Annotated in this window: 81 protein-coding genes and 4 tRNA genes (2 of these 85 cut by a window edge); 44 read left to right on the top strand and 41 right to left on the bottom strand. The window is 66.6% G+C overall.

Translation table 11 applies throughout. The features are described 5' to 3' along the window. Together KT882_RS00650 and KT882_RS00645 are read left to right on the top strand one after the other, a co-directional pair. A protein-coding gene (locus KT882_RS00650; RefSeq protein WP_228894109.1) for an MBL fold metallo-hydrolase crosses the window boundary here: on the top strand, positions 1-49 show its 3' portion. 920 nt of this gene lie to the left of the window's left edge; the window shows 49 of its 969 coding nt (coding positions 921-969); its start codon lies off the left edge, out of view; the stop codon is at positions 47-49. Positions 50-104: 55 nt separating this feature from the next. After that, positions 105-308, top strand: coding sequence for a SlyX family protein (locus KT882_RS00645; RefSeq protein WP_161070419.1), 204 nt, complete (start codon positions 105-107; stop codon positions 306-308). Here KT882_RS00645 and KT882_RS00640 read toward each other — a convergent pair. Further along, positions 283-1,710, bottom strand: a complete 1,428-nt coding sequence (locus tag KT882_RS00640) for a GMC family oxidoreductase N-terminal domain-containing protein (RefSeq protein WP_228894108.1) — start codon at positions 1,708-1,710, stop codon at positions 283-285. The genes KT882_RS00645 and KT882_RS00640 overlap by 26 nt on opposite strands. Positions 1,711-1,822: 112 nt before the next feature. Between KT882_RS00640 and KT882_RS00635 the strand changes: the two genes are divergently transcribed. The 3 genes from KT882_RS00635 to KT882_RS00625 all read left to right on the top strand — a co-directional run bounded on the left by KT882_RS00635 (position 1,823) and on the right by KT882_RS00625 (position 3,271). Then, a complete protein-coding gene (locus tag KT882_RS00635) occupies positions 1,823-2,401 on the top strand; it encodes an NnrU family protein (protein ID WP_161070421.1) in 579 nt (192 codons plus the stop codon). 214 nt (positions 2,402-2,615) lie between these two features. Beyond that, positions 2,616-2,852 (top strand): type II toxin-antitoxin system Phd/YefM family antitoxin, encoded by a 237-nt coding sequence (locus KT882_RS00630; protein WP_161070422.1) that lies wholly within the window; start codon positions 2,616-2,618, stop codon positions 2,850-2,852. Continuing rightward, positions 2,852-3,271 carry a type II toxin-antitoxin system VapC family toxin gene (locus tag KT882_RS00625; protein WP_228896815.1) on the top strand — a complete coding sequence of 140 codons (420 nt, stop codon included), beginning with the start codon at positions 2,852-2,854 and terminating at the stop codon, positions 3,269-3,271. Before KT882_RS00630 ends, KT882_RS00625 begins: the two co-directional genes overlap by 1 nt. Before the next feature lie 163 nt (positions 3,272-3,434). Here KT882_RS00625 and KT882_RS00620 read toward each other — a convergent pair whose 3' ends face one another. Then, entirely contained in the window at positions 3,435-3,647 is a 213-nt protein-coding gene (locus KT882_RS00620; protein WP_161070424.1) for a VF530 family protein, read from the bottom strand. Between the two features lie 130 nt (positions 3,648-3,777). Here KT882_RS00620 and KT882_RS00615 point away from each other — a divergent pair, with 130 nt between their 5' ends. Both KT882_RS00615 and wrbA read left to right on the top strand, forming a co-directional pair. After that, positions 3,778-4,353, top strand: coding sequence for a TMEM175 family protein (locus KT882_RS00615; protein ID WP_228894107.1), 576 nt, complete (start codon positions 3,778-3,780; stop codon positions 4,351-4,353). 106 nt (positions 4,354-4,459) lie between these two features. Beyond that, positions 4,460-5,059 carry an NAD(P)H:quinone oxidoreductase gene (wrbA, locus tag KT882_RS00610; protein WP_161070426.1) on the top strand — a complete coding sequence of 200 codons (600 nt, stop codon included), beginning with the start codon at positions 4,460-4,462 and terminating at the stop codon, positions 5,057-5,059. A 15-nt stretch (positions 5,060-5,074) separates the two neighbouring features. Here wrbA and KT882_RS00605 read toward each other — a convergent pair whose 3' ends face one another. Both KT882_RS00605 and KT882_RS00600 read right to left on the bottom strand, forming a co-directional pair. After that, positions 5,075-5,260, bottom strand: coding sequence for a DoxX family membrane protein (locus KT882_RS00605; RefSeq protein ID WP_161070427.1), 186 nt, complete (start codon positions 5,258-5,260; stop codon positions 5,075-5,077). Between the two features lie 20 nt (positions 5,261-5,280). Continuing rightward, positions 5,281-6,135, bottom strand: coding sequence for a pirin family protein (locus tag KT882_RS00600; RefSeq protein ID WP_161070428.1), 855 nt, complete (start codon positions 6,133-6,135; stop codon positions 5,281-5,283). Positions 6,136-6,241: 106 nt separating this feature from the next. Between KT882_RS00600 and KT882_RS00595 the strand changes: the two genes are divergently transcribed. The 4 genes from KT882_RS00595 (at position 6,242) to KT882_RS00580 (ending at position 10,494) form a co-directional block, all read left to right on the top strand. Then, on the top strand, positions 6,242-7,180 hold the full coding sequence (locus KT882_RS00595; protein WP_161070429.1) for a LysR family transcriptional regulator: 939 nt from the start codon (positions 6,242-6,244) through the stop codon (positions 7,178-7,180). A gap of 92 nt (positions 7,181-7,272) precedes the next feature. Then, a complete protein-coding gene (locus KT882_RS00590; protein ID WP_228894106.1) occupies positions 7,273-9,423 on the top strand; it encodes a M3 family metallopeptidase in 2,151 nt (716 codons plus the stop codon). Positions 9,424-9,519: 96 nt separating this feature from the next. Next, positions 9,520-10,140, top strand: a complete 621-nt coding sequence (locus tag KT882_RS00585; RefSeq protein WP_161070430.1) for a hypothetical protein — start codon at positions 9,520-9,522, stop codon at positions 10,138-10,140. Positions 10,141-10,197: 57 nt separating this feature from the next. Then, a complete protein-coding gene (locus tag KT882_RS00580; protein ID WP_161070431.1) occupies positions 10,198-10,494 on the top strand; it encodes a DUF4404 family protein in 297 nt (98 codons plus the stop codon). Between the two features lie 95 nt (positions 10,495-10,589). Here KT882_RS00580 and KT882_RS00575 read toward each other — a convergent pair whose 3' ends face one another. Continuing rightward, complete coding sequence (locus KT882_RS00575) at positions 10,590-11,102, bottom strand: DUF1269 domain-containing protein (protein WP_161070432.1); 513 nt, start codon at positions 11,100-11,102, stop codon at positions 10,590-10,592. Positions 11,103-11,364: 262 nt separating this feature from the next. Between KT882_RS00575 and KT882_RS00570 the strand changes: the two genes are divergently transcribed. From KT882_RS00570 to ahpF, 5 genes are all read left to right on the top strand, one after another. Further along, positions 11,365-13,659 carry a YgiQ family radical SAM protein gene (locus tag KT882_RS00570; protein ID WP_223149285.1) on the top strand — a complete coding sequence of 765 codons (2,295 nt, stop codon included), beginning with the start codon at positions 11,365-11,367 and terminating at the stop codon, positions 13,657-13,659. 171 nt (positions 13,660-13,830) lie between these two features. Beyond that, on the top strand, positions 13,831-15,264 hold the full coding sequence (locus tag KT882_RS00565) for an RCC1 domain-containing protein (protein WP_228894105.1): 1,434 nt from the start codon (positions 13,831-13,833) through the stop codon (positions 15,262-15,264). Positions 15,265-15,303: 39 nt separating this feature from the next. Next, the gene (locus tag KT882_RS00560) at positions 15,304-18,099 is read left to right on the top strand and encodes an EAL domain-containing protein (RefSeq protein ID WP_228894104.1); all 2,796 of its coding nucleotides are present in this window, start codon (positions 15,304-15,306) and stop codon (positions 18,097-18,099) included. A gap of 201 nt (positions 18,100-18,300) precedes the next feature. Beyond that, entirely contained in the window at positions 18,301-18,864 is a 564-nt protein-coding gene (gene ahpC / locus KT882_RS00555) for an alkyl hydroperoxide reductase subunit C (protein ID WP_107869450.1), read from the top strand. A 73-nt stretch (positions 18,865-18,937) separates the two neighbouring features. Further along, positions 18,938-20,524 carry an alkyl hydroperoxide reductase subunit F gene (gene ahpF / locus KT882_RS00550; RefSeq protein ID WP_228894103.1) on the top strand — a complete coding sequence of 529 codons (1,587 nt, stop codon included), beginning with the start codon at positions 18,938-18,940 and terminating at the stop codon, positions 20,522-20,524. Between the two features lie 42 nt (positions 20,525-20,566). Here ahpF and KT882_RS00545 read toward each other — a convergent pair whose 3' ends face one another. The 8 genes from KT882_RS00545 to KT882_RS00510 all read right to left on the bottom strand — a co-directional run bounded on the left by KT882_RS00545 (position 20,567) and on the right by KT882_RS00510 (position 26,083). Further along, on the bottom strand, positions 20,567-21,700 hold the full coding sequence (locus KT882_RS00545) for an AI-2E family transporter (RefSeq protein WP_228894102.1): 1,134 nt from the start codon (positions 21,698-21,700) through the stop codon (positions 20,567-20,569). Next, entirely contained in the window at positions 21,700-22,179 is a 480-nt protein-coding gene (locus KT882_RS00540) for a cyclic nucleotide-binding domain-containing protein (RefSeq protein WP_161070437.1), read from the bottom strand. Before KT882_RS00540 ends, KT882_RS00545 begins: the two co-directional genes overlap by 1 nt. 165 nt (positions 22,180-22,344) lie before the next feature. Continuing rightward, positions 22,345-22,421, bottom strand: a tRNA-Asp gene (locus KT882_RS00535). 36 nt (positions 22,422-22,457) lie between these two features. Beyond that, positions 22,458-22,533: transfer RNA gene (locus tag KT882_RS00530), tRNA-Val, on the bottom strand. Between the two features lie 49 nt (positions 22,534-22,582). Beyond that, a tRNA-Asp gene (locus KT882_RS00525) sits at positions 22,583-22,659 on the bottom strand. A 37-nt stretch (positions 22,660-22,696) separates the two neighbouring features. Further along, positions 22,697-22,772: transfer RNA gene (locus KT882_RS00520), tRNA-Val, on the bottom strand. 89 nt (positions 22,773-22,861) lie between these two features. Further along, the gene (locus KT882_RS00515) at positions 22,862-24,979 is read right to left on the bottom strand and encodes a S9 family peptidase (protein WP_407682029.1); all 2,118 of its coding nucleotides are present in this window, start codon (positions 24,977-24,979) and stop codon (positions 22,862-22,864) included. Positions 24,980-25,006: 27 nt separating this feature from the next. Then, positions 25,007-26,083: a PEP-CTERM sorting domain-containing protein gene (locus tag KT882_RS00510; protein ID WP_161070438.1), complete on the bottom strand. Its 1,077-nt coding sequence runs from the start codon at positions 26,081-26,083 to the stop codon at positions 25,007-25,009. 136 nt (positions 26,084-26,219) lie between these two features. Between KT882_RS00510 and KT882_RS00505 the strand changes: the two genes are divergently transcribed. Continuing rightward, positions 26,220-27,494, top strand: coding sequence for an MFS transporter (locus KT882_RS00505; protein WP_228894100.1), 1,275 nt, complete (start codon positions 26,220-26,222; stop codon positions 27,492-27,494). A gap of 10 nt (positions 27,495-27,504) precedes the next feature. Here KT882_RS00505 and KT882_RS00500 read toward each other — a convergent pair whose 3' ends face one another. Continuing rightward, positions 27,505-27,963 carry a nuclear transport factor 2 family protein gene (locus tag KT882_RS00500; protein ID WP_161070440.1) on the bottom strand — a complete coding sequence of 153 codons (459 nt, stop codon included), beginning with the start codon at positions 27,961-27,963 and terminating at the stop codon, positions 27,505-27,507. A 122-nt stretch (positions 27,964-28,085) separates the two neighbouring features. On the opposite strand from KT882_RS00500, the gene dinB reads away from it, so the two are divergent. Next, a complete protein-coding gene (dinB, locus tag KT882_RS00495; RefSeq protein WP_161070491.1) occupies positions 28,086-29,252 on the top strand; it encodes a DNA polymerase IV in 1,167 nt (388 codons plus the stop codon). Between the two features lie 58 nt (positions 29,253-29,310). Beyond that, complete coding sequence (locus KT882_RS00490) at positions 29,311-30,207, top strand: recombination-associated protein RdgC (RefSeq protein ID WP_161070441.1); 897 nt, start codon at positions 29,311-29,313, stop codon at positions 30,205-30,207. Positions 30,208-30,275: 68 nt separating this feature from the next. Here KT882_RS00490 and KT882_RS00485 read toward each other — a convergent pair whose 3' ends face one another. Further along, the gene (locus KT882_RS00485; protein ID WP_161070442.1) at positions 30,276-31,811 is read right to left on the bottom strand and encodes a class I SAM-dependent methyltransferase; all 1,536 of its coding nucleotides are present in this window, start codon (positions 31,809-31,811) and stop codon (positions 30,276-30,278) included. Positions 31,812-31,845: 34 nt separating this feature from the next. Continuing rightward, on the bottom strand, positions 31,846-32,331 hold the full coding sequence (locus KT882_RS00480) for an asparaginase domain-containing protein (RefSeq protein WP_161070443.1): 486 nt from the start codon (positions 32,329-32,331) through the stop codon (positions 31,846-31,848). A gap of 165 nt (positions 32,332-32,496) precedes the next feature. Between KT882_RS00480 and KT882_RS00475 the strand changes: the two genes are divergently transcribed. Beyond that, complete coding sequence (locus KT882_RS00475) at positions 32,497-33,249, top strand: L-asparaginase (protein ID WP_161070444.1); 753 nt, start codon at positions 32,497-32,499, stop codon at positions 33,247-33,249. A 239-nt stretch (positions 33,250-33,488) separates the two neighbouring features. On the opposite strand, the gene KT882_RS00470 is transcribed toward KT882_RS00475, so the two are convergent. Then, entirely contained in the window at positions 33,489-34,493 is a 1,005-nt protein-coding gene (locus KT882_RS00470) for a D-2-hydroxyacid dehydrogenase family protein (protein ID WP_228894099.1), read from the bottom strand. Positions 34,494-34,838: 345 nt separating this feature from the next. Here KT882_RS00470 and KT882_RS00465 point away from each other — a divergent pair, with 345 nt between their 5' ends. From KT882_RS00465 to KT882_RS00455, 3 genes are all read left to right on the top strand, one after another. Next, positions 34,839-36,698 carry a phosphoenolpyruvate carboxykinase (GTP) gene (locus KT882_RS00465; RefSeq protein WP_161070446.1) on the top strand — a complete coding sequence of 620 codons (1,860 nt, stop codon included), beginning with the start codon at positions 34,839-34,841 and terminating at the stop codon, positions 36,696-36,698. A gap of 85 nt (positions 36,699-36,783) precedes the next feature. Further along, positions 36,784-37,404 carry a TetR/AcrR family transcriptional regulator gene (locus tag KT882_RS00460; RefSeq protein ID WP_161070447.1) on the top strand — a complete coding sequence of 207 codons (621 nt, stop codon included), beginning with the start codon at positions 36,784-36,786 and terminating at the stop codon, positions 37,402-37,404. A 210-nt stretch (positions 37,405-37,614) separates the two neighbouring features. Next, entirely contained in the window at positions 37,615-38,295 is a 681-nt protein-coding gene (locus tag KT882_RS00455) for a 2-hydroxychromene-2-carboxylate isomerase (protein WP_161070448.1), read from the top strand. A 12-nt stretch (positions 38,296-38,307) separates the two neighbouring features. On the opposite strand, the gene KT882_RS00450 is transcribed toward KT882_RS00455, so the two are convergent. Further along, positions 38,308-39,741 (bottom strand): aldehyde dehydrogenase family protein, encoded by a 1,434-nt coding sequence (locus KT882_RS00450; RefSeq protein ID WP_161070449.1) that lies wholly within the window; start codon positions 39,739-39,741, stop codon positions 38,308-38,310. A 208-nt stretch (positions 39,742-39,949) separates the two neighbouring features. Between KT882_RS00450 and KT882_RS00445 the strand changes: the two genes are divergently transcribed. After that, positions 39,950-41,755, top strand: coding sequence for a DUF885 domain-containing protein (locus KT882_RS00445; RefSeq protein WP_228894098.1), 1,806 nt, complete (start codon positions 39,950-39,952; stop codon positions 41,753-41,755). Between the two features lie 7 nt (positions 41,756-41,762). On the opposite strand, the gene KT882_RS00440 is transcribed toward KT882_RS00445, so the two are convergent. Together KT882_RS00440 and uvrA are read right to left on the bottom strand one after the other, a co-directional pair. Further along, positions 41,763-42,674 (bottom strand): AraC family transcriptional regulator, encoded by a 912-nt coding sequence (locus KT882_RS00440; protein ID WP_161070451.1) that lies wholly within the window; start codon positions 42,672-42,674, stop codon positions 41,763-41,765. A gap of 6 nt (positions 42,675-42,680) precedes the next feature. Continuing rightward, positions 42,681-45,542 carry an excinuclease ABC subunit UvrA gene (uvrA, locus tag KT882_RS00435; protein WP_228894097.1) on the bottom strand — a complete coding sequence of 954 codons (2,862 nt, stop codon included), beginning with the start codon at positions 45,540-45,542 and terminating at the stop codon, positions 42,681-42,683. A gap of 228 nt (positions 45,543-45,770) precedes the next feature. Between uvrA and ssb the strand changes: the two genes are divergently transcribed. From ssb to KT882_RS00420, 3 genes are all read left to right on the top strand, one after another. Further along, positions 45,771-46,271, top strand: coding sequence for a single-stranded DNA-binding protein (gene ssb / locus KT882_RS00430; protein WP_161070453.1), 501 nt, complete (start codon positions 45,771-45,773; stop codon positions 46,269-46,271). Between the two features lie 73 nt (positions 46,272-46,344). Then, on the top strand, positions 46,345-46,836 hold the full coding sequence (locus KT882_RS00425) for a helix-turn-helix transcriptional regulator (protein WP_161070454.1): 492 nt from the start codon (positions 46,345-46,347) through the stop codon (positions 46,834-46,836). Next, positions 46,833-47,240: a VOC family protein gene (locus tag KT882_RS00420; RefSeq protein ID WP_161070455.1), complete on the top strand. Its 408-nt coding sequence runs from the start codon at positions 46,833-46,835 to the stop codon at positions 47,238-47,240. The genes KT882_RS00425 and KT882_RS00420 overlap by 4 nt, the downstream gene beginning before the upstream one ends. Before the next feature lie 28 nt (positions 47,241-47,268). On the opposite strand, the gene KT882_RS00415 is transcribed toward KT882_RS00420, so the two are convergent. Together KT882_RS00415 and KT882_RS00410 are read right to left on the bottom strand one after the other, a co-directional pair. Continuing rightward, entirely contained in the window at positions 47,269-48,588 is a 1,320-nt protein-coding gene (locus tag KT882_RS00415) for an ATP-binding protein (RefSeq protein WP_161070456.1), read from the bottom strand. Further along, positions 48,588-49,328, bottom strand: a complete 741-nt coding sequence (locus KT882_RS00410) for a response regulator (RefSeq protein ID WP_161070457.1) — start codon at positions 49,326-49,328, stop codon at positions 48,588-48,590. The genes KT882_RS00415 and KT882_RS00410 overlap by 1 nt, the downstream gene beginning before the upstream one ends. 168 nt (positions 49,329-49,496) lie before the next feature. On the opposite strand from KT882_RS00410, the gene KT882_RS00405 reads away from it, so the two are divergent. The 8 genes from KT882_RS00405 to KT882_RS00370 all read left to right on the top strand — a co-directional run bounded on the left by KT882_RS00405 (position 49,497) and on the right by KT882_RS00370 (position 75,757). Then, positions 49,497-50,237, top strand: coding sequence for a cytochrome c biogenesis CcdA family protein (locus tag KT882_RS00405; RefSeq protein ID WP_228894096.1), 741 nt, complete (start codon positions 49,497-49,499; stop codon positions 50,235-50,237). A 1-nt stretch (position 50,238) separates the two neighbouring features. After that, a complete protein-coding gene (locus KT882_RS00400; RefSeq protein ID WP_161070459.1) occupies positions 50,239-50,760 on the top strand; it encodes a thioredoxin family protein in 522 nt (173 codons plus the stop codon). 614 nt (positions 50,761-51,374) lie between these two features. Further along, positions 51,375-58,445, top strand: a complete 7,071-nt coding sequence (locus KT882_RS00395; RefSeq protein ID WP_161070460.1) for a heme utilization protein — start codon at positions 51,375-51,377, stop codon at positions 58,443-58,445. A gap of 390 nt (positions 58,446-58,835) precedes the next feature. Continuing rightward, on the top strand, positions 58,836-67,292 hold the full coding sequence (locus tag KT882_RS00390; RefSeq protein WP_228894095.1) for a heme utilization protein: 8,457 nt from the start codon (positions 58,836-58,838) through the stop codon (positions 67,290-67,292). Between the two features lie 152 nt (positions 67,293-67,444). Beyond that, positions 67,445-71,227 (top strand): heme utilization protein, encoded by a 3,783-nt coding sequence (locus KT882_RS00385; protein WP_228894094.1) that lies wholly within the window; start codon positions 67,445-67,447, stop codon positions 71,225-71,227. Positions 71,228-71,389: 162 nt separating this feature from the next. Continuing rightward, on the top strand, positions 71,390-73,549 hold the full coding sequence (locus tag KT882_RS00380) for a peptidase domain-containing ABC transporter (protein ID WP_161074321.1): 2,160 nt from the start codon (positions 71,390-71,392) through the stop codon (positions 73,547-73,549). Beyond that, on the top strand, positions 73,522-74,883 hold the full coding sequence (locus KT882_RS00375; protein ID WP_161074322.1) for an HlyD family type I secretion periplasmic adaptor subunit: 1,362 nt from the start codon (positions 73,522-73,524) through the stop codon (positions 74,881-74,883). Before KT882_RS00380 ends, KT882_RS00375 begins: the two co-directional genes overlap by 28 nt. A gap of 19 nt (positions 74,884-74,902) precedes the next feature. After that, a complete protein-coding gene (locus KT882_RS00370) occupies positions 74,903-75,757 on the top strand; it encodes a hypothetical protein (protein WP_161074323.1) in 855 nt (284 codons plus the stop codon). A gap of 18 nt (positions 75,758-75,775) precedes the next feature. Here the strand turns inward: KT882_RS00370 and KT882_RS00365 are convergent, their stop codons facing one another. The 16 genes from KT882_RS00365 to KT882_RS00290 form a co-directional block, all read right to left on the bottom strand. Next, positions 75,776-76,516, bottom strand: a complete 741-nt coding sequence (locus tag KT882_RS00365; RefSeq protein WP_161074324.1) for a glycosyltransferase family 2 protein — start codon at positions 76,514-76,516, stop codon at positions 75,776-75,778. Continuing rightward, on the bottom strand, positions 76,510-76,848 hold the full coding sequence (locus KT882_RS00360) for a cupin domain-containing protein (RefSeq protein WP_161074325.1): 339 nt from the start codon (positions 76,846-76,848) through the stop codon (positions 76,510-76,512). The genes KT882_RS00365 and KT882_RS00360 overlap by 7 nt, the downstream gene beginning before the upstream one ends. A gap of 10 nt (positions 76,849-76,858) precedes the next feature. Then, positions 76,859-77,602 (bottom strand): glycosyltransferase family 2 protein, encoded by a 744-nt coding sequence (locus tag KT882_RS00355; RefSeq protein WP_161074326.1) that lies wholly within the window; start codon positions 77,600-77,602, stop codon positions 76,859-76,861. Further along, on the bottom strand, positions 77,595-78,239 hold the full coding sequence (locus tag KT882_RS00350; protein WP_161074327.1) for an HAD family hydrolase: 645 nt from the start codon (positions 78,237-78,239) through the stop codon (positions 77,595-77,597). The genes KT882_RS00355 and KT882_RS00350 overlap by 8 nt, the downstream gene beginning before the upstream one ends. A gap of 20 nt (positions 78,240-78,259) precedes the next feature. Next, positions 78,260-78,886 carry a PI-PLC domain-containing protein gene (locus KT882_RS00345; protein WP_228894093.1) on the bottom strand — a complete coding sequence of 209 codons (627 nt, stop codon included), beginning with the start codon at positions 78,884-78,886 and terminating at the stop codon, positions 78,260-78,262. Beyond that, on the bottom strand, positions 78,883-79,746 hold the full coding sequence (locus KT882_RS00340; protein WP_161074329.1) for a hypothetical protein: 864 nt from the start codon (positions 79,744-79,746) through the stop codon (positions 78,883-78,885). The genes KT882_RS00345 and KT882_RS00340 overlap by 4 nt, the downstream gene beginning before the upstream one ends. Continuing rightward, a complete protein-coding gene (locus tag KT882_RS00335) occupies positions 79,743-82,529 on the bottom strand; it encodes an O-linked N-acetylglucosamine transferase family protein (RefSeq protein WP_161074330.1) in 2,787 nt (928 codons plus the stop codon). The genes KT882_RS00340 and KT882_RS00335 overlap by 4 nt, the downstream gene beginning before the upstream one ends. 25 nt (positions 82,530-82,554) lie before the next feature. Then, positions 82,555-84,318: a thiamine pyrophosphate-binding protein gene (locus KT882_RS00330; protein WP_161074331.1), complete on the bottom strand. Its 1,764-nt coding sequence runs from the start codon at positions 84,316-84,318 to the stop codon at positions 82,555-82,557. A 12-nt stretch (positions 84,319-84,330) separates the two neighbouring features. Next, positions 84,331-85,398 (bottom strand): NAD-dependent epimerase/dehydratase family protein, encoded by a 1,068-nt coding sequence (locus KT882_RS00325; RefSeq protein ID WP_228894092.1) that lies wholly within the window; start codon positions 85,396-85,398, stop codon positions 84,331-84,333. A 2-nt stretch (positions 85,399-85,400) separates the two neighbouring features. Then, on the bottom strand, positions 85,401-86,486 hold the full coding sequence (locus KT882_RS00320) for a 3-dehydroquinate synthase (RefSeq protein WP_228894091.1): 1,086 nt from the start codon (positions 86,484-86,486) through the stop codon (positions 85,401-85,403). Continuing rightward, positions 86,470-87,219 (bottom strand): SDR family NAD(P)-dependent oxidoreductase, encoded by a 750-nt coding sequence (locus KT882_RS00315; protein WP_228894090.1) that lies wholly within the window; start codon positions 87,217-87,219, stop codon positions 86,470-86,472. The genes KT882_RS00320 and KT882_RS00315 overlap by 17 nt, the downstream gene beginning before the upstream one ends. A gap of 2 nt (positions 87,220-87,221) precedes the next feature. Beyond that, positions 87,222-88,019 carry an aldolase/citrate lyase family protein gene (locus KT882_RS00310; RefSeq protein ID WP_161074335.1) on the bottom strand — a complete coding sequence of 266 codons (798 nt, stop codon included), beginning with the start codon at positions 88,017-88,019 and terminating at the stop codon, positions 87,222-87,224. A gap of 183 nt (positions 88,020-88,202) precedes the next feature. Further along, entirely contained in the window at positions 88,203-89,528 is a 1,326-nt protein-coding gene (gene rfbH, locus KT882_RS00305; RefSeq protein ID WP_161074336.1) for a lipopolysaccharide biosynthesis protein RfbH, read from the bottom strand. An 11-nt stretch (positions 89,529-89,539) separates the two neighbouring features. After that, positions 89,540-90,622, bottom strand: coding sequence for a CDP-glucose 4,6-dehydratase (gene rfbG, locus KT882_RS00300; protein WP_228896813.1), 1,083 nt, complete (start codon positions 90,620-90,622; stop codon positions 89,540-89,542). Continuing rightward, entirely contained in the window at positions 90,619-91,392 is a 774-nt protein-coding gene (gene rfbF / locus KT882_RS00295) for a glucose-1-phosphate cytidylyltransferase (protein WP_161074337.1), read from the bottom strand. Before rfbF ends, rfbG begins: the two co-directional genes overlap by 4 nt. Before the next feature lie 218 nt (positions 91,393-91,610). Further along, the gene (locus tag KT882_RS00290) at positions 91,611-100,901 is read right to left on the bottom strand and encodes a hypothetical protein (protein ID WP_228894089.1); all 9,291 of its coding nucleotides are present in this window, start codon (positions 100,899-100,901) and stop codon (positions 91,611-91,613) included. Between the two features lie 176 nt (positions 100,902-101,077). On the opposite strand from KT882_RS00290, the gene nudC reads away from it, so the two are divergent. The 3 genes from nudC to KT882_RS00275 all read left to right on the top strand — a co-directional run bounded on the left by nudC (position 101,078) and on the right by KT882_RS00275 (position 103,968). After that, positions 101,078-101,905: an NAD(+) diphosphatase gene (nudC, locus tag KT882_RS00285; protein WP_161074339.1), complete on the top strand. Its 828-nt coding sequence runs from the start codon at positions 101,078-101,080 to the stop codon at positions 101,903-101,905. A gap of 90 nt (positions 101,906-101,995) precedes the next feature. Further along, the gene (folE, locus tag KT882_RS00280) at positions 101,996-102,565 is read left to right on the top strand and encodes a GTP cyclohydrolase I FolE (protein WP_161074340.1); all 570 of its coding nucleotides are present in this window, start codon (positions 101,996-101,998) and stop codon (positions 102,563-102,565) included. Positions 102,566-102,570: 5 nt separating this feature from the next. Then, a complete protein-coding gene (locus KT882_RS00275) occupies positions 102,571-103,968 on the top strand; it encodes a thioredoxin family protein (RefSeq protein ID WP_161074341.1) in 1,398 nt (465 codons plus the stop codon). A gap of 125 nt (positions 103,969-104,093) precedes the next feature. Here the strand turns inward: KT882_RS00275 and KT882_RS00270 are convergent, their stop codons facing one another. Then, positions 104,094-105,773, bottom strand: coding sequence for a M20/M25/M40 family metallo-hydrolase (locus KT882_RS00270; RefSeq protein ID WP_228894088.1), 1,680 nt, complete (start codon positions 105,771-105,773; stop codon positions 104,094-104,096). Positions 105,774-105,959: 186 nt separating this feature from the next. Here KT882_RS00270 and KT882_RS00265 point away from each other — a divergent pair, with 186 nt between their 5' ends. Continuing rightward, complete coding sequence (locus KT882_RS00265; RefSeq protein WP_228894087.1) at positions 105,960-106,337, top strand: DUF4148 domain-containing protein; 378 nt, start codon at positions 105,960-105,962, stop codon at positions 106,335-106,337. Positions 106,338-106,465: 128 nt separating this feature from the next. After that, complete coding sequence (locus tag KT882_RS00260) at positions 106,466-108,061, top strand: methyl-accepting chemotaxis protein (protein WP_161074344.1); 1,596 nt, start codon at positions 106,466-106,468, stop codon at positions 108,059-108,061. A gap of 46 nt (positions 108,062-108,107) precedes the next feature. Here the strand turns inward: KT882_RS00260 and KT882_RS00255 are convergent, their stop codons facing one another. Continuing rightward, a complete protein-coding gene (locus KT882_RS00255) occupies positions 108,108-109,022 on the bottom strand; it encodes a LysR family transcriptional regulator (RefSeq protein WP_161074345.1) in 915 nt (304 codons plus the stop codon). 130 nt (positions 109,023-109,152) lie between these two features. Here KT882_RS00255 and KT882_RS00250 point away from each other — a divergent pair, with 130 nt between their 5' ends. Further along, a complete protein-coding gene (locus KT882_RS00250) occupies positions 109,153-110,136 on the top strand; it encodes a zinc-dependent alcohol dehydrogenase family protein (RefSeq protein ID WP_161074346.1) in 984 nt (327 codons plus the stop codon). Here KT882_RS00250 and KT882_RS00245 read toward each other — a convergent pair. Further along, entirely contained in the window at positions 110,133-110,615 is a 483-nt protein-coding gene (locus KT882_RS00245; RefSeq protein ID WP_228894086.1) for a hypothetical protein, read from the bottom strand. The two genes, KT882_RS00250 and KT882_RS00245, sit on opposite strands and share 4 nt — an antisense overlap. Positions 110,616-110,747: 132 nt before the next feature. Between KT882_RS00245 and KT882_RS00240 the strand changes: the two genes are divergently transcribed. The 3 genes in view from KT882_RS00240 to KT882_RS00230 are tightly spaced (at most 10 nt apart) and all read left to right on the top strand, a layout consistent with a single transcriptional unit that may run on beyond the window. Further along, complete coding sequence (locus KT882_RS00240) at positions 110,748-114,215, top strand: response regulator (protein WP_228894085.1); 3,468 nt, start codon at positions 110,748-110,750, stop codon at positions 114,213-114,215. A gap of 10 nt (positions 114,216-114,225) precedes the next feature. Then, positions 114,226-115,059: a CheR family methyltransferase gene (locus KT882_RS00235; protein ID WP_228894084.1), complete on the top strand. Its 834-nt coding sequence runs from the start codon at positions 114,226-114,228 to the stop codon at positions 115,057-115,059. Continuing rightward, positions 115,056-115,343: the 5' end (the start) of a chemotaxis protein CheB gene (locus KT882_RS00230; protein ID WP_161074349.1), read on the top strand. It continues 336 nt past the right edge of the window; 288 of the gene's 624 nt are visible here — the first part of the coding sequence; the start codon lies at positions 115,056-115,058; its stop codon lies beyond the right edge, outside the window. Before KT882_RS00235 ends, KT882_RS00230 begins: the two co-directional genes overlap by 4 nt.

Raw genomic sequence — 115,343 nt, 5'->3', positions numbered from 1 at the left:
CCCGTCGCTGAACGTGCCCGCCGCCTACCGCGACCTGGGCAAGAAGTAAAACAGGACGGCGCCCGGCGGGCGGTACAATGCTGCTTTACCGCCGGGAGTAAGCAGTGAGCACCGAAGACCGTTTTGTCGATATCGAAATCAAGATCGCCCACCAGGAAGACATGGTGGAGTCGCTGAACCAGCGCATCTACGAGCAGCAGAAGCAGATCGACAAGCTGGAGCAGATGCTGCACGCGCTGGCGCAGCACGTGCGCGACAATCCGCAGGGCGGGCAGGGGCCGCTCAACGAGCGTCCGCCGCACTACTGACCGCGCTGCCGGTGCTGCCCGCGCCGATGGCCGGGCCGGATGCTGCGATCAGCATGGGCATGCCCTGCTGGCGGGCCGCAGCGGCCGCCGCAATCGCTGCCGACGCTCCGCACGCGATATGCGCGCCGAGGCGCTGGCCCAGGCACAGCAGCGTGAGCGTGGGCGGCAAGCCCCACGGCCCCGGTATCACCGACGCGTCGCACACATACAGGCCCGGCGTGCCGGTCTGCAAATCGCTGTCCACGCCCTCGCCGATGCGCACGCTGCCGCCGGGATGGGCGGCGAAATGCCGGCTGCGGAACACCTGTCTGGCGCCCGCCGCCGCCAGGATGGCGCGCGCCATCTCCTCTCCCTGATCCAGCTTCCTGCGGTCCGCCTGCTGCAGCCGCTTGTCCACCCAGTGCGGCCCGATGCCGCCGCCGATCTCGTCGCGTATTTTCACCATGATGCTCAGCGTGCGCGCATGCGCTCCCACGCGGCCAAAGCGCCCCGCCTGCAGGGCGAAGGCCTGGTACATGGGTTTGGGCAGGGTCAGGTCGGCCAGCGCAATACCCTCATCGTACAGCTGCATGCCCGCCGCCATCGGCACTTCGGCGCCGGCGTGCGGCGCGTCCAGGTCGTCCACGCTGCCCATCACGGCCACCACCGGATCGCTGAAGAAGGGGGCGCAGCGCGGCGCCAGGCCCGAGCTGTGCAGCAGGCGCGGGCTGCCGATGCCGCCGGCCGCCAGCACCACCGTATCGGCCAGCAGCGTGCGCAGCTCGCCGCCCACCACCGCCTCCACGCCGTCCGCGCGGCCGCCGCGCAGCAGCACGCGCGTCACGCGCGCATCGGCCGCCAGCACGGCGCCGTGGGCGCAGGCCTGGTCCAGGAAATCGCGCGCGGTCCACTTCGCGCCGTAGGGGCAGCCGTACACGCAACGCCAGCAGCCGCTGCGGCAGATCTGCGGCCGTATCATCTTGTCCAGCTTGTGCCAGTCCAGTCCCTGCGAGCGCGCCGCCTGCATGATGCGCGCGGCCATGGGGCCGACCAGGTTGTCGGGCAGCGGCGCCAGCGGCAGCTCGGCGCGCAAGGCCGCCAGCTGCGGTTCCAGGTCGATGCCGTGCGCGGCGAACATGGCTTGCGGCGGCGGCGCGGCCGTGGCGAAGTTGATGGCCGAACTGCCGCCCGCCACCAGCCCGCGCACCAGCAGCGACGCGTCGCCGTGGATGAAGGCGCCCTTGCCGGGAATGGCGGCGATGGCCGCCATCTGGCCCAGCGTGCCCGTCAGCGGCGCGGCGCTGCCCTGTTCCAGCACCAGCACGCGCATGCCCCGCAGCGCCATGGCGCGCGCCACGCTGGCGCCGCCGGGGCCGCTGCCAGCCACGATGGCGTCGTACCGGATGGGGGATGAGTTGGCCATGACTGATGGTAGCACGCGGCGCGTGCCGGTTTTGCGCGGCTTTTCGCTTGCCTGATTGCTGTTTTGGCCATTTTGATCTATCGTCCATGCATCCTTAAGATGGAGCGATGCGATGGCTATTCTGGTGCTGGGTTTGCTGATTTTCCTGGGTGTCCATTCCGTGCGCATCGTCGCCGACCCGTGGCGCACGGCCATGCGCGCGCGGCTGGGCGAGAACGCGTGGAAAGGCATGTATTCCGTGCTGGCGCTGGCGGGCTTCGCGCTGCTGGTGTGGGGCTACGGCCAGGCGCGGCAGGCGCCGGCCGTGCTGTGGACGCCGCCCACCGGCATGCGCCACCTGGCCGCGCTGCTGGTGCTGGTCGCCTTCATCTTCCTGGCCGCCGCCTACGTGCCGCGCAACGGCATCAAGGCCAGGCTGCACCACCCCATGCTGCTGGGCGTAAAAACCTGGGCGCTGGCGCACCTGCTGGCCAACGGCACGGTGGCGGACGTGCTGCTGTTCGGCGGCTTCCTCGCATGGGCCATCGTCTGCTTCGCCTCCTGCCGCCGCCGCGACCGCGCCACCGGCACCGTCTACCCGCCCGGCACCGCATCCGGCACCGCCATCACGGTGGTGGCCGGGCTCCTTGCCTGGGCCGCCTTCGCCTTCTGGCTGCACGGCCCGCTGATCGGCGTGCGCCCGTTCGGCTAGGACAATGACGATGGTGCGCTGTGTTCATGTGAAAATTCGAGAACAAGCTCATTTCTGAAACGAAAAGGATGAGGAATATCGGAAGCCCTTGCTTCGCGCGCTCTCGAAATAACTATCTGGAATGTTGAATTCTTCGAGTGGCTGCGCCAGGCATTGAATCTTGCTGCGCCTCTGCTAGGATAAGATGACTATCTGGATAGTCATGAGGGGAATCATGCACACATTTACCTTGGCCGAGGCAAAGGCCCAGCTCAGCCGCTTGATAGCAATGGTCGAGGCTGGGGAAGACGTGACCATTACCAAGCGCGGCCACGCTGTAGCGCGCCTGGTTCCCAGCGCTCCGTCCCGCAAGCAAATGCCCAGCTTGGCCGAGTTGCGTGCAAGACTGCCGCAGCAGACGGAGCCGGCTGGGGAGTTCATGCGTATGGTGCGCAACAGTGACCGTTATTGATGCGCTATGTTGATACCAGCGTTCTGATCGCGTATTTAATACCGGAGCCCGGTAGCGCGGCAGCGGAACAGTTCATGCTCAGCTCCGGGGAGCCGTTGGCAATCAGCAGTTGGACCGAGGCCGAGCTGCTATCTGCACTGGGCATCAAGCTTCGAACAGGCCGGCTGGACATGGCTGGGGCCTGTGATGTGATAGACAGCTACAACCGCTTGGTCGCTCCCAACTTCACGCGCCTGGAAATCGATGAGGCCGACCATCGTCAAGTGATCATTTTGTTGAAAGGCTGGAGAACTGCGCTGCGCGCAGGAGATGCTTTGCATCTTGCGATAGCGGCCGCCCACAGGGCTACAGTCTATACTTTGGATCGTGGCATGGCGGCTGCAGCGCAAACGTTGGGCGTTCCTGGAATGCTGCTCTGAAAAGCTGATCGGCCTGCGCTCATTTTGCTGCGGCTCGCCCTGCTGGAGAGTCATCGCCATCCTGTTCACAATCATGGAACAGCGTCGGCCGCAGTGCTGCCGGAAACCGCCGGCGAACTGCAAGGAACGTTGTTGGAACTGCGGGTGCCGGAAGGCGCTCTCCCTACTCGGTGAACCTGGTCTCGAGGTATAGCTGCTCGACCTGATCCCGCGCCCATGGAGCCCGGCGCAGGAATTTCAGGCTCGACTTGATGCTCGGCTCGTTAATGAAACAGTTGATGTCGATTCGGCGGGCAAGCCCGTCCCAGCCGTAATGTGAAACCAGCCGGGTCAGTACCGATTCTAAAGTAATACCATGTAATGCCTGAACACTCATTGCGCAACGCTCTCTTGGGGTGGTTGGGAAATTTTACACGAACCGGCATACTGACAGAGGCAGCGCGAGTGAAGGACACCGAACGGGTAGAAGCAAGCTCGTTGAATTACTTATCAGGAGAATGGAACAGATGGGCAAAGGCAGGCTGGAAGCATTTAGCGATGGCGTGATCGCCATCATCATCACCATCATGGTGCTGGAACTGAAGGTGCCGCATGGGGCGACGTGGGACACGCTGCTGCCGCTGGCGCCGGTGATGCTGAGCTATGTGCTGAGCTTTGTCTACGTGGGCATCTACTGGAACAACCACCACCACATGATGCACGCCGTCAGCAAGGTGAATGGCGGCGTGCTGTGGGCCAATCTGCATCTGCTGTTCTGGCTGTCGCTGATCCCCTTCGTCACCGGCTGGATGGGCGAGAACCATTTGAGCGCCATCCCGGCCGCGATCTACGGCGTGGTGCTCACCATGAGCGCGCTGGCTTATATGCTGCTGGAGAAAGTGCTGATCAGGCTGCACGGCGCCAATTCGGCGCTGGCGCTGGCGGTGGGCAAGGAGCGCAAGCTGTGGCTGTCGCTGGCCATCTATGTGCTGGGCATCGCCGTCTCTGTGCTGCACCCGTGGCTGAGCGTGAGCCTGTACGTGGCGGTGGCGCTCTTGTGGTTTATTCCGGACCGCCGAATCGAGATCCGGCTCTCTTCCTAAAGTCCTAGTCCTTCTCCGCCGCGCCCCGGCGCCTCCAAATGGCTTTATGCTAACGGTTCACGCTGTGCTGCCGCGTGCCCGATTAGTTATTCACTTGGAGAAAGTTATGTCGAAGGTACTTGTTCTGTATTACTCGTCGTACGGCCACATTGAATCGATGGCGGAAGCCATGGCGGATGGCGCGCGCGCGGAAGGCGCCACGGTGGACATCAAACGCGTGCCGGAAACCGTGCCGGAGGAAGTGGCCACCAAGTCGCATTTCAAGCTGCAGCAAGGGGCACCGGTGGCGACCGTGGCCGAGCTGGCCAACTATGACGCCATTATCGTCGGCGCACCGACGCGCTTCGGCCGCATGCCGTCGCAGATGGCGGCCTTCCTGGACCAGGCCGGCGGCCTGTGGATGAGCGGCGCGCTGAACGGCAAGGTGGGCGGCGCCTTCACGTCCACCGCCACGCAGCACGGCGGGCAGGAGGTGACGCTGTTTTCCATCATCACCAACCTGATGCACTTCGGGATGACGATCGTGGGGCTGCCCTACAGCTATCAGGCGCAGATGACGCTCGATGAGATCGTGGGCGGCAGCCCGTATGGGGCCACCACCATTGCCGGCGGCCAGGGGCAGCGGCAGCCGAGCCAGCTGGAGCTGGACGGCGCGCGCTTTCAGGGTGGATTGATTGCGAAGACGGCTAATAAGTTGTTTGGCTGAGCGGACTATGGCGGGTTACGCTTCGCTAACCCGCCCTACGCGCCCTGCCTGCCCTGCGCCGGCCAACGGCAGGCCCATGGCCTGGATGTAGCCTATGGCGGCGGCGGGCGCCATCAGCTTGCCGATGCCGCTCATGACGAAAATGGCAGCCAGCAGGATGCGGCCGATGACAGGCACAGCTGAAGTGTTATTGGTGTTCATGGCGATTCCTTTCAAAAAAATCAGAGTAATTCTGCGGTGTGCAACTGGTTGCCGATACGGCTGATTTCGTTCTCGCCCTGGACCAGGGCCGCTGCGCTGGTGTGCACCGAGTACATGCCCGTCACCAGCGGATAGGGATGCTTCGCTGCCGAGCCGAGCACGAATTCGGTGTCGCCGCGCGCCGTGAACTGCAGCGCGCCGCCGCCTTCGTCGAATACCGCCACTTCGCTTTCCAGCAGCGCGTCGTCCACGGCCAGCGTGCCGCTGCCCACCGCCGCCCAAGCCACGTCATGCCCTTCCGGCGGGGTGTAGGTCCACTGTTCGCCGCCGCGCAGTTTCACGTGCAGATAGCTGATAGGCGCGCGCGGCTGGATCAGGCTGGCAACGCCTTCATAGTTGCCGATAATCACGCGCGCCGGTCCGCTGGACTGCACTTGTTCCGGCGCCAGATACTGGCTGTGCGCCGGGCCGTTTTCGTCCTGCTCGGGCAGGGCCAGCCACAGCTGGAAACCGGCCACGCCGGCGTCGCCGTGCGGGCCGCCGCCGTGCCATACGCCGCCGCCGGCGTTCATGAATTCCACGCCGCCCGCGCTGAGCACGCCTTGCTGGCCAGTGGTTTCGCGGTATGTGACCGCGCCCTCCATCACCACGGTGACGGTGGCGATGCCCGAGTGCGGGTGCATGCCCATGCCTTTCATGCCGTTGCTGGCGCCCATGCGGAACAGGTCCAGGAACACGAAGGGTTTGATCAGTTCGCCCAGGTCGCCGGGGCTGACGAGGCGGGTGATGCCGCGATGGCCGCGCCCTTGGGTGCGTGCCACGATGCCGCGTCCGGTGGCCGGGGCCAGTTGAGCGGGCTGGATAGCCTGGTTCATCTGCGTTTCCTTTCGGTGTGTGTTCGGTATGGATGCCATGTTAGGCCGCCATGAGCCATCGCGGAAGCCTATATAATTCGATGGATGATATCTGTGGAGTAGATGGATGCTTGACGCCATGTCGCTGGACCAGCTGCGCACCTTTATCGCCGCAGCGGACGAGGGGAGTTTTTCGGCCGCCGGGCGCAAGCTGCGCCGCGCGCAGTCGGTGGTCAGCACCACCCTGGCCAAGCTGGAGCTGCAGGTGGGGTTCGCGCTGTTCGACCGCAGCGGCCGCTATCCCAGGCTGACCGAGCAGGGCAGTGCGCTGCTGGAGCAGGCGCGCTCTGCCGTGCTGGGCATGGACGCGTTCAAGGCCAAGGCGCGCACCCTGGCCGAGGGGCTGGAACCGGAGTTGGCGGTGGCGGTGGACGTGATGTATCCCATCGCCACGCTGACAGCGGCGGTGCAGGCTTTCCACCGGCAATTTCCCGGCACGCCGCTGCGCTTGTTCGTGGAGGCCCTGGGCGCAGTGGTGCAGCCGCTGTTGTCGGGGCAGTGCCGCATTGCCGTGATCGGCTCCTTGCCGGAAGTGCCGCCCGGCTGCGCGTCCCAATACCTGCTCAGCGTGCCTGCCGTGACGGTGGCGGCGCCGGAGCATCCGCTGGCGGCCATCGATGGCATGGTGCTGCGCTCAAGCGCCGCCGAACACGTCCAGCTGGTGCTGACGGACCGCTCCCCGCTGACCGAGGGCCGCAACTTCGGCGTGCTGGCGGCGCAAGCCTGGCGCCTGGCGGACATGGGCGCCAAGCATGCTTTCCTGAAAGCCGGCCTGGGCTGGGGCCATATGCCGCTGCACATGGTGCAGGACGACCTGGATGCCGGGCGGCTGGTGCGCCTGGACCTGGAGGGCATTACCGGGCTGGGCGCGGGTTTTTCCATGCACGCCATCCACCTGCGCGACCACCCGCCGGGGCCGGCCGGGCGCTGGTTTGTCGAACGCCTCAAGCACGGCGCGGCGGGGCAGGGCCAGCGCGGCGGCAGCGCCGGTATGTGGGGATCGTAGCGTGCAGTGCACCATGGATTGCGGGTGACGTTGTATAGACCACCTGCTATGATCGTTGGCTTCCGTCCCTGGTCCACTTCATGAAAGATGCTATGTCCCGTCCCCAGATGCTCGTACTCGCAGCCAGCCTCGGCCTGGCGCTGACCCCGTTCGCCTACGCCGCCGAAGCGGCCGCTGCTCCGGCCGCCGCCGTGGCCCAGGCCGGCAATCCTTTCTTCAAGCTCAGCCCGCTGCCCTTCCACTATCCGCAGTTCGACTTGATCAAGGACGAGCATTTCGCGCCGGCGTACGCTGAAGGCATGGCGCAGCAGCTGAAGGAAATCGAGGCCATCGCGAACAACGCCAAGCCCGCCACCTTCGACAATACCGTTGTGGCCATGGAGCGCTCCGGCCAGCTGCTGACGCGCGTGTCCACCACCTTCAGCAATCTGCAGGGCGCCAACACCAATGCCCAGCTGGACGCGATCGACACCGAGATGTCGCCCAAGCTGGCCGCGCACAACGACGCCATCTACCTGAATCCCAAGCTGTACGCGCGCGTGAAATCGTTGTACGAGCGGCGCGCCAAGCTGGGCCTGGACGCCGAATCCAAGCACCTGCTGGAACGCTACCACACCGATTTCGTGCGCGCCGGCGCCAGGCTGTCCGCCGCCGACAAGGAAAAACTGAAAGTGCTGAACGGCGAGCTGGCCACGCTGCAGACCGCCTTCCAGCAAAACGTGCTGAAGGAAATCAACGCCAGCGCGCTGGTGGTGGACAGCCGCGCCGAGCTGGCCGGCATGTCCGAAGCCGCCATCGACGCGGCCGCCGCCGCCGCCAAGGCGCGCGGCCTGGACGGCAAGTTCGCCGTCGCGCTGACCAACACCACCGGCCAGGCGGCGCTGTCCGTGCTGACCAACCCGGCCACCCGCAAGCGCATGATGGACTTGTCGCTGGCGCGCGGCAGCCACGGCGGCGACTTCGACAACCGCGCCAATGTGCTGAAGATCGCCAGGCTGCGCGCCGACAAGGCCGCGCTGCTGGGCTACCCGAACTACGCGGCCTATTCGCTGGAAGACCAGACCGCCAAGTCCACCAGCGCCGTCAACACCCTGCTGGCCGAGCTGGCCAAGCCGGCCGTGAGCAATGCGCGCAAGGAAGCGGCCGACCTGCAGGCGGTGGCCGACGCGGAAAAAGCCGGCCTGCAGATCGGCGCGGCCGACTGGTCCTACTACACCGACAAGGTGCGCGCCCAGCGCTTCAGCTTTGACGGCAACCAGCTGAAGCCTTATTTCGAACTCAACAATGTGCTGGAGAAGGGCGTGTTCTTCGCGGCGGGCAAGCTGTACGGTCTGTCGTTCAAGGAGCGCAAGGATCTGCCGGTCTACCATCCGGACGTCAAGGTGTACGATGTGTTCGACGCCGACGGCAAGCAGCTGGCCATCTTCCTGGCCGACATGTACGCGCGCCCATCGAAGCAGGGCGGCGCCTGGATGAATGAATACGTGTCGCAGTCCGCGCTGATGGGCACCAAGTCCGTGGTGGCCAACCACCTGAACATTCCCAAGCCGCCGGTCGGCGAGCCCACCCTGCTGACGGTGGACGAGGTGAAGACCGCCTTCCACGAATTCGGCCACGCGCTGCACGGCATGTTCTCCAACGTGAAGTACCCGCGCTTCTCCGGCACCAGCGTGCCGCGCGACTTCGTGGAATACCCGTCGCAGGTGAACGAGATGTGGATGGTGCAGCCGGAAGTGCTGGCCAACTACGCGCGCCACTACAAGACCGGCGAGGCGATGCCGAAGGAACTGCTGGAAAAAGTGGCGGCATCGAAGAAATTCAACCAGGGCTTCGCCACCACCGAGTACCTGGCCTCGTCGCTGGTGGACCAGCGCTGGCACCAGCTGACCGCCGCGCAGATGCCGGCCGACGTGCTGGCCTTCGAAGCGGCCGCGCTGAAGGACGCCGGCGTCGACTACGCGCCGGTGCCGCCGCGCTACCGCACCACCTATTTCTCGCACACCTTCTCGGGCGGCTACGCGGCCGGCTACTATGCCTATCTGTGGAGCGAAAAGCTGGACGCGGACACGGTGGAATGGTTCAAGGAAAACGGCGGCCTGCAGCGCAAGAACGGCGACTGGTTCCGCAAGACCCTGCTGTCGCGCGGCGGCACGGCGGACGCGCTGGAACTGTTCCGCAACTTCCGCGGCCGCGACGCCAGGATAGAGCCGCTGCTGGAGCGCCGTGGCCTGAGCGGAAAGTAACAATTTAGCAACGTCGAAGCAGGAAGCAAGTCCCCGCCCTGCGCAGCGCCGTGCTGCGCAGGGTTATCATGTCGCTGTGAGCATTACTCGGAGAGCATGATGAAGCAATTGCTGGATAAGCTGGCGCAAGCCATGAATCAACTGGACAGCCTGGGCCAGGAGGAATTCGTCGCCCTGGTGGGCGAGGCGCTGGAGGACTACCCGGACCTGGGCTGGGAGCTGGGGCCGGACCCGGTCGACGGCAAGCTGCTGCGCCTGAGCCTGGCGGTGCGCAATGCGCCCGAGTTCCGCGAGCGGGCCGCCGCGTCCGGCGCCCTGCCGGTGCGGGGCGAGGGCTGGCTGATCGACATCGGCGTGCCGCCGCGCAATGCCCCCATCTACCTCGAAGCGCAGGCCGGCGACGAGGTGCTGGCCATAGACGGCGAACTGCTGGGCTGGCAGCTGCGCGCCATCGACGGCATGGCCGACCTGGTGGTGGGCGTGCCGCCCGGCCCGCTGCGCCAGCTGGGCCAGGCCGAGCTGGAGGAACTGGCCGAGATCTTCGCCATGGGCGAGCTGGGCGAACTCAATATGATGGATCACGTCAATTCGGTCAGCGTCGAGCAGATCGACGGCCTGTCGCGCGACTGGCCTTCGCTGGGCACGCTGCGCGCCGCCTTTGCCGACGCCTTTCCATCCTGCGCCCATGCCGAATGGCTGCGTGGATCCAGGTCATAGCTGGCCGGGTCAATTGGGTGTATAAATCCACTAGGACGACAACTTAAGGGACGGACCATGGACAGCAATCTGAAGGCATCGTTGAAGACTGTGCACGCCGAACTGGCCAGCGCGCCGGGGCCGGTGGACGAGGAGCTGCTGGATTTGCTGACGCAGCTCGACGGCGATATCAAGCAATTGCTGGAGCGCCGCGTGGCGCAGCAGGATGCTGGCCTGGCCGGTGCGGACGCCACCACCACCTACGGCCTGGCCGAGCGCACCCAGGAAATTTCCGCCAAATTCGCCGTCAAGCATCCCACGCTGGAGCCGGCGCTGCGCGAACTGGGGCGCATCCTGGGCAATATGGGCATATAAAAAGCGGACGGCGCCGTAGCGCCGCCCGCTGCCTTGCCACTGAGAGGTACCCGGGGCCGCCGGCCTTGCTGGGACCGGCTCCCGGGCAGCCAGCGTTACGGAAACGCCAGCATGGGCGGTTCAATACCGCCAAAGCTGATTTCGGGATGCCGCTTGGCGATCATCTCCTCCACTTCGAGCACGCGCCGGGGCGGCACGTCCACGATCATCAATACCTGCCCGCGCTCGATGGCGGGCGCGAACTGTTCCAGTTTCTTGTTCGGCACGGCCGCCGCGTTCATGCCGGAGGCCCAGCCGCCGAATATGGCGCCGCCCAGCGCCACCAGCAGGATGGCGGCGGTGCGCAGGGTGATGCCGTCGGGAGGGAACACGGTCAGGAACACCGCCGCCGCCAGGCCGACAATGCCGCCGATCACCATGCCCAGCTGGGCGCCGTGCACCAGGTCCGTGCGCTGCAGGAAGCTGCAATCGGGCATGTCGTCCGGCAGCGTGCCCTCCTTGGCCATGAACTTCATGTGGCGTTCTTCGATACGGGCCAGCAGCATTTCATCGAGCATGGCGCGGGCGCTGGGGATGTCCGGTAGCACAAAATAGAGGCGGCGTCGCATGGTGATCTCCTAGGTGTGTTCTTCTCGTTATAGCAAAATTGACAGCAAAGGCAATGCATTGCCCTTAATTTTTTGTCTGGGTGTCACGCTTGCCCATGATTCACAAGTTATTGAAAATTAAAAGAATTTCCAATTGATTGTGCCTATCGCTTGAGCAGGCGGGGCGCATTTCCGGTACAATCCTGTCCCTATGACCCCTACCAATTTATTTGCGGCCGTTCCCAAGCGGTCTGCCCGCGCTGCCAGCGCGCCTTTCCTGCCCATGTCCCGCGCCGAGATGGACGCGCTGGGATGGGACCAGTGCGACGTGATCCTCGTCACCGGCGACGCCTATATCGACCATCCGAGCTTCGGCATGGCCCTGGTCGGCCGCCTGCTGGAGGCGCAGGGCTACAAGGTCGGCATCATCAGCCAGCCGGACTGGCTGTCGGTGGACCCGTTCCGGGCGCTGGGCAAGCCGCGCCTGTACTTCGGCATCACCGCCGGCAATATGGACTCCATGGTCAACCGCTACACGGCCGACCGCAAGCCGCGCTCGGACGACGCCTACACGCCGGACGGCGCGCCGAACAAGCGCCCGGACCGCGCCGTCACCGTGTACGCCCAGCGCGCGCGCGAAGCCTATCCCGGCACGCCGGTGGTGATCGGCTCGATCGAAGCGTCGCTGCGCCGCATCGCCCACTACGACTACTGGTCGGACAAGGTGCGCAAGTCGGTGCTGACCGAATCCAAGGCCGACCTGCTGATCTTCGGCAACGCCGAGCGCGCGCTGGTCGACATGACGCGCCGCATGGACGCCGGTGAAAACATCAAGGACATCAAGGACCTGCGCGGCACCGCCTTCCTGGTGCCGCTGGGCTGGATGCCGGGCGAGGACTGGGGCGTGCACAACTCCACCCGCGTGGACGTGCCGGGCCGCATCGACCCGCATCCGGACCCGTATGCGATGGCCAAGGAAGACAAGAAGGAGTGCGCCACCGAGAACGCGGCGCCGGAGCCGACCGTCAAGCCTATCCGCATCATGACGCGCGAAGAGCGCCAGGCCATGGCCAAGGAAAAGCACAACCGCACCGTGGTGCGCCTGCCGAGCTACGACGTGGTCAAGGACGACCCGGTGATGTACGCGCACGCCTCGCGCGTGTTCCACCTGGAATCGAATCCCGGCAATGCGCGCGCGCTGGTGCAGCAGCACGGCGACCGCGACGTGTGGATGAACCCGCCGCCGCTGCCGCTGGCCATGGACGAGATGGACAACGTCTACGACATGGAATACACGCGCGCCCCGCACCCGAGCTACGGCAACGCCAATATCCCGGCCTGGGAAATGATACGCTTCTCGGTCAACATCATGCGCGGCTGCTTCGGCGGCTGCACCTTCTGCTCGATCACCGAGCACGAAGGCCGCATCATCCAGAGCCGCTCGGAGCCGTCCATCCTGCGCGAGATCGAGCACATCCGCGACAAGACCAAGGGCTTCACCGGCATCATCTCCGACCTGGGCGGCCCGACCGCCAATATGTACCGCCTGACGTGCAAGGACAAGGCCATCGAGGAGAGCTGCCGCCGCCTGTCGTGCGTGTACCCGTCGATCTGCGTCAACCTGAACACCAACCACAACAAGCTGACCCAGCTGTACCGCAAGGCGCGCGAGATCAAGGGCGTGAAGAAGATCCTGATCCAGTCCGGCCTGCGCTACGACCTGGCCGTGCGTTCGCCCGAGTACGTCAAGGAGCTGGTCACCCACCACGTGGGCGGCCTGCTGAAGATCGCGCCCGAGCACACCGAAAGCGGCGTGCTGAGCAAGATGATGAAGCCCGGCATCGGCGCCTACGACGAGTTCAAGGCCATGTTCGAGAAATACTCGATCGAGGCCGGCAAGAAGCAGTACCTGATTCCTTACTTCATCGCGGCCCACCCGGGCACGACGGACGAGGACATGCTGAACCTGGCGCTGTGGCTGAAGAAGAACAACTTCCGCCTGGACCAGGTGCAGACCTTCATGCCGACCCCGATGGCCATGGCCAGCGCCATGTACCATTCGCGCAAGAATCCGCTGCACAAGGTGACCGAGGATTCGGAAGTGGTGGAAACTCCGCGCAACCAGAAGCAGCGCACCGCGCACAAGGCTTTCCTGCGCTACTACGATCCGAAGAACTGGCCCATCCTGCGCGACGCGCTGCGGCGCATGGGACGCGGCGACCTGATCGGCAACGGCGAGAAGCATCTGATCCCGTTCTGGCAGGCCGGCGAGGAGAACTTCAAGGCCGCGCCGGAAGGCAAGCGCGCCATGCCGATGGCGGCGCCGGGCGCCAAGACGGCGGCCAAGCCGCGCGCCGGCGTGCCGGGCACGCGCAGCGGCCGCGAAGCGATGGGCGTGGTGGGCCGCGGCGCCCGCGCCAATGCGCTGACCGGTTCGCTGACCGCGCGTGAAAGCACGGAGACCAAGGTGCGTCCGTCCATCCTGGACACCATCAAGGTGAAAGCCAAGCCGGCCGCAGCGCCGGCGGCGCCGGCCAAGGGCGGCCGTCCTCCGGCCGCACCGCGCGGCCGCAAATAAGCCAGCCTCCTCCAACAACACCGCCCCTGCCAGGGGCGGTGTTGTTTTATCCCCTCATTTTCCCCAATAGCATGGATAATTCTGCCCAGCTCCCCTGATCGCGGCGCGCGGGATGCGGCTACACTGGCGGCAGACTCGCGCCCCTGCATTCGCGACACTGACTGGAAGAAAATGAAAAACACCCTCAGCTTGAAAAAACTGGTCCTGGCGCCCGTGCTGGCGCTGCTGGCCGCCTGCGGCGGCGGCGGTGGCGGCAGCACCACCCCGACCACGCCCACCACGCCCACTACCCCGACGCTGGTGTCGCTCGCGGTCACGCCGGCCACCGCCACGCTGGCGATAGGCGCAACCCAGCAAATGGTCGCCACCGGCACCTATTCGGACGGCAAGAGCGGCGCCGTGGCCACCGGCGTCACCTGGACCGTCAAAGGCCCGGCGCTGAGCGTGGTGGCGGGCAGCGGCCTGGTCACCGCCAAGGAAGTCGGCACCGACACCGTGACCGCCACCGTCGGCACGGTCACCGGCAGCGTCAATGTGACGGTGAAGGGCCAGTGGGCCGCGGCCGTCGCTGGCGGCAAGCACAATGTGGTGCGCCACCAGGACGGGAATCTGTACGCCTGGGGCGCCAATCTGCAAGGCCAGCTGGGCGACAACACCACCATAGGCCGCAGCAAGCCGGCGCTGGTTGCGGGCGCCAATACCACCTGGAAGCAGATCGCGGCGGGTGAGTTCCACACGCTGGCGCTGCGCGCCGACGGCTCGCTGTGGGCCTGGGGCTTCAACCAGAACGGCCAGCTGGGCGACGGCACCTCGGTGGACAAGCTGGTGCCGACCAAGATCGGCACCGGCAAGTGGCTCTACGTGGCGGCCGGCAAGGCGCACAGCCTGGGCATCGACGACAAGGGCGCGCTGTGGGCCTGGGGCCGCAACTTCAACGGCCAGCTGGGCGACGGCACCGTGCTGCCGCGCCTGGCGCCGGTGAAGATCGGCACCGACACCTGGACCGCCGTGGCGGCCGGCGACATCCATTCCCTGGGCCGCCGCAGCGACGGCTCGCTGATGGCCTGGGGCGGCAATACCACCGGCCAGCTCGGCAACGGCTCGGCCAGCGCCACCGCCGTCACCGCGCCGGTGAAGATCGGCACGCAAAGCTGGGCCAGCGTCTCGGCCGGCGGCGGCCATTCGGCAGCGATCCGCACCGACGGCACCCTGTGGACCTGGGGCGACAACGCCGCCGGCCAGCTGGGCCTGAGCACCACCACCAATTCCTCCGTGCCGGTGCAGGTGCTGCTGGCGGGCACGGCCAACAACTGGTCCGTGGTGTCGGCCGGCCTGAAGCACACGGTGGCCATCCGCACCGACGGCACCTTGTGGGCCTGGGGGGCCAACGGCAACGGCCAGGTTGGCAACAACACCCTGGTGGACCAGACCGCGCCGGTGCAGATCGGCACGTCCAACGGCTGGACCTCGGCCTCGGCCGGCACCGCCCACAGCATGGGCATGCTGCTCGACAATACCCTGTGGACCTGGGGCCTGAACGCCGACGGCCAGCTGGGCAACGGCCAGAACACCGACCAGCCCGTCCCCGTGCTGGTGGTGCAGTAGGGACCGCAGCCACCGTCCCCGCGCTGAACCGGACCCGCCTTGCCGCGCCGCCTGACCGCACTGCCTCGCCTGCTGGCCCGCCTGGCGGCGGTCTGCGCCTGCTGCGTGCTGCCCGCGCTGGCGCTGGCCCAGGAGCGGGTGGTGCTTCAGCTCAAGCATAGCCACCAGTTCCAGTTCGCCGGCTATTACGCGGCGCTGGAGCAGGGCTATTACCGCGAAGCGGGACTGGACGTGCAGATCCGCGAAGGCACGGGCGGCCGCGAGCCCGAGCGCCGGGTGCTGGCAGGGCAGGCCGACTACGGCGTGGGCGACAGCAGCCTGCTGCTGGCGCGCCTGGCCGGCAAGCCGGTGGTGGTGCTGGGCGTGGTGTTCCAGCATTCCCCGTATGCGCTGGCGATGGCGCAAGGCGCGGGCGCGCCGGACGTGCACCGGGTGGCCGGCAAGCGCGTGATGATAGGCTCGCTGTCCGACGACCTGAACCAGGCCGACGAGCTGATGGCCTACCTGCGCAAGGAGGGCATCGCGCCGGGCAGCCTGCGGCGCCTGGAGCACAGCTACAACCCGGACGACCTCATCTCGGGCAAGGTCGACGCCATGTCGGTCTACGTCACCAACGAGCCGGACCTGCTGGACCGGGCCGGCTTTCCCTACGACCTGTACAGCCCGCGCAACGCCGGCATCGATTTCTACGGCGACAATCTGTTCACCAGCGAGCAGGAACTCAAAGCCCATCCGGAACGGGTCAAGGCTTTCCGCGCCGCCAGCATGCGCGGCTGGCAGTACGCCATGAGCCACCAGGAGGAAACCGCCGACCTCATCCTGAACAAGTATTCGCGCCGCAACGACCGCCGCCACCTGCTGTACGAGGCGCGCGCCATGGTGGCGCTGGTGCAGCCGGTGCTGGTGGAAGTGGGCTATATGAACCCGGACCGCTGGCAGCATATCGCCGACGTGTACACCGAACTGGGCCTGATCGAGCGCGGCGCCGGCTTCGACGGCTTCCTGTACCAGGCCGACGGCGGCCGCGCGCTGGCCTGGCTGTACCGCGCGCTGGCGGCCGGCGGCGTGCTGCTGCTGCTGGGGGCGGGCGTGCACATGGCGCTGCTGGCGCGCGAGCGCGGCCGCGCCCAGCAAGCCATCCGCGAAGGCGAGGCGCGCTTCCGCACCATGTTCGAGGCGGCGCCCATGGGCATCGCGCTGATCGACACCGCCAGCGGCCAGTTCCGCGACATCAACCCGCGCTACCTGGAGATCGCCGGCCGCACGCTGGAGCAGATGAAGGCCAGCAGCTGGCGCGACATCAGCCACCCGGACGACGTGCCGGCCGAGCAGGAGCAGGTGGCGCAGCTGGCGGCGCGCCGCATCGCCGGCTTCAAGCTGGCCAAGCGATTGCTGCGGCCGGACGGCTCGGTGGTGTGGGTGGACGCCTCCATCACCGCGCTGGACGCGGGCGGCGCCGGCGGCCAGCCGCACCACCTCTGCATGATAGAGGACATCACCGACAAGAAGCAGACCGAGGCGCTGGTGTGGCAGCAGGCCAATTTCGACACCCTGACCCAGCTGCCGAACCGGCGCATGTTCCAGAACCGGCTGGAGCAGGCCATCGTCAAGTGCCGGCGCGACGGCAGCCGCATCGCCATCCTGTTCATCGACCTGGACCACTTCAAGGAAGTCAACGACACGCTGGGCCACCACCAGGGCGACGTGCTGCTGGTGGACGCGGCGCACCGCATCGGCGCCTGCGTGCGCGAGTGCGACACCGTGGCGCGCCTGGGCGGCGACGAATTCACCGTCATCCTGAGCGAGCTGGCCGCCGCCGACCTGGGCCGGGTGGAAACCATCGCCCAGACCATACTCGACAGCCTGCGCGCGCCCTTCCCGCTGGGCGGCGAGCAGGCCTTCGTGTCGGCCAGCATAGGCATCACCCTGTATCCGGACGACGCCGCCTCCATCGAGGACCTGCTCAAGCACGCCGACCAGGCCATGTACGCGGCCAAGGGCGCGGGCCGCAACCGCTTCAGCTACTTCACGCCGGCGCTGCAGGTGGCGGCGCTGAACCGCATGCGCCTGACCAACGACCTGCGCGGCGCCGTCAAGGGCCAGCAGCTGGAGCTGTACTTCCAGCCCATCGTGCACCTGAAGACGGGCCGCATCCACAAGGCCGAGGCGCTGCTGCGCTGGCGCCACCCGGTGCGCGGCCTGGTCAGCCCGCTGGAATTCATACCGCTGGCCGAGGCCAGCGGCCTCATTATCGAGATCGGCGGCTGGGTGTTCCGCGAATCGGCGCACTGGCTGCAGCGCTGGCGCAGCGAAGTGCATCCGGAGTTCCAGCTCAGCGTGAACCAGTCGCCGCTGGAGTTCCAGCGCGAGGGCGGCTACGACAGCTGGCTGGCGCTGCTGGGCGAGCTGGGCCTGCCGGGCCAATCGGTGGTGATCGAGATCACCGAGGGCCTGCTGCTCGACGCCAGCAGCAGCGTCACCGACCAGCTGCTGCAGCTGCGCGACGGCGGCATCCAGGTGGCGCTGGACGACTTCGGCACCGGCTACTCCTCGCTGTCCTACCTGAAGAAATTCGACATCGACTACCTGAAGATAGACCGCAGCTTCACCCGCAACCTGGCGCCGGACTCGAGCGACATGGCGCTGTCGGACGCCATCATCGTCATGGCCCACAAGCTGGGCCTGCGCGTCATTGCCGAAGGCGTGGAAACCCCCGAGCAGCGCGCCCTGCTGGCCGCCGCCGGTTGCGACTACGGCCAGGGCTACCTGTTCGCCCGCCCCCTCCCCGCCGCCGAGTTCGACGCGCTGCTGCGCGCCCAGTCCGTCGCCGCCTGAGTTTGCGTTATCTCACGGCGCCGATACGCAACCCTGCCGAAGCGACAACGCATCTTCCCGGGAACGGGGATAATAATGGTCTGGCAATCGCCTGGCGATAGCCAAAGTCAATTGGAATAATTGGAACAATCAATTTTTCAAATGACAGCGCTGGCCTTAAACTGGCATCTCACTGATACACAACCTCACGAGGAAACCACAATGTCTCTGATCAATACCCAAGTAAAACCATTCAAGGCAACCGCTTACCACGCTGGCAAGTTCATTGACCTGAGCGAAGAGTCGCTGAAAGGCAAGTGGTCCGTCTTCATGTTCTACCCAGCCGACTTCACCTTCGTGTGCCCAACCGAACTGGAAGACCTGGCTGACTTCCAGCCTGAATTCGCCAAACTGGGCGTGGACGTGTACGGCATTTCGACCGACACCCACTTCGCCCACAAAGCATGGCACGACACCTCGGACGCGATCAAGAAAGTGAACTACCCGCTGATCGGCGACCCAACCGGCACCCTGTCGCGCAACTTCGAAGTCATGATCGAAGAAGAAGGCCTGGCACTGCGCGGCACCTTCGTCATCAATCCTGAAGGCCAGATCAAAGTGATGGAAGTGCACGACAACGGCATCGGCCGCGACGCTTCCGAACTGCTGCGCAAAGTCAAAGCCGCCAAATACGTGGCCGAGCACCCAGGCCAGGTTTGCCCGGCAAAATGGACCGAAGGCGCTGCAACCCTGACCCCGTCGCTGGACCTGGTCGGCAAGATCTAAGCATCAAGCATTAAGCTGAGTAGTAAGGCGCCGGCGCATTTGCCCGGCGCCAACCGAAAAAAAGGAAAACACCATGTTGGACGCAGCCCTCAAAACCCAGTTGAAAACCTATTTGGAAAAGGTCGTGCAGCCGATTGAGATCGTTGCGACGCTGGATGATTCCGCCAAAGCCCGCGAAATGCAGGCCCTGCTCGCCGACATCGTCGTGCTGAGCGACAAGATCACCCTGGTCGAAAAGACCGACGGCGACGTGCGCAAGCCTTCGTTCGCCATTACCCGCCCCGGGACCGATATCGCCGTGACTTTCGCCGGCATCCCGATGGGCCATGAATTCACTTCGCTGGTGCTGGCGCTGCTGCAGGTGGGCGGCCACACCATCAAATTCGACGAGGCCGTGATCGAACAGATCCGCAACCTCGAAGGCGATTTCCATTTCGAGACCTTTATCTCGCTGACCTGCCACAACTGCCCGGAAGTGGTGCAGGCGCTGAACGCGATGTCGGTCATCAACCCGCGCATCAAGGTCACCACCATCGACGGCGGCGTGTTCCCGAAAGAAGTCGAGGAACGCCAGATCATGGCCGTGCCCATGATGTTCCTGAACGGCGCGCATTTCGGCCAGGGCCGCACCAGCGTGGAAGAGATCCTCGCCAAGCTGGACACCAACGCCGGCGCCCGCCAGGCTGAAGAGCTGAGCAAGAAAGACGTGTTCGACGTGCTCATCGTCGGCGGCGGCCCCGCCGGCGCGGCAGCGGCCATCTACGCCGCCCGCAAAGGCATCAAGACCGGCGTGCTGTCGGAACGCTTCGGCGGCCAGGTGCTGGACACGCTGGCGATCGAGAACTTCATCTCGGTCACCGAAACCGACGGCCCGAAATTCGCCGTGGCGCTGGAGCAGCACGTGAAAGCCTACGACGTGGACATCATGAACACCCAGCGCGCCGCGCAGCTGAGCGCGGGCAAGCTGGTGGAAGTGACCACCGCCAGTGGCGCCGTGCTCAAGAGCAAAACCGTGATCCTGGCCACCGGCGCCCGCTGGCGCGAAATCAATGTGCCGGGCGAGAAGGAATACCGCAACCACGGCGTGGCCTACTGCCCGCACTGCGACGGCCCGCTGTTCAAGGGCAAGCGCGTGGCGGTGATCGGCGGCGGCAACTCCGGCGTGGAAGCGGCGATCGACCTGGCCGGCCTGGTCAAGCACGTGACGCTGATCGAGTTCGGCGCGGAACTGCGCGCCGACGCGGTGCTGCAGCGCAAGCTGCGCAGCCTGCCCAACGTGACCGTGATCGTGTCGGCGCAGACCACCGAGATCCACGGCGACGGCAAGATCGTCAACGGCCTGAGCTACAAGGACCGCGTCAGCGGTGAAGCCAAGCGCGTGGACCTGGAAGGCGTGTTCGTGCAGATCGGCCTGGTGCCGAATACCGAGTGGCTGAAAGGCACGGTCAGCCTGTCCAAGCACGGCGAGATCGAAGTCGATGCGCGCGGCCAGACCTCCATCCCCGGCGTGTTTGCCGCCGGCGACGTGACGACGGTACCGTACAAGCAGATCATCATCGCCACCGGCGAAGGCGCGAAGGCGGCGCTGTCGGCCTTCGACCACCTGATACGCTCGGGCGACGAAGAGGAAGTGGCTGCGCCGGTCGCGGTGGCAGCGTAAGGCAAACCTGGGGTCGGACCCACTGGGTCCGACCCCGGCCTTTTACACCACCAGGTCGGCGCTGGCCTGTTTTTCCCGCAGCGCCCTGGCGTTGCGGTGGCGGGCGCGCAGGCGCGGGTTGGTCACCAGACGGCCCACCGTTTCGCCCACCACCATCACCACGCCCAGCAGCGGCAATACCAGCATCAGTCCCGCCACCCCGGCCACCGAGCCGCCGATAAAAATCATCAGCACCGTAATCAGCGGATGGATGTGCAGGCTGCGCCCCAGGGTCAGCGGCATGAACACGAAGTCGTCCAGCAGGCGCACCAGGATGAACACGCCGATGGCGCTGTAGGCCACCAGCGGATCGCCCGGCGCGTCGGTGGAGGCCACCATCACCACCATGCAGCAGCCGACGATGGAGCCCACATAGGGCACCCAGGCCAGCATGGCCGCGATCAGCCCCAGCAGCACCGGCGAGGACACGCCGATGGCCCACAGGCCGAAGGCCAGCACCGCCGTGTCGAGCACGGTGAGCTTGAGCATGCCCTGGAAGTAGCGGTGCGCGGTCTGGTCCACCTCGTGCAGCAGGCACAGCGTGCGTTCAAAGAAGGCGTTGGGCACGGCGCGCGCCAGGAATTTCTTGAACAGGTGGCCGTCGCGCAGGAAGAAGAAGGTGAGGAAGGGCGCCAGCAGCAGGGCCGGCAGCCAGCCCGCCACCGACACCACGATGGCGGTCAGGTGGCGCTGCATGAAGTCTTCGCTGTAGGCGGCGAACTGGGCGTTCACGGCCTGGCTCAGGTGCATGTCGCGCAGGATGGGGAAGCGCTCCTCGAGCGCAGCGAGCAGCCCGCGCACGAAGCCCAGGCCGCCGTTCAGGTAGCGCGCCAGCAGGTCTTGCCAGGGCTCGGACGGCCCCGCCATCCACAGGTTGAGCAGCAGTGTGCCCAGTCCCACGGCCGCCAGGAAGCTGCTGCCCACCAGCAGCGCGGCCAGGCCCTGGCCCATGCCCAGGCGCAGCAGGCGCTGCATGGGCGGCATCAGCAGGTAGTACAGGATGATGGCCAGCAGGAAGGGGATGGCCAGCCACAGCGTGTGCTGCAGCATCAGCAGCAGGGCGCAGGTGGCGGCGATAATGCCGCTCCACACCACCGGGCCGGAGGCTTGCTGCGGGGCGCCGCCGTAGGCCTGCATCACAGCGCCTCGATCTGCGGCTTGCCCGCCATCCATTCGCGCAGCCGGTGCGCAATGTGGCGCGCCAGCGCGAGCGAGATCTTGTAGCCCACCACGGCGTCGGTTTCCATCAGGCCCATGAAGTCGGCGCGGAAGAACACCGCCAGTTCGCAATTGTCGAGCGCGCGGGCCTGGGCGTTGCGGGGCGAATTGTCGAGCAGGGCCAGGTCGCCGAAGAAGGAGCCGGGCGCGATCTCGGCCACGACTTCCATGCCGCTGTCGAGCGCGCGCGTGATCAGCACGCGGCCGGCCGTCACCAGGTACAGGGCCTGGCCTTCCTCGCCCTCGTCGAAGATGATCTCGTCGGCCAGGTAGCGCCGCTCGTGCAGCATATCGTCCACGATCTTGAGCTCCAGCGGCGTGAGCGTGGCGAACAGCGCCGACTGCTTCAGCCGGTGCAGGCGCGGGGACATGGTGTGGGTTTTGAGGAAGCCGAACATCGGGCGGTGCTCCGTGGGGCATACATTGCAAAGCAACATTGTCGCCCGGTTTGACCGCCGGCGGCTGACAGACTGCTGCTGCTTGTTGTTAAGGAAACACATCGCGGACCCGGACGGGCGCGGAAATAGAAAAAGGCCTGACGAATCAGGCCTTTTTCAGGATGCTGGCGGAGCGGACGGGACTCGAACCCGCGACCCCCGGCGTGACAGGCCGGTATTCTAACCAACTGAACTACCGCTCCGTTGCTTACGCAACTGGCTTTTCGCATGTCCGTCGATGGTGGGCGCTGAGAGGCTCGAACTCCCGACCTAAGCCTTGTAAGGGCTCCGCTCTACCAACTGAGCTAAGCGCCCATCTGGACCATGCTCGATATGTGTCAGCACATCGCTTTACTTCTAAAACTGGCGGAGCGGACGGGACTCGAACCCGCGACCCCCGGCGTGACAGGCCGGTATTCTAACCAACTGAACTACCGCTCCGTGCTTGCGCAACTTGGCTTCATTTCCGTGTTCTTGATGGTGGGCGCTGAGAGGCTCGAACTCCCGACCTAAGCCTTGTAAGGGCTCCGCTCTACCAACTGAGCTAAGCGCCCATCTGGAACACTCCGACGTTTGTCAGTACGTCTGAAGGAGGCCGAATTATAGACGCCTCTTTTTTATTGCGCAAGATTTTTTTATTCCTTCACTCGGCGATGCCCCATTGCGACAGCATCCAGGCCTGCAGGAAGGCCGTTTCGCCGATGGCGTTGAAGCGTCCGGACGCGCCGCCGTGGCCGGCCCCCATATTGGTTTTGAGCAGCAGCGGCTGCTCGCCGGTCTTGTGCGCGCGCAGCTTGGCCACGTATTTGGCCGGCTCCCAGTACATCACCTGGCTGTCGTTCAGGCCGGTGGTCACCAGCATGGACGGGTAGGCCTTGCGCTCGATATTGTCGTAGGGCGAGTAGCTGCGCATGTAGTCGTAGGCCGCCTTCTGGTTCGGGTCGCCCCATTCCAGGTATTCGCCGGTGGTCAGCGGCAGGCTGGCGTCCATCATGGTGTTCATCACGTCCACGAAGGGCACGCCCACGTGGGCCGCGCGGAACAGCTCGGGGCGCATATTCAGCACCGCGCCCATCAGCAGGCCGCCGGCGCTGCGGCCGTCGATCACCAGGCGCTCGGGGCTGGTCCATTTTTCGCGCACCAGGTATTCGGCGCTGTCGATGAAGTCGGTGAAGGTGTTTTTCTTCTTCATCAGCATGCCGTCCTTGTGCCAGTCCTCGCCCAGGTCGTTGCCGCCGCGAATCTGCGCGCCGGCGTAGATGACGCCGCGTTCAAGCAGGCTCAGGCGGGCCAGCGAGAAGCCGGCTTCGTTCGGCACGCCGTAGGAGCCGTAGCCGTACAGCAGCAGCGGCGCCTTGCCGTCGAGCGGCGTGCCTTTCTTGTAGACGATCCACAGCGGCACCTGCACGCCGTCGCGCGCCGTGGCCCACAGGCGGCGGCTTTCGTATTGGCTGAAGTCGAAGCCGCCCACGATCTGCTGCTGCTTGAGCAGGGTGCGCTTGCCGCTGTCCATGTCCACGTCCAGCACTTGCGGCGGCGTGATCGGCGACTGGTAGGAAATGCGGAACTGGCGCGCGGTGAACTCGGGCGTGCCGGCATTGGTGGCGGCGTACACGGCGTCGTCGAACTGCACCGTTTTCCAGGTCTTGCTGGCGAAGCTGTACAGGCGGATGCGCGCCAGCGCGCGCGATTTTTCGTTCACCACCAGGTGCTGCTGGAACACGTCGGCCGAGTTGATCAGCACGTCCTTGTCGTGCGGCACCAGCTCGACCCAGTTCTTCTGCTGCGGCGCGGCCAGCGGGGCCACCACGATGCGGAAGTTTTTCGCGTCCTTGTCGGTGCGGATGTAGAGCATGCCGTTGCGGTGGCTGACGCTGTAGCGGTGGCCTTTCTCGCGCGGCAGCACGGCGCGGAAGGTGCCGTTGGGCTTGGCCGCGTCCAGCAGGCGCACCTCGGTGGTGTCGGTGCTGCGCATGGACAGCAGCAGGTGCTTGCCGTCGCGGTCGCGGTTGACCTGGATGTCGAACTGCTCCACCGGCTCGTGATAGCGCTGCACCGGGGCGCCGCCGCCCACGGCCAGGGTGAACAGGCGGTCCGAGCGCTTGGTGGTGGCGTCTTCCTGGGTCACGAACAGGGTCTTGTTGTCGCTGGCCCAGGCGATGGACGTGGCGCGCGGCATGGTGGCCGGCAGCAGCTTGCCGGTTTGCAGGTCCTTGACGTGCATTTCGTACTGGCGGAAACCGGTCACGTCCGTGGTGTAGGCCATCAGGCGCTCGTCCGGGCTGACCACCATGGCGCCCACGGCGAAGTACTTCTTGTCCTGCGCCATCTCGTTCTGGTCCAGCAGGATTTCTTCCGGCGCCTTCTCGTCGTAGGCCATGTCCGCGCCCGCGCGGCGGCGGCAGTTGAGCTGGTACTGCTTGCCCGCCTCGATGCGCGAATAGTAGTAGTAATTGCCGCGCCGGGTAGGCACCGACAGGTCCGCCGGCTGCATGCGGCCCTTGATTTCCGCGTACAGCTTGTCCGCCAGCGGCTTGCTGGCGGCGGTGGCCGCCTCGGTGTAGCTGTTCTCGGCGTTCAGGTAGGCGATGACGGCCGGGTCTTCCTTCTTTTGCAGCCAGCGGTAGTCGTCGGTCACGACTTCGCCGTGGCGCGTTTCCTGCCATGGGGTCTTGGCGGCAACGGGCGCCACATCGGCGGCAAAGGCCGGGACTGCGGCAAGCGCGCAGGCCGGCAGGATGCGGGACAGTTTCAAGGTCACTCCTTTATGGTTATTTGTGCAATGATTCTACACGGAGCGCGTCCTCCCGCGTAAGCGGTAAAGCAGGCCCAGGCCGGCCAGCAGCATCAGCCCGGCGCCCGGCTCGGGGACCGGGCTGAGCAGCATGCCGAAGCAGCCCTGGCCCGCTCCGCAGGCGGTGCCGGTGATCTGGCCGCTGTCGTTGATGTCGTACACCGCGCTCACGTAAAAGCCGCTATTGGCTGGCAGCAGGCTGTTCAGGTTGTAGGTGACGCCCTCGCTGACCAGGAAGCTGAAGCTGCCGTTGCCTATCACCTGGCCCGCATTGTTGACGGCCATGGCCCAGCTGTTCAGGCCGGGCGCGAAGGTGCCCAGGGGCTGCATCACGCCGTCCTGGTAAATAATGGCGCGGTAGTGTGCGGCCGAACCCTCGCCCACCTCGTCGGAGCCGACCACCACGCCGGCGTCGTTGATGTCGTTGGCGTTGATATAGCGGCCGTCGCTGAGGGCGCCCAAGTCCACCATGCCGCTGCCGTCGTGGCGGAACAGGTGGAAGTCGCCGTTGGCCACTTGCGCCGAGCCCGCCACCACGCCGGCCTCGTTCATGCCGCCGACGTAGCTGTGGGTGCCGCCCAGCGCGCCCAGCAGCGTGGTGACGCCGTTGAACGAGGTGTAGGCATAGCCTTCGCTGTTGATGTACTGGGTGCCCGCCACCTTGCCTGCATTGTTGATGCCGCTCAGGTAGTTGTATTTGTCCAGCGGCGCGATCGGCGCCGGCACCATGGTGGTGGCGCCGCTGGCGTACACGGCCGGCCGCGCCAGGTAGCTTTCGGGGCTGAAGTCGATGACCTCGCCGGCGATCTTGCCGTCGGCGCTGATGGCGCCCACGCGGTTGATGGGCGTGTCCAGCATGGTGTAGGCGCCTTCCTTCCACAGATAGCTGCGCAGCGTATTGTCGACGGGGTCCTGCAGCACGCCCACCACCAGGCCGTCGTTGTTGATGCGGGTGGTGCTGGTGTTGCCGCTGCCGAGCAGGGTGAATTTGTAGTGCGGCGCGGCGGCCAGCGCGGGCGCGGACAGCATGGGGCAAAGCAATAGCAGCAGCAATCTTTTTGATAGTTGCATGGTCAGCCTCGTAGCGGATGGAGTTGGCGCCGGACGGACGTCCGGCATGCCGATGCTAGACCGGAAGCAGGCACAACAGCGCCACGCTGACTTGCTGCAATATCGCGAAATGGCCCGCAGTATGCAATCATTGCTCATGGATAAAATCAACCCCGACACCCTGTACGGCAAGATCAGCCGCCGCCTGATCCCCTTCCTGTTCCTGTGCTACGTGGCCGCCTACCTGGACCGCGTGAACGTCGGCTTCGCCAAGCTGGGCATGCAGGCCGACCTGCAGTATTCGGACACCGTGTACGGCCTGGGCGCCGGCATCTTCTTCATCGGCTACTTCCTGTTCGAGGTGCCGTCCAACCTGCTGATGGCGAAGGTGGGCGCGCGCATCTGGATCGCCCGCATCATGGTCAGCTGGGGCCTGATCTCGGCCGCGCTGATGTTCGCCGCCACGCCGGCCAGCTTCTACGTGCTGCGCTTCCTGCTGGGCGTGGCGGAGGCCGGCTTCTTCCCCGGCATCATCCTCTACCTGACCTACTGGTATCCGGCCGGCCGCCGTGCCCGCATCTTGGCGCTGTTCATGAGCGGGGTGGCGGTGGCGGGCGTGGTGGGCGGGCCGCTGTCGGGCTGGATCATGCGCGCCTTCGACGGCGACCTCGGCCTGAAAGGCTGGCAGTGGCTGTTCCTGCTCGAAGGCGTGCCCTCGGTGCTGCTGGGCGTGTGGACGCTGTTCTACCTGGACGACGGCATCCGCGGCGCGCGCTGGCTCAGCGAAGGCGAGAAGCAATACCTGGAAGCGGCCGTCGCGGCGGACGGCGGCGAACGGCAGCACTTGCCGCTGCGCCGGCTGTTCGCCAGCGGCGCCGTGTGGCTGCTGGCGCTGGTGTACTTTCTGTTCGTGATGGGCTTGTACGGCGTGAGCTTCTGGCTGCCGCAGCTGGTGCGCAACACCGGCGTGCAGGACGTGTTCCAGATCGGCCTGCTCACCGCCGTCCCCTATGGCGTGGCGGCGGTGGCCATGGTGCTGGCCGCGCGCCATTCGGACCGCAGCGGCGAGCGCCGCTGGCACGCCGCCATCGCCGCCTTCCTGGGCGCGGCCGGTCTGGCGCTGTGCACCTGGTACGGCCACGACACGCTGCCGGCCCTGCTGGCGCTGAGCCTGGCCACGGCCGGCATCCTGAGCACCTTCCCCATTTTCTGGAGCCTGCCCACCGGCATGCTGGGCGGCGCGGCGGCGGCGGCCGGCATTGCGCTGATCAACTCGGTGGGCAACCTGGCCGGCTTCGCCAGCCCCTACCTGGTGGGCGCGGTGAAGGACGCCACCGGCAGCCCCGCCATCGGCATCTACCTGGTGGCCGCCAGCCTGGCGGCGGGCGGCGTGCTGGTGCTGGCCTGCGTGCGGCGCCCGTCACGAATCTAGTGCATTTGCCTTATTTGCGGCTGGTCTGCCGCTTTTCATCGTGGTACTGCCACAGCACGTTGATGATCTTCCATTCGCTGCGCTGGTTCTTGTACAGGTGCATATAGTCTATCCACTCGTCGGCGGTCAGCTTCACGGTGGCGACCCGCTTGTCGATGTCCAGGATCTTGATTTCCACGCGTGGCGGCTGCGGGAATTTATTGCCGTCCTTGTTAAAGGTCCTGGCCACTTTCAGCATGGTCGCATAGTCCGTCTGCATGACGAATTCCGTCCCGTCCGCCGCCTGCCAGTAGGTGCGCTTGGCCAGCTGCTCGTCCAGGCCGCGCGCCATCAACGCCGGGTCCGCCTTGTGCTGCGATTCGATATAGTCCAGCACCGCTCGTTCTACCGCCTGCCGGTCCGCCGTATCGGCGGCGCGGGAAAGGAAGGGCAGCAGCGCCAGGGTCAGTAACAGCAGAGTACGTTTCATGTGGTCCAGCCCTTTTGGAAAGTTGGCAAGAGAACCCCATGAGAACACGAACCCGGCCGCTGTGGCAATGGCGCTGGATACTGTATATAATTACAGTATCGTTATATCTGTCCCGTTCCGCCATGGCCGAAACGCGCCGCATTGCCCACCTCGACATGGACGCCTTCTACGCGTCCGTGGAGCTGCTGCGCTATCCGGAACTGCGCGGGCAGGCCGTGGTGATAGGCGGCGGCGCGCGCCACCAGCCGGTGCTGCTGCCGGACGGCACGCGCCAGTTTTCGCGCCTGCGCGACTACGTGGGCCGTGGCGTGGTCACCACCTCCACCTACGAGGCGCGCGCGCTGGGCGTGTTTTCCGCCATGGGCACCATGAAGGCGGCCGCGCTGGCGCCGGACGCGGTGCTGCTGCCGACCGACTTCGATTCCTACCGCCGCCTGTCGCGCCTGTTCAAGGCCGCCGTGGCCGAGATCGCGCCCCATATCGAAGATCGCGGCATCGATGAAATCTACATCGACCTGAGCGAGCACCCGGAGGAGACGCGCGCGCTGGCGCTGCGCATCAAGCAGGCGGTGCGCGACGCCACCGGGCTGTCCTGCTCGATCGGCGTGGCGCCCAACAAGCTGCTGGCCAAGATCTGCTCCGAACTGGACAAGCCGGACGGGGTGACCATCGTGTCGTACGAGGACATCCCCAGCCGGGTCTGGCCGCTGGCGGTGCGCAAGGTAAACGGCATCGGCCCCAAGGCGGACGCCAAGCTGGCCGCGCTCGGCATCACCACGGTGGGCCAGGTGGCCGCCGCCGACGAGGCGCTGCTGCAGGAGCACTTCGGCCTGAACTACGCCAGCTGGCTCAAGCGCGTGGCGCACGGGCAGGACGAGCGCGCCGTGGTCACCAGCCACGAGCCCAAGTCCATCAGCCGCGAAACCACCTTCGAGCGCGACCTGCACGCGAAGCACGACCGGGTGGCGCTGTCGGAAATCTTCACCCGGCTGTGCCAGCGCCTGGGCGAGGACCTGGCGCGCAAGCGCTACGTGGGCCGCACGGTGGGCATCAAGCTGCGCTATTCGGATTTCAGCCGCGCCACGCGCGACGTGACGCTGCCGCTGCCCACGGCCGACGCGGCCGCCATCCGGCGCGCCGCCGGGGAATGCCTGCGGCGGGTGCCGCTGGACCAGCGCCTGCGCCTGCTGGGGGTGAAAATCAGCGCGCTGTCCAGCATGGACGACCCCGGACTGGACCTATCCGCAACACCCCGGCCCAGGCAGGGCGAACTTTTCGCGGACCTGTAACGCGCGCGTGTAAAATGTCGTTCCCCCAGAATTTAGTTGAACAAAGGCAAACTCAAATATGTGGTTCAAGAATCTGCAAATCTACCGTCTGCCCGCGCCCTGGGCATTTACTCCTGAACAACTCGAAGCAGCGCTGAGCACCAACGCTTTTTCGCCGGCCAGCAGCAATGAATTGCTGCGCCAGGGCTGGGACAAGCCGCGCCCGAACGGCGGCCTGGTGCACGTGGTGAACAATCAGATGCTGATCCTGCTGGGCACCGAGAAAAAGCTGCTGCCGGCCACCGTGATCAACCAGGTGGCCAAGGCCCGCGCCGCCGAGATGGAAGAAGCGCAAGGTTTCGCTCCCGGCAAGAAAGCCATGAAAGAACTGAAGGAACGCGTGGCCGACGAGCTGCTGCCGCGCGCCTTCTCGATCCGCGGCAATGTATGGACCTGGATCGACCCGGTCAACGGCTGGCTGGTGGTGGACGCCGCCAGCCCGGCCAAGGCCGACGAAGTGATCAAGCTGCTGCTGAAGGCGGTCGACCGCATGCCGCTGGAAAGCCTGCGCGTGCAGCGCTCGCCGGTGGGCGTGATGACCGAATGGCTGCAGGCCGACGATTCCCCGTCCGGCTTCACGGTCGACATGGACACCGAGCTGCGCGCCACCGGCGAGAGCAAGGCCGCCGTGCGCTACGTGCGCCACACGCTGGAAGCGGACGAAGTGCGCCGCCACATCGCCGCCGGCAAGCAGTGCACCCGCCTGGCCATGACCTGGGAAAGCAAGATCTCCTTCACGCTGACCGAGTCGCTGGCGCTGAAAGGCATCAAGCCGCTGGACGTGCTGAAGGAAACCGAATCGAGCACCCGCAACGACGACGAGCGCTTCGACGGCGACTTCATGCTGATGACCGGCGAGCTGAGCAAGATGATGGCCGACGTGGTCGAAGCCCTGGGCGGCGAAGCGAAAGCCTGATGCCCCATCGGGAATAAAAAACCCCGCCCGGTTTGCGCCGGGCGGGGTTTTTTTTACTTGGCCGTGCTTCAGGCGGCGATGCCCAGCGCTTTCAGCAGTGGCAGGACTTGCTCGGCAAAGATGCCGGCCAAGCGTTGCAATTCGGCCTGCTGCGCTTCGCTGTCGAGCGCTTTGCCTTCCTTCTGAAGACGCTGGCTCTGGCTATCGAGGATGTCGGCCACGAATGCCGCCCAGTCGGCTGGCTGACGCTTGCCCTGCATCTGAGCCAGCAGGAACAGCTGGTTGAAGCGGTCCAGCTGCATGCCGCTGCCGGTCACCGGCGAGGCCAGGTAGTTTACCTCCGTGCCGGTCCGGGCGAGCTGGCACAAGTGGCGGTTCAGGCGCTCCGTCTGCGGCCGTGCGCCGGCGATGGCATGGTCGTCCTGGACTGCGGCCAGGCTGCCGGCGCCGGTCAGGATGAACACTGCCTGAATGACTTGCGCCGACGCCAGCCCCTGCGGCCGGCAAGCCGCCTCGATCTCGGCGATGCTGCGGTGCTGGTGGTCGGCCAGGAAGTCGAGCACCGGCTTGTACACCGCCTCCTGCAAGGTGACGTCGCCCAGCGGGCTGGCCAGCGTCAGTTCGACCTTGCTGCGCGGCAGCGCCAGAACGACTTTTTGCTTGCGCAACAGATCCTGCTGCGCCGCCGGCGATAGCTGGCGCGGTCCGCGCACCCAGTAGTCCTTGCGGAACTGCTGATTGACCATGAAGTCGCGCACGGTCTGGCGGAACATTGCGTCCGGTATCTCGGCCAGCAGGGCCTGCTGCTCGGCGCTCAGGTTGACCACGTCGATGTGGTCCAGGTAATGCGCGGAGCAGGCGAAGCTGAGCTTGGCATCGGCCAATTGGTCGGCCATGGCCGCGAAGGACATCGGCACCCAGTCGCGGTTGAAGTATTCGTGCGCCAGATAGTTGCGGTTCATGCCTTTCATCCGCTCGATCCGCGCGCTGACGCCCGGGTTGGCGGTGATAAAGCCCGGCTTGGTGGCAAACAGTTTTTCGACGAAGGCCAGCGATTCGTCGATGCGCGGCACGATGCCCTTGCCGGGCGTGGCCATCACCTGGCTGTGCTCGGTGAGCAGGTCGCGCACCGGCGCCATCGCGGCCCAGCCCGGCTGGGTGTTGTAGCTGATGTAGAGCACGCCGCCCGGCTTCAGCTTGCGGCGCACAAAGTCGACGATGACGGCGCGGTTGGCGTCCGAGATCCAGCTCCAGATGCCGTGCAGGCCGATAAAGTCGAAATCGGGCAGGCCGGGGCGGCTACAGAATTCCTCGAAGGCCTGGTCGTGCAGCTGGGCGTGGGCGTCGGAGGCGGTGGCCAGTTCCTGGGCGAAGGCGGCCTGGGATGGGTTGAAGTCGGTCCCGTGCCATTCCGTGACGGAGGCGGCGGCATGCATGTTGACGCTGATGCCCTGGCCGAAGCCCAGTTCGCAGGCGGTGCCCACTTCCGGGCAGGCCAGGCCGGCGTGCAGGAAGGCCAGCTTGATGCGCAGCGGATTCAGTTCAGGGTAGAGGCCATAGGTGTAACCGATATCGGCTACATAGCCGGCGGACCATTCAGACATTCGGGCTCCTGGGTGATAGGGTAGATGGGGTATTTTACAGAGGCTGGAACACGCCGGCGGCACGGTTCTTCTGCACATTGTCCCAGCTGAAGATGCGGCCGTTCATGGCCACGTAGACGCCGGCCGGCAGGGTCTGCGCCACGCCGCAGGCGAAGCCGAGGTTGAACAGCGCGTCCGAGTTGGCGATCTCGTAGGGGATCATGGCGCCGGTCAGCACGATGGTCTGGTCCAGCGCGGCGGCGCCCAGCACGGCGGCGGTTTCCTTCATGGTGTCGGTGCCGTGCACGATGACGATGGCTTTTTCGGCGGCGGCGCGGCAGGACGCCAGCACGCGCTCGCGGTCGGCGTCCTGCATGTCGAGCGAGTCGAGCAGGGGCAGCTGCTCCAGGGTGGCGCCTATGGTCATGCGCGAGCGGGCGATGGCTTGCGGCAGGTGGCTGTCGGCGAAGGCCAGGGTGCCGTTCAGTTCGTTGTAATGCTTGTCGAAGGTGCCGCCGGTGGCGATGATGCGCAGGGTCATGATGGAATCCGGTAAAGTGGGGAAGGCGTAAGCAGTGGAAAAAACAGCAGAAAAACGCCGAAACAGCGCATGATAACGTGTCGCGCGCGCGGAAGGAATGGACACACTCATCTGGAAACTTCGGCATACTGCTACTACACTGGTTTCTTTTGCCCGGCCCCCAAGATGAAAGCGCTCGCTCCCGGTACTGTGATTTTCCACCGCCATCGCGGCTATGGCGTGATAACGGCCGTCAATTTGCTGACCGGCTGGATCGCGGCGCGCTTTGGCAGCGAGTCGCGCACGCTGGACCTGAACCTGTCCACCGACGAAGTGCAGTTCGCCGATGGCGAAGCGATCCTGTTCCGGCGCGCGCCGCCGGACCGCATGCCGCATGCGCGGCTGATGGCGATGGTGCGCGAGCTGCACCGGGCCGGCTATCAGAAGCTGTACCTGTACGCCTGGCCCAAGCCGTCCGGGCTGCACTGGCGCTGGCATTTGTTCACCGGCCAGCGCGACTGGATGCAGCGTTCCTGGCGCGAAGGCTGGTATGGCTCGGGCGCCGACTACAACGTCAACCCGGTGATGGGCTGGGGCGACATGCCGGGCGCCGGGACGGGCGAGCTGATCGACGCGCTGGCGCGCTTCGATCCGCAAGGGCTGGCGCAGGCGCTGGGCCGGGACGAGGACCACACGGCCTGGTTCGAGCAGGTCTGCGAGCAGTTGCTGCCCGGCTATATGTACAGCCTGGACATGGCGCGTCCGGACGGCGGCCCGCTGACGGCGATGCCGCCGGTGCCGGTGATCCCGGTGCGCGCCACGCTGCCCCCGTACAGCGGTCCCGACATCGCCTGGCCACCCGGCTGGGCCGGCCTATGGAGCAAAGTCCACGCCCCGCCCACGCCCCGTCCCAACTTCACCGGCATCCCCGAACTCTGACACGCCGCAGACTCCCCCTACAAGCAGCCTGAGCCGCATTTTCCTTCCCCCGGGGTCTGACCCCGAAGGCATCAAATTGCGGCTCAGCCCGCTTTGCTCCCCGTAGATTTGCGGGGCCGGGTCAGTGTTTGGAATTTGCCGGCAGCGCAGACTCCGGCGTATTCCGGACTTTTCCCACAGACGACCTGAGCCGCATTTTCTGACATTCGGGGTCTGACCCCGAACTGGGGAAGTGCGGCTCAGTCTGCCTGGCGCTGGTGGGCGGTGTAGCCGGGGTTGAGGATGGTGGTGCAGGCGCCGTTCGCGAAGTCGGCCAGGTTCTGGAAGGCATGGCGGAAGTACAGCTCGTAGCTGTCTTTTTCCACGTAGCCCAGGTGGGGCGTGGCCAGCACGTTGGGCATGCGCAGCAGCGGGCTGTCCGGCGCCAGCGGCTCGCTGGTGAACACGTCGAGCGCGGCCGCGCCGGGCGCGCCCAGCTGCAGCGCCGCTTCCAGCGCACCCTCGGCGATCAGCTCGGCCCGGCTGGTGTTGACCAGCAGCGCCGTCGGCTTCATCCGCGCCAGATCGGCCGCCGTAACCACGCCGCGCGTCGCTTCGGCCAGCCGCAAATGCAGGCTGAGCACGTCCGCCTCGGCGAAGAACTGCTCCCGCGACGCCGCCGCCGCGTAGCCGTCCGCCACCGCCGCGTCGCGGCTGGCCTGGCCGCCCCACACGATGACCTTCATGCCGAAGGCCTTGCCGTAGCCCGCGATCAGCTTGCCGATCTTGCCGTAGCTCCAGATCGCCAAGGTGCGGCCCTTGAGCACCGTGCCAAGGGTGTTGTATTGCGGCAAATTGGACACCGTCTGCCACAGCCCGCCGCGCAGATTGGCCGCGTAGGGCACGATCTTGCGCTGCGCCGCCATGATCAGCGCCCAGGTCAGCTCGGCCGGGGCGGTGGGCGAGCCCACGCCCTCGGCGATGGCGATGCCCAGCTCGGTGGCGGCCGCCACGTCGATGTGGCCGCTGACCTTGCCGGTCTGCGAAATCAGCTTCAGATTGGGCAGCCTGGCCAGCAGCGCCCGCGTCAATTCGGTGCGCTCGCGTATCAGCACCACCGCGTCGAACGGCGCCAGCCGCGCCGCCAGCTGGCCCGTGCCGCGGCTGGAATTGTTGAATATTTTGACTTCATGCCCGTCGAGCAGGCGGAAGCAATCCAGGCCGCGGGTGGCGTCCTGGTAGTCGTCCAAGATTGCTATCTTCATAATGTACCAAGTAATTTTGACAGGGTTTCGTAGCGAAATAACGGCTTTGCTAAATCCGGGAATAGCTTACTACTTTACTCAACCAATTTTCCTACAATTTTGCCGAAACCGCGGGAGCCCGGGTGTACAATCCCCAGCACTTTGAAGCCCGACAGTGGGTTTCCGCAATACGTTCCATCAGCACTGTTACATGATAGATGCTGCGCGCCCGGCCAACGGGTGCACCGACATGACCGCCGTACCGCCGAAGCATTAAAGAATGCCTTTCCGAGCGCAAGCCATAAGCTGACGACGATCTGCCGTGCCGGGACAAGACAAGAATTCTTTATTGGCATTGGAGGTAACATGAATCAGCCCGTTATGACTGGCGTTGCAGCCCTGAACGTCCCAGCTTACATCAAACACCAGAAACTCATCGACTGGGTGGCGGAAGTAGCCGCGTTGACCCGTCCGGCCCGCATCTACTGGTGCGACGGCTCGCAAGAAGAGTATGACCGCCTGTGCGCCGAGATGGTGGCGGCCGGCACGATGAAAAAGCTGAACCAGGACCTGCGTCCGAATTCCTACCTGGCCTGCTCGGACCCGACCGACGTGGCCCGCGTGGAGGACCGCACCTTTATCTGCTCGAAAACCAAAGAGGAAGCCGGCCCGACCAACAACTGGATGGCGCCCGCTGAAATGCGCACCACCCTGAACGGCCTGTTCGACGGCTGCATGGCCGGCCGCACCCTGTACGTGGTGCCGTTCTCGATGGGCCCGCTCGGTTCGCCGATCGCCCATATCGGCGTCGAGCTGTCCGATTCGCCTTACGTGGCCGTCAACATGCGCATCATGACGCGCATGGGCAAGGCCGTGTACGACGTGCTGGGCGCCGACGGCGACTTCGTGCCCGCCATCCACACCGTGGGCGCGCCGCTGGCCGAAGGCCAGCAGGACGTGGCCTGGCCGTGCAACGCCACCAAATACATCGTGCACTTCCCTGAAACGCGCGAAATCTGGTCCTACGGCTCCGGCTACGGCGGCAACGCGCTGCTGGGCAAAAAATGCTTCGCGCTGCGCATCGCCTCGAACATGGGCTTCCAGGAAGCGCAGTCCGGCCAGGGCGCCGGCTGGCTGGCCGAGCACATGCTGATCCTGGGCGTGGAATCGCCGGAAGGCAAGAAGCACTACGTGGCGGCCGCCTTCCCGTCGGCCTGCGGCAAGACCAACTTCGCCATGCTGATCCCGCCGAAGAGCTTCAACGGCTGGAAAGTGACCACCATCGGCGACGACATCGCCTGGATCAAGCCGGGCGCGGACGGCCGCCTGTACGCCATCAACCCGGAAGCGGGCTACTTCGGCGTGGCCCCCGGCACCAACACCAAGACCAACTCGAACTGCATGGCCTGCCTGGGCGAGAACACCATCTTCACCAACGTCGCGCTGACCGACGAAGGCGACGTGTGGTGGGAGGGCCTGACCAAGGAAGCGCCTGCGCACCTGATCGACTGGCAGGGCAAGGACTGGACCCCGGCGTCCGGCACCAAGGCCGCCCACCCGAACGCGCGCTTCACCGTGGCCGCGACCCAGAATCCGGTCATCGATTCGGCCTGGGACGATCCGGCCGGCGTGCCGATCTCGGCCTTCATCTTCGGCGGCCGCCGTTCGACCACCGTGCCGCTGGTGACCGAGGCCCGCAACTGGGTGGAGGGCGTGTACATGGCCGCCACCATGGGCTCCGAAACCACCGCCGCCGCAGCCGGCCAGATGGGCGTGGTGCGCCGCGATCCGTTCGCCATGCTGCCCTTCATCGGCTACAACATGAGCGACTACTTCCAGCACTGGCTGAACCTGGGCCAGAAGATCGGCGCCGCCAACGCGCCCAAGATCTACTGCGTGAACTGGTTCCGCACCGACGCGGAAGGCAAGTTCGTCTGGCCTGGCTTCGGCGACAATATGCGCGTGCTGAAGTGGATGCTCGAGCGTATCGAAGGCACCGCCAGCGGCGTAGAGAACGTGTTCGGCCTCACCCCCGAGTTCAAGGACCTGAACTGGGACGGCCTGGACTTCACGCCGGAGCAGTTCCAGCAGATCACCTCGATCGACAAGGCGGCCTGGAACGAAGAACTGAAGCTGCACGCCGAGCTGTTCGAGAAGCTGGCCTACCACCTGCCGCAAGAGCTGGTCGCCACCAAGGCTGAAATCGAGAAGCGCCTGGCCAACTAAGCTGGCAGCCTTCCAAAAAAATGGCGCGCCCGACGGCGCGCCATTTTTTAATGGACATTTCGCACAGGTGTGCTAAAGTAAGTCCATGGATACTCTCACCGCAAAAAGCGAAGCCACCTACGCCGCCATCATCGAAACCGCGCTGGACATGGCGCTGGCGGACGGCATCGGCAAGCTGTCGCTGGGCGAGATCGCCAAGCGGCTGGACCTGAGCAAGAGCGGCGTGTTTTCCCGCGTCGGCTCGCTCGAGGCCTTGCAAGGCGCGGTGATGGACGAGTACGACCGCCGCTTCGCCGCCGAAGTATTCATGCCATCGCTGCAATTGCCGCAAGGCCTGCCGCGCCTGATGGCGCAGGTGAACCTGTGGCTGCAGCGCTCCTGCACGCTGGGTCCGCGCACTGGCTGCCTGTACACGGCGGGCGCCTTCGAGTTCGACGACCTGGGCGACAGCCCGCTGCGCGAGCGTTTGCAGCAGGGCGTGGAGCGCTGGCGCGCGTCGCTGCGCAAGACGGTGCTGCAGGCGGTGGAGCTGGGCCATCTGCGTCCGGATACCGATCCGCAGCAGCTGGTGTTCGAGATTTACTGCCTGATCGTGGGCCTGCTGCACGACGCGCGCTTCATGCGCGACCCCACCTCGGTCCAGCGCATGCAGATTGCCTTCAGCCGGCTGATTTCGACGTACAGAAGCTTTAGCTACCAGGGCTAGGGCAGTGTGGGCCGCCGCCGCGCGCGGTATTTTTTTGGAACTAATTTCGCACACCTGTGCGAAAGTTGACGAAGGAGATCATCATGACCAAAGCACTTTTCCTGCTGGCGCTGGCCTGCGCCCTGCTGCTCAGTCCCGGCCTGGCGCAGACGCTGCGCGCGCTGCCGGACCGCAACGACGATTTCGGCGTCATCTGAACGGAGCGCCGCCATGGACGCTATCGACTTTTATTTCGACTTTGCCTCGCCCTACGGCTATTTCGCCGCCACCTGCATCGACGAGTTGGCGGCGCGCCACCGGCGCCAGGTGCGCTGGCATCCCATCATGATGGCGGCGGTGTTCCAGGAAACCGGCGGCATGCCCCTGCCCATGGTGCCCATCAAGGGCCACTACGTGCTGCACGATATAGACCGCACGGCGCGCCAGCACGGCATCGCCTACCGCCAGCCCGCCACTTTCCCGCAATTGCTGCTCGGCGCGCCGCGCGCCATGCTCTGGATACGGCAGCAGTACGGTGAAGAACAGGCAGTGCGCTATGCCAAGCGCTGCATGCACGCCTATTTCGCCGACCGCGTGGACCTGGCGGACGACGAAGTGCTGGGCGGTATCGCGGCCGGCCTGGGCATACCGGCGGACGCGGTGCTGGCGGCCATCCGCTCGCGCGAAGTGAAGGAGCTGCTGAAACAGGAAACCTCGGACGCCATGGCGCGCGGCGTGTTCGGTTCGCCCTTCGTGATCGCGGACAAGGAGCCGTTCTGGGGCTTCGACCGCTTCGGCCAGCTGGAAGCGTGGCTGGCCGGCGGCGGCGTGTCCTGGAGCTATTGGGCGCGCAAGCCCAGGATAGTCTCCAGCCTGGGCCACCGCACGGCGCCGCGCGTGGCGGGCGCCTGAAACGCCGGACGCTCAGGCGTATTGCGCCGATTCGCCCAGGATGGCTTTCGGTTCCAGATAGCTGTCCAGCCCATACGGCCCGAACTCGCGGCCTATGCCGGACTGCTTGAAGCCGCCGAACGGCGCGATCAGATCGTCGTGGATGCCGTTGATATGGACGCGTCCGGCCACCAGCTGCGAGGCCACGCGGCCGGCCCGCGCCAGATCGGTCGAGCTGACGTAGGCCTGCAGCCCGTAAGGCGTGTCGTTGGCCATCGCCACCGCCTCCTCCTCGGTTTCGTAGCTGAGGATGGACAGCACCGGTCCGAAAATCTCCTCGCGGGCGATGGTCATGTCCGGCGTCACATTGGCGAACACGGTGGGCTGGACGAACCAGCCTTGCTCCAGGCCCGCAGGCTGTCCGAGGCCGCCCGTCAGCAGTTCGGCGCCTTCGGCGATGCCGGTGCGGATGTAGTGTTGCACGCGCTCGAACTGCTTGCGCGTGACCATGGGACCCAGCGTGACGGCGGGGTTGCGCGGATCGCCCACCACCACCGCTTCCGCCGCGGCTTTGGCCAGCTGCTTCACCTGTTCCAGCCGGTGCGCGGGTACCAGCAGGCGCGTGCCGGCGATGCAGGCCTGGCCGTTGTTCATATAGCAGGCCTGGATCGCCATCGGCACGGCCTTCTCGAAGTCCGCGTCGTCCAGCAGCACGTTGGCGCTCTTGCCGCCCAGCTCCAGTGTCACGCGCTTCATGCTGTCGACCGCCGCGCGCGCGATGGCCTTGCCCACCGCCGTGGAGCCGGTGAAGGAAATCTTGTTGATGTCCGGATGCGCACTGATTTCCGCGCCCACCACGTCGCCGCGCCCGTTGACGATGTTGAACACACCCGGCGGCAGGCCAGCCTCGTGCAGGCACTCGGCCAGTATCTGCGTTTGCAGCGCGCTCAGTTCACTGGGCTTGATCACCAGCGTGCAGCCGGCCGCGATCGCGGTGGCGAGTTTGTTGGCCACGAACCAGGCGCTGGAATTCCACGGCGTGATAACGCCCACCACGCCCACCGGCTCCAGCACCACTTTGGATTTGCCCACGGTTTTAACGAAGGCGTGTTCCTCCATCACCTTCTTCACGTCCAGGAACATCTTCGCCGTGTACTGCGAGCGCGCAATGCTGCCGGCGTAGGTGCCGCCGTATTCCTCCATCAGGGCGGCGGCGGCTTCATCGGCGCGCGCCAGCACCGCGTCGTGCAGGCGTTCCAAATACATGCCGCGCTGCGCAATGGTGCTGCGGGAGAAGGCGGGGAATGCCGCTTTGGCGGCGGCAATGGCGCGCCGCGTGTCTTCCACGTCGCCCAGGCGAACCTGGCCCGTCAGTTCGCCTGTGGTGGGGTTGATCAGGTCCCCCAGCTCGCTGCCGTGCGGCGTGGTGAACTGGCCATTGATGTAGATCTGGTCGATGATGCGCATGCTGTTTGCTCCTGAAGTAAGGTGCAGCCATTCTAAAAAGCGCGGCGCTGCCGCAACAGATGCGTTCCTGCCGCATGTTTGCCTGATTCTGCTTGTCCGCCCATGTTGCAATTCAAGCCCGGCTTTTTACGTTTCGTCGGAATCGCGCCCCGCCGCGCATGGTGTTCGCATACAGTGCATGCTCACCAATCTTTATCGTTAAGCCACCATGACAAAAATGACTCGCATCGGCGCCGCCAGCGCGCTGCTGTTTTCCCTGATGCTGGGCGCCGCGCATGCGCAGACCCCGGCCCCGGACCTGGAAGCCCGCCGCGCTGCCCTGAACAGCCTGATCAAGGAGCAGTGGGAGTACAGCATGCGCAACAGCCCCGAGTGGGCTTCGCTGCTGGGCGACAACCGCTACAACGACAAGTGGTCCGATTTTTCGCAAGCGGGCATCGACGCCGACGCCAAAGCCACGCTGGAATTCCTGAAACGCTTCGAGGCGGTCGACAGCTCGGGTTTTCCGCTGCAGGAGAAGCTGAATCATGAGTTGATGCTGCGGCAGTTGCGGGAGAGTGCCGAAGCTGCGCGCTTCAAGGATTGGGAAATGCCGCTGGCGCAGAACTCCGGCATCCACATCGACCTGCCGCAAATCGTCTCCGCGCTGCCGTTTGAAACCGTGAAGGACTACGAGGACTATATCAAGCGCCTGCACACGCTGCCCAAGCTGTTCGACGACACCCGCGTGCAGATGGAGAACGGCGTGCGCGACGGCCTGATGCCGCCCAAGTTCCTGATCCCGAAAATCGTCAAGCAGTGCGAGGACGTGGCCGCGATGAAGGCCGCCGCTTCGCCGTTTGCCGAGCCGCTGAAAAAATTCCCGAAAGAGTTCTCCAGCGCCGACAAGGCGCGCCTCGGCAAGGAGATCCTGGCGGCCGTGCAGAAGGACGTGGCGCCTGCCTACAAGAAGCTGGCCGGTTACGTGAAGACCCAGTATCTGCCGCACGGCCGCAAGGAGGTGGGCATGTGGTCGCTGCCGGACGGCGCTGCGCGCTACAGCTTCAAGGCCAAGTCCTCCACCACCACGGCCATGCAGCCGGAGGAGATCCACCAGCTTGGCCTGGCCGAAGTGGCGCGCATCGAAGCGCAGATGCTGGGCGTCGCGCAGAAGCAGGGCTTCCACGACCTGAAGGCCTTCAACAAGGCCCTGGCCGCGAATCCCAAGCTGCACCCGAAATCGCGCCAGGAGATCGTGGACCTGTACCAGAAATACACGGACCAGATGTACACCCAGCTGCCGCAGCAGTTCGGCATCCTGCCCAAGGGCAAAGTCGAAATCCGCCAGGTGGAGCAGTTCCGCGAAAAGGGCGAAGCCGCCGCTTCCTACATGCAGGGTTCGCCGGACGGCAAGCGCGCCGGCCGCGTAATGGTCAACACCGGCGACTTTGCCAAGCGCTCCATCATCGGCATTGAAACCACGGCGCTGCACGAAGGCGTGCCGGGCCACCACATGCAGATCGCCATCGCGCAGGAGATCGAAGCGCTGCCGAGCTTCCGCCAGCAGGGCAACTACACGGCATATGCCGAAGGCTGGGCGCTGTACTCGGAACGCCTGGGCGAAGAACTGGGCTTCTTCAAAGACCCTTACAGCTACTACGGGCACCTGCAGGATGAAATGCTGCGCGCCATCCGCCTGGTGGTGGACACCGGCCTGCACTACAAGAAATGGAACCGCCAGCAGGTGGTGGACTTCTTCCACGACCATTCGGGCATCGAGGAAGTGGACGTGCAGAGCGAGACCGACCGCTACATCGTCTGGCCGGGCCAGGCCCTGGGCTACAAGATCGGCCAGCTGAAAATCCTGTCGCTGCGCGACTATGCGAAGAAGGAGCTGGGCAGCCAGTTCGACATCCGCAAATTCCACGACCAGGTGCTGGGCGCAGGCGCCCTGCCGATGGACGTGCTGGAGTCGCACATCAAGGAATGGGTGGAAACGGAGAAGAAGGGCGCCACGCGCATCACCGCCCAATAAGCCGCCACTACACCGCCGACCGCAATCGCTTCACATCCTGCATCGGCGGCGCCCCGAACAGGCGCCGGTACTCGCGGCTGAACTGGGATGGGCTCTCGTAGCCCACCTGGTAGGCCGCCGTGGCGGCGTCGGCGCAGCCATTGAGCAGCAGCGTGCGCGCCTGCTGCAGGCGCAGCTGCTTCTGGTACTGCATCGGCCCCATGGTGGTGACGGCCTTGAACCGGTGGTGCAGGCTGGACACGCTCATATTGGTGGCCTGCGCCAGCTCCTCCACCAGCACCGGCTGGTTGTAGCGCTCCTTGAGCCAGGCAATGGCCTTGCTGATGCCACGGTCCTGCTGGTCCAGCACCACGTTCTGATAAAGCTGGCGGCCGTGCGGGCCGGTCAGCAGCCGGTAGATGATTTCCCGTTTCAGTCCCACGGCCAGAAAAGCCGCTTCCTGCGGCGGTGCATTTGGCATATCCAGCAAGCGCACCAGCTGGCACAAGGCCTCCTGCAACGCCGCATCGGTTTCGCCGACGAAGGCGCCGCGCACCGGCTGCGCGCCGTCATGCAGATCGATGCGCGCCTCCAGCACAACGGCGGCGATTTCCGCCGGGTCGAATTCGATATTCAATAACAGGTAGGGCTGCTCCGGGGTGGCGTTGACCACGTGGCCGGAAGCGGGCATGTCGACCGACACGGCGAGGTACTGGCCGGGCCCGTAGTCCAGCACTTCGCTGGCCAGGTGCACGCGCTTGTTCCCTTGCAGGATCACGCAGCACGAGGGCTTGAGCACGCCGCGCGTGATGGGCGTGGGCTGCGAGGAACGCAGCAGGGACAGGAAGGGCACCGCCGTTTCGGCGCGGCCATCGTGCGGCAGCAGTTGCTGCACGATGGCGATCATGCGCCCCAGCCGGTCCGGCGCGTCCCTGTCCATGGCGCTTTACTTCTTCTTGGTCGGCTTGAGCAGCGGGACCAGGTATTTGCCCGTCACGCTGGCCGGGTTGGCCGCCACGTCTTCCGGCGAACCGGCGGCGATAATCTGGCCGCCGCCCGCGCCGCCTTCCGGCCCCAGGTCCACAATCCAGTCCGCCGTCTTGATGACGTCCAGATTGTGCTCGATGATGGCCAGCGTGTTGCCCTGGTCGCGCAGGCGGTGGATCACCTTGAGCAGCAGGTCGATGTCGTGGAAGTGCAGGCCGGTGGTCGGCTCGTCCAGGATGTACAGCGTGCGCCCCGTGTCGCGCTTGGACAGCTCCAGCGACAGCTTGACGCGCTGCGCCTCGCCGCCCGACAGCGTGGTGGCGCTCTGCCCCAGCTTGATGTAGCCCAGGCCCACGTCCAGCAGCGTGTGCAGCTTGCGCGCGATGACAGGCACCGGCTTGAAGAATTCGTGCGCGTCTTCCACCGTCATGTCCAGCACTTCGGTGATGTTCTTGCCCTTGTAGTGAACTTCCAGCGTTTCGCGGTTGTAGCGCTTGCCGTGGCAGACGTCGCACGGCACGTACACGTCCGGCAGGAAGTGCATCTCCACCTTGATCACGCCGTCGCCCTGGCAGGCTTCGCAGCGGCCGCCCTTCACGTTGAAGGAGAAACGGCCCGCGCTGTAGCCGCGCTCCTTGGAGGTGGGCACGGTGGCGAACAGGTCGCGGATGGGCGTGAACAGGCCGGTGTAGGTGGCCGGGTTCGAGCGCGGCGTGCGGCCGATGGGCGCCTGGTCCACGGCGATCACCTTGTCGAAGTGTTCCAGGCCGCTGATGGTGTCGTGCGGCGAAGGCTCGGTCTGTGAACCGTACAGGTGGCGCGACAGGGCCGGGTAGAGCGTGTCGTTGATCAGCGAGGACTTGCCCGAGCCGGACACGCCGGTAATGCAGGTCATCAGGCCGACCGGCAGCTGCAGCGTGACGTTCTTCAGGTTGTTGCCGGTGGCGCCGGTGATCACCAGCTGGCGCTCCTCGTCGAACTGGTGGCGCTTCTTCGGCACTTCGATTTTCTTGGCGCCGCTCAGGTACTGCGACGTCAGCGACTCCTTGTTCTTCAGGATGTCCTTCAGCGAGCCGGAGGCGATCACGTCGCCGCCGTGCACGCCCGCGCCCTTGCCCATGTCGACGATATAGTCGGCGGTGCGGATCGCGTCCTCGTCGTGCTCCACCACCAGCACGCTGTTGCCGATGTCGCGCAGGTGCTTCAGGGTTTCGATCAGGCGGTCATTGTCGCGCTGGTGCAGGCCGATGGACGGCTCGTCCAGCACGTACATCACGCCGGTCAGGCCGGAACCGATCTGCGAAGCCAGGCGGATGCGCTGCGCTTCGCCGCCGGACAGCGTGTCGGCGCTGCGGTCCAGCGACAAATAGTCCAGGCCCACGTTGTTCAGGAACTTCAGGCGCGAGATGATTTCCTTCACCACGCGGTCGGCGATCTCGCGCTTGGCGCCGGTTAGCTCCAGCTGCTCGAAATACTCCAGCGAATCGCGCAGCGGCTTGCGCGACAGCTCGAAGATGGCGCGCTGCTGCTTGCCGCTGCCCACCTTCACATAGCGCGCTTCCGTGCGCAGGCGCGCGCCGGCGCAGGCCGGGCATTCCTTCTCGTTGATGAACTTGGCCAGTTCTTCCTTTACCGCCATCGAATCGGTTTCGCGGTAGCGGCGCGACAGGTTGTTCACCACGCCTTCGAAGGTGTGTTCCTTGACCACGGTGCGGCCGCGCTCATTGATGTAGGCGAACGGAATCGACTGCTTGCCGGAGCCGTGCAGCACGGCTTCCTGCGCGTTCTTCGGCAGCTGCTCGAACGGCGTGTCCAGGTCGAATTCGTAGTATTCCGCCAGCGCGGTCAGCATCTGGAAGTAGAACTGGTTGCGGCGGTCCCAGCCCTTCACGGCGCCGGAGGCCAGCGACAGGTTGGGGAAGGCCACGATGCGCTTCGGATCGAAGAATTCGATATGGCCCAGGCCATCGCACTCGGGGCAGGCGCCCATCGGATTGTTGAACGAGAACAGGCGCGGTTCCAGCTCCTGCAGCGAGTAGCCGCATTCGGTGCAGGCGAATTTATTGGAGTACACATGCTCCTGCGCGGTATCCATCTCATACGCCACGGCGCGGCCATCGGCCAGGCGCAGCGCGGTCTCGAAGCTCTCGGCCAGGCGCTGCTTGATTTCCGGGTTCACCTTCACGCGGTCGATCACCACGGCTATGGTGTGCTTTTCGGTCTTCTTCAGTTTGGGCAGGTCGTCCACTTCGTAGATTTTTGCGTCATGCGTACCGCTTTGCACGCGGAACCTCACGAAGCCCTGGGCCTGCATCTGCTCGAACAGGTCCACATGCTCGCCCTTGCGGTTGGCCACCACCGGCGCCAGGATCATCAGCTTGGTGCCCTCGGGCATGGCCAGCACCGCGTCCACCATCTGCGACACGGTCTGCGCGGCCAGCGCGTGGGTCGGGTGGTTGATGCAGTAGGGCGTGCCCACGCGCGCGAACAGCAGGCGCAGGTAGTCGTGGATCTCGGTCACCGTGCCCACCGTGGAGCGCGGATTGTGCGAGGTGGCTTTCTGCTCGATGGAGATGGCCGGCGACAGGCCCTCGATCAGGTCCACGTCCGGTTTTTCCATCAGCTGCAGGAACTGGCGCGCATAGGCCGACAGCGATTCCACGTAGCGGCGCTGGCCTTCCGCGTACAGCGTGTCGAACGCCAGCGAGGACTTGCCGGAACCGGACAGGCCGGTAATCACGATCAGCTTGTTGCGCGGCAGATCGAGGTTGATGTTCTTGAGGTTATGCGTGCGTGCGCCGCGGATGCGGATCTGTTCCATTGTCTGAGCCTTGGATAAAGGAGGGCGAACGGGGTGAACCCGCTACTATAGCCGGGTTTGATCCGCGCCGCCTCGCGCTGTTTGATGCAGATCAAGGCGCACGGTTCAATATACTGTATATAATACCAGTATTCTTAAAAATGGGCAGGGCCTTGCCTTCGCTTATAATCGTCGTTTAAGCAAATGACAGCCCGCCGCGCGCGGCCGCAGTTCAACAGGAGTTTATACATGGCATCAGTCAACAAAGTCATCATCGTCGGCAATCTGGGCCGCGATCCGGAAATTCGCTACATGCCCAGCGGTGATGCGATCGCCAACATTGCTGTTGCGACCTCGTACAAGTCGAAGGACCGCAACACCGGCGAGCAAAAAGAGCAAACCGAGTGGCACCGCATTTCCTTCTTCGGCCGCCTGGCTGAAATCGTCGGCCAGTACCTGAAAAAAGGTTCCTCGGTCTACGTGGAAGGCCGCCTGCAGACCCGCAAGTACACCGACAAGGACGGCGTAGAGAAATACGCAACCGACATCATCGCCGAGCAGATGCAAATGCTGGGCGGCCGTCAAGGCATGGGTGACGGCGGCGGCATGGACGACGGCGGCAGCTACGACGCCCCGGCCCCGCGCCAGGCCCCGGCTCCGCGCCCCGCGCCAGCCCCGGCCCCCGCACCGCGTCCGGCCCCGCGCCCGGCGCCGAACTTCTCGGACATGGACGACGATATTCCGTTCTAAGGAATGCACGCAACGACCAACTGAAACGGCCCGGATACCTCGTATCCGGGCCTTTTTTTTACAGGAGATCCGCATGGGCGCAGCTGCGGCCAGCCAGAGTCCGGAACTGCTGCGCCGCCTGCTGCGTGCAAAAGACCGGATGGATGCCGCCTCCGAAGAGGAGTGGCCGGTGGCGCGCCTGGCGCAGGTGAGCTGCGTCTCGGCGGCGCACTTCGCGCGCTCCTTCAAGGTGGCCTTCGGCCTGCCGCCGCACCGCTACCTGCTCTCGCGCCGCATCGAGCGCGCCAAGGCGCTGCTGCGCGAAACCGATCTGCCCATCACTGAAATCGCCTTCCGCACCGGTTGGCGCAGCCTGGGCACGTTCGGGCGCACCTTCCGCGATATCACCGGAGAAAATCCAGGCGAAATCCGCGAGCGCGAGCGGGCGGCGGCGGGGCAGCCGGGCCGCGTGCCCGCCTGTGTGCTTGGCGCTGCGCACCGGCCCCACCTCACCATGGCAGTTTCGGAGAAGCGGCGCCGGATGGCCGAACCTATACTGGGGACTCAAACAAAGGAGACCCTATGACTCAAGGTATCGAAGTAGCCGGACTGTATGTCCGCGACCAGGATGAAGCACTCGCGTTCTACGTGGACAAGCTGGGCTTCCGCGTCCACACGGACGTGCGCAACGGCGAGTATCGCTGGCTTACGGTCCAGCATCCGGAGCAGCCGTCGTTCCAGCTGGGCCTGTATGTGCCGGGGCCGCCCACCCACGATGCGGCGACCGCGCAGACGCTGTCCGCGATGGTGGCCAAGGGCGCCATGCCGCCCCTGGTGCTGGTGGTGGACGATTGCCGCGCCGCCTGGCACACCATGCGGGAACTCGGTGTGGAGTTCACGCAGGAGCCGGTCGACCGTTACGGCACCGTGGACGCCGGCTTCCGCGATCCATCGGGCAACGGCTGGAAAATGATACAGACACGCCGCTGAGTTCGTCGAGCGCCAGGCCATGCCGGCGTCAGCGCTTCAGCACCAGCCTGGCCTCCAGTCCGCCACCGGGACGGTTGTGCAGGGTGAGGCTGGCGTCCATGGCCCGCGTCAATTGGCGCGCGATGGCCAGGCCGAGGCCGGTGCCGCCGGTATTGCGGTTGCGCGAAGTTTCAATCCGCACGAAAGGTTCGAACACGGCGTCCAGCGATTCGGCCGGAATGCCGGGGCCACGGTCGAGCACGCTGATCGCCAGCAGGCCGGTGCCGGCGTGCGCGGCGTCGATCACGATCTCGGCCGCGCCGCCGAATTTCAGCGCGTTGTCGACCAGGTTGCCCAGCACCCGGCGCAGCGCCTGCGGGCGCGCCACCAGCGCCGCACCGGCCTTGCCTTGCAGGCTCACGTCGTGGCCGCCGTCGCGGTAGTCGGCCAGCATGCTGTCGAGCAGGGCGTCGGGATCGATACGCAGCGGCGTTTCGGCCGCGCCGTGCAGCGTGCGCGCATAGGCCACGCCTTCCTTGACCAGGGTTTCCATCTCCTGCAGGTCCTGCTGCAGCTTGGCGTGCTGCGGCGTGTCGTCGTCCATCATGTCCACCCGCAGGCGCATGCGCGTGATCGGGGTCTGCAGGTCGTGCGAGATGGCGGCCAGGATCTGCAGGCGCTCGGTCATATAGCCGGCGATGCGGTCCTGCATGGCGTTGAAGGCGCGCGCCGCGCGCGCCACCTCGGACGGGCCGTCCTCTGCCAGGCGCTCGGCCTTCAGGTCCGGCCCCAGCGCGTCGGCCGCCTGGGCCAGCTGGTGCAGCGGCCGCGTGGCCTGGCGCACCGCGTACCAGCAGCAGGCCGCCAGCAGCGCCAGCTGCAGCGCCAGCAGCAGCGGCAGCCAGCGCGACAGGGGAATGCCGTGCATGGGCGTGATGTCTATGGTCAGCGGCGCGCCGTCGCTCAGGCGCAAATGCACTTGCAGCCGCTCGCGCTCGCCGGGCACGGCGTTGGCCGTCAGTTCGTAGCTGGTGCCGATGCCGTCGGCGATCGAGGCCGCCACCCGGGCCGACAGCGTGGCGTCCGGCGCCACGCCGGCCACGCCGGGCTCGAGCATGAAGTGGTAGCTGCGGCGCGCCAGCCGGGGCAGCCAGGCGGGGCGCTCGGCGGCGGGCAGGCGGTCCAGCAGGGCCACCGAGCTGGCCACTTCGCGCTCGATATAGCCCATCATCACGTTCATGGTGGCCTGGTTGCGCTCCGTCATGGTGAGCCAGAAGGAGGTGGCGTTGGCGGCGGCCAGGCCGATGAACAGGATCAGCGCCAGGCGCGCGAACAGCGAGCGCGGCCAGCGCAAGGGGCCGGCTGCCATCAGTCGCGCCCTTCCAGCACCGTCACGGCGGACGAGAACACATAGCCTTCGCTGCGCAGCGTCTTGATATAGCGCGGCTCGCGCGCCACGTCCTTCAGCGTCTGACGCAAGCGGCTCACCAGCAGGTCGATGGAGCGGTCGAAGGCGTCGGCCTGGCGGCCCTGGGTCAGGTTCAGCAGCTGGTCGCGCGTGAGCACCCGCTGCGGGTGGTCGAGGAAGACGCGCAGCAGCCGGTACTCGGCGCCGCTGAGCGCCACCATGGTGCCGTCGGCGTCCAGCAGGTGGCGCGCCACCGTGTCCAGCTTCCAGTCGCCGAAGCCCAGCATGTGGGCCGCTTCGGTCACCTGCATATTCTTGGGCAGCATGCGCGCGCGGCGCAGCACGGCGCGGATGCGCGCCAGCAGCTCGCGCGAGGCGAAGGGCTTGGCCAGGTAGTCGTCGGCGCCCATCTCCAGGCCGACGATGCGGTCGGCCTCCTCGGCCAGCGCGGTCAGCATCAGCACCGGCACCGTGCGGTGCTTGCCGGCCCGCAGCTCGCGGCACAGCAGCAGGCCGTCCTCGCCGGGCAGCATCAGGTCCAGCACGATCAGGTCCGGCTCGCCCTGTTCCAGCACGGCGCGCATCTGGCGTCCGTTGGCGGCCAGCGAGACGCGCATGCCGTTCTTTTCAAGGTAGGCCGCCAGCAGTTCGCGGATGCCTCTGTCGTCGTCGACGATCAATACGTGGTCGTTAGTGTCCATGCAGCCATGATACCCCAGCGCATTTGCATGTTTGTATCCCCATGTATCCCCCGCGCCGGCATACACACTACATTGCAGCGCCGCCGTTCGGCCGACACAAGCGGGATACCTGGGCGCGGTCCAATGGCGTCTTCTATCCTTCTTTTATCCTGTTAGGCGGAGCGCCCCATGCACAACCTGCTCGAAACGCTGCTGGCCCTGCTGGCCGGCGTCTTCACCATCGCCTCGCCGTGCGTGCTGCCGGTGATGCCCATCCTGCTGGGCAGCGCCGCGGCCACCGCAGGCGGCGCCGGCCAGCCGGCCGGCCTGGACCGCCGCCGGCCGCTGTACATCATCGCCGGCTTCATCCTCACGTTCGCGTCCTTCGCCATGCTGCTGGGCGCGGTGTCGTCCGTGGTGCAGGCGGCGCAGGAGGCGCTGCGCAACGCCGCCATCGCGCTGCTGGCGCTGTCCGGCCTGCTGCGCCTGTGGCCCCGTCCCTATGACTGGCTGGTGGCCGGGGTGCAGCGGGCCCTGCCCGGCATGGGCGGCGGCGCGGGGCCGGCCGGCGCGCGGGGCGGCAACCTGGGCGGCTTTGTGCTGGGCATGTCGCTGGGCGCGGTGTGGACGCCGTGCGCCGGTCCCGTGCTGGCCTCCATCCTGGCGCTGGTGGTGAAGGCGCAAGACCTGGGCCGGTCGGCGCTGCTGATCACGCTGTACGCCGCCGGCGCCGCCATACCCATGCTGGCCATCCTGTACGGCGGCCAGTACGCCGGCGCGCGGGTGCGCGTGCTGGCGCGCCATGCCGGGCGCCTGCAGCAGGTGTTCGGCGTGCTCGTGATGGCCACCGCCTTCGCTATATATATGCAGTACGACATCCTGGCCTATTCCAGGCTGGCTGCCTTCTTCCCCTCCCTGAAAGGACTCTGATATGTTTTTGACACGCACAGCTGCGGCCGCCGCCGCCCTGGCCCTGGCCTCCGGCCTGGCCGCCGCCGGTCCGTTGAAGAACCCGGCCGCCGCGCCGGAGTTCACCGGCATCGAGAAATGGCTGAACAGCGAGCCGCTCACCGTGCAGCAGCTGCGCGGCAAGGTGGTGCTGGTGGATTTCTGGACCTACACGTGCATTAATTGCATCAACGTGCTGCCGCACGTCAAGTCCTGGTACGAGAAGTATAAGGACCAGGGCCTGGTGGTGGTCGGGGTGCACACGCCCGAATTCCCCTTCGAGCGCAGCACCGCCAATGTGCAGACCGCCATCAAGCGCTTCGATATCCGCTATCCGGTGGCGCAGGACAACCGCTACGCCACCTGGAGCGCCTACCGCAACCAGTACTGGCCGGCGCTGTATTTGATCGACCGCAACGGCAAGGTGGTCTATACCCACTTCGGCGAGGGGCAGTACGGCCAGACCGAGGCGGCGATCCAGGCGCTGCTGGCGCAAAAAGGTTGAACAGGCAAGCTTGCCTGTGTTCAGGACAAGCCCGGCCGCTGCGCCGGGCTTTTTTTCGTCCCGCAGTCAGTGAATTGATAGCAGGAAATCAGCTTGTTTGTCAGATAGGCATCCTCCTTGCCGCCCTAGAATAAAGCTTGTGTGCTTGTCTTTTCACTATGGAAAAGTTGTCGTTTACTCGAGTTGTTTGATGGCGACAGGAAATTAAATAAGTGCTGCATGGCAAGTAAATCCGCTATACTTGCCGGTAATGTCTATTTGCTGCCTGCATTTCTGGCGGCATCAGAGAGGGGGAGTAGCAGCCTCCCTATGAAATTGCCCCAAGTTAACAAGTTTACTTAATGAAAGCACCGCTGCGGTCGCTTTGTAACGAAGCGTAGTTTTGCGTTGCGGTGTTGCGTCAGTTCGATGACGGCGAGTAAAAGTTGACCGGTAAGTAACATTCCTGTCACTTTTGTTTACTAAAGTTAAGCGAACTGTTGACGTTAAGAATGAAAAGCGCGCTCTTTTTATAGGGCGCTGTGCCACAGATTAGCGATTGGAGCCCCGGGAATAGCCCACAGGCTCCAGTTCGTGCCCAGTCAGATTCGAGTAGTGCCCCAAGGAGAATGGAAATGAGTATCGTAACCAGCTTGTCCACAGACCAAATTGCCTCACTTTCGACCGCGCAGATTGCGGGTCTGGCGACAGCTGATATCGCTGGCCTTTCCTCCGACCAGTTCCGGGCGCTGACGACCGACCAGATGGGCGTGTTCACCAGCGCCCAAATTCCGTCGTTCACCACCAGCCAGCTGGCCGGCGCGCTGACCACGGACCAGACCGTTGCGCTGACGTCCGCGCAGTTCGCTTCCCTGACCAGCGGCCAGGTCGCCGCGCTGTCGACCGACGCGATGAAAGCCATCGAGTCCAACGACATCGCCGCGCTGAAGACCGCCTCCATTGCTGCACTGAAAACGAACCAAGTCGCGGTGCTGGGCTCCGACCAGATCGGCGCGCTGACCAGCGGCCAGGCCGCCGCGCTGACCACCAACGCGATCGCCGCCGGCCTGACGACCGACCAGATCGTCGCCCTGGGCACCAACCATACCGCCGTGCTGAGCTCGGCTCAAGTCGCTGCCTTCAGCACCGACGGCATCGCCGCCATGCAGACCGAAGACCTGGCCGCGCTGCGCACCGTCGCCATCGCCGGCCTGAAGTCCACTCAGCTGGCCGCGCTGACCACCGACCAGGTCGTCGGCCTGGGCACCAACCAGGTTGCCGCGCTGACCAGCGCCCAAGCCGGCGCGCTGACCACCGATGGCATCAAAGCCATGGAAACCAGCGACCTGGCCGCCCTGAAGTCGTCCGCCCTCGCCGGCTTGAACACCGCCCAGATCGCTGCGCTGACGACCGACCAGATCGGCGCCATGACCACCGGCCAGTTCGCCGCGCTGAGCGTCACCCAGATCGGCGCCGGCCTGACGACCGACCAGGTTGTCGCCATGAACTCGGCGCAGATCGGCGTGCTGAGCACCGCCCAGGTCGCCGCCTTCACCACCGACGCCATCAAGGCCATCGAAACCAATGATCTGGTGGCCCTGAAGTCGACCGTGATCGCCGCCCTGAAAACCAACCAGATCGCCGCCCTGACCACCGACCAGGTCAACAACCTGTCGAGCAGCCAGGTTGCCGCGCTGACGACCACCGCCATCGCGACCGCGCTGAGTACCGACCAGGTTGTCGCCCTGAATAGCCAGCAAGCCGGCGCCCTGAGCTCGAGCCAGGTGGCCGCCTTCACCACCGACGGCATCGCCGCGCTGCAAACCGAAGACCTGGCCGCGCTGAAGACCGCCGCCATCGCCGGCCTGCGCACCGCGCAAGTGGCCGCACTGACCACCGACCAGGTTGTTGGCCTGGGTACCAACCAGGTTGCCGCGCTGACCAGCGCCCAAGCTGGCGCCCTGACCACCGACGGCATCAAGGCCATGGAGACCAGTGACCTGGCCGTGCTGAAATCGGCTGCCATCGCCGGCCTGAGCACCGCCCAGATTTCGGTGCTGACCACCGACCAGATCGGCGCCATGACCTCCGGCCAGTTTGCCGCCCTGAGCGTCACCCAGATCGGCGCCGGCCTGACCACCGACCAGATCGTGGCCATGAACTCCGCCCAGTTCGGCGCGTTCACCACCACCCAGTTCAACGCCCTGTCGACCGACTCGATCAAAGCCATCGAGACCAACGACATCGTCGGCCTGAAATCGACCGTGATCGCCGCGCTGAAAACCAACCAGATCGCCGCCCTGACGACCGACCAGGTGAACAGCCTGACCAGCAGCCAGGTCGCAGCGCTGACCACCACCGCCATCGCCACCGCGCTGAGCACCGACCAGGTGGTTGCCCTGAACAGCGTACAAGCATCGGCCCTGAGCTCGCTGCAAGTGGCTGCCTTCACCACCGACGCCATTGCCGCGCTGCAGACCGAAGACCTGGCCGCGCTGAAAACGTCGGCCATCGCCGGCCTGAAGTCGTCGCAAATGGCCGCGCTGACCACCGACCAGGTGGTGGGCCTGGGCACCAACCAGGTTGCCGCGCTGACCAGCACCCAGGCTGGCGCGCTGACCACCGACGGCATCAAGGCCATGGAGACCAATGACCTGGCCGTGCTGAAATCGGCTGCCATCGCCGGCCTGAACACTGCCCAGATCTCGGTGCTGACCACCGACCAGATCGGCGCCATGTCCTCCGGCCAGTTCAGCGCCCTGAGCACCACCCAGATCGCTGCGGGCCTGACCACCGACCAGATCGTGGCCATGAACTCGGCCCAGTTCGGCGCGTTCACCACCACCCAGTTCAGCGCCCTGTCGACCGACTCGATCAAAGCCATCGAGACCAACGACATCGTCGGCCTGAAATCGACCGTGATCGCCGCGCTGAAGACCAACCAGGTCGCCGCCCTGACGACGGACCAGGTCAACAACCTGACCAGCAGCCAGGTCGCCGCCCTGACCACCACCGCCATCGCCAGCGCGCTGAGCACCGACCAGGTCGTGGCGCTGAACAGCGTGCAAGCATCGGCGCTGAGCTCGCTGCAAGTGGCTGCCTTCACCACCGACGCCATCGCCGCCCTGCAGACCGAAGACCTGGCCGCGCTGAAAACGTCGGCCATCGCCGGCCTGAAGACTGCGCAAATGGCCGCACTGAGCACCGACCAGGTGGTGGGCCTGGGCACCAACCAGGTTGCCGCGCTGACCAGCGCCCAGGCTGGCGCGCTGACCACCGACGGCATCAAGGCCATGGAGACCAACGACCTGGCCGTGCTGAAATCAGCCGCCATCGCTGGCCTGAGCACTGCCCAGATCTCGGTGCTGACGACCGACCAGATCGGCGCCATGTCCTCCGGCCAGTTCAGCGCCCTGAGCGTCACCCAGATCGGCGCCGGCCTGACCACCGACCAGATCGTGGCCATGAACTCCGCCCAGTTCGGCGCGTTCACCACCACCCAGTTCGGCGCGCTGTCGACCGACTCGATCAAAGCCATCGAGACCAACGACATCGTCGGCCTGAAATCGACCGTGATCGCCGCGCTGAAAACCAACCAGATCGCCGCCCTGACGACCGACCAGGTGAACAGCCTGACCAGCAGCCAGGTCGCCGCCCTGACCACCACCGCCATCGCCACCGCGCTGAGCACCGACCAGGTCGTCGCCCTGAACAGCGTGCAAGCATCGGCGCTGAGCTCGAGCCAGGTTGCCGCCTTCACCACCGATGCCATCGCCGCCCTGCAGACCGAAGATCTGGCCGCGCTGAAAACCGCCGCCATCGCCGGCCTGAAAACCGCGCAAGTGGCCGCGCTGAGCACTGATCAGGTCGTGGGCTTGGGCACCAACCAGGTTGCCGCGCTGACCAGCGCCCAGGCTGGCGCGCTGACCACCGACGGCATCAAGGCCATGGAGACCAACGACCTGGCCGCCCTGAAGTCGGCTGCCATCGCCGGCCTGAACACGGCCCAGATCTCGGTGCTGACCACCGACCAGATCGGCGCTATGTCCTCCGGCCAGTTCAGCGCCCTGAGCACCACCCAGATCGCCGCCGGCCTGAACACCGACCAGATCGTGGCCATGAACTCGGCCCAGTTCGGCGCGTTCACCACCAGCCAGTTCAACGCCCTGTCGACCGACTCGATCAAAGCCATCGAGACCAACGACATCGTCGGCCTGAAATCGACCGTGATCGCCGCGCTGAAAACCAACCAGATCGCCGCCCTGACGACCGACCAGGTGAACAGCCTGACCAGCAGCCAGGTCGCCGCGCTGACCACCACCGCCATCGCCACCGCGCTGAGCACCGACCAGGTTGTCGCCCTGAACAGCGTGCAAGCATCGGCGCTGAGCTCGAGCCAGGTTGCCGCCTTCACCACCGACGCCATCGCCGCCCTGCAGACCGAAGACCTGGCCGCGCTGAAAACCGCCGCCATCGCCGGCCTGAAAACAGCGCAAGTGGCCGCGCTGAGCACTGACCAGGTCGTGGGCCTGGGCACCAACCAGGTTGCCGCGCTGACCAGCGCCCAGGCTGGCGCGCTGACCACCGACGGCATCAAGGCCATGGAGACCAATGACCTGGCCGTGCTGAAGTCGGCTGCCATCGCCGGCCTGAACACTGCCCAGATCTCGGTGCTGACCACCGACCAGATCGGCGCCATGTCCTCCGGCCAGTTCAGCGCCCTGAGCACCACCCAGATCGCCGCCGGCCTGAACACCGACCAGATCGTGGCCATGAACTCGGCCCAGTTCGGCGCGTTCACCACCAGCCAGTTCAACGCGCTGTCGACCGACTCGATCAAAGCCATCGAGACCAACGACATCGTCGGCCTGAAATCGACCGTGATCGCCGCGCTGAAAACCAACCAGATCGCCGCCCTGACGACCGACCAGGTGAACAGCCTGACGAGCAGCCAGGTCGCCGCGCTGACCACCACCGCCATCGCCACCGCGCTGAGCACCGACCAGGTCGTGGCCCTGAACAGCGTACAAGCATCGGCCCTGAGCTCGCTGCAAGTGGCTGCCTTCACCACCGACGCGATCAAGGCTCTGCAGACCGAAGACCTGGCCGCGCTGAAAACCGCCGCCATCGCCGGCCTGAAGACCGCGCAAGTGGCCGCGCTGACCACCGACCAGGTGGTTGGCCTGGGTACCAACCAGGTTGCCGCGCTGACCAGCGCCCAGGCTGGCGCGCTGACCACCGACGGCATCAAGGCCATGGAGACCAACGATCTGGCCGCGCTGAAGTCGGCTGCCATCGCCGGCCTGAAAACCGACCAGATCTCGGTGCTGACGACCGACCAGATCGGCGCCATGACCTCCGGCCAGTTCAGCGCCCTGAGCACCACCCAGATCGCTTCGGGCCTGACGACCGACCAGATCGTGGCCATGAACTCGGCCCAGTTCGGCGCGTTCACCACCACCCAGTTCGGCGCGCTGTCGACCGACTCGATCAAAGCCATCGAGACCAACGACATCGTCGGCCTGAAATCGACCGTGATCGCCGCGCTGAAAACCAACCAGATCGCCGCCCTGACGACGGACCAGGTCAACAACCTGACCAGCAGCCAGGTCGCCGCCCTGACCACCAGCGCGATCGCCGCGTCCCTGAGCACCGACCAGGTTGTGGCGCTGAACAGCCTGCAAGCCTCGGCGCTGAGCTCGAGCCAGGTGGCCGCCTTCACCACCGACGCGATCAAGGCTCTGCAGACCGAAGACCTGGCCGCGCTGAAAACCTCGGCCATCGCCGGCCTGAAAACCGCGCAAATGGCTGCGCTGACCACCGACCAGGTGGTTGGCCTGGGCACCAATCAGGTTGCCGCGCTGACCAGCGCCCAAGCTGGCGCCCTGACCACCGACGGCATCAAGGCCATGGAGACCAACGACCTGGCCGCGCTGAAATCGGCTGCCATCGCCGGCCTGAAAACCGACCAGATCTCGGTGCTGACGACCGACCAGATCGGCGCCATGTCCTCCGGCCAGTTCAGCGCCCTGAGCACCACGCAGATCGCTTCGGGCCTGACCACCGACCAGATCGTGGCCATGAACTCGGCCCAGTTCGGCGCGTTCACCACCACCCAGTTTGTGGCGCTGACGACCGATTCGATCAAAGCCATCGAGACCAACGACATCGTCGGCCTGAAATCGACCGTGATCGCCGCGCTGAAAACCAATCAGGTTGCCGCCCTGACGACTGACCAGGTCAACAACCTGACCAGCAGCCAGGTCGCCGCCCTGACCACCAGCGCCATCGCCGCCGCGCTGAGCACCGACCAAGTGGTCGCTCTGAACAGCGTGCAAGCATCGGCACTGAGCTCGAGCCAGGTGGCTGCCTTCACCACCGACGCCATCGCCGCCCTGCAGACCGAAGATCTGGCTGCGCTGCGCACGGTAGCGATCGCCGGCCTGAAAACCGCGCAGATCGCTGTGCTGACCACGGATCAAGTGGTGGGCCTGGGCACCAGCCAGGTTGCCGCGCTGAACAGCGCGCAAGCTGCGGCGCTGACCACCGACGGCATCAAGGCCATGGAGACCAACGATCTGGCCGTGCTGAAATCGGCTTCGATCTCGGCGCTGAACTCCAGCCACATCGCCGCGCTGACGACCGACCAGCTGGTGGCGATGACCACCGGCCAGTTCAGCGCGCTGATCAGCACGCAGATCGCCGGTCTGTCGACCGACCAGGTGGCTTCGCTGGAAACGAACGACATGCGTGCCCTGCGCACGGCGGCCATCCGCGCCATGTCGACCGACCAGCTGCGCAGCCTGACGACGACCCAGGTTCACACGCTGACCAGCTCGCAAGTCTGCGCCCTGACCTCGAACCAGATCCAGGCCATGACCACCGACCAGATCAACGCCTTCGTCAGCCCGTTCTACACGCCTATCGTGCTGGATCTGGACGGTAACGGCATCGACACCCTGGCGTTTGGCGACGGCGTCAAGTTCGATGTGCTGGGCACCGGCACCGCGGTCAATACCGGCTGGGTACGCGGCAACGACGGCCTGCTGGCCCTGGACCGCAACGGCGACGGCATGATCAACGACGGCACCGAGCTGTTCGGCGCAGGCACCACGCTGGCCAACGGCCAGAAGGCGAAGACCGGCTACGAAGCGATGGCTGAACTGGATAGCAACAAGGATGGCGCGCTGACCAGTGCTGACAGTGCCTTCGGCGACCTGCGCGTCTGGGTGGATGGCAATGCGGACGGCGTCAGCCAGGCAAGCGAGCTGAAATCGCTGGCCGAGCTGAACATCACCAAGCTGAACCTGGGCGCCAAGCAGGATGTGTCTCTGAACAACGGCAACATCGTCGGTCTGACCTCGACCTACGAAACCGCCGACGGCCAGAGCCACGCCGCAGCCGACGTCTGGTTCGCCGGCAGCAACGTGGCGCCGGGCGCGGCGGATCTGCGCGGCAGCGTCAACGGCCTGGTGCAAGCGATGTCTTCCTTCAGCAGCAGCGACGCACCGGCAACGGGCGGCACGCTGAAACTGGATGGCGGCAGCCAGAACGTGGCCAGCAGCGTTGCCAACCTGGCCGACGCGCTGAAACAGTTCGACGCGACCAAGCTGAACGGAGCCGCAGGACTGGCGCCGGCTGGTGAAGATCTGCGCCTCAAAGCGCTGCACGGCACCGGCCAGGGCTTCCTGGCAGCACCGAAGTAAGTAAGATCTGAGAGCGGCAAGACTTCGGTCTTGCCGCTTTTTTTTTCGCTATCCTAAAAGCAACAGCTGTTAATCAATTGCTTCTAGGCAGCAAGTAGCTCATTTATAATCATGTAACAACTGGTTTTTTGCATAGCCGTGGCCACCGCCACAGAACAACACAAATAAAAACGCTGGTGCTACAGGCTCTGCCTTGTAAGCGCCTGTTTTTGTCTACAGCGCAATACAAGGAGAGTGGGAATGGGCTTTATCAATCTATTAAATACCGATCAAATCGCCGGTCTGGGCACCGATCAGATCGGTACGATTCCTTCCGAGGACATCTCAGCGCTGACTTCTGCGCAGTTCGGTGCCTTTACATCGGCCCATATCCCCTTCTTTAGCACCGCGATGCTGCGTGCCCTGGGCACCACCCAGGTGGCCGGTCTGAACAGCAACCAGGCAGCGGTGCTGAGTTCCTCCCAGCTTGGCGCCCTGACCACAGCCAGCGTCGCGGCACTCTCCACGGATGACGTTGCCGTGTTGAAAACGAGTGCCATCCTCGGCTTGACCACCGCCCAGGTCAGTGCCCTGAAAACCCAGCAAGTGGTGGCTTTGACCACCGATGCCGCTCGTGCGCTGAGCTCGGCTCAAGCCGGCGCGCTGAGCACCGCCAGCGTCGCGGCGCTGGAAACTTCCGATCTGGCCGTGCTGAGCACCGCTGCCGTGCGCGCCCTGAGCAGCGCCCAGGTTGGCGCGCTGACCACCGACCAGGTTGTCGCCCTGAGTACCACGCAAGTGGCTGCCCTGGTGACCAGCCAGGCTGTCGGCTTGGGCACGGACGCCATCCGCGCCATCGAAACGCGTGACCTGGCCGCCATCGGCACCAGCATCATCTCGACGCTGAGCTCGACCCAGGTTGGCGCACTGACCACCGACCAGGTTGCGTCCCTGAACACGGCTGCTGTCGGCGCCCTGAGCACGCTGAGCATCGCCAACGGCCTGAAAACCAACCAGGTCGTTGCGCTGGCGTCGCATCAGTTCGCCGCGATGAATGCGCTGCAGGTGGCGGCGCTGAGCACCGACGGCATTGCCGCCATTGAAACCAACGACCTGCGCGGCCTCACGACCGCCGCCATCGCCGGCCTGCGCACCGCGCAAGTCGCCGTGCTGACTACCGACCAGGTGGCCAACCTGTCGGCCACGCAAGTTGCCGCGTTGACTACGGCTGCCGTTGCACAAGGTCTGAAAACCCACCAGATCGTAGCGCTGACCACCGACGCCGCCGCCGCCCTGAGCAGCGCCCAAGTCGCCGCCCTGAGCACCGCCAACGTCGCCGCGCTGGAAACGGCTGATCTGGCCGCGCTGAAAACCGCCGCCATCCGCGCGCTGAGCAGCAGCCAGGTTGGCGCACTGACCACCGACCAGATTGTCGCCCTGAGCACCACGCAAGTGGCTGCCCTGGTCAGCAGCCAAACTGTCGGCCTGGGCACCGACGCCATCCGCGCCATCGAAACGCGTGACCTGGCGGCGATTGGCACCAGCATCATCTCGACCCTGAGCTCGACGCAGATCACCGCGCTGTCGACCGACCAGGTTGCGTCCTTGAACTCGGCCGCCATCGGGGCGCTGAGCACCCAAGGTATCGCCAATGGCCTGAAGAGCAACCAGGTTGTCGCACTGGGCTCGCACCAGTTCGCCGCGATGAACGCGCTGCAAGTGGCTGCCCTGAGCACCGAAGGCATTGCCGCTATCGAGACCAATGACCTGCGCGGCCTCACGACCGCCGCCATCGCCGGCCTGCGCACCGCGCAAGTCGCCGTGCTGACCACCGACCAGGTGGCCAACCTGTCGGCCACGCAAGTTGCCGCGCTGACCACGGCTGCCGTTGCGCAAGGTCTGAAAACCCACCAGATCGTAGCGCTGACCACCGACGCCGCCGCCGCCCTGAGCAGCGCGCAAGCCGCCGCGTTGAGCACCGCCAACGTGGCCGCGCTGGAAACGGCTGATCTGGCTGCGCTGAAAACCGCCGCCATCCGCGCGCTGAGCAGCAGCCAGGTTGGCGCGCTGACCACCGACCAGGTTGTTGCCCTGAGCACCACGCAAGTGGCTGCCCTGGTGAGCAGCCAGGCTGCCGGCCTGGGCACCGACGCCATCCGCGCTATCGAAACGCGTGACCTGGCAGCGATTGGCACCGGCATCATCTCCACGCTGAGCTCGACGCAGATCACCGCGCTGTCGACCGACCAGGTTGCGTCCTTGAACTCGGCCGCCATCGGGGCGCTGAGCACCCAAGGTATCGCCAACGGCCTGAAGAGCAACCAGGTTGTCGCGCTGGGCTCGCACCAGTTCGCCGCGATGAACGCGCTGCAAGTGGCTGCCCTGAGCACCGAAGGCATCGCCGCCATCGAGACCAATGACCTGCGCGGCCTCACGACCGCCGCCATCGCCGGCCTGCGCACCGCGCAAGTCGCCGTGCTGACCACCGACCAGGTGGCCAACCTGTCGGCCACGCAAGTTGCCGCGCTGACCACGGCCGCCGTTGCGCAAGGTCTGAAAACCCACCAGGTCGTAGCGCTGACCACCGACGCCGCCGCCGCCCTGAGCAGCGCGCAAGCCGCCGCCCTGAGCACCGCCAACGTGGCCGCGCTGGAAACGGCCGATCTGGCTGCGCTGAAAACCGCCGCCATCCGCGCCCTGAGCAGCAGCCAGGTTGGCGCACTGACCACCGACCAGGTTGTCGCCCTGAGCACCACGCAAGTGGCTGCCCTGGTCAGCAGCCAGGCTGCCGGCCTGGGCACCGACGCCATCCGCGCAATTGAAACGCGTGATCTGGCGGCGATTGGCACCAGCATCATCTCGACCCTGAGCTCGACGCAGATCACCGCGCTGTCGACCGACCAGGTTGCGTCCTTGAACTCGGCCGCCATCGGCGCGTTGAGCACCTCTGGCATCGCCAACGGCCTGAAGAGCAATCAGGTTGTCGCACTGGGCTCGCACCAGTTCGCCGCGATGAACGCGCTGCAAGTGGCTGCCCTGAGCACCGAAGGCATCGCCGCCATCGAGACCAATGACCTGCGCGGCCTCACGACCGCCGCCATCGCCGGCCTGCGCACCGCGCAAGTCGCCGTGCTGACCACCGACCAGGTGGCCAACCTGTCGGCCACGCAAGTTGCCGCGCTGACCACGGCCGCCGTTGCGCAAGGTCTGAAAACCCACCAGATCGTAGCGCTGACCACCGACGCCGCCGCCGCCCTGAGCAGCGCGCAGGCCGCCGCGTTGAGCACCGCCAATGTGGCCGCGCTGGAAACGGCCGATCTGGCCGCGCTGAAAACCGCCGCCATCCGCGCCCTGAGCAGCAGCCAGGTTGGCGCGCTGACCACCGACCAGGTTGTCGCCCTGAGCACCACGCAAGTGGCCGCGCTGGTCAGCAGCCAGGCTGCCGGCCTGGGCACCGACGCCATCCGCGCCATTGAAACGCGTGACCTGGCAGCGATTGGCACCAGCATCATCTCGACCCTGAGCTCGACGCAGATCACCGCGCTGTCGACCGACCAGGTTGCGTCCTTGAACTCGGCCGCCATCGGCGCGCTGAGCACCCAAGGTATCGCCAACGGCCTGAAGAGCAACCAGGTTGTCGCGCTGGGCTCGCACCAGTTCGCCGCGATGAACGCGCTGCAAGTGGCTGCCCTGAGCACCGAAGGCATCGCCGCCATCGAGACCAATGACCTGCGCGGCCTCACGACCGCCGCCATCGCCGGCCTGCGCACCGCGCAAGTCGCCGTGCTGACCACCGACCAGGTGGCCAACCTGTCGGCCACGCAAGTTGCCGCGCTGACCACGGCTGCCGTTGCGCAAGGTCTGAAAACCCACCAGATCGTAGCGCTGACCACCGACGCCGCCGCCGCCCTGAGCAGCGCGCAAGCCGCCGCCCTGAGCACCGCCAACGTGGCCGCGCTGGAAACGGCTGATCTGGCTGCGCTGAAAACCGCCGCCATCCGCGCCCTGAGCAGCAGCCAGGTTGGCGCGCTGACCACCGACCAGGTTGTCGCCCTGAGCACCACGCAAGTGGCTGCCCTGGTCAGCAGCCAGGCTGCCGGCCTGGGCACCGACGCCATCCGCGCAATTGAAACGCGTGATCTGGCGGCGATTGGCACCAGCATCATCTCGACCCTGAGCTCGACGCAGATCACCGCGCTGTCGACCGACCAGGTTGCGTCCTTGAACTCGGCCGCCATCGGCGCGTTGAGCACCTCTGGCATCGCCAACGGCCTGAAGAGCAATCAGGTTGTCGCGCTGGGATCGCACCAGTTCGCCGCGATGAACGCGCTGCAAGTGGCTGCCCTGAGCACCGAAGGCATCGCCGCCATCGAGACCAATGACCTGCGCGGCCTCACGACCGCCGCCATCGCCGGCCTGCGCACCGCGCAAGTCGCCGTGCTGACCACCGACCAGGTGGCCAACCTGTCGGCCACGCAAGTTGCCGCGTTGACTACGGCTGCCGTTGCACAAGGTCTGAAAACCCACCAGGTCGTAGCGCTGACCACCGACGCCGCCGCCGCCCTGAGCAGCGCGCAAGCCGCCGCCCTGAGCACCGCCAACGTGGCCGCGCTGGAAACGGCTGATCTGGCTGCGCTGAAAACCGCCGCCATCCGCGCCCTGAGCAGCAGCCAGGTTGGCGCGCTGACCACCGACCAGGTTGTTGCCCTGAGCACCACGCAAGTGGCCGCCCTGGTCAGCAGCCAGGCCGCCGGCCTGGGCACCGACGCCATCCGCGCCATTGAAACGCGTGACCTGGCGGCCATCGGCACCAGCATCATCTCGACCTTGAGCTCGACGCAGATCACCGCGCTGTCGACCGACCAGGTTGCGTCCTTGAACTCGGCCGCCATCGGGGCGCTGAGCACCCAAGGTATCGCCAATGGCCTGAAGAGCAACCAGGTTGTCGCACTGGGCTCGCACCAGTTCGCCGCGATGAACGCGCTGCAAGTGGCTGCCCTGAGCACCGAAGGCATCGCCGCCATCGAGACCAATGACCTGCGCGGCCTCACGACCGCCGCCATCGCCGGCCTGCGCACCGCGCAAGTCGCCGTGCTGACCACCGACCAGGTGGCCAACCTGTCGGCCACGCAAGTTGCCGCGCTGACCACGGCTGCCGTTGCGCAAGGTCTGAAAACCCACCAGATCGTAGCGCTGACCACCGACGCCGCCGCCGCCCTGAGCAGCGCGCAAGCCGCCGCGTTGAGCACCGCCAACGTGGCCGCGCTGGAAACGGCTGATCTGGCCGCACTGAAAACCGCCGCCATCCGCGCCCTGAGCAGCAGCCAGGTTGGCGCGCTGACCACCGACCAGGTTGTCGCCCTGAGCACCACGCAAGTGGCCGCGCTGGTCAGCAGCCAGGCTGCCGGCCTGGGCACCGACGCCATCCGCGCCATTGAAACGCGTGATCTGGCGGCGATTGGCACCAGCATCATCTCGACCCTGAGCTCGACGCAGATCACCGCGCTGTCGACCGATCAGGTTGCGTCCTTGAACTCGGCCGCCATCGGCGCGCTGAGCACCCAAGGTATCGCCAATGGCCTGAAGAGCAACCAGGTTGTCGCGCTGGGCTCGCACCAGTTCGCCGCGATGAACGCGCTGCAAGTGGCTGCCCTGAGCACCGAAGGCATCGCCGCCATCGAGACCAATGACCTGCGCGGCCTCACGACCGCCGCCATCGCCGGCCTGCGCACCGCGCAAGTCGCCGTGCTGACCACCGACCAGGTGGCTAACCTGTTGGCCACGCAAGTTGCCGCGCTGACCACGGCTGCCGTTGCGCAAGGTCTGAAAACCCACCAGGTCGTAGCGCTGACCACCGACGCCGCCGCCGCCCTGAGCAGCGCCCAAGCCGCCGCCCTGAGCACCGCCAATGTGGCCGCGCTGGAAACGGCCGATCTGGCCGCGCTGAAAACCGCCGCCATCCGCGCGCTGAGCAGCAGCCAGGTAGGCGCGCTGACCACCGACCAGGTTGTTGCCCTGAGCACCACGCAAGTGGCCGCGCTGGTGAGCAGCCAGGCTGCCGGCCTGGGCACCGACGCCATCCGCGCCATTGAAACGCGTGATCTGGCGGCGATTGGCACCAGCATCATCTCGACCCTGAGCTCGACGCAGATCACCGCGCTGTCGACCGATCAGGTTGCGTCCTTGAACTCGGCCGCCATCGGCGCGCTGAGCACCACCGGCATCGCCAACGGCCTGAAGACCAACCAGGTCGCCGCGCTGGCGTCGCATCAGTTCGCCGCGATGAATGCGCTGCAGGTGGCGGCGCTGAGCACCGACGGCATTGCCGCCATTGAAACCAACGACCTGCGCGGCCTCACGACCGCCGCCATCGCCGGCCTGCGCACCGCGCAAGTGGCCGCGCTGAGCACCGACCAGGTAGCCAACCTGTCGTCCGTGCAAGTCGCCGCGCTGAGCACGGCAGCGATTGCACAGGGTCTGAAAACCCATCAGATCGCCGCACTGACGGTTGCCGGCGCCGGCGCACTGAGCTCGGTCCAGGCTACCGCGCTGAGCACCGCCAACGTCGCTGCGCTGGAAACGTCCGATCTGGCCGCACTGAGCACCGCAGCAGTTCGTGCGCTGAGCAGCAGCCAGGTAGGCGCGCTGACCACCGACCAGGTTGTCGCCCTGAGCACCACGCAAGTGGCCGCCCTGGTCAGCAGCCAGGCCGCCGGCTTCGGCACCGACGCCATCCGCGCCATTGAAACGCGTGATCTGGCGGTGATCGGCACCAGCATCATCTCGACCCTGAAATCGACCCAGGTTGGCGCGCTGACCACCGACCAGGTTTCGTCCCTGAGCTCGGCGGCTGTCGGCGCCCTGAGCACGTCCAGCATCGCCAATGGCCTGAAGACCGACCAAGTCGTGGCGCTGGGCTCGCACCAGTTCGCCGCGCTGAGCGCGCTGCAAGTGGCTGCGCTGAGCACCGAGGGCATCGCCGCCATCGAAACCAACGACCTGCGCGGCCTGACCACGGCCGCCATCGCCGGCCTGCGGACCGCGCAAGTGGCCGCGCTGACCAGCGACCAGGTAGCCAACCTGTCGACCGCGCAAGTTGCCGCGCTGACGACGGCTGCGATCGCCCAAGGCTTGAAAACCAGCCAGATCGCAGCACTGACGGTCGCCGAAGCAGGCGTGCTGAGCTCGGCACAGCTTGCCTCGTTGAGCACCGCCAACGTGGCCGCGCTGGAAACCTCCGACCTCGCCGCGCTGCAGACCACGGCCGTACGCGGCCTCAGCAGCAGCCAGATCGCCGCGCTGACCACGGATCAGGTGGTGGCCCTGACCACGTCGCAAGCTGCAACCCTGGGCAGTCACCAGGTCGCGGCCCTGACCACCGACGGCATCCGCGCCATGCAAACGGCGGATCTGACGGTACTGGCCAGCCTCGGCATCGCCGCGCTGGGTTCGGCGCAGGTTGGCGCGCTCACCACCGACCAGATCGTGTCGCTGAACACCTCCGCCATCTCCGCGCTGAGCACCGCCAATATCTCGGCCGGTCTGCGTACCCACCAGATCGTGGCGCTGGGTACCCACCAGATCGCCGTGCTGAACTCGGTGCAAGTGGCCGCGCTGAACACCGCCAACATCGCGGCGCTGGAAACGTCCGATCTGCGCGCCATCGCCACGGCCGGCATCGCCGGCCTGAAGACCGCGCAAGTGGCGGCCCTGACGACCGACCAGGTCGCCAGCCTGACGACCATGCAAGTGGCGGCGCTGAGCACCGCTGCGCTGGCGCAAGGCTTCGGCACCGACCAGGTGCGCGCGCTGTCGACCACCGAAGTGCAGGCGCTGCGCACCAGCCAGCTGCAAGCGCTGACCACGACCAACATCGCGGCCATGGAGACGTCGGACCTGAACGCGCTGCTGACGTCCCAGGTGGCCGGCCTGCGCACCGCGCAGATCCGCGCACTGACGACCGACCAGATCAAGGCGATGGGCACGACCCAGATCCACGCCCTGACCACGCTGCAGATCCATGCGCTGACCAGCGACCATGTCGGCGCGATGAGCGCCACGCAGATCGCCTCGCTGATCAGCCTGACCCCTGTCGTGCTCGACCTGGACGGCAACGGCATCAAGACCCGCAGCATCACCGAAGGCGTGCAGTTCGACATGCGCGCGGATGGCAGCAAGGTCAACACGGGCTGGGTGGGCGAGGGCGACGGCCTGCTGGCCCTGGACCGCAACAACGACGGCGTCATCAACGACGGCAGCGAACTGTTCGGCTCCTCGACCAAGCTGGCTGACGGCAGCACCGCCGCCAACGGCTACGCTGCCATGGCCGAGCTGGATAGCAACGGCGACGGCGTGATCAGCGGCGCGGACAGCAGCTTCGACAAGCTGCGCGTCTGGGTCGACGGCAATGCCGACGGCGTCAGCCAGGCCGACGAGCTGAAGACGCTGGCGCAGCTGCAGATCACCAAGCTGAACCTGGACGTGGCCAAAGGCAGCGCCATTGAGCACGGCAACATCTCCGGCCTGACCTCGACGTTTGAGACCAGCGACGGCCAGCAGCACCAGGCGGCCGACGTCTGGTTCCTGGCGGCGCCGGCGGCGAACCTGCGCGGCAGCGTCAATGGCTTGGTGCAGGCGATGGCCGGCTACGGCGGCGAGGCGGCTCCGGCCACCGGCGGCGCGCTCAAGCTGGACGACGCCGGCCAGGGCGTGGCGGCCGGTGCGGCGCAGCTGGCCGATGCGCTGAACCAGTTCGACGCCAGCAAGCTGAACGCCACTGCCGCCCAGGCGGCGCCTGCCGACGAGCTGCGCCTCAAAGCGCTGCACGGCGCAGGCAGCAACGGCGGCATCCTGGCAGCGCCGAAGTAAGCAAAACGCAGTACGGAAAGGGGAGTTCTTCCCTTTCCTCAAAATCAAAAGCGGCAAGACGACCAGTCTTGCCGCTTTTTTCTTGGCTTTGCCCTCCGCTCTTACCTCTTAGAATCGGGATAACTTTTTAAACTGACTATTGAGGCGGACCTTTGGCCACTACCACTTTGCAGATCGCGGATCTGACGACGCAGCAAATCACCGCCCTGGCGGTCAGCGTGTTCGCGGCGCTCAACTCCAGCCAGGCTGCATCCCTGAGTGCGCAGCAGGTCGCGGTGCTGTCCTCGGCCCAGGCCGGCGCGCTGACGGCCAGCGCCTTTGGTGCGCTGGCGCCGGAAGACATCGCCGCGCTCAGCGTGGCCGCCTTCGCCGGCATCAAGCCGGCGCAGCTGGCCGCTTTGGGCGCCGGCCAGGCCGCCGCGCTCACCAGCGCCCAGATGGCCGTGCTGAGCGCGATGCAGCTGGCCAGCCTGCGCGCCGAGGCCGTGGCCGCGCTGGACGCGGTGGACATCGCCGCGCTGCGCACCGCCGCCATCGCCGCCCTGAAAACCAGCCAGGCCGCTGCCCTGAACGGCGGCCAGGTCGCCGCGCTGAGCACGCTGCAGGCGCGCGCGCTCAGTTCCAGCCAGCTCAATGCGCTGTCGGCCGAGGCGCTGGCCGCGCTGGAGACGGCCGACTTCGCCGCGCTGCGCAGCAACGCCATCAGCGGCCTGGGCACGCGCCAGATCGCCGCGCTGGGCCTGGCGCATGTGGCCGCGCTCAGCACCGCGCAGGCCGCCGCCCTCAACAGCCGCCAGCTCAACGCCTTCGGCCTGGACGCGCTTGCCGCGCTCGACACGGCCGACCTGGCCGCGCTCAAGGCGTTCGCCGTGCGCGGCCTGGACGGCGCCCATCTGGCCGCGCTGGGCACGCGCGGCGCGCAGGCGCTCACCACCGCCCAGATCGCCGCCTTGACCACCGTGCAACTGGCCGGCGGCCTGGACGCGGCCCAGCTGGCCGCCTTCACTTCGCGCCAGATCGGCGCGCTGTCGAGCCAGCAGTTCGGCGCGCTGTCGCTGGCCGCCGTGGCCGCCATCGACGCGGCCGACATCGCGGCCCTGTCGACCCGCGTCATCGCCGCCCTGAAGAACGAGCAGCTGGCCGCCTTCAGCACGGCGCAGCTGGCCGCGCTGACCACGGCCCAGGCCGCCGCACTGGGCACGGCGCAGCTGGCCGCGCTGTCCGCCGCCGCCATCGCCGCCCTGGAAACGGCCGACCTGGCCGCGCTGAAAACCACGCTGCTTGCCCGCTTCAGCGCCGCGCAGATCGCCGCCCTCGGCAGCGACGGCGTGCGCGCCCTGACCCTGGCCCAGACCCTGGCGCTCACCCCGGCCCAGCTGGCCGCGTTCAGCGCCGGCCAGGCTGGCGCGCTGCGCAGCCAGCAGGTGGGCGCGCTCACTTCCGCCCAGCTGGGCGCGCTGTCCGAGGCCGCCATCGCCGCCCTCGGCACGGAGGATATCGCCGCCCTCAAGGCCTTTGCCCTGGCGGGCCTGCAGACCGCGCAGCTGGCCGCGCTGAGCGCGCCGCAGCTGGCCGCCCTGACCACCCAGCAGGCCGCCGCGCTGAGCAACGCCCAGGTGCTGAGCCTGACGGCTTCCGCGCTGGCCGGCCTGGAAACGGCGGACCTGGCGGCGCTGCGCAGCAGCGCCATCGCCGGCCTGTCGGCGGCCCAGCTGGCCGCCTTCGACGCCGCCCGCATGTGCGCCCTGGGCACGCAGCAGATCGCCGCGCTGACCACCGCGCAGCTGGCCGGCGCCATCAGCACGGCCCAGATCGCCGCGCTGACCTCGGCCCAGCTGGGCGCGCTCAGCGCCGTCCAGTTCGGCGCGCTGTCCGGCGAAGCGCTGGCGGCGCTGGAAACGTCGGACCTGGCCGGCCTGCGCCTGGCCATCTTCGCCGCCTTGAAGACCAACCAGCTCGCCGCGCTTTCCACGGCCCAGATCGCCAGCCTGACCGGCTCCCAGATCACTGCCCTCAACACCGCTGCGCTGAACGCGCTGAGCGACGGCCAGCTTGCCGCGCTGAGCACGCTGCAAATGGCTTACCTGACCAATGTGCAGGTGGCCTCGCTGTCCACGGCGGCCCTGGCCGCGCTGGGCACGGACGGCTTGGGCGCGCTGCGCGCCAGCGCCGTTGCGGCACTGCGGACGGCGCAGATCGCCGCGCTGGACACGGCCCAGGTGGTGGCGCTGAACACCCAGCAGGCCGGCGCGCTGAGCGCCGCGCAGCTGGCGGCTTTCGGCACCGCCGCCATCCAGGCCCTGCAGACGGCCGACGTGGCCGCGCTGTCGGTCTACGCGGCCGCCGGCCTGGCCAGCAACCAGCTGGCGGCGCTGGGCAGCGCCCAGGTGGCCGCGCTGAGCGCCGGCCATATCGGCCAGATCAATTCGCGCCAGTTGGCGCAAGGCTGGGGCAGCAGCCAGATCGCCGCCCTCAGTTCGCTGCAGGTGGGCGGGCTGACCAATGCGCAGCTGTCGCTGTGGTCCAGCGAGGCCATCGCCGCGATTGAAAGCCGCGACATCGGCGGCCTGAAGGCGTCCGTGCTGGCCGCCTTCAGCAGCGCCCAGATCGCCATGCTGAGCGGCGGCCAGGTCGGCGCCTTCAGCCTGTCCCAGCTGGGCGCGCTGAGCAGCGACACCATCGCTTCTTTGAGTACGGTCCAGGTCGCCGCGCTCACGAGCGCCCACGCCGCCGCGCTGAGCACGGCGCAAGTGGCCGCGCTGTCCGGCGCCGCCTTTGGCGCGCTGGACGCCGAGGACGTGGCCGCGCTGAAAACCGCCGCCGTGGCGCTGCTGAAAACCGCGCAGATCGCCGCGCTGGGCACGGCCCAGGTGGCGGCGCTGACCACCGCCCAGGCCGCGCTGCTGAACGGCGCGCAGCTGGCCGCGCTCGGCACCGGCGCCATCGCCGGGCTGGAAGGTCAGGACGTGGCGGTGCTGGCCACCGCCGCCGTGCGCGCGCTGGGCACGGCGCAGATCCGCGCGCTGAGCACGCTGCAAATCGCCAGCCTGAACAGCGCCCAGATCTGCGCGCTGACGTCCACCCAGGTGCAGGCGCTGAGCGTGGAACAGGTCGCTGCCCTGTCCAGCTTGTACACCCCGCTGGTGCTGGACCTGGACGGCAACGGCGTCAGCACCCTGGGCCTGTCGGCCGGCGTGCGCTTCGACATGCTGGCGGCCGGCGCGCCGGTGGCCACCGGCTGGGCCGGTCCGGCCGACGGCCTGCTGGCCCTGGACCGCAACGGCGACGGCCGCATCGGCGACGGCGGCGAACTGTTCGGTTCCGGCACCACGCTGGCCAGCGGCGCCAAGGCCGGCAACGGCTACCAGGCGCTGGCCGAACTCGACAGCAACGGCGACGGCGCCATCAGCGCGGACGACGCCGCCTTCAGCCGCCTGCGCGTGTGGGTTGATAGCAACAGCGACGGCGTCAGCGCCGCCGCCGAGCTGCACACGCTGGACGAGCTGCACATCACCCGCATCGGCCTGCAGGGCAAGCAGGACGTGTCGCTCAACAACGGCAATATCGTCGGGCTGACGTCGAGCTACCAGAGCGCCGACGGCGCCAGCCACGCGGCGGCCGACGTGTGGTTTGCCGGCAGCGCCGCCAAGCCGGGCGCGGCCGATCTGCGCAGCAGCGTCAGCGGCCTGGTGCAGGCGCTGTCGTCCTACGCCCATGCCGCGCCGCCCGCCGGGGGCGGCAGCCTGGGCCTGGGCAACGGCGGCGCCGGCGGCATCGACCTGGGTGCCTGCGTGGCGCAAATGGCCGACAGCCTGCAGCGCTTCGGCCTGGCCGCGCCGGGCAGCGCGGCGGCCCAGGCCGGCCCGGCCGACGCGCCGCGCTTGCCGTTCTGGCACGGCGCCGCGCAGCAGGGCTGGCTGGCTGCGGCGAAATAAATGGACAGAAACGAACAGAAGCGGAAATAAGCGTAGCGCAGCCTTCCAAGCGCCCCGGAAAAGCGGCAAGATAGCCCATCTTGCCGCTGGTCTGCGGTAGAATCCCCAGACCGGGTGTATCTTGCACGGATGCAACTCGCACTTACTAGCCCAACCGAGACGATGCACGATAAATTTCCCCACACAGCCATCCAGTGCCTGACCGCGATTGCGCAGCACCATGGCCTGCAGATCAATCCCGAACGCCTGATCGACGATTACGCGCTGGGCGCCGAGGAGCCGGGCGACAGCCTGCTGCTGCGCATCGCCGGCGACATCGGCCTGAAGGCCAAGGCCGGCCGCCTGGACTGGAACGGTCTGATGGCGCAGGAGGGCGTGTTCCCGCTGATGGCGCGCCTGCGCGACGGCAATATGGTGATCGCCGTGGGGGCCAAGCAGAACAGCGACGTGGCCGGCGACGGCGGCAGCATGGTGGCGGTGCTCAACCCGGCGGCCGGCGCGGCCGGCGTGGTCATGGTCAGCCAGGCCGACTTCTGCGCGCGCTGGGACGGCGAGGTGGTGTTCCTGAAACGCCAGCACAAGCTGAGCGACCCCAACCAGCCCTTCAGCCTGCGCTGGTTCATTCCCGAAATCCTGAAGCAGAAGGCGGCCTACCGCGACATCTTCATCGCCGCCATCGCCATGCACCTGCTGGCCATGGCTTCGCCCATCTTCTTCCAGCTGGTGATCGACAAGGTGCTCACGCACCAGGCCGTCACCACCTTGTGGGTGCTGGCCGCCGGCATCGTCATCGCGCTGGTGTTCGACGCCACCTTCGGCTACCTGCGCCAGATGCTGACCCTGGCCGCCTCCAACAAGATCGACATGCGGCTCACGCGCCGCACCTTCAGCCACCTGCTGTCGCTGCCCATCGACTATTTCGAGACGCACACCGCCGGCGTGGTCACGCGCCACATGCAGCAGCTGGAAAAGATCCGCAACTTCCTCACCGGACGCTTGTTCTTCACCGGCCTGGACCTGATTTCGCTGCTGATCTTCCTGCCCATCCTGTTCAGCTACTCGGTCAAGCTGGCCATGGTGGTGCTGGCCTTCACGGCCATGATCGCGGTCATCGTCATGGCCATGGTGCCGGCCTACCAGCGCCGCCTGAACGCGCTGTACGCGGCCGAGGGCCACCGCCAGGGCATGCTGGTGGAAACCATCCACGGCATGCGCACGGTCAAGGCGCTGGCCATCGAGCCGGCCCAGCGCCGCACCTGGGACCAGCGTTCGGCCGAAGCCATCACCATGCACTTCCGGGTCGGCCAGATTTCCATCACCGGCAACGCCATCACCGACTTCCTGGGCAAGCTGATGCCGGTGGTGCTGATCGTGCTGGGCGCGCAGGACGTGTTCAACCAGACCCTGTCGGTCGGTGCGCTGATCGCCTTCCAGATGCTGTCGCAGCGCGTCACCGGCCCGCTGATCTCCATGGTCGGCCTGGTCAATGAGTACCAGGAAACCGCGCTGTCGGTGAAAATGCTGGGCGAAGTGATGAACCGCGCGCCGGAAGGCCGCGCCGGCGCCGGCGGCCTGCGCCCCGTGCTGAACGGCGAGATCAAGTTCGACGACGTCACCTTCCGCTATCCGGGCTCGCAGACCGCCGCGCTGGACCGCACCAGCTTCACCATCCAGCCCGGCACCGTGGTGGGCGTGGTGGGCCGTTCCGGCTCCGGCAAGACCACGCTGACCAAGGTGATCCAGGGCCTATACTCGGTGCAGGAAGGCATCGTGCGCTTCGACGGCGTGGATGCGCGCGAAATCGAGCTGTCCCATCTGCGCCGCCAGATCGGCGTGGTGTTGCAGGAGAACTTCCTGTTCCGCGGCACCGTGCGCGAGAACCTCACCGTCACCAAGCCGGACGCCACCTTCGAGGAAATCGCCGAAGCGGCGGCCGCGGCCGGCGCGGACGAGTTCATCGAACGCCTGCCCATGGGCTACGACACCCTGCTCGAGGAAAGCGCCAGCAATCTGTCGGGCGGCCAGAAGCAGCGCCTGTCGATCGCGCGCTCGCTGCTGGCCAAGCCGCGCATCCTCATCCTGGACGAGGCCGCCTCGGCGCTGGATCCGGAAAGCGAAGCCATCTTCATCCGCAATCTGTCCAAGATCGCGGTGGGCCGCACCGTGGTGATGATTTCGCACCGCCTGTCCACCTTGGTCAACGCCAACTCCATCCTGGTCATGCAGCGGGGCCAGCTGGTCGACGCCGGCACCCACCAGGAACTGCTTACCCGTAGCGACACTTATCAGCATTTATGGAACCAGCAAACAAGCCACCTGTAAGCCCGAAACGCCGCGGCCGGACCGAAATCGAGTTCCTGCCCGACGCCGACGCCATCGAGCGCAATCCGCTGCCGCGCTGGCTGCGCATGACCTTGCACGTGCTGCTGGGCCTGTTCGTCACCTTCATCCTGTGGGCCAGCCTGTCGCAGGTGGAGACGGTGGTGATGGCGCACGGCCGCCTGGTCAATCCGCGCCCCAACATCGTGGTGCAGCCGCTCGAGACGGCGATTATCCAGACCATCGAAGTGCGCGCCGGGCAAGTGGTCAAGAAGGGCCAGCTGCTGGCCACGCTGGACCCGACCTTCACCCAGGCCGACGAGGCGCAGCTGCGCAACCGCCTGCGCAGCCTGGACACCCAGGCCGAGGGCCTGCGCGCCGAACTGTCCGGCAAGCCGGGCGCCGCCGCCGCCGGCGGCCGCGACGCCGACCAGCTGCTGCAGGCGCAGCTGTCGACCGAACGCCAGGCCAACTACGAGGCGCAGAAAATGCGCCTGGAGCAGAATATCGCGCGCCTGAAAGCCGGCATCGAGACCAACCAGCGCGACCAGCAGGTGCTGGCGCAGCGCCTCAAGTCGCTGTCCGAGATTGAAGCCATGCAGGAAAAACTGGTGGCCGAGAACTTCGGCGCCAAGATGCAGCTGCTGGAAGCGCGCGACCGCCGCCTGGAAGTCGAGCGCACCATGGTCATGGGCCGCAACAAGGACGTCGAGATGCAGCGCGAGCTGAACGCGGCCCAGGCCGAGCAGGCCGCCTTCAGCAAGAACTGGCGCCAGCGCATGATGGAAGACCTGCTGACCGCCACCCGCGACCGCGACGGCATCAACGAGCAGCTGACCAAGGCCGACCGCCGCCACAAGCTGGTGCAGCTGACCGCCCCGGCCGACGCCGTGGTGCTGGAGATCGCCAAGCTGTCGCCCGGCTCGGTGCTGCGCGAAGCGGAAACCATGTTCACCCTGGTGCCGCTGGGCGCCGATCTGGAAGCCCAGGTCGAGATCGATTCGCTGGACATCGGCCATATCAAGCCGGGCGATCCGGCCCACATCAAGATCGACGCCTTCCCCTTCCAGCGCCACGGCATGCTGGACGGCAAGCTGCGCACCATCAGCGAGGACTCGTTCAAGCGCGAACAGGTGCTGCCGGGCCAGGGCACGGACGCCTACTACCTGGGCACGCTGAACATGGGCAGCATCAAGCTGCGCAAGCTGGAACCCCAGCAGCGCCTGCTGCCGGGCATGACGCTGACCGCCGAGATCGTCGTCGGCAAGCGCTCGGTGATGTCCTACCTGCTGTGGCCGCTGACCAAGGCGCTGGACGAATCGATACGCGAACCATAATTCTTATACGTAAGAGACCATGGCAATTACGAAAGTACTTGTTTTGCAGGGACCGCTGCGCGCCAGCGGCATCAACCCTGTTACGCAGAACCTCACCAAGGACACCGAAGCGCGCCAGCTGCTCAACGTGCCTTTCGACGCCAGCCATACCATCCATGCGCTGTGCTATGTGTTCCGGGTGCAGGGCTTCAAGGTTATCTACAGCGGTTGGAACGACGACGCCGAGTGGCTCAACGCCAACCGCTCGCTGTTCGACCACCTGGTGCTGTCCGACCAGAGCAATCTGAAAACGCAGGATGTGCGCGAAGGCATGGTGCTGCCGAACAGCAAGCAGAAGCTGTACTACGGCGCCATGCGCGGCCTGCAGGCGGCCTGCGAGCTGTATGGCAAGGAGGCGCTCACGCTGCGCCTGCGCAGCGACGTGTCGGTCAATTTCACCCATGTGCTGGCCGAGTTCCGCAAGCTGCTGAGCTATCCGAAATCGGTGCTGATCGAGTATATGCACATGGATAAGCCGTACAGCATGCCGGACTTTATGAATATCGGCCACAGCGCCAGCCTGCTGGCGGTGTACCAGCATTTGTTCGAACTGTCGGCCGCGGGCCAGAGCTACCATGTGTCCTCGCACGTGGACCACAGCCTGGCCTATATGCGCCTGCAGGAGCTGGGCGTGATCTCGGACCTGATCTGCATGGAACGCGCGATGTTCGACGCCGTGGTGTGGCGCGGCGTGCCGCGCTATATGGAATCGGTGTTCCACGAGCACGCCGAGGACATGTTCTTCGGCGGCCGCGTGGAGCGCAACCCGGCCGTGTCGGTGGCCGACATCGTGGCCCGCATCCCGCCGCAATTGTCGGGACGCGACCCGGTGTAAAGCGGGAGCCGGCCGGGCTCAGCCCTCGCGCCAGCGCTCGCGCAGGAAGTAGTCCAGGTCCTCGGGAATGCCGAGGCCGTACATGCCGGCGCGGTCGCTGCCGATGTTGTAAAAGCCCAGGCGGCTGCCCTGGGCCAGCATCTCGTTGTAGGCCGGCGCCACGTAGAATTCGCCGTTCACGCGCTTGTCCTGCGCGATCATGCTGTCGGCGGCGGCCACGAAATCGGCGCCGCGGCGGAAGTTGTAGATGCCCACCGTGGCCTCGTCCGAGACCACCACTTTTTCCACCACCTCGGTAATGCGGCGCTGCGCGTCCAGGCGCACGAAGGACCATTTCGGGTCGTCCGCCGTCATGGTCATGATCAGGCCGTCCAGTTGCTCGCTTTCCATGCGCGCCAGGTAGTCGTCGATGGCGATGTCCACATACTGGTCGCAATTGGCGATCATCAGCGGCGCGTCGTTGTCGATAAAGGCGCGCGCCAGCAGCACGGTGCAGGCCGCGCCCTGCGTCACCTGGTCCACCGGCACGATGGCGCAGCCGGGCGCTATGGCTTCCAAGTGGGCCGCCAGGCCGTAGCGGTCCAGGTGGGCCTGCTGGCAGACGAAGATAAAGCGGTGCGGCTGGCCGGGGCGCAGATTGTGCACCACCAGCTCGGTCATGGTCTGCTTGCCGACCGGGATCAAAGGCTTGGGCACGCTGTAGCCGGCGTTGGCGAAGCGGCTGCCGTGGCCTGCCATGGGCAGGACGATGTTCAGCATGCCGCCTCCGGCTCGCCCAGGTATTTGTCGTCCACCGCGCCCGGCACTTTCACCACCACCGTCACCGTGTCCTCCAGCACCACGAAATCGGTCGATTCCAGCGGCTGGATCAGGATGATGTCGCCGGCCGAGAATTCCCGGCCGTTCATCTGCACGCGGCCGCTCTGGATCACGGTGATTTCCTGCGCAATCTTGTGGTAGTGGCGCTCCTCGCGGGCGCCGGCGGCGTAGGTCTTGATGGCCACTTCGGCGGCGCGGGTGGCCAGCACGGTGGGCGTGAAATCCCCCACGAACCAGCCTTTGACCATATCGGCCTGTTTGAATATTTGCATGGGATGCTCCTTAGGGCCGCAGCGAGTTTTCGTATTCTTCTATCTTCTTCGGCGTGTAGAAGGTGTGGTAGCTGCCGGGCGGCAGCGGCAGCGCTTTCAGGCGCTTGTTTTGCAGTATCAGTTCGTTCATCACCGGCGCGATGTAGAACACGCCGTCCACGCTGGCGTCCTTGGCGATGGAGCGCTGGGCCGCCTGCACGAAGTCGCTGCCGCGCGCGAAGTAGTAGAAGCCGGCGATGGCGTGGCGGCTGATGGGGTGCTTCTCCGCCGTCTCCACGATGTCGTTGCCGTTCTCCAGCCGCACATAGGACCAGCGCGGATGCAGCGAGTCGAAGGTCAGGCAGGCCGCGTCGGCCTGCTGCGCCTCGATGTCGCGCAGCAGCGCGTTCAGGTCGGCGTCGAACAGCTGGTCGCCGTTGGCGATCAGCAGCGGCTCGTCGTTGCCGATCAGGTCGATGGCCAGCAGCGCGCTGCAGGCCGCGCCCTGGGTCGGGCGCATGGTGCGGATGATCTGGCAGCCGTGGCTGTGGCCGTCGCACAGCAGGCGCACCGAGCTGTCCAGGTGGTAGCGCGAGCAGTCCTCGTCGCGCAGGATGAAGATGAAGCGCTTTTCGCGGTCCAGCGTCTGCAGGTTCTCGATCACGTGCTGCACCATGGGCTTGCCGTTGATCTCGGCCAGCGGCTTGGGATAGGGCGACGGATCCTGCTCGAAGAACACCGACTGCGCGCCCATGGGAATCAGGATGTTAAGCATGGCCGGCCTCCAGTTCCGCCAGGGTCTTGCGGATATTGCTGTAATTAACGTCGTGCACGTCGCTGACGCACATCACATGGGCGCCCGAGGCGCGCGCGGCGCGGATGCCGTTGGGGTTGTCCTCCACGATCAGGCACTGCTGCGGCGTCAGGCCGAGGCGGGCGATGGCGCTGTTGTACATGTCCGGCGCGGGCTTGGGCTGGACCGCGTCCTCGTTGGACAGGTAGAACTGCAGCAGCGGCAGCAGCGCGGTGCGCTCCATCATCAGCCCCACCGTGCTGCGCACCGAGTTCGAGCACACCGCCAGGCGGTAGCCTTCGCTTTGCAGGCGGCTCAGCGCGTACTGGTGGTGGAAGGTGGGCTTGCAGCGCGCGTGTATCAGCTCGGTGGTGTAGATCTGCTTCATGTCGTTGATGAAGCCGTGCAGGCCTTCCGGCAGGCCGCGTTCCAGCGACAGCATGCGCAGCTTGGTCTTGGTCGGCAGGCCGTCGTAGGTGACCAGGTGGTCGTGGCGGCTGATCTCCATGCCGAACAGGCCCAGCGCGCGGTTGAGCGCGTCGTAGTGCCAGTCCTTGGCCTCCACCAGCACGCCGTCCATGTCGAAGATGATGGCCTGGATTTTGTTGTTGTTGGTCATGTTGTTATGCTCGCTACCGGTCATGCGAAAAATGCCGCGGCCTCCAGGGGGAAATCGGTGCACAGGCTGAGCAGCGGATGGCGGTGCAGCCGCCAGTCGCGCAGCTGCTGCCAGCAGGCCAGGTGCGGGCGGCCGTGCAGCTCGGGCGAGACCAGGCAGACCGGCTTGCCGCGCTCCAGCCAGGCGGCGATCAGCTCGCGCCTGTACCATTCGCCGTGGAAGCAGTCCAGCCACAGGCCGGCGGCCTGTTCCTGGTAGGGCGGCGGGTTCTCGTATTCGCTGCAGCGGGTGTAGGCCGGCAGGCCGGCGCGCAGGTAGCCGAGCGCGTCCGGCACGGCCATGTCGAACACGAAAGCGCCTTCGATGGCGTGCCGCTCCAGCGCGGCGCGCACCAGCTGCTGCAGGCCGTCGGCCTTGATGTTCAGGGCCAGCGGGCGCGCCCGCGGGTGGCGCGCGCACAGCGCCAGGAAGGCGTCCAGGCTCATTTCGCCGCCGCTGGGCAGGTCGTGCGCGATGACGGCGGCGCCGCCGGCGTCGCGCACATCGGTTTCAATGCCGTGGCCGCCGGCCAGCGCGCGCTCGAAGGCTTCCAGGCTGTTTTTCTCGGCCGGCTGCAGCCAGTGGCCGCGGTGGGCGCAAAATTTCATAGGCGGAACCGGTGTTGGCTGGCTTCGACAAAGGCGAGCAGGCTGGGCCGGTAAGCGGCCATGATGTGGCGCGCGCGCTCCATCTGCTCGCCGCGCGAATTGAAGGCGCGTTCGATCTCGGCCTCGCTTTCGTCGAAGGCGAAGCCGCCGGCGCCCAGTTCGGTCGCCTCGACGTCGGCGCGGGTCCACTCCCAGTCGTGGTAGCTCAGGTGCTTGAGGATGACCACGGCGCCGCACAGCACGGCCTCGCCGTTGGTGGCGCTCACCGCGTCATAGGAATACATATAGCGGGTGCGGCGCAGGTTGGCGGCCAGCTCCTCGCGCGTGGGCGGCCAGGTGTAGGTGATGTCGACCGCGCCGGGCGGGCGCTCCAGGCAGAACTTGGCGCCCTTGCCCAGCCACAGCATGTCCTGGTCGCGCGCCGGCGCGTAGTTCGGATTGAACACGCTCAGGTCGATCGGCAGGTAGTACAGCGTATGCACCGCCTTGCTCTTGTCCATCGGGAAGGTGCGCGAGTAGTAGAGCGGGAACTCGTCGGCCGCTGTGGGCTGGTTTTCGCGCCCCAGCACGTAGCGCACCAGGCGCTTGGCGTTGAAGGGGTTGCCGATCACGCCGTCCGAGCTGATGACGATGGATTCCTCGTTGATGCGGTCCCAGTGCTCGGGGAACAGGCCGTTGATCACGGGCGTGTTGAGCGCCGGGTTGACCAGCGGCTCGCCCGGCGGACTGAGGTTGGACGTGAGCATGAGCTTGGCGTCGAAGCCCAGTCCGTTGAGTTCGTGGCACAGGTGGTGCATCACGCGCACGCCGGCGCTCACGCAATAGCTCGGCGTGAGGATGACGTAGGGCCGGGTTCTCATGCCGCCTCGTCCTCCTTGTTGTTGCTGCGCAGCAGTACGCCGGTGGCTTGCGACACCACGGACTGGATCGCTTCCAGGTCGAACTTGCTCTCCTGGATATGCTTGCGCACGCTGCCCAGGAACCAGACCATGGTGGTCAGCTTGCTGGCCAGCTGCTCCTCGGCGGCGGCGCGGTCGGGCAGGTACTCGCCGCGCTCGAGCGCGTCGGTGTACAGCTGCAGCCAGTCCAGGTTGCAGCGGATGCGGGTGCTTTCGGCGCGCTGGTCCTGGCCGCCGTGCAGGCGGAAGTAGCTCAGCGTTTCCGGCAGGTAGACCGCGTCGTGGTTGCGCAGCACGGTCAGCCAGGTGGCCACGTCGGACAGCGCGGTGTACTGGCGGCCCGCGTAGACGCCGAACTCGCGTTCCAGCGCGCTGCGGCGCACCAGCACCGTGGTCGGCTCGCCGATGATGTTGTTGCCGTCGGTGAGCAGCATGCGGCCCAGCGAGGCGCCGGTCACGCGCGCCTCGGTCTCGAACAGGCGCTCGGTGCCGGGTATCGGCGGAATGTCGTTGCCGGCCGCGTCGATCAGCTGGCGGAAGGAGGTCACCAGGCCCAGCGTGGGATCGGTCAGCATGAAGGACATCATGCGCAGGATCTTGGCCGGGTGGAACAGGTCGTCATCCATCAGGTAGTTGACGTAGTCGCCGCGCGAATGGCGGAAGCAGTTGCGGCCGTTCTCCATCGCGTTGTAGCCCGGCACCCGGTAGTAGCGGATATTCGGGTGCTTGGCCAGGTAGGGCGCGAAGCGGGCGCGCGTCAGCTCGTCGTCGCTGTTGTCGCTGACGATGATCTCGATATGCGGATAGGTCTGCGCCAGCGCGCTTTGCAGCGCCAGTTCGGCGTAGTCCGGCCGGTTGTGCGTGGGCAGCAGGATGGACACCAGCGGCAGGCCGTTGATCACCGGCGGCGGCGCGGTCTTGACGGCGATGTCCTTGAAGCGCTGCTCCAGGTCGCGCACAAAGCGCTCGCTGTCGAACAGCGGCGTGGTCATGCGGTTGTCGGCCAGGCGCTGGCGCAGCTCGGCGCTGTAGGCGCGGTCGTTGCCCAGGCGGATGGCCAGCGCCTCGTAGTCCTCCATCTTGTGCGTGACCAGCTCCGGCAGGCCGATGGCGTGCAGCAGGCTGCCCGCCATGCGCGAGGAGAAGGTGCGGCCGGCGCAGGTGAGCACCGGCAGGCCGGCCCACAGCGCGTCGCTGGCGGTGGTGCCGCCGCCGAAGGGGGCGGTGTCGAGGAACAGGTCGGCCACCTGGTAGCGCGCCAGGTATTCGGCCGGCACCACGCGCTCGGCGAACAGCAGGCGCTCGGTGGCGACGCCCAGTTGCTCGGCGTGGCGGCGCAGGTTGGTGCGCACCACCGGGCTTTCCGCCACCAGCCACAGCACGCTGCCCGGCACCGCCTTCATGATGCGCATCCAGCTCTCGAACACGTCCGGCGTGATCTTGAAGGTGTTGTTGAAGGCGCAGAACACGTACGCGTCTTCCGGCAGATTGCAGGACGCGCGCGTGGGCGTGGGGCCGATCTGGCGCTGGCGGTCGTTGATCTGGAAGGTGTGCGGCATGTGCAGCGGCTTTTCGGTGAAGAAAGGCTCGAGCTCGGGCGGCAGCACGAAGGGATCCGAGATCACGTAGTCGATTTCCGGCAGGCCGGTCGGGCCGGGCAGGCCCAGCCAGGTGACCTGCACCGGGGCCGGGCGGTAGGACAGGATGTTGTGGCGCGCGTTCAGGGTCAGGCCGTGCAGGTCGACCAGGATGTCGATCTCGCAGGAGCGTATCAGGCGCGCGGCCTCCTCGTCGGACAGGCCGCCGATGCGGATATGGTGGTCCATGCCGGCGATCACGCGGGCGCGCAGCGGCGAGCCGTCCTCGTGGCTCCAGTCGAAGGCGAACACCTCGAACTGGCTGCGGTCGTGCAGGCCGTACAGCTCGGCCGTCAGGATGGACACCGCGTGCGAGCAGAAGTCCGACGACAGGTAGCCGATGCGCAGGCGCTCGTGCACATAGCCGCCGGTGGCCAGCGGGTCCACGCCCTTGAGCACTTTTTCCTCGACATAGCGGCTCGAGGCGTGCAGCTGCATGGCCGGGTCGGGTGAGCCGCTCAGCATGGCCAGCGCCGAGGTGCCGTCCATCAGCACCTTCTTCTTGATGCCGATGGAGGTGTCGTACACCGGCCAGTTGCACTGCTTCTGGCGCAGGTGCACCCAGTGCGTGATGACGTTGCGCTGGTTGGGATCCAGGCGCAGGCTTTCGGCCAGCGCCTTCTCCGCCTCCGGCAGGCGCTTGAGGATTTCCTGCAGGCGGCCGAGATTGTTCAGCGCCTGCACCCGCAGCGCGCGCGTGGGCGGGGTGTTGGCCGGCGACAGGTCCACCGCCTTGCGCCACAGCTCCAGCGACTCCTCGGGGCGCTTCATGCGCTCGAGCAGCGTGCCCAGGTTCAGGTAGCCCTCGACGAACTGCGGGTTCTGCGTGATGGACAGGCGGTAGGCGGCTTCGGCCGCCGCCTCGTCCACGTTCACCAGCAGCACCGCCAGGTTGAAATTGGCGGCGTAGGCCAGCGGCGAGGGCGTGTTGTCCAGCCACAGGCGGTACAGCTGGATGGCCAGCGCGGGCTGGCCGGCTTCGGAGATGCGGCCCGCCATGTCGAACAGGCCGGTGATGGAAAGGCTGCCTTGTCCGGCCTCGGTGAACGCCTGCTGGGCGGCGTCGGCCAGGTTGGCGGGGGCGGCGGTGTGCGGTGTGCTGGCCATAAAGTCTCGTTGCTTAAGTAAGGTATCAGTCCAGGTAGCGCATGGTGGCGCGCTGCAGCGCGTCGTCCAGCGCCGGCGACATCTGGTGCAGCGGGTTCGATTCCATGGCGCCGCTCTCGGTGACCCGGCTCATGATTTTCGGGAAGTAGCTCTGCTCGGGGTCGATCGACACGATGAAGGCGGCCGGGCCGGGCGCGTCGAACAGCGCGGCGAAGTCGGCGCTGCCGTCGAAGTCCTTGCCGATGCGCAGGGCCGGCACGTTCCAGGCCTTGAACAGCTGCTCCCAGTCCGGCAGGCCGAGGCCGGAATTGATGTCGCAGCCGATGTAGCTGCCGCCGAAGTAGTTCTTCTGCGTCATGCGGATCGAGGCGTAGCCGTTGTCGTCGAAGATGAACATTTTCAGGTTCAGCTTGTTGACGGCGGCGGTGCCGATTTCCTGCAGGTTCTGCGCGAAGCCGCCGTCGCCCTCCACCAGCAGCGTGCGGCGATCCGGATGCGCCAGCGCCGCGCCGATGGCGCCGGACAGGCCGTAGCCCATCGAGGCCAGGCCCTTGTTGGTGACGATGGTCTGGCCGCGCTGCTGGGCGAAGGTCTGCATCATGACGGTGAAGGCGCCGCCGCTGCTGCACGGGATCACCACGTCGTCCGCATGGCAGCGGCGCGACAGCTGCTCCACGAAGCGGTACGGCGAGATATAGGCCTCGCCGGTGCTGTTCTGTTCAATCAGCGGCAGCGCCGCCTTCACTTCGCGGCAGTAGGCCAGCCAGTCGCCGTGCTCGCCCAGGTCCTGCTGCGCCAGCGCCAGCAGCAGGCTGTTGGCGTCCGCGTGGATGGGGTGCTCGACGCGCGGATGGCCTTTTTCCAGCTCGGCCAGGTCGCAATCGACATGCACCACCTGGCCCTTGGGCACGAACTGCTGCCAGTTGAAGCCGGTCTGCTGCATGCCCAGGCGGGTGCCCATGGCCAGCAGCAAATCGCTTTGCTGCAGCAGCAGGTTGGCGTAGCGCTGGCCCCAGGTGTTGGGACGGCCGAAATAGTTCGGATGATCGGCGGCGATGCGGTCGGCCGCGTTCCAGGTGGTGGTCACCGGCAGGCCCATGGCGGCGAAGCGGTCCTGCAGCGCTTGCGCGGTGGCGCGCGACACGCCGCCGCCCAGCAGCAGCAGCGGGCGCTGCGCGGCGCGGATTTTCGCGGCCAGCTCGGCGATCACGGCGTCGCTGGCCTGCGGCAGCGCCGGCGGCACGGGCGGGGCCAGCTGTTCGAGTTCGGCGCGGTCCACGCTGCGGCCCTGGATGTCGAGCGGCAGCTCCAGGAAGACCGGGCCTTTGCGGCCGTGGTTGGCGTCCAGCACCAGCTGTTCCATGCGCGCGCGCGAGACCGGCTCGTCCAGCAGTTCGGCCACGCTGCACACCGGGCGGGCGATGGCCACGCCGTCGATTTCCTGGATGCCGCGCTGGCGCAGCGTGCCGCGCGACAGGTCGGCGGTCTTGACCTGGCCGCCGATCACCAGCAGCTCGCGGCTTTCCAGGAAGGCGCCGGCCAGGGCCGTCACCAGGTTGGTCATGCCGGGGCCGGCGGTCACCAGGGCGAAGGCTTTCGAGCCGTCCGTGCTGGCTTCGTTAAAGTACTCGGCGGCCACGCCGGCCGCCACTTCATGGATCACCGACACCATCTTGAAATGCTTGGCGCTGCTGGCCAGCAGGTGCATGATATTGCCGCCCGCCACGTAGAAGCAGTGGGTGTAGCCCATGCTCTTGAGCCATTCGGCCATTAAGTCGCTGTATTTCATGTCGGTCCTTGTTTATTTGGTGAGTACGCCGGCGATGTAGTCAGCCGTGCGGGAAATTTGTTCGTCCAGCGCCATGGGGCGCAGGCCCAGCATGGCTTCCAGCGCGGCGATGCCGGCGCGTTCGCCCACGTAGCGGTCGGCCGGCAGCGCCGGGTCCAGCGCGGCGCGCGCGGGCGCGGCCTGCTTGCCCAATACCGAGGCCACGCGGCGCGCCAGCGGCTCCAGCTCCACCACCTCGTCGGCCGCCGTGTCGAAGCGCAGCACGGGGGCGGCGTCCGCACGCAGCAGCAGGCCGAAGCACAGCTCAAGCAGGTCGCCGATGTAGTAGTAGGAGCGCAGCACCGGGCGGCGCGCGTTGATGGTGATGCCGCCATCTTCCTTGAGCAGCTGGGCAATGAAGGAGGCCAGCGCGTAGGCGTCGAATTTATTGATGCAGGGGCCGGCCAGGTTGAACACGCGCGGCAGCACCAGGCGCGCGCCGTGCTGCTTGCAGGCGGCCGCGAAGGCCAGTTCGTCCTCGTGCTTCAGGCGGCCGTACAGCACCGCGTTGGGATTGCGCGCCGCCGCCAGTTCCGGGTCTTCCAGGCCGCGCAGGTAGTCGTACACGGCGCCGGAGGAGGGCACCAGCGCGGCCTGCACCGCGCCTTGCGCGATCCAGCCCAGCACGGCGTTGCGGATGGCTTCGTTGCGCGCCACGTAGTCGTCCGCGCTCATGCCCTGCACCTTGTCCATGGTCAGGAAGGCGTAGTGGCAGACCAGCAGCGGCGTGTTGGCGGGCGGCGTCCAGTCCAGCAGCGGGGACACCGGCACGGCGTGGCCGTCCAGCTCCAGGCTGGCGGCGCGCGAGCCGAGCGCGGTCACGCGGCTAGCGAAATCCTCGCCCAGCGCATGGCGCAGCACGGCCAGCGTGGCGCGGCCCAGCCAGCCGTTGGCGCCGGTGACGACAAAGTGCCACGGCGCGGCGCGCAGGGCGGCCGCCAGCGGCGCACTGAGCGCCAGCGATGGGGCCAATGACGGCGCCAGGGACGGGGCCAAAGCGGCCGCCGGTGCGGCGGCGGGCGGGGCGGTGTTGCCGGCCATGGTCAGGCCGAGCCGGAGGCCTGCGCCAGCGCGGCGCGGAAGGCTTGCAGCAGCATGGCGCGGCTGGCGTCCGTCTTCGGCAGCTCCATGCGCACCAGGTAGCCTTGCGTGTCCGGCACGATGACGGCGTAATGGCTCTGGCTGTGCTTCTTGTCCGCTTCGAAGCGGCGCAGCAGGTCGTCCACGGCCACCTGGGCGATCTGGGCCGGCAGCTGCGGCAGCGCGCCCAGCAGGCCGGTCATATGGCGCTCCAGCTGCGCCACGCGTTCGGGCACGGCGGCATAGTGATTGTTCAGGCGGGCGAAATGCAGCGAGGCCAGCACGCCTATGCCCACGGCGATGCCGTGCGGGATGGCGAAGTCGCAGGCGCTTTCGATGGCGTGGCCAAAGGTGTGGCCGTAGTTGAGCAGCAGGCGTTCCTTGTGGTCGTGCTCGTCGATCTCGATAAACCAGCGCTTGGTCTGCAGCGACAGGCGTATCACATCCTGCAGCGTGTCGGCGCTGCTGGCGGCGCTGGCGTTCAGGGCCAGGTAGTCGCCGAAGGCGCTGCCGGTGTGGGCAAAGCAGATCTTCACCGCCTCGCACAGGCCGGCCACGCGCTGCTCGGTGTTGAGCGTGGCGGCAAAAGCCATGTCGATGACGACGTTCTGCGGCGGGTAGAAATTGCCGATCAGGTTTTTATAGCTGCCCACATTGATGGAGGACTTGCCGCCTATGCAGGAGTCCACCATGCCCAGCAGGGTGGTGGGCAGGTAGTTCCATTGCAGGCCGCGCATATACACCGAGGCCACGAAGGTGGCGATGTCCTGGATCACGCCGCCGCCCACGGCCAGCAGCCGGGTCTTGCGGTTGGCGCCGAATTCGCGCATGGCCACGATGATGTCGCCCATGCGGTCCAGGCTTTTCGCCGTTTCGGTGGCCTCGATGGCGATCACCTTCAGGCCCTGGGCGCGGTAGGCGTCGGCGAAGAACTGGTCGCACAGCACGATCTGCTGGGACGGATCGCCCTGCTCGTCGGCGGACAGGCCGCCGCCGATGCGCACCGCGTAGTCGCCGGCGCTGGAAGCGATCTTAAAGTAGTCGGACATGGCTGAAACCTAGGTCGGCCGCAATGAACTGGCCGGTGATGCCGGTGTTTTGCGGCGAGCACAGGAAGAGGGCCAGCTGGCTCACGTCTTCCAGTGCCGGGAGTTGGTTGAAATACGTGGCGCCGCTGAGCTTTTCCAGCTGGGCCGGGGCCACGTTCTTGCGCGTCATGGGGGTGTCCAGCGCGCCGGGCAGGATGGCGTTGATCAGCATGCCTTCCTTGGCCAGGTCGGCGCTGGCCGACAGCACCAGGCCTTGCAGCGCTGCCTTGCTCATGCAGTAGGACAGCTTGTCCTGGCGCGCCAGGTTCTGCCAGATGGAGCTGATCACGCACAGGCGCGCGCGCGGCGCGAGCAGCTTGTGTTCCAGCAGCCATTTCATGGTGGCCAGGATGTACAGGCAGTTGGCCTGGTACAGGGCCAGGTGGGCGTCCAGGTCCACGTTGTAGACGTTGTCGGTGCTGTTGGCGCCTTGCGCCCACACCACGGCGGTGTAGGGGCCGCCTTCGCGCAGCGCGGCCTCGGCCGTTGCGGTGGCGGCGAAGGGATCGTAGGCCAGGGTGCGGATGGCGTCCCAGGCCGGATCGAAATCGTCGCCGCCGCCGCTGCGCGACACTGCGGTGACCTGCCAGCCCGCGCCGGCGCAGCGCGCCGCGATGGCCGAACCTATGGCGCCGGTGGCGCCAAAGACCAGCGCGCGCGGCGGCGCGCCCGTAGCGTGGGTGGCGGCCGTCATGCTCAGGTGTTCAGCACTTTCCAGCGCGCTTCCAGCATGTCGATGCGTTTCGCATCTTCGCGCTCGATGAAGCCGTAGTAGTCACGCTTGTTCTGCAGCCACAGCAGTTCGAAATGCACGGCCTGCAGCAGGCCCTTGTCCATGTTCGGATTGTTGGCGGCCGCGCCTTCGAAGATCACCTTGCGGGTTTCGAAGCGGGTCAGGTGCACGGCGGCCATGCGGCGCAGCGCCGGCAGCGAGTCCATCGACACGCCGCCGCCCACCACCAGGTGCAGGTTCTTCTGCTTGCACACTTCGGCGGTTTTCAGGATGTAGTCGGTGATCTGGTCGTCGTTGATGTTGTCGCGGCTCAGGCCGGCCGAACCGGAGAAGTCCACGCGGCCGAACACGATGCCTTCCACGCCGCCCGGTGCGGACGCCACGCGGGCGATCTCGTCGAGGTGGCCGAAGGTCGACAGGGTTTCCAGGTTGAACAGGAAATCGGTGTCTTCCTGCTCTTCTTCGGTGTAGACCTTGTTCTTCGCTTCAATGAACTTGGACAGCGCGTACGGGGTTTCCACCATAGGCGCGATGATGTAGTCCACGCCCAGCTGGCGGCTTTCCAGCAGGTCGCGCACGGCTTCGCAGCCGCCGATCTTCAGGCCGATCTTCAGTTCGGCCTTGCGCGCGATGTCCATCAGGCGCAGCAGTTCGTCGATACGGGTGCCCTCGGCTTCAAACTCGGCCTTGACGGCCTTGTAGCCGAATTCGTCACGGCCGCGTTTCAGGATGTCCAGCATCTGACGTTCGCGTTTATTCATTTGTTCACTCCTCCAGATTTAGGCAAGATTGCCGAGTATGTCTCTGATCAGTCTGACTGCGCGCTGCCCTTGCCGTCATTGACCGTAGTCATTAAATGCCCTGTTTGACTGCTATTGTAGCTCGCAGGCAGCGGGCCGCATAAGGGAAGCTGCGCCCGCATGGCCCTTCATTTCAGGCTTTGGTCAGAAACCAACGCCGAAGAACTCTTCCAGCTTGGTGGCCGCGTATTCCAGCATCTCGCGCGACAGGCCGGGATAGACGCCGATCCAGAAGGTGTCGTTCATCACGCGGTCGGTGTTGACCAGTTCTCCGGACACACGGTAGTTGCGGCCGATCATGTAAGGCTGGCGCGTCAGGTTGCCGGCGAACAGCAAACGGGTGCCGATCTTGTGCTGGTCCAGATAGGTCAGCAGGTCCACGCGCGAGACGTTCGCTTCCGGTTTCAGCGTCATCGGGAAGCCGAACCACGACGGGTCCGAATTCTCGGTCGCTTCCGGCAGGATCAGGAACTCGGTGCAGGTCTGCAGGCGTTCCTTCAGGAAAGCGAAGTTGTCCTTGCGGGCCTGGATGAAGCCGTGCGCGCGGTCGATCTGGGCCAGGCCGCAGGCCGCCTGCATGTCGGTGATCTTCAGGTTGTAGCCCAGGTGGCTGTAGGTGTACTTGTGGTCGTAGCCTTCCGGCAGCGTGCCCAGCTTCCAGCAGAAGCGCTTGTTGCAGGTGTTGTCCTTGCCCGGCGCGCAGTAGCAGTCGCGGCCCCAGTCGCGGAAGGACTCGGCGATCATCTTCAGCTCGGCGTTGTTGGTGAACACCGCGCCGCCCTCGCCCATGGTGATGTGGTGGGCCGGGTAGAAGGACATGGTGCCGATGTCGCCGAAGGTGCCGACCATCTTGCCGTCATAGGTCGAGCCGAGCGCGTCGCAGCAGTCCTCGATCAGCCACAGATTGTACTTTTTGCACAGCTTGACGATGACGTCCAGGTTGTACGGGTTGCCCAGCGTGTGGGCCAGCATGATGGCCTTGGTTTTCGGGCCGATGGCCGCTTCCAGCTGCGTCACGTCGATATTGTAGGTGCCCAGCTCCACGTCCACGAACACCGGCACCGCGCCGAATTGCAGGATGGGGTTGACGGTGGTGGGGAAGCCCGCCGCCACGCCGATCACCTCGTCGCCCGGCTGGATGGCGCGCGGGCCGAGCTTGGGCGAGGTCAGCGTGTTGAACGCCACCAGGTTGGCCGAGGAGCCGGAGTTGACGGTGATCAGGTGCTGCACGCCGATCAGCTTGGCCAGCTTGGCTTCGAACTGGTCGTTGAAGCGGCCGGTGGTCAGCCAGGCGTCCAGCGAGGCGTGCACCATCAGTTCCATTTCCGGCGCGCCCACCACCTTGCCGGCCGGCGGAATGACGGTCACGCCCGGCTCGAAGGGCTTGGGTTCGCTGGCCAGGGCGCCGTACTGGGCCACCAGCTGGATGATCTGCTCGCGCAGCTGTTCTTTGTTTGGGGTGTCGCTCATGGTATTCGTCTTTAAATGTCGGTGTTTTGGTAAGCGGCGATCTGCGCCAGCGTCAGCGCGCGCATGTCGCTGCCGGCCGGGTTGGCCGCGTAAGCCTGGTGCCAGGCCACGATCTGGTCTATCGTGTGGGCCAGGTTCCAGCGCGGCTGCCAGTTCAGGCGGCTGCGCGCCTTGGAGCAGTCCAGCTTGAGGTAGGTCGCCTCGTGCGGCTGCGGCGCGCCGTCCAGCTGCCAGGAGGCGCCGTCGCCCCAGCTGGCGCACAGGCGGCTGATAATCCATTCCACCGGGCGCGCGTCGGCGTCGTGCGGGCCGAAGTTGAAGCCTTCGGCGTAGGCCGCGCCATGCTGGTACAAATGCTCGGCCAGGGTCAGGTAGCCCGACAGCGGTTCCAGCACGTGCTGCCAGGGGCGGATGGCGTGCGGGCTGCGGATCTGCACCGGCCGGCCGGCCGCGATGGCGCGCACCATGTCCGGGATCAGCCTGTCCTCGGCCCAGTCGCCGCCGCCGATCACGTTGCCGGCGCGGCCGGAGCCCAGCGCCACGCCGTGCTCGGCATGTTTTTCAGGATTGAAATAGGAGCTGCGGTAGGCGCTGGTGACCAGTTCCGCGCAGCCTTTGCTGTTGCTATAGGGATCGTAGCCGCCCATGGGCTCGTTCTCGCGGTAGCCCCACGGCCATTCCTGGTTCTCGTAGCACTTGTCGCTGGTGACGTTGACCACCGCGCGGATGGACGGGGTGGCGCGCACCGCCTCGTAGAAATGCACCAGGCCCATCACATTGGTGGAGTAGGTTTCCACCGGATGGGCGTAGGAATAGCGCACAAGCGCCTGGGCCGCCATGTGGATGGCGATGTCCGGCTTGGCCGCCTGCATGGCGGTGCGCAGCGCGTCGGCGTCGCGGATGTCGCCGGTGAAGGAGCACATGCCTTGCTGGACGCAAGCCACGTTGAACAAGCTGGGTTCGCTGGGCGGCGGCAGGGAGAACCCGGTGACTTCCGCGCCCAATTGCTGCAGCCACAGGCTGAGCCAGCTGCCCTTGAAGCCGGTGTGCCCGGTCAGGAAGACGCGCTTGCCTTGCCAGAATGCAGCATTCATGGCCAGCGTTTCCACGGCGCCTGGCCGCTTTGCCACAGTTCTTCCAGGTGCACCTTGTCGCGCAGCGTGTCCATGGGCTGCCAGAAGCCGTGGTGCAGATAGGCGTCGATCTGGCCGTCGCGGGCCAGGCCTTCCATCGGCTCGCGCTCCCAGTAGGTGCCGTCCTCGGCGATGCGGTCGATCACCTTGGGCGACAGCACGAAATAGCCGCCGTTGATCCAGTTGCCGTCGCCCTGCGGTTTTTCCTTGAAGCGCTCGATGCGCTGGCCGTCGATGTCGATGGCGCCGAAGCGGCCCGGCGGCTGCACCGCCGTCATGGTGCCCAGCTTGCCGTGCGCCTGGTGGAAGCGGATGCTGGCGCCGATGTCCACGTCGGACACGCCGTCGCCATAGGTGAAGCAGAACGCTTCCTCGTTTTCCACATACTTCTTCACGCGGCGCAGGCGGCCGCCGGTCTGCGTGCTTTCGCCGGTGTCGACCAGGGTGACTTTCCACGGCTCGGCGTGGCGCTCGTGCACTTCCATCGAATTGGCCTGCAGGTCGAAGGTGACGTCCGAGGTGTGCAGGAAGTAGTTGGCGAAGAATTCCTTGATGATGTAGCCCTTGTAGCCGCAGCAGATCACGAAGTCGTTGATGCCGTGCGCCGAGTAGCTTTTCAGGATGTGCCAGAGGATGGGCTTGCCACCGATCTCGACCATGGGCTTGGGTTTGACCGTGGTCTCTTCACTGAGCCGCGTACCCAGACCGCCGGCGAGAATGACAGCTTTCATGTTGCTCCCTCGTTATTTTGTTCAATATACAGGCGGCGTTCCACCGGAAGCCATAGTATGGGCCAGCCGCAGGGTATTCTAAACCAGAAGATGAGGGGTGGGGAGGGGCTAATTGCTTTAAAGGATGATAGTGTTGCCCGCCTGCTAGCCCGGGAGCGGGCATGAAAAAAGGGCCGGTCCCTGGCGGGGCCGGCCCTGGCTGCTGGCGGATTGGCGTATCAGCTCTTGCCGCCCGGCGCGGCCAGCCAGCCGTGCTGCTGGCTTTCCTTCCAGCGCGCGTCCGGACCGGACGGCGCCATCTGGCCGGCGGCGCCGTGGCCCGTGTACTGGCGCAGCGCGTCGGCCATGGCCTGGATGTTGTGCGGCAGGGCCTGCGCCGTCGCCGAGGCCGCACCCGAACCCGGCATGGCGGGCAGGGCAGGCTGGCCGGCGGCGGCAGCGCCGGCGGCGGCGTTGTAGCTGGCCATGATCTGCGTCAGGCTGCTGACCTGGCCGGCCAGGCCGCCCTTGGCGCGGAACCACACGTCGGCGGTGGCGTGTTCGCTGCCGTCGCTGCTGGTGTAGCTCGACGCCATGCCGAGGATGTTGCCGTTCTGCGTGGCGGCGCCCGCCTTGCCGGTGGTGCTGATGCTGGCGATGTGCAGGCTGTCCAGCGTCTTCAGCTCGTCCTGCTGGCTCACGCCGTCGGCATTGCCGTCCACCCACACGCGCAGCGCGCCGTAGGCCGCGTCGGCCGGGGTGATGGCGCCGTCGCCGTTGTCGTCCAGCTCGGCCAGCGCGGCATAGCCGTCCCTGGCCTTGCCGCCGCCCGCCAGGCGGGTGGCGTCGCCGAACAGCTCGCCGCCGTCGTTGATCACGCCGTCGTGGTTGCGGTCCAGGGCCAGCAGGCCGTCCCGCGCATTGACCCAGCCGGTGGCCACGGCCGTGCCGGCGGCGCGGATGTCGAACTGCACGCCGGCCGTGATGGCCAGCGTCTGCACGCCGTCGCCGTCCAGGTCCAGCACCAGCGGCGAGGCGATGAAGCCGCCCGCCATCTGCTGGTCGGTGGACATGGCGTTGATCTGGTCCACGCTGAACTGGTTCAGCTGGAAGGCGCTCATGGCGGCGATGTCGTTGGTTTCCAGCGCCATCACCTGGGTGGTGGTCAGCGTGGTCAGCGCCAGCGTGCTCAGCGCGGCGGCCTGGATGGTGGTGATGCCGGCCACTTGCGCCGTGCTCAGCGCCAGAACCTGGCTCGCTTTCAGCGCCTGCAGCTGGGCCGCCGTCAGCGCGTCGAGCTGGGCCAGCGGCAGCGCCGAGATCTGGCTGGTGGTGAAGGCCGCCACCTGGGCGCCGGTGAAGGCGGCCATTTGCAGGTCGTCCAAGGCGGCCAGCTGCTCGTTGCCCAGCGCGGTCACCTGGCTGATCTTCAGCGTGGACAGCTGGGCCGTGTTCAGGCCCGGCATTTGCGTATCGGCCAGGTAGCCCAGCTGGGCCACGCTCAGGTTGCTGATCTGCGAAGTGCTCATGGCCGACAGCTGCTCGGTGGTGAGCGCGCCGATATGGTCGATGGTCCACACCGCCAGCTGCGCGTTCTTCAGGGCCAGCACCTGCTGGGTTTCCAGCGCCGCCACCTGGGCGCCGCTGAAGGCCACGATCTGGGTGTTGGTCAGCGCCTGCAGCTGGGCCGAATTCAGGCTCACCAGCTGGCTGTCCAGCAGCGCGCCTATCTGGTCCACGCTGAGCGAGGTGATCTGGCTCAGCTTGATGGCGGCGATCTGGTCCGGGCTCAGCGCCTGCAGCTGGCCGTTGGACAGCGCCGGCAGCTGGGCCGTGGTGAGGTAGCCGATCTGCAGCGTGCCCAGCGCGCCGATCTGCACGGTGTTCAGCGCGAACATCTGGTCGGCGGTGAGGGCGGCCAGCTGCAGGCTGCCCAGGGCCGGGATCTGGGTGGTGCTCAGCGCCGGAATCTGGGTCAGCGCCAGGCTGGTGATCTGCAGCGTGCTCAGCGCGGCGATCTGCGCCGTGCCCAGCCGCTGCAGCTGGTCGGTGGCCAGCGTGGACAGCGTGCCCAGGTCGATGGCGCGCACCTGCGCGCTGCTCAGCGCGTCGAGCTGGGTGGTGGTCAGCTCGGCCAGGTTGGCGGTGTCGAGCGAGGCGATTTGCAGCGTGCTCAGCGCGCGCACCTGCTGCGTGCCCAGGGCCGCCACTTGCACGCTGTTGAGCGCCAGGAACTGGTCGCTGTCGAGCTGCGCCACCTGGCGCGTGGTCAGCGCGGCCAGGTCGGCCGTCTCCAGCGCCGCCAGCTGGGCCGGCGTCAGGCTGTTGAGCTGGGCGCTGGTCAGCACGGCGGCCTGCGCGGTGGTCAGCGCGGCGATGTCGGCGGCGCTGAAGCCTTCGCTGAGCTGGATGGTGCTCAGCGAGGCCAGCGCCACGGTGTTCAGCGCGCTGACCTGGGTGGTGTCGAACAGGTCGATCTGCGCGGTGCTCAGGCCGCTCAGCTGCACACTGCCCAGCGTGGCGACCTGCAGGGTGTTGAGCGCGGCCAGCTGGCTGTCGAGCAGGCCGGCCACCTGGCTGCTGCGCAGCGCGGCGATGGCGCTGCTGCCCAGCGAAGCGAACTGCGCGGCGTCCAGGCCTTCGGTCAGCTGCGCCAGCGTCAGCGCGGCGATGGCCTGGGTGGACAGGGCCTGCAGCTGCGCCGTGTTCAGCGCGGCGATCTGCGCCGTGGCCAGGCCGGCCACCTGCGCCGTGGCCAGGCTGGCGATCTGGCCGCTGCCCAGCGCCGCCAGCTGCACGGCGTCCAGGTTCTGCAATTGCGTGCTGCTCAGCGCGGCCAGCGCGGCGGTGGACAGCGCCGCCACTTGCGTGCTGGCCAGGGCCTGCAGGAAATCGCTGCCCAGCGCGCCCAGTTGCAGCGTGCTCAGCGCGTTCAGGTCCGAGGTTTCAATGGCGGCCACCTGCAGCGCGCTCAGCGCGGCCAGCTGGCTGTCGGCCAGCGCGCGCACCTGGGCGGTGGTCAGCGCGGCGACCTGGTCGGTGCCCAGGCCGTCGGCCAATTGGCTGGTGGTGAGCTGGCTGATCAGCGCGGTGCTCAGCGCCGCCACCTGGCGCGTGGCCAGCGCCGCGATCTGGCTGCTGGCCAGGGCGGTGAACTGGCTGCTGCGCAGGGCGTTCAGGTCCGAGGTTTCCAGCGCGGCCATCTGGCTGTCGTCGAGCAGCGCGAGCTGCTCCAGGCTCAGGCTGGAGACCTGGGCCGTGCTCAGCGCGGCGATCTGGTCGCTGCCCAGCAGCGCCACCTGCTCGCTGGCCAGGGCGTTCAGCTGCAGCGTGGTCAGCTGCGCCACCTGGGCCGTGGCCAGGGCCAGGATGTTGTCGCTGGACAGGGCGGCGATCTGGTGCGTGCCCAGGGCGCGCAGGTCCGCGCTTTCCAGCGCGGCCACCTGCTCGCTCGACAGCGCGGCGATCTGGTCGGTGTCCAGCGCGGCCGCCTGCTCCGTGGTCAGCGCGGCGATCTGGCTGGTCAGCAGATAGGCCAGCTGGGCGCTGCCCAGGGCCAGCACCTGCGCCGTGCTCAGGCGCGCGAAGTCCACGGTTTCGAGCGCGGCCACCTGGTCGCTGGTGAGCAGGGTCAGCTGCTCCAGGCCCAGGTTGGCCACTTGCAGCGTGGTGAGGCCGGCGATTTGCGCGGTGGTCAGCGCTTGCAGCTGTTCGCTGGTCAGCGTGGCGATCTGGGCCGTGCCCAGGCGCGCCAGCTGCCAGGTGGTCAGCGCGGCGATCTGTTCGCTGCTCAGGCTGCTGGTCTGGCTGGTGCGCAGCGCGGCCAGGTCGGCCGTTTCCAGCAGGCGGATCTGGCTGGTGCTCAGCAGTTGCAGCTGGTCGGTGGCCAGCCCGGCCGCCTGCGCGGTGGTCAGCGCGGCCAGGTGGGCCGCGTCCAGCGCCAGGATCTGCTCGCTGGACAGGCCGTTCAGCTGGCTGCTCGACAGGGCCGCGAAATCGCGCGTTTCCAGCGCCAGCAGCTGGGTGGTGCTCAGCGACTGCAGCTGGTCGGTGGTGAACGCGCCCACTTGCGCCGTGGTCAGCGCCACGATCTGGGCCGTGTTGAAGGCGCCCATCTGGTCGGCCGCCAGGCCGGACAGCTGCGCCGTGCTCAGGCTCTGGATCTGGTAGGTGGTCAGCACGCTGATCAGGTTGCTGGTCAGCGCCATGTTGGGGCTGCTGCGCAGCGCCACCAGGTCGGCCGTTTCCATGGCGCTCAGCTGGTCGGTGCTGAGGGCCTGCAGCTGCTCGGTGGTCAGCGCGGCGGCTTGCGCCGTGGTCAGCGCCACGATCTGGTCGGTGGTCAGGGCGGCAATCTGGTCGCTGGCCAGCGCCACGATCTGGCTGGTTTTCAGCGCGGCGAAGTCCGCCGTTTCTATCGCCTGCACCTGGTCGCTGGCCAGGGCCTGCAGCTGGGCCGAGTTCAGGCCGGTGATCTGCGCGGTGGTCAGCGCTTCGATGCGGCTGGTGCTCAGCGTGGACAGCTGGGCCGTGGTCAGCGCGGCCACTTGCGGCGCGGTCAGGCTTTGCAGTTGATCGTCGCTCAGGGCGGCCAGCTGCGCGCTGCTCAGCACGGCGATCTGGCTGGTTTTCAGCGCGGCCAGGTCGGACGTTTCCAGCATGCGGATCTGGTCGCTGCTCAGCACCAGCAGCTGCGCGCTGCTCAGCGCGCCGGCCTGGGCCTGGGTCAGCGCGGCCAGCTGCACGCTGTTCAGCGCGGCAACCTGGTCGGTGGTCAGGGCGGCGATCTGGCTGGTTTTCAGCACGGCCTGGTCCTGGGTTTCCATGGCGGCCAGCTGGTCGCTGCTGAGGGCGGCGATCTGCGCGGCGCTCAGCGACAGCGCCTGCAGCGTGGTCAGCGCGGCGATCTGGCTGGTCAGCAGGGACTGCACCTGCGTGGTGCTGAGCACGGCCAGTTGCAGCGAGGTCAGCGATTGCAGCTGGCTGTCCTGCAGCGCGTTCAGCTGGGTGCTGCTCAGGCTGGCGATCTGGTTGGCGCGCAGTTGCAGCATGTCCACCGTTTCCAGCGCGCGGATCTGGTCCGTGCTCATGACGGCCAGCTGCGCCGTCGACAGGATGCCGATCTGCAAGCTGGTCAGCGCGGCCACCTGGGCCGTGCTCAGGGCGGCGATATGCTCGGTGGTCAGCGAAGCCATCGGCCCCACTTTGAGCGCGGCCAGGTCGGCCGTTTCCAGCGCGGCGATCTGGGCGGTCGACAGCACCGCCAGCTGGCTGCTGGTCAGCGAGCCGGCCTGCAGCGAGGTCAGGGCCTGGATATGGGCCGTGTCGAGCTGGGCGATCTGGGTGCTGCTCAGCACCGCCACCTGGGTGGCTTTCAGGCTGGCGAAGTCGTCCAGTTCCATGGCCGCCAGCTGCGTGCTGCTCAGGGTCAGGATCTGGCGCGTGGTCAGGCTGCCGACCTGCAAGGTGGTCAGCGCCACGATGTGCGCGCTGTTCAGCCCGGCCAGCTGCTCGCTGCCCAGGGCCGCCACTTGCGGCGCTTTCAGGGCCTGCACCTGCACCGTGTCGAGCGCGGCGATCTGCACGCTGGACAGGGCGGCGATCTGCACGGTCTTCAGCGCGCCCAGGTCTTCGCTTTCCAGCGCGGCGATCTGGCTGGTGAGCAGGGCAGCCAGCTGGCGCGTGGTCAGCGAGGACGCTTGCGCGGTGGTCAGCGCGGCCAGGTGGACGCTGTCGAGCGAGGCCATCTGTTCGGTGGTCAGCGCGGCGATCTGGGTCACTTTCAGGCGCGCGAAGTCGGCCGTCGCCAGCGCGGCGATCTGGGCCGTGGTCAGCGCCGCGATCTGTGCCGTGGTGAAGGCGCCCAGCTGCGAGGTGTTCAGGCCGGCCAGCTGGGACGAGCCGAGGGCGGCCAATTGGGCGCCGCTCAGGCCGGCCAGTTGCAGCGAGGTCAGCGCGGCCAGCTGGGTGCTGCTCAGCGCCACCAGCTGAGTGGTCGACAAGCCGGCCAGCTGCGCGGTGCGCAGCGCGGCCAGGTCGCCGGTTTCCAGCGCCAGGATCTGGTCGGTGGACAGCGCCGCCAGTTGCGCGGTGCTCAGCGCGGCGGCCTGCACGGTGGTCAGCGCGGCGATCTGGTCGGTGCTCAGCAGGGCGGCCTGGGCCGTGGTCAGGGCCAGCAGCTGGGTGGTTTTCAGGCTGGCGAAATCTTCGGTTTCCAGCGCGGCCAGCTGGTCGCTGCCGAGGGCGGCGATTTGCGCGCTGCGCAGATTGGACGCTTGCAGCGTGCTCAGCGCGGCGATCTGCCTGCTGTCGAAGGCGCCCAGCTGCGCCGTGCTCAGGGCGGCCAGCTGCTGGGTGCCCAGCGCGCGCACTTGCTGGGTGTTCAGCACGGCCAGGCTGTCGTTGCCCAGCGCGGCGATCTGATGGGTCTTGAGCGCGGCCAGGTCATTGCTTTCCAGCGCGGCCGCTTGCACGGTGCTCAGCGCGGCTACTTGCTGGGTGGTCAGCGCGCCGGCCTGCAACGTGGTCAGCGCGGCGATCAGGACGGTGTTCAGCGCGGCCAGCTGGACGCTGCCCAGGGCGGCGATCTGCTGGGTTTTCAGGCTGGCCAGGTCCTGCGTTTCCAGCGCGTTCAGCTGGTCGCTGGTGAGCGCCGCCAGCTGGCGGGTGCCCAGGGTGGAGGCCTGCAAGGTGGTCAGCGCCACGATCTGGTCGCTGCCCAGCGCCTGCACCTGCTGCGAAGTGAGCGCGCCCAGCTGCAGCGAGCCCAGGGCCTGCAATTGCACATTGTTGAGCGCGGCCAGCGCGGCGGTGGACAGGCTGGCGATCTGCTGGGTTTTCAGCGCGGCCAGGTCGCTGCTCTCCAGCGCTGCGGCCTGGTCGGTCGAGAGGGTGGCGATCTGCTGCGTGCCCAGTCCGGCGGCCTGGGCCGTGGTCAGCCCGGCGATCTGGTGCGTGCCCAGCGTGGCCACTTGCGTGCTGGTGAGCGCGGCCAGCTGGCTGGTTTTCATCAGCGCCAGCGTGGCGCTGGACAGCGCGGCCAGTTGCGTGCTCAGCAGGGCGGCGACTTGCTGCGTGGTCAGCGCGGCGGCCTGGTGGCTGCGCAGGCCGGCCACCTGGTCGGTGGTCAGCGCCTGCACTTGCGCCACGCTCAGCTGGACGATCTGGGTGGTGCTCATGGCGCCCAGCTGCGAGGTGTTCAGGTTGCCGATGGCGCCGGTGTTGAGCGCGGCCAGCTGGTGGGTTTTCAGCGCGGCGAAGTCGGCGCTTTCCATGGCGGCCAGCTGCGTGGTGCTGAGCGCGCGCAGCTGCGCCGTGGTCAGCGCGGCGGCCTGGGCGGTGGTCAGCGCGGCGATCAGCTCGGTCGACAGCGCGGCCATCTGGGCCGTGGTGAAGGCGGCGATCTGCGCGGTTTTCAGGGCGGCCCAGTCGCGCGTTTCCAGCGCGTTGACGTGGCCGGTGTCGAGCGCGGCCAGCTGGCGCGTGCTCAGCGCGCCGGCCTGCAAGGTGGTCAGCGCGGCCACCTGCACGCTGTCGAGCGCGTTCAGCTGGGCGCTGGTCAGCGCGCCTATCTGCAGGGAGTTGATCAGCACCAGCTGGGACGTGCCCATGGCGGCGATATTGTCGGTGGACAGGGCGGCGATCTGCTGCGTTTTCAGCGCGGCCAGCTCGGCGCTGTTGAAGGCGCTCAGCTGGGCGCTGTCGAGCGCGCCCAGCTGCAGCGAGGTCAGCGCGCCGACCTGCAAGGTGGTCAGCGTGGACAGCAGCGTGCTGCCCAGCGCGGCGATCTGGGCCGTGTTCAGGGCCGCGATCTGGCTGGTTTTCAGGCTGCGCCAGTCCGACGTTTCCAGCGCATTCAGCTGGTCCGAGGACAGCGCCAGCAGCTGCTGGGTGGTCAGCGCGCCGGCCTGGGCGCTGTTCAGCGCAATGATGAGGTCGGTCGACAGGGCGGCAATCTGCACGGTATTGAACGCGGCGATCTGCAGCGAGTGCATCTGGGTCCAGTCGCGCGTTTCCAGGGCGTTCAGCTGCACGGTGCTGAGCGCGCCCAGCTGGCGCGTGGTCAGGCCGCGCGCCTGCATGCTGCTGAGCGCCACGATCTGGTCGGTGCCCAGCGCCTGCACCTGCGTGCTGCTCAGCGCCGCCACCTGCACGCTGGCCAGCGCCGCCAGCTGGGCGTCGCTCAGCGCGGCGATGGCGGCGGTGTTGAAGGCGGCCAGCTGCTGCGTCTTCAGCGCGGCCAGGGTGGAAGTGGACAGCGCGGCGGCCTGCCAGCTGTTCAGGGCCAGCAACTGGCGCGTATCCAGCCCGCCCAGCTGCACGGTCTTCAGCGCGGCCAGCAGCTGGGTGTCCAGCGATGCCACCTGGGCCGTGCTCAGGGCTGACAGCTGGGTCGATTTCAGGGCGGCGAAGTCCGCCGTCTCGAATGCCGCCAATTGCGTGCTCAGCAGCGCGGCGATCTGGCGCGTGGCCAGCGAGGACGCTTGCGCCGTGCTCAGCGCGGCCAGTTGCATGCTATTGAGCGCGCGCACCTGGGTGGTGGTCAGCGCCGCCAGTTGCAGGCTGTTCAGCTGCGCCAGCTGGCGCGTGTCGAGCGCGTCGATGGCGGCCGTGTTCAGCACCGCCACCTGGGCGGTTTTCAGCGCGCCGAAGCCGGCCGTGCTGAGCGCGGCCAACTGGTCGGAATTGAGTATGGCAACTTGCTGGGTGGACAGGGAGCCGGTCTGCAGGGTGGTCAGCGCGGCCAGCTGGGTGCTGCTGAATGCGCCCAGCTGGGCGCTGCTGAAGGCGTTCAGCTGCGCGCTGGTGAGTGCGGCCACGTCGGTGGTCTGCAGGGCGGCGATGCGGCTGGTCGACAGCGCCGACAGCAGCGCGGTCGACAGCGCCGCGGTCTGGGCGGTGGAGAGCGCGGCCAGGTGGGCGTCGTCCAGCGCATTGGCTTGCTGCGCGTTGAGCGCATTGAGCTGCTGCGAGGTCAGCGCCGCGAAGTCGTTCGTTTCCAGCGCGTTGAGCTGGGTGCTGGTGAAGGCGTTCAGCTGGCGCGTGGTGAAGGCGGCGGCCTGGGCAGTGGTGAGGGCGGCGAACTGGCTGCTGTCGAGCGCGGCCAGCTGGGCCGTGTTCAGCACCGCGATCTGCAGGCCTTTGAGCGCGGCGATGTCGCCGGTTTCCAGGCTGGAGAACTGGGCTGCGCTGAGCGCGCCCACCTGCTGCGTGGTCAGCGCGGCCAGCTGGGCCGTGTTCAGGCCGTCCACCAGCTGGGTGGTGCTCAGGCCGGCCAGCTGGCTGCTGGAGAAGGCCTGGATCTGCAGGGTGGAGATGCCGCCCAGCTGCCCGGTGTTGATGGCGCTGATGGTGGCGTTGGGCAGGACGCGCAGCTGGATGGCGGTCAATGCCCTCAATTGCGTGGTGCTGAGCGCCTGCAGTTGCTCCGTGGTGAGGACGAGCATATCCGACGTCGCCAGCAAGGCGATCTGGGCCGTCGACAGCGAGGCAACTTGGGTGGTGCTTAAACCGAGTAATATTGAGGGCATTTTAAAATCTCTCCTGGCAGCAATATATCTTAACCGCAATTGCGCCGTATTTGAGAACTGGTAGGTAAAAGTAGTTTAAATCTTGGTCTGGAAACAATGACTTAGCGTGCATCTATTAACAAAATTCATAGACACCGGATTATGATTTTTTAATAAAGCCCAGGAACGTAGCCATAATGATAAAAACGCCCGCCGCATTTTCCCCCGCGATTATTCCGCAAACCCATCCCGATCCGCTCACCTTCGTGTTCCAGGGCGGCTCGCTCCTGCTGGCCGACGGCAGCCTGGCCCTGCCGGACGCCGCCGCGCTGGCTGAATCCGGCCTGCACCTGCCGCCCGAGCGCATCCATCCGCTCGGCATGTGGAATGACCGCTATTATCAGCTAGCTTGGGTTGAAAGTGATGCTGTAGCGCAACAAAATTATACCTGGCATGGCTTGCGCAGCCTGTTTGGGACGCTGGACGACGAATTCATGGGCCTGGCCGGGCGCGCCTGCCAGCTGGCCGAATGGGCGCGCACCCACCGCTACTGCGGCGCCTGCGCAACGCCGATGAAGCTGGCCAGCAATGACCGCAGCTTCCGCTGCCCGGCTTGCAATATGACAGCCTACCCCCGCATTTCCCCCGCCATGATGGTGCTGATACGCAAGGGCGCCAGCGTGCTGCTGGCCATGCACGTGCAGTCGCCGTACAAGCGCTACACGGCGCTGGCCGGCTTCCTGGAGGCCGGCGAATCGGTCGAGGACGCCATCCACCGCGAGGTGTACGAGGAGGTCGGCCTGCGGGTGCACAATCTGCGCTACTTCGGCAGCCAGTCCTGGCCCTTCCCGCACTCGCTGATGCTGGCCTACACGGCGGACTACCTGGACGGCGAGATCCGCGTGGACACGGAGGAAATCGCCGAGGCGCGCTGGTTCGGGCCGGACGACGACTGGCCGGAGCGGCCCATCACGGTGTCGATCGCGGCCGAGTTGCTGGCCGCCCACCGGCCGCCGGGAAAATAGCCGCCGGCGGGGGCAAAAGCCGGGCCGCGTCAGGTGGGCCGCCGGGGTTTTCTATATACTGACGCCAATCGCATTTTTTATGGCTACATCATGACCAAAGAAGCAGCATTTTCCGAAAACGACTGGCGCCGCCTGCTGGAAAGCCTGGGCGAAGATCCCGACCGTCCCGGCCTGCACGAAACCCCGCACCGCGTCGCCAAGGCGTGGAAACACTGGACCTCCGGCTACGCCCAGGACCCGGTCGAGCTGCTCAAGGTGTTCGAGGACGGCGCCGAGCAGTACAACGAGCTGATCGTGGTGCGCGGCATCCCGGTCTACAGCCACTGCGAACACCACCTGGCGCCGTTCTTCGGCAAGGCCACCATCGGTTACGTGCCTAACGGCAAGATCGTCGGCCTGTCCAAGCTGACCCGCCTGGTCGACTGCTTCGCCAAGCGCCTGCAGGTGCAGGAGCGCCTGACGCAGCAGATCGCCAATGCGCTGATGGATGCGCTGGAGCCGAAGGCCGTGGGCGTGGTGGTGCGCTGCCGCCACCTGTGCATGGAAAGCCGCGGCATCCGCACGCCGGGCGAGGAAACCATCACCTCGTCCATGCTGGGCGAGCTGCAGCCCAACCTGGCGCTGCGCACCGAATTCCTGGCCCTGGCCCGCGAGCCCTGACCATCATGGCGACGGCGATCGAATGGCAAAGCGGCGACCTGGGCGCTGCGTTCGGGCTGGCGGCCTCGGTGGGCCGTCCTGTGTTCCTGTACTGGGGCGCCGGCTGGTGCCCGCCGTGCAACCGGGTCAAGGCTGACATTTTCAGCTTGCCCGAGTTCGCGCAGCGCATGCGCAACCTGCTGCCGTTCTGGCTGGACGGCGACGCGCCCGGCGCGCAAGCGCTGGCCGCGCAATACAAGCTGCGCAGCTACCCCACGCTGGTGCTATACGCGCCGGACGGACGCGAGATCACCCGTTTGCCGTGCGAGCTGGACGGCGAAACCTTTATCTCCGCGCTGGACCTGGCGCTGGACGCCGGCCACACCGCCGCCGAATCGCTGCAGGCCGCCCTGGGCGGCACGCGGCCGCTGGCGGAACAGGAGTGGGCGCTGCTCAGCCTGTATTCCTGGGACACCGATGAAGGCCAGCTGCTGCCCGCCGCCGAGCAGCCTGCCGCGCTGGCGCGCCTGGCCGAAGCCTGCCCGGCGGGCGACGCTGCCGCGCGCCTGCACCTGCATGCGCAAGTGGCCGCCGCCGGCCGCATTCCCGGCCAGACGCAGGCCGGCAACGCCGCCGCCAGCGCGGCGCAGGCCGCAGCGGTGATCGCCGCCGCCGCCGACCGCCTGCTGCGCGTGCTGGGCGACACGCGCCTGGCGCGCGCCAATATGGATTTGATCGTCAACCACGGCGTGAACCTGGTGAAATGGTCGGGCGCAAGGCAGGGCGAGCTGGTGCAGGCGCTGGACAAGGCCGCACGCGAATTCGCCGCCGACGACTGGCTGCCGCTGGGCGACCGCCTGGTGGCCGTGCGCCTGCGCATGCGCCTGGTGCGCCTGGGCGGCCCGTCCGAAGGCGTGGCCGAGCTGGTGCGCAGCACGGTGGCCGCCTCGCTGGCCGAAGTGACGGAGCCGTATGCCCGCCACAGCCTGGTCAACACGGCCGTGAGCGCGCTGAACGACGCCGGTTTTGCCGCCGAGGCCGAAGCGCTGCTGCAGGCCACGCTGGCCGGTTCGCATTCACCGTATTACTTCATGCTGAGTCTGGCTGCGGCGGCGCGCCGCCGCAATGACATTCCCGGCACGCTGGGCTGGTACGAGCAGGCGTGGCATGCCGCCGTGGGCAGCGCCACCCGGCTGCAATGGGGCGCCACTTACCTGGTGAGCGTGATCGACATGACGCCGGAAGACCAGCCGCGCATTGAAGCGGCCGCGCAAGGAATCGCGCGCGACATCTCGGCTGCCAGCGACGCCTACCAGCAGCGCAACCGCACGCAGCTGCAGCGCCTGGCCGGCAAGCTGGCCATGCTGACGGTGCCCGGCCCGCACGCGGGCGCCTTGCAGCGTTTGCTCACCGCCAATCTGTGATGGCGGCTCCGGCGGGTTACGCGCCAGGGCGCTAACCCGCCCTACGGTATTGCTGGTATTGCTGGTATTGCGTAGGGCGGGTTAGCGGCATCGCCGCGTAACCCGCCGGCGCCGCCGCGAACGCATTACTTGGCCACGGCCTCCCGCGCGGATTTGAACTCCGCGCCCGGCTTCCATTGCGGCGGCGCCGGGTCCTGCGCGGCGCGCAGGCCCACCTCGAACAGCAGCTCGGCGTCCTGCACCGCGCCGCTCATGTCCCAGCCCGGCTGCACCACGTCCGTCACCTTGTGGTAGTCGTGCGCCGTGTAGGCGTCCAGCGTGGCGGCGGCGTAGCCGGGCGGCTTGCCGATGAAGTCGCGCCCGCCGTGCGTGTAGACCACCGGCACGCCCAGCTTGGCAAACTCCAGCTGGTCGCTGCGGTAGAACGCCCCCATTTCAGGATTGCCCTCCGGCCGCACCACGCGCCCCTGCGACTTGGCCACGGCCGCCACCAGGTCGTCCGCGGTGGATTTGCCGTGCCCGGTCAGCTCGATGTCGCGCGTTTTGCCCCACAGGTTCAAGCCGTCCAGATTGATGTCCAGCACAGTCTTGGCGGCCGGATACAGCGGATGGCGCGCGTAGTACTGCGCGCCCAGCAGGCCGCGCTCCTCGCCCGTGGTCAGCAGGAACAGTATGCTGCGCCGGGGCGGCTGCGGCAGCGCCTTGAAGGCGCGCGCCAGTTCCAGCAGCGCCGCCACGCCGGATGCGTTGTCCTGCGCGCCGTGGAAAATCTGCTTGCTGCGCGGCCCGGGCAGCGATTCGTCGACGCCGAAATGGTCCCAGTGCGCGCTGTAGACCACCACTTCGTCCTTGAGCTTGGGGTCCGAGCCTTCGATCTTCGCCACCACATTATTCGACGGCATCTCGTTCCACGCGTTGAGTACGGTGGCGCTGATGGTGGCGCCCAGCGGCACCGGCTTGAAGTCGCGCGAGAGCGCGGCTTTTTTCAGCGCGTCGAAGTCCTGCCCGGCGGCCTGGAACAGCTCCTTGGCGCGGTCCAGGTGCAGCCAGCCGGCCACGCCGGGGTAGCCCGCCGAGCCGTTCTTGGCTTGCTTGAGGCCGTAGCTGCCCCGGCCCCAGCTGTTGCGTACCACGTCGTAGGGATAGCCGGCCTGGCGCGTCTCGTGCACGATGAGCGCGCCGGCAGCGCCCAGGCGCTCGGCGGTTTCAAACTTGTAGCTCCAGCGGCCGTAGTAGCTGGTGACGGCGCCGGCGAACTGCGCCGGGTCCAGCCGCGACGGGCGTTTCGGGTCCGGCAGCGGCGGGTCGTTGATCAGCATGACCAGCGTTTTCCCGTGCAGGTCCATGCCCTTGTAGTCGTCCCATTTGTATTCCGGCGCCTGCACGCCGTAGCCGACGAACACCAGCTCGGAATTGGCCAGGCTCACCTTGCGCTCGGTGCGCGCGGTCCAGGCCACGTAGTCGCCCGGGAAGTTCAGCGGCGCCGGCTTGCCGGCGGCGGTGTAGACCAGGGTGGGCGAGGGCTGCACATACACCAGCGGCACTTTCTGCAGATAGCTGCCGTCCGGGTTGCCCGGCGCCACGCCGATTTTCTTGAACTCGTCCTGCAGGTAGGCAAGGGTGGCGGTTTCGCCCTTGCTGGCTGGTGCGCGGCCTTCGAACTCGTCCGACGCCAGCGCCTTGATGTGGCGCAGCATGCTGGCGCCGTCGATCTTGCGTTGCGGCTGTGCTTGCGGCGCTGGCTGCGGGGCGGCGGCGGCCGTTCCGGAGAGCAGCGCGAACGCCAGGCTGGACATTTTTTTCATGAGGACAGTTGCGGAAAACTTAATCCCGACATTGTGTCATAACAAGTCCGATTGCATCACTTTCCAGAGGCGGCACTATCATAAATCGGAAAAGCGGATAGGTTTGAACAGATAATTGCGCTTTTTTATCGTCAAATTAAATCATAAGATGACTCCATCGAAACGCAACTCTCTAGGAGAAACATCATGAACGCCAAACAACTTATCGCTTCCGTTTCCCTGCTGCTGGCCGCCGGCGCCGCCTTTGCCGAACCAGCCGAACTGAACTTCCCAAAACTGAACGCCGCCCAGAAAACCGAAGTCAGCCGCGAAGCGGTCAAGGCTGAAGTCATCCGCGCCCGCAACGCCGGCGAACTGGAGCTGACCGAAGTGACCTACCCGCCGCTGGTCAACACCAGCTCCACGCTGACCCGTGAACAAGTGAAGGCCGACGTGCTGGCCGCCCGCGCAAACGGCGAGCTGGACCTGAACGAAGTGAACTACCCATCGTTCTTCGACGGCCGCGTGCAGCGCCCTGCCCAGACCCTGACTGCTTCGGCAAAACGCAGCGCCGCCGCCCAATAATCGAGCCGGGTCAGATTTGCGCAACACCCCGGCCTGCGAGGCCGGGGCCGCGCTATCAATTAAGTAGTTTTCCTGCCGGCATTCGGAGTATTCTTGTTTTACAAGAACATTTCGTGGAGACGGCAGTGATGAATCTTTCTTTCCGCCAGAAGCTGTGGGTGCCCCTGATCTGCAGCCTCGTCTGTATCACCGCCATATTCCTGCATGACGCGGTCCAGCTGCGCAACACCCGCATCGAGGAGCGCATGGCCGACCTGGCCAATCTGGATGACATGGGCATGAGCGTGCTCAAGCTGTACGGCGAGAAGGCGCAGTCCGGCGCCATGAGCAAGGAAGACGCCCAGAAGCAGGCGATGGCCATCATCAAGACCCTGCGCTACGGCAAGGATGGCTACCTGTCCCTGACCAGCAATGCCGGCGTCACCATCATGCACCCCATCAAGCCTGAGAACGACGGCAAGAACATGATGGACTTCAAGGATCCCAAGGGTACCTACCTCTACCGCGACATCGTGGCCGTGGCCAACAGCCCGGCCGGCACCGGCTTCGTCAAATACTGGTGGCCGCGCCCCGGCGCCAAGGAAGCCGTGCCCAAGCTGAGCCACGTCATCAGCTACAAGCCGTGGGAATGGAACCTCATCACCGGCGTCTATATGGACGATATCGACGATGCTTTCCAGGCCAATCTGCTCAAGTCCGGCGGCGTGCTGCTGGCGGTGTGCCTGATACTGGCCGGCATCGTCAGCTATATCAACCGCAGCCTGCGCCACACCATAGGCGGCGAGCCGGAATACGCGGCCGAAGTGGCGGCGCGCATCGCCAACGGCGACCTGAGCGTCACCGTCGACACCAGCCCGAACGACAGCAGCAGCGTCTTGCATGGCATGAAGGCGATGCAGGCCAGCCTGGCCTCCACCATAGGCGAGATCCGCCGCAGCGCGGACACCATCGCCACCGCCTCGTCGGAAATCGCCAGCGGCAATATGGATTTGTCGGCGCGCACCGAATCGCAGGCCAGTTCGCTGGAGGAAACCGCCGCCTCCATGGAGCAGCTCACCACCACCGTCAGCCACAACGCCGACAACGCGGCTGAAGCGAACAAGCTGGCCAAGGCCGCGTCGCAGGTGGCACAGCAGGGCGGCGCCGTGGTGTCGCAGGTGGTGCAGACCATGGACACCATCAACAGCTCGGCCACGCGGATTGTGGACATCATCAGCGTGATCGACGGCATCGCCTTCCAGACCAATATCCTGGCCCTGAACGCGGCGGTGGAAGCGGCGCGCGCCGGGGAGCAGGGACGCGGGTTCGCGGTGGTGGCGAGCGAGGTGCGCAACCTGGCGCAGCGCTCCGCCTCGGCCGCCAAGGAGATCAAGGAGTTGATCAACGATTCGGTGGGCAGCATCGAGGCCGGCAGCGCGCTGGTGGCCAAGGCCGGCGCCACCATGGACGACGTGGTGGGCAGCGTAGCCAAAGTGACCCACATCATGGGCGCGATCACGGCCGCCACGGGCGAGCAGAGCACCGGCATCGGCCATGTGAACCAGGCCATTACCGAGATGGATTCGGTGACCCAGCAGAACGCGGCGCTGGTGGAGCAGGCAGCGGCGGCGGCGGGGGCCATGCAGGAGCAGGCGGCCAACCTGGCGGCGCTGGTGTGCCGCTTCCGGCTCACGGCGCAGGAAACGGGTGTGCCAAAGATGGCGGGTTACGCGCTCACGCGCTAACCCGCCCTACGAAATAACAGAATGTCTCGTGGCCGCGTAGGGCGGGTTAGCGCGCCGCGCGTAACCCGCCATGCTCCGCAAACAGCTCCGCCACGAAGTCCACAAACGCCTTCACCTTGGCGGCGCGCTGGTGCTTGTGCTGGTACAGCACCGACACGTCCGGCCCCGCCGCCTGCCAGTCCTGCAGCAGCGGCACCAGCGCGCCGCTGCGCAGCGGCTCCCGCAGCGACACCGACATATGCTGGACGATGCCCGCGCCGGCTTCGGCGGCCGCGATCAGCGCCTCCACATGGTCCATCGCCACCTTGCCCTGCGGCGTGAAACTGAAAGCCTCGCCCTCATGCTGGAAGCGCCAGGCGCGCACCTGGCGCGACTTCGGATACAGGAAATTCAGGCAGGCGAAATCCCCCAGCTGCTCCGGCGCCTGCGGCATGCCGTGCCGCTCGATAAAGCCCGGCGAAGCGCAGGTGATGTACTGCGTGCCGCATAGCGTGCGCGCCACCAGCTGCGAGTCCGGCAGCTCGCCTATGCGCAGCAGCACGTCCACGCCTTCCTCGACCATGTCTATCATGCGGTCTCCGGCAGTCATCTTCAGGGTGATGTCCGGGTAGCGCGCCATGAAACGGGGCAGCGCGGGCGCCACGAACCGCCGTGCCAGGATGCCCGGCATGTCCACCCGCAGCACGCCGCGCGGCTGCTGCGCGGACTCCTGCAGGCTGTCTTCCAGCTCGCCCATGTCCGCCAGCAGGCGCAGCGCGTAGGCGTGGCACTGCCGGCCCTCGCCGGTGAGCGACATGCTGCGCGTGGTGCGGTTCAGCAGCTTCACGCCGAAGTGCGCCTCCAGCGCCGCCACCTGGTTGGTGACGGAGGAGGTGGAGATGCCCAGCTTGTCCGCCGCGCGGCTGAAACCGCCGGTTTCCACCACGGTGCAAAACACCTTCATTGCATCCAGCCGGTCCATGTCCCCTCCTGTCGTTTGGTCTCTGTTTATCCCGATTGTCCACGATTTCGAAATACTGCATGGAGCGCCGCCCGGTTTTTCCCGCGCCCGTCTTTCCCTACACTGCTTTCATCAACCACAGGAGAACACCATGCAAGCAATGATATCGAAACAGGCAGGCGCGCCGCTGGCGCTGGAAGACATCGCCATGCCGGTGCCGGGCGCCGGCCAGGTGCTGGTACGCATCGCCGCCAGCGGCGTCAATCCGCTGGACCTGAAGATCGCCGCCGGCCAGGCCGCGCATGCGCACATGCCTTTGCCGGCGGTGCTGGGCATCGACATGGCGGGCGTGGTGCAGGCTGTGGGCGAGGGCGTCGCCGCTTTCCGTCCGGGCGACCAGGTGTTCGGCATGACCGGCGGCGTGGGTGGCGTGCAGGGCTCGCTGGCGCAATTCGCGGCGGTGGATGCGGACCTGCTGGCGCTCAAGCCGCGCCAGGCCACGCTGCGCGAGGCGGCTGCGCTGCCGCTGGTGTTCATCACCGCCTGGGAGGGGCTGGTGGACCGGGCGCGGCTACGCGCTGGCCAGAAAGTGCTGGTGCATGGCGGCGCAGGCGGCGTGGGCCACGTGGCGGTGCAGATCGCGCGCGCTTTCGGCGCCGAGGTGTATGCCACCGGCAGTGCAGGCCAGCGCTCGGTGATAGAAGGCTACGGCGCCACCTTTATCGACTACCGCACCGAATCGGTGGCGGACTACGTGCAGCAGTACACTGGCGGGGAGGGCTTCGACATCGTGTACGACACGGTGGGCGGCGCCACGCTGGACGCGTCCTTCGCTGCGGCGCGCCTGTACGGCGGCCATGTGGTGAGCTGCCTGGGCTGGGGCACGCATGCGCTGGCGCCGCTGTCCTTCAGGGCGGCCACGTACTCGGGCGTGTTCACCCTGCTGCCGCTGTTGTCCGGCAAGGGCCGGGCGCAGCATGGCGCGATCCTGCGCGAGGCCGCGCGGCTGGTGGATGAAGGGAAGGTGCGTGTGCAGCTCGATCCTGCGCGCTACGCGCTGGCGGAAGTCAATGCCGCCCATGCCGCGCTGTCCGGCGGCACGGCGCGCGGCAAAGTGGTGATCGACGTGGTCTAGTTGGCGGGGGCGGGCGCCGGAGCGGGAGCTTGCGGCGCCGCAGGCGCTGCCGGCGCCGGGGCCGGTGCGGCGACAGCCGGCTCGAACACCAGTTTATTGTCCACCACCTTGAATTCGCCCACCTTGGTGCCGGTGGCCGGGCCATTCTCGCTCACCAGGGCGCAATTCTGGGTCTCCACCTGCCACACCTGGTCGCCGGAGCGCAGGCTCCAGAAATTGTCGGGCGAGGAAAATACCTCCACGTCCACCTCGTCCAGCAGCATTTCGCCCATGGGAATCTGGCGCTGGCAATCCGGCATGCGCGTCGCAACCAGGGTCAGGCGCACATTGTCGTTCCAGAAGTAGTCCTGCTCGCGCCGCAGCGACAGCGTATGGCTGCTGTTGGCACCTTCCACATAATAAGTGGCGCTGTCCCGCGCGCAGCCGGTCAGCAGCAAGGGAAGCAGCAAGGGAGGCAGGACGGTGAGGATCTTGCGCATGGCGTCTCTTTCGAATAGGGTGAAACCATTATAGCGGCGCGCATGCGTCCCCGCACTATTGGTATTTAATTAACATACTTCCGTGTCGATGGGCTACACTCGTGATTCATATGCAACCGGGGTAGTGTAGTCATGATGGGATCTTCTGCGCACGACGATAACAGTTTTCGCCGCATCCTTGCGCGCAACATCACCATGCCGCTGGTGGCGGGCGTGGTCAATGTGGGCGTGTTCATCGGCATTCTGGCCTATCTGCTGAATGTACTGAACTGGGTGGAGCACACCGAACGCGTGATCGGCAACGCCAACGAAATCGGCCGGCTGATGGTGGACCAGGAATCCGGCATGCGCGGTTTTGCGCTCACCGGGGACGAGGCCTTCCTGGCCTCCTACAAGCTGTCCAAGCCCAAGATGGCCACGGCGCTGACTACGCTGCGCGAACTGGTGTCCGACAATCCGGTGCAGGTGAGCCGCGTGAATAATATCGCCGCCCAGCAGCAGCAATGGGACGTCTTCGCGCAGGAAGTCATCAGCCTGCGGCGCAACAAGGGCGACTACCTGGAGCCCATCAAGGCCGGCCGGGGCAAGCTGGAGTTCGACGAAGTGCGCAGCCTGTTCCAGGCTTTTGTCATCAGTGAGCAGCGCCTGCTGGCCGAGCGGCGCTCCGACGCGAAATCCGTCACTGCTTTCGCGGTCACGGCCTTCCTGATGATCAGCCTGATCGTCAGCGGGTTGCTGGCGCTGTTCGGCCGGCGCGACGTGCGCAAACTGTCGGACACTTATGGCAAGGCCCTGCAGGAACAGACCGAGCATTCCGAGCGTTTGCAGCAGCAGGCCTGGCTGCGCACCGGCCAGACCCAGCTCGCCCAGCAGGGCATAGGCCAGATGGCGCTGCCGCAGTTGTCGGCCGCGCTGCTGCAATTCCTGTCGCGCTACATGGACGTAACCGTGGGCGCGCTGTATGTGCGCGAGCAGGACGGCGGCTTGCGCCGCGTGGCCTGCTACGGCTACAGCCGCGAGGACGAGGAGTACGGCCTGGTGCTGGCGCCGGGGGATGGCCTGCCGTGGCAGGCTGCCCAGCAGCGCCGCGTGATCCAGCTGGGCGACGTGCCGGAAAACTACGTGAAGATCAGCAGCGGCATGGGCGCCGCAGCGCCGCGCCACCTGCTGCTGGCGCCGGTGGACAGCGACGGCGAAGTGAACGGCGTGCTGGAGCTGGGCTTTTTGCAGCCGGTGACGGAACGCCAGCTCGATTTCATCAAGCTGGTGAGCGGCAATATCGGCACCGCCATCGAAGCGACGCTGGCGCGCCAGCGCATTGCCGAAGTGCTGGCCGAGACCCAGCAGCTGAACGAGGAACTGCAGGTGCAGCAGGAGGAGCTGCGCACCGCCAACGAGGAACTGGAAGAGCAGTCGCGCGTGCTGGAGGAGTCGCAGGCCAGCCTGGAGAACCAGAAGGCGGAGCTGGAGCAGACCAACGAGCAGTTGGCCGAGCAGGCGGTGGCGCTGGACCAGAAGAACGAGGCGCTGGGCGAGGCCGGGCGGCAGCTGGAGGAGCGCGCGCTGGACCTGGAGCGCGCCAGCCAGTACAAGTCGCAGTTCCTGGCCAATATGTCGCACGAGCTGCGCACGCCGCTCAATAGTTCGCTGATCCTGGCCAAGCTGCTGTCCGAGAACGCGCAGGGCAACCTGAACGAGGAGCAGGTGCGTTTCGCGCAGACCATCTACGGCGCCGGAAACGACCTGCTCAACCTGATCAACGACATTCTCGACATCGCCAAGGTGGAGGCGGGCAAGCTGGAGCTGGCGCCGGAGGAGCTGAATCTGCGCCAGGTCATGCGTGGACTTGAGCATGTGTTCCAGCCGCTGGCGCAGCAAAAGCGCCTGGAGTTCGTGGTGGAGCTGGCGCCGGGCGTGCCGGAGACGGTCTACACCGACCGCCAGCGCCTGGAGCAGATACTGAAAAACCTGCTGTCGAACGCCATCAAGTTTACCGAAACGGGCCGCATCGCGCTGCGCGTGTCGGCCGACGCGGCGGGGCAGCTCAGCTTTGCCGTCAGCGATTCCGGCATCGGCATCCGCCCCGAGCAGCACGAAGCCATTTTCGCCGCCTTCCAGCAGGCCGACGGCACCACCAGCCGCCGCTACGGCGGCACCGGCCTGGGGCTGTCCATCTCGCGCGACCTGGCGCGGCTGCTGGGCGGCGCCATCGCGCTGAGCAGCCAGCTGGGCAAGGGCAGCACCTTCACGCTCACGCTGCCGGCGCAATGGGCTGCGCCTGCCCCGGCGCCTGCCACGCAAGCGCCGTCCGCCTTTGTGCCTGCCGTGCCCGCCGCCGCAGCCATCGCAAGCGCCGCCACCCCGGCGCCGCCAGCCGCGCCGCGAGCCTTCGACGACGACCGCAACCTGCCGCCCCCGCCCGACCGCCTGGTGCTGGTGGTGGAGGACGAACCGGCCTTCGCCCGCATCCTGTACGACCTGGCGCGCGAGATGGGCTACCGCTGCCTGGTGGCCTTCGCCGCCGACGAGGGCCTGCAGCTGGCCGAACAATACCGTCCGGACGCCATCCTGCTCGACATCCGCCTGCCGGACCGTTCCGGCCTGTCCGTGCTGCAGCTGCTCAAGGACAATCCGGCCACCCGCCACATTCCCGTGCACGTGGTGTCCGCGTCCGAAAACGGCGAGGCGGCGCTGCACATGGGCGCCATCGGCTTCGCGCTCAAGCCCACCACGCGCCAGCAGCTGGTGGACGTGTTCCAAAAACTGGAAAACAAATTCACGCAGAAGATCAAGCGCCTGCTGCTGGTGGAGGACGACGCCCGCCAGCGCGACAGCGTGGTGGCGCTGATTTCGGACGACGACATCGACATCACCGCCGTCGAATCCGGCGAGGCGGCGCTGGCGCTGCTGCGCACCACCATTTTCGACTGCATGATCATCGACCTGAAGCTGCCGGACATGCAGGGCAACGAACTGCTGCAGCGCATGGCGCAGGAGGAGATCGCGTCCTTCCCGCCGGTGATCGTGTACACCGGCCGCAACCTCACGCGCGCAGAGGAGGCGGACCTGCACAAGTATTCGCGCTCCATCATCATCAAGGGCGCGCGCTCGCCAGAGCGCCTGCTGGATGAGGTGACGCTGTTCCTGCACAAGGTGGAATCGCAGCTTTCCAGCGAGCGCCAGACCATGCTGAAAACGGTGCGCAGCCGCGACCGCGTGTTCGAGGGCCGCCGCATCCTGCTGGTGGACGACGACGTGCGCAACATCTTCGCGCTCACCAGTGCGCTGGAACAGAAGGGCGCCGCGGTGGAAATCGCCCGCAACGGCGTGGAGGCCATCGACAAGCTGAACGCCCTGCCGGAAATCGACCTGGTGCTGATGGACGTGATGATGCCGGTGATGGACGGCCTGGAAGCGACGCGCCGCATCCGCGCCGACGCCCAGGGCCGCTTTGCGCGCCTGCCCATTATCGCCATCACCGCCAAGGCCATGAAGGACGACCAGGAGCAATGCCTGGCCGCAGGCGCCAACGACTATCTGGCCAAGCCCATCGACCTGTCGCGCCTGTACTCGCTGCTGCGGGTGTGGATGCAGCCTTGAGGATGCCGCCATGACTCAGCAAGTACAGCGCAGCAGCGCGGATATCGAACTGGCCATGCTGATGGAGGCCATTTACCTGAAGTACAGCTACGACTTCCGCGACTACACCGGCGCCTCGCAAAAGCGCCGCGTGCTGCACGCCATGGGCGAGATGAAGTGCAGCACCATCTCCGAGCTGCAGTCGCGCGTGCTGCACGACCCCGCCGCCTTCACCCAGCTGCTGCAATACCTCACCATCCCCGTGACGGAGATGTTCCGCGACCCGGCCTATTTCGCCGCGCTGCGCGAACACGTGGTGCCGGTGCTGTCCACCTATCCGTCGCTGAAGATCTGGGTGGCCGGCTGCAGCACCGGCGAAGAGGTCTACTCGCTGGCCATCCTGCTGAAGGAGGAAGGGCTGCTGGAGCGCAGCATCATCTACGCCACCGACATCAATCCGCAGTCGCTGGAAAAGGCCAAGAAGGGCGTGTTCCCGCTGGAGAGCATGCGCGACTACACCGCCAGCTACCAGGCCGCCGGCGGCAAGCGCGCGTTCTCGGACTACTACACGGCGGCCTACAACGCGGCCCTGTTCGACCGCTCGCTGATGGAGAACGTGACCTTCGCCGACCACAGCCTGGCCACCGACAGCGTGTTCGCCGAGACGCATCTGATCAGCTGCCGCAACGTGATGATCTATTTCAAGAAGAAGCTGCAGGAGCGCGCGTTCGGGCTGTTCCACGAGTCGCTGTGCCATCGCGGCTTCCTTGGCCTGGGCAGCAAGGAGAGCATCGACTTTTCCGCCTACGGCCCGCGCTTCGAGGCGGTGGTGAAGCGCGAGCGCCTGTTCAGGAAGCTGTCGTGAACGCGCCGTCCTACAGCCCCGAGCAGGCCGCGCTGGAAGGCCGCGCCTTCGAGGCGGTGGTGATAGGCGCGTCGGCCGGCGGCGTGGCGGCGCTGCTGGAGATCCTGCCCGGCTTGCCGGCGGACGCGCCGCTGCCCATCGTGGTGGTGGTGCACATGATGCCGAACCGCCCCAGCCACCTGGCCGAGGTTTTCGCCCAGCGCATGGCGATGGCGGTGGTGGAAGCGCAAGACAAGCAGCCGCTGGAAGCGGGCACGGTATACTTTGCGCCGTCCGGCTATCAC

Origin of the sequence: Pseudoduganella aquatica, from assembly GCF_020865585.1 — a bacterium.
Classification (GTDB): Bacteria; Pseudomonadota; Gammaproteobacteria; order Burkholderiales; family Burkholderiaceae_D; genus Rugamonas; species Rugamonas aquatica_A.
This window is presented reverse-complemented; position numbering and strand designations above follow the sequence as displayed.

What these genes read in the sequence shown, in the direction of transcription:
- wrbA (WP_161070426.1), top strand. Translation starts at nt 4,460, where the DNA reads ATGTCGAAGGTACTTGTTCTGTATTACTCGTCGTACGGCCACATTGAA.
- KT882_RS00635 (WP_161070421.1), top strand. Translation starts at nt 1,823, where the DNA reads ATGGCTATTCTGGTGCTGGGTTTGCTGATTTTCCTGGGTGTCCATTCC.
- KT882_RS00250 (WP_161074346.1), top strand. Translation starts at nt 109,153, where the DNA reads ATGCAAGCAATGATATCGAAACAGGCAGGCGCGCCGCTGGCGCTGGAA.
- KT882_RS00390 (WP_228894095.1), top strand. Translation starts at nt 58,836, where the DNA reads ATGCTGCGTGCCCTGGGCACCACCCAGGTGGCCGGTCTGAACAGCAAC.
- KT882_RS00425 (WP_161070454.1), top strand. Translation starts at nt 46,345, where the DNA reads ATGGGCGCAGCTGCGGCCAGCCAGAGTCCGGAACTGCTGCGCCGCCTG.
- dinB (WP_161070491.1), top strand. Translation starts at nt 28,086, where the DNA reads ATGGCCGAAACGCGCCGCATTGCCCACCTCGACATGGACGCCTTCTAC.
- KT882_RS00465 (WP_161070446.1), top strand. Translation starts at nt 34,839, where the DNA reads ATGAATCAGCCCGTTATGACTGGCGTTGCAGCCCTGAACGTCCCAGCT.
- KT882_RS00615 (WP_228894107.1), top strand. Translation starts at nt 3,778, where the DNA reads ATGGGCAAAGGCAGGCTGGAAGCATTTAGCGATGGCGTGATCGCCATC.
- KT882_RS00405 (WP_228894096.1), top strand. Translation starts at nt 49,497, where the DNA reads ATGCACAACCTGCTCGAAACGCTGCTGGCCCTGCTGGCCGGCGTCTTC.
- KT882_RS00410 (WP_161070457.1), bottom strand. Translation starts at nt 49,328, where the DNA reads ATGGACACTAACGACCACGTATTGATCGTCGACGACGACAGAGGCATC.
- KT882_RS00415 (WP_161070456.1), bottom strand. Translation starts at nt 48,588, where the DNA reads ATGGCAGCCGGCCCCTTGCGCTGGCCGCGCTCGCTGTTCGCGCGCCTG.
- ahpF (WP_228894103.1), top strand. Translation starts at nt 18,938, where the DNA reads ATGTTGGACGCAGCCCTCAAAACCCAGTTGAAAACCTATTTGGAAAAG.
- KT882_RS00275 (WP_161074341.1), top strand. Translation starts at nt 102,571, where the DNA reads ATGGCGACGGCGATCGAATGGCAAAGCGGCGACCTGGGCGCTGCGTTC.
- KT882_RS00570 (WP_223149285.1), top strand. Translation starts at nt 11,365, where the DNA reads ATGTCCCGCGCCGAGATGGACGCGCTGGGATGGGACCAGTGCGACGTG.
- KT882_RS00500 (WP_161070440.1), bottom strand. Translation starts at nt 27,963, where the DNA reads ATGAAACGTACTCTGCTGTTACTGACCCTGGCGCTGCTGCCCTTCCTT.
- KT882_RS00270 (WP_228894088.1), bottom strand. Translation starts at nt 105,773, where the DNA reads ATGAAAAAAATGTCCAGCCTGGCGTTCGCGCTGCTCTCCGGAACGGCC.
- KT882_RS00460 (WP_161070447.1), top strand. Translation starts at nt 36,784, where the DNA reads ATGGATACTCTCACCGCAAAAAGCGAAGCCACCTACGCCGCCATCATC.
- KT882_RS00320 (WP_228894091.1), bottom strand. Translation starts at nt 86,486, where the DNA reads ATGTCCGACTACTTTAAGATCGCTTCCAGCGCCGGCGACTACGCGGTG.
- KT882_RS00545 (WP_228894102.1), bottom strand. Translation starts at nt 21,700, where the DNA reads ATGCAGGCCTACGGCGGCGCCCCGCAGCAAGCCTCCGGCCCGGTGGTG.
- KT882_RS00360 (WP_161074325.1), bottom strand. Translation starts at nt 76,848, where the DNA reads ATGCAAATATTCAAACAGGCCGATATGGTCAAAGGCTGGTTCGTGGGG.
- KT882_RS00355 (WP_161074326.1), bottom strand. Translation starts at nt 77,602, where the DNA reads ATGCTTAACATCCTGATTCCCATGGGCGCGCAGTCGGTGTTCTTCGAG.
- KT882_RS00595 (WP_161070429.1), top strand. Translation starts at nt 6,242, where the DNA reads ATGCTTGACGCCATGTCGCTGGACCAGCTGCGCACCTTTATCGCCGCA.
- KT882_RS00395 (WP_161070460.1), top strand. Translation starts at nt 51,375, where the DNA reads ATGAGTATCGTAACCAGCTTGTCCACAGACCAAATTGCCTCACTTTCG.
- KT882_RS00330 (WP_161074331.1), bottom strand. Translation starts at nt 84,318, where the DNA reads ATGAAATACAGCGACTTAATGGCCGAATGGCTCAAGAGCATGGGCTAC.
- KT882_RS00235 (WP_228894084.1), top strand. Translation starts at nt 114,226, where the DNA reads ATGACTCAGCAAGTACAGCGCAGCAGCGCGGATATCGAACTGGCCATG.
- KT882_RS00630 (WP_161070422.1), top strand. Translation starts at nt 2,616, where the DNA reads ATGCACACATTTACCTTGGCCGAGGCAAAGGCCCAGCTCAGCCGCTTG.
- KT882_RS00470 (WP_228894099.1), bottom strand. Translation starts at nt 34,493, where the DNA reads ATGAAGATAGCAATCTTGGACGACTACCAGGACGCCACCCGCGGCCTG.
- folE (WP_161074340.1), top strand. Translation starts at nt 101,996, where the DNA reads ATGACCAAAGAAGCAGCATTTTCCGAAAACGACTGGCGCCGCCTGCTG.
- KT882_RS00365 (WP_161074324.1), bottom strand. Translation starts at nt 76,516, where the DNA reads ATGCTGAACATCGTCCTGCCCATGGCAGGCCACGGCAGCCGCTTCGCC.
- KT882_RS00310 (WP_161074335.1), bottom strand. Translation starts at nt 88,019, where the DNA reads ATGAATAAACGCGAACGTCAGATGCTGGACATCCTGAAACGCGGCCGT.
- ssb (WP_161070453.1), top strand. Translation starts at nt 45,771, where the DNA reads ATGGCATCAGTCAACAAAGTCATCATCGTCGGCAATCTGGGCCGCGAT.
- KT882_RS00350 (WP_161074327.1), bottom strand. Translation starts at nt 78,239, where the DNA reads ATGACCAACAACAACAAAATCCAGGCCATCATCTTCGACATGGACGGC.
- KT882_RS00625 (WP_228896815.1), top strand. Translation starts at nt 2,852, where the DNA reads ATGCGCTATGTTGATACCAGCGTTCTGATCGCGTATTTAATACCGGAG.
- KT882_RS00440 (WP_161070451.1), bottom strand. Translation starts at nt 42,674, where the DNA reads ATGGACAGGGACGCGCCGGACCGGCTGGGGCGCATGATCGCCATCGTG.
- KT882_RS00540 (WP_161070437.1), bottom strand. Translation starts at nt 22,179, where the DNA reads ATGTTCGGCTTCCTCAAAACCCACACCATGTCCCCGCGCCTGCACCGG.
- KT882_RS00580 (WP_161070431.1), top strand. Translation starts at nt 10,198, where the DNA reads ATGGACAGCAATCTGAAGGCATCGTTGAAGACTGTGCACGCCGAACTG.
- KT882_RS00590 (WP_228894106.1), top strand. Translation starts at nt 7,273, where the DNA reads ATGTCCCGTCCCCAGATGCTCGTACTCGCAGCCAGCCTCGGCCTGGCG.
- rfbF (WP_161074337.1), bottom strand. Translation starts at nt 91,392, where the DNA reads ATGAAAGCTGTCATTCTCGCCGGCGGTCTGGGTACGCGGCTCAGTGAA.
- KT882_RS00245 (WP_228894086.1), bottom strand. Translation starts at nt 110,615, where the DNA reads ATGCGCAAGATCCTCACCGTCCTGCCTCCCTTGCTGCTTCCCTTGCTG.
- ahpC (WP_107869450.1), top strand. Translation starts at nt 18,301, where the DNA reads ATGTCTCTGATCAATACCCAAGTAAAACCATTCAAGGCAACCGCTTAC.
- KT882_RS00505 (WP_228894100.1), top strand. Translation starts at nt 26,220, where the DNA reads ATGGATAAAATCAACCCCGACACCCTGTACGGCAAGATCAGCCGCCGC.
- nudC (WP_161074339.1), top strand. Translation starts at nt 101,078, where the DNA reads ATGATAAAAACGCCCGCCGCATTTTCCCCCGCGATTATTCCGCAAACC.
- KT882_RS00265 (WP_228894087.1), top strand. Translation starts at nt 105,960, where the DNA reads ATGAACGCCAAACAACTTATCGCTTCCGTTTCCCTGCTGCTGGCCGCC.
- KT882_RS00445 (WP_228894098.1), top strand. Translation starts at nt 39,950, where the DNA reads ATGACAAAAATGACTCGCATCGGCGCCGCCAGCGCGCTGCTGTTTTCC.
- KT882_RS00345 (WP_228894093.1), bottom strand. Translation starts at nt 78,886, where the DNA reads ATGAAATTTTGCGCCCACCGCGGCCACTGGCTGCAGCCGGCCGAGAAA.
- KT882_RS00400 (WP_161070459.1), top strand. Translation starts at nt 50,239, where the DNA reads ATGTTTTTGACACGCACAGCTGCGGCCGCCGCCGCCCTGGCCCTGGCC.
- KT882_RS00455 (WP_161070448.1), top strand. Translation starts at nt 37,615, where the DNA reads ATGGACGCTATCGACTTTTATTTCGACTTTGCCTCGCCCTACGGCTAT.
- KT882_RS00485 (WP_161070442.1), bottom strand. Translation starts at nt 31,811, where the DNA reads ATGTCTGAATGGTCCGCCGGCTATGTAGCCGATATCGGTTACACCTAT.
- KT882_RS00255 (WP_161074345.1), bottom strand. Translation starts at nt 109,022, where the DNA reads ATGGACCGGCTGGATGCAATGAAGGTGTTTTGCACCGTGGTGGAAACC.
- KT882_RS00340 (WP_161074329.1), bottom strand. Translation starts at nt 79,746, where the DNA reads ATGAGAACCCGGCCCTACGTCATCCTCACGCCGAGCTATTGCGTGAGC.
- KT882_RS00375 (WP_161074322.1), top strand. Translation starts at nt 73,522, where the DNA reads ATGGAACCAGCAAACAAGCCACCTGTAAGCCCGAAACGCCGCGGCCGG.
- rfbG (WP_228896813.1), bottom strand. Translation starts at nt 90,622, where the DNA reads ATGAATGCTGCATTCTGGCAAGGCAAGCGCGTCTTCCTGACCGGGCAC.
- KT882_RS00565 (WP_228894105.1), top strand. Translation starts at nt 13,831, where the DNA reads ATGAAAAACACCCTCAGCTTGAAAAAACTGGTCCTGGCGCCCGTGCTG.
- KT882_RS00315 (WP_228894090.1), bottom strand. Translation starts at nt 87,219, where the DNA reads ATGACGGCCGCCACCCACGCTACGGGCGCGCCGCCGCGCGCGCTGGTC.
- KT882_RS00605 (WP_161070427.1), bottom strand. Translation starts at nt 5,260, where the DNA reads ATGAACACCAATAACACTTCAGCTGTGCCTGTCATCGGCCGCATCCTG.
- uvrA (WP_228894097.1), bottom strand. Translation starts at nt 45,542, where the DNA reads ATGGAACAGATCCGCATCCGCGGCGCACGCACGCATAACCTCAAGAAC.
- KT882_RS00335 (WP_161074330.1), bottom strand. Translation starts at nt 82,529, where the DNA reads ATGGCCAGCACACCGCACACCGCCGCCCCCGCCAACCTGGCCGACGCC.
- KT882_RS00475 (WP_161070444.1), top strand. Translation starts at nt 32,497, where the DNA reads ATGAAAGCGCTCGCTCCCGGTACTGTGATTTTCCACCGCCATCGCGGC.
- KT882_RS00260 (WP_161074344.1), top strand. Translation starts at nt 106,466, where the DNA reads ATGAATCTTTCTTTCCGCCAGAAGCTGTGGGTGCCCCTGATCTGCAGC.
- KT882_RS00600 (WP_161070428.1), bottom strand. Translation starts at nt 6,135, where the DNA reads ATGAACCAGGCTATCCAGCCCGCTCAACTGGCCCCGGCCACCGGACGC.
- KT882_RS00480 (WP_161070443.1), bottom strand. Translation starts at nt 32,331, where the DNA reads ATGACCCTGCGCATCATCGCCACCGGCGGCACCTTCGACAAGCATTAC.
- KT882_RS00510 (WP_161070438.1), bottom strand. Translation starts at nt 26,083, where the DNA reads ATGCAACTATCAAAAAGATTGCTGCTGCTATTGCTTTGCCCCATGCTG.
- KT882_RS00240 (WP_228894085.1), top strand. Translation starts at nt 110,748, where the DNA reads ATGATGGGATCTTCTGCGCACGACGATAACAGTTTTCGCCGCATCCTT.
- KT882_RS00585 (WP_161070430.1), top strand. Translation starts at nt 9,520, where the DNA reads ATGATGAAGCAATTGCTGGATAAGCTGGCGCAAGCCATGAATCAACTG.
- KT882_RS00420 (WP_161070455.1), top strand. Translation starts at nt 46,833, where the DNA reads ATGACTCAAGGTATCGAAGTAGCCGGACTGTATGTCCGCGACCAGGAT.
- KT882_RS00370 (WP_161074323.1), top strand. Translation starts at nt 74,903, where the DNA reads ATGGCAATTACGAAAGTACTTGTTTTGCAGGGACCGCTGCGCGCCAGC.
- KT882_RS00290 (WP_228894089.1), bottom strand. Translation starts at nt 100,901, where the DNA reads ATGCCCTCAATATTACTCGGTTTAAGCACCACCCAAGTTGCCTCGCTG.
- KT882_RS00380 (WP_161074321.1), top strand. Translation starts at nt 71,390, where the DNA reads ATGCACGATAAATTTCCCCACACAGCCATCCAGTGCCTGACCGCGATT.
- rfbH (WP_161074336.1), bottom strand. Translation starts at nt 89,528, where the DNA reads ATGAGCGACACCCCAAACAAAGAACAGCTGCGCGAGCAGATCATCCAG.
- KT882_RS00640 (WP_228894108.1), bottom strand. Translation starts at nt 1,710, where the DNA reads ATGGCCAACTCATCCCCCATCCGGTACGACGCCATCGTGGCTGGCAGC.
- KT882_RS00620 (WP_161070424.1), bottom strand. Translation starts at nt 3,647, where the DNA reads ATGAGTGTTCAGGCATTACATGGTATTACTTTAGAATCGGTACTGACC.
- KT882_RS00450 (WP_161070449.1), bottom strand. Translation starts at nt 39,741, where the DNA reads ATGCGCATCATCGACCAGATCTACATCAATGGCCAGTTCACCACGCCG.
- KT882_RS00325 (WP_228894092.1), bottom strand. Translation starts at nt 85,398, where the DNA reads ATGGCCGGCAACACCGCCCCGCCCGCCGCCGCACCGGCGGCCGCTTTG.
- KT882_RS00490 (WP_161070441.1), top strand. Translation starts at nt 29,311, where the DNA reads ATGTGGTTCAAGAATCTGCAAATCTACCGTCTGCCCGCGCCCTGGGCA.
- KT882_RS00575 (WP_161070432.1), bottom strand. Translation starts at nt 11,102, where the DNA reads ATGCGACGCCGCCTCTATTTTGTGCTACCGGACATCCCCAGCGCCCGC.